This window comes from Mycobacterium sp. 360MFTsu5.1, from assembly GCF_000383495.1.
GTDB classification, from domain to species: Bacteria; Actinomycetota; Actinomycetes; order Mycobacteriales; family Mycobacteriaceae; genus Mycobacterium; species Mycobacterium mucogenicum_B.
The window spans coordinates 55,771-154,074 of sequence record NZ_KB911474.1; the positions used below are offsets into that span (position 1 = coordinate 55,771).

At 68.2% G+C, this 98,304-nt stretch carries 91 protein-coding genes and 2 tRNA genes (1 of these 93 only partly in view); 35 read left to right on the forward strand and 58 right to left on the reverse strand.

The window, feature by feature from the left end:
• Positions 1 to 336 carry the 3' portion of a D-alanyl-D-alanine carboxypeptidase family protein gene (locus H289_RS0125955; protein ID WP_020103775.1) on the forward strand. It extends 543 nt beyond the left edge of the window, so the window shows 336 of its 879 coding nt (coding positions 544-879); the start codon falls outside the window, past its left edge; its stop codon occupies positions 334 to 336.
• Between the two features lie 64 nt (positions 337 to 400).
• A complete protein-coding gene (locus H289_RS0125960; protein ID WP_020103776.1) occupies positions 401 to 1,234 on the forward strand; it encodes a D-alanyl-D-alanine carboxypeptidase family protein in 834 nt (277 codons plus the stop codon).
• Position 1,235: 1 nt separating this feature from the next.
• Here H289_RS0125960 and H289_RS0125965 read toward each other — a convergent pair whose 3' ends face one another.
• A complete protein-coding gene (locus H289_RS0125965; protein ID WP_020103777.1) occupies positions 1,236 to 2,333 on the reverse strand; it encodes an amidohydrolase family protein in 1,098 nt (365 codons plus the stop codon).
• Between the two features lie 2 nt (positions 2,334 to 2,335).
• A complete protein-coding gene (gene ffh / locus H289_RS0125970) occupies positions 2,336 to 3,913 on the reverse strand; it encodes a signal recognition particle protein (protein WP_020103778.1) in 1,578 nt (525 codons plus the stop codon).
• Positions 3,914 to 4,047: 134 nt separating this feature from the next.
• Here ffh and H289_RS0125975 point away from each other — a divergent pair, with 134 nt between their 5' ends.
• Positions 4,048 to 5,493, forward strand: a complete 1,446-nt coding sequence (locus H289_RS0125975; protein WP_020103779.1) for an FAD-dependent monooxygenase — start codon at positions 4,048 to 4,050, stop codon at positions 5,491 to 5,493.
• Here the strand turns inward: H289_RS0125975 and H289_RS0125980 are convergent.
• The 7 genes from H289_RS0125980 to H289_RS0126010 all read right to left on the reverse strand — a co-directional run bounded on the left by H289_RS0125980 (position 5,474) and on the right by H289_RS0126010 (position 15,799).
• On the reverse strand, positions 5,474 to 7,972 hold the full coding sequence (locus H289_RS0125980; RefSeq protein ID WP_029105759.1) for a [protein-PII] uridylyltransferase: 2,499 nt from the start codon (positions 7,970 to 7,972) through the stop codon (positions 5,474 to 5,476). The two genes, H289_RS0125975 and H289_RS0125980, sit on opposite strands and share 20 nt — an antisense overlap.
• A gap of 17 nt (positions 7,973 to 7,989) precedes the next feature.
• Positions 7,990 to 8,328: a P-II family nitrogen regulator gene (locus H289_RS0125985; protein WP_020103781.1), complete on the reverse strand. Its 339-nt coding sequence runs from the start codon at positions 8,326 to 8,328 to the stop codon at positions 7,990 to 7,992.
• Positions 8,329 to 8,388: 60 nt separating this feature from the next.
• Positions 8,389 to 9,708: an ammonium transporter gene (locus H289_RS31400; protein WP_167542136.1), complete on the reverse strand. Its 1,320-nt coding sequence runs from the start codon at positions 9,706 to 9,708 to the stop codon at positions 8,389 to 8,391.
• Between the two features lie 275 nt (positions 9,709 to 9,983).
• Positions 9,984 to 11,348 (reverse strand): signal recognition particle-docking protein FtsY, encoded by a 1,365-nt coding sequence (gene ftsY, locus H289_RS0125995; protein WP_020103783.1) that lies wholly within the window; start codon positions 11,346 to 11,348, stop codon positions 9,984 to 9,986.
• A gap of 105 nt (positions 11,349 to 11,453) precedes the next feature.
• A complete protein-coding gene (gene smc, locus H289_RS0126000; protein WP_020103784.1) occupies positions 11,454 to 15,041 on the reverse strand; it encodes a chromosome segregation protein SMC in 3,588 nt (1,195 codons plus the stop codon).
• Between the two features lie 51 nt (positions 15,042 to 15,092).
• Positions 15,093 to 15,398, reverse strand: coding sequence for an acylphosphatase (locus tag H289_RS0126005; RefSeq protein ID WP_020103785.1), 306 nt, complete (start codon positions 15,396 to 15,398; stop codon positions 15,093 to 15,095).
• On the reverse strand, positions 15,395 to 15,799 hold the full coding sequence (locus H289_RS0126010) for an OsmC family protein (protein WP_020103786.1): 405 nt from the start codon (positions 15,797 to 15,799) through the stop codon (positions 15,395 to 15,397). The genes H289_RS0126005 and H289_RS0126010 overlap by 4 nt, the downstream gene beginning before the upstream one ends.
• A 99-nt stretch (positions 15,800 to 15,898) precedes the next feature.
• On the opposite strand from H289_RS0126010, the gene H289_RS0126015 reads away from it, so the two are divergent.
• The 4 genes from H289_RS0126015 to H289_RS0126030 all read left to right on the forward strand — a co-directional run bounded on the left by H289_RS0126015 (position 15,899) and on the right by H289_RS0126030 (position 19,088).
• Positions 15,899 to 16,594, forward strand: a complete 696-nt coding sequence (locus tag H289_RS0126015) for a hypothetical protein (protein ID WP_081633552.1) — start codon at positions 15,899 to 15,901, stop codon at positions 16,592 to 16,594.
• 114 nt (positions 16,595 to 16,708) lie between these two features.
• The gene (locus H289_RS0126020; RefSeq protein ID WP_020103788.1) at positions 16,709 to 17,404 is read left to right on the forward strand and encodes a DUF4878 domain-containing protein; all 696 of its coding nucleotides are present in this window, start codon (positions 16,709 to 16,711) and stop codon (positions 17,402 to 17,404) included.
• Between the two features lie 86 nt (positions 17,405 to 17,490).
• Positions 17,491 to 18,201: an Rv0361 family membrane protein gene (locus H289_RS0126025; RefSeq protein WP_020103789.1), complete on the forward strand. Its 711-nt coding sequence runs from the start codon at positions 17,491 to 17,493 to the stop codon at positions 18,199 to 18,201.
• Positions 18,202 to 18,296: 95 nt separating this feature from the next.
• The gene (locus H289_RS0126030) at positions 18,297 to 19,088 is read left to right on the forward strand and encodes an Rv0361 family membrane protein (protein WP_020103790.1); all 792 of its coding nucleotides are present in this window, start codon (positions 18,297 to 18,299) and stop codon (positions 19,086 to 19,088) included.
• A gap of 9 nt (positions 19,089 to 19,097) precedes the next feature.
• Here H289_RS0126030 and mutM read toward each other — a convergent pair whose 3' ends face one another.
• The 10 genes from mutM to H289_RS0126080 all read right to left on the reverse strand — a co-directional run bounded on the left by mutM (position 19,098) and on the right by H289_RS0126080 (position 29,411).
• Positions 19,098 to 19,958, reverse strand: coding sequence for a bifunctional DNA-formamidopyrimidine glycosylase/DNA-(apurinic or apyrimidinic site) lyase (gene mutM / locus H289_RS0126035; protein ID WP_020103791.1), 861 nt, complete (start codon positions 19,956 to 19,958; stop codon positions 19,098 to 19,100).
• Positions 19,951 to 20,676 carry a ribonuclease III gene (gene rnc / locus H289_RS0126040; protein WP_020103792.1) on the reverse strand — a complete coding sequence of 242 codons (726 nt, stop codon included), beginning with the start codon at positions 20,674 to 20,676 and terminating at the stop codon, positions 19,951 to 19,953. Before rnc ends, mutM begins: the two co-directional genes overlap by 8 nt.
• Complete coding sequence (locus H289_RS0126045) at positions 20,673 to 21,245, reverse strand: YceD family protein (protein WP_171024441.1); 573 nt, start codon at positions 21,243 to 21,245, stop codon at positions 20,673 to 20,675. Before H289_RS0126045 ends, rnc begins: the two co-directional genes overlap by 4 nt.
• Positions 21,246 to 21,301: 56 nt before the next feature.
• Entirely contained in the window at positions 21,302 to 22,039 is a 738-nt protein-coding gene (gene sepIVA, locus H289_RS0126050; RefSeq protein ID WP_020103794.1) for a cell division protein SepIVA, read from the reverse strand.
• A gap of 240 nt (positions 22,040 to 22,279) precedes the next feature.
• Positions 22,280 to 22,756 carry a pantetheine-phosphate adenylyltransferase gene (coaD, locus tag H289_RS0126055; RefSeq protein ID WP_020103795.1) on the reverse strand — a complete coding sequence of 159 codons (477 nt, stop codon included), beginning with the start codon at positions 22,754 to 22,756 and terminating at the stop codon, positions 22,280 to 22,282.
• A 29-nt stretch (positions 22,757 to 22,785) separates the two neighbouring features.
• Positions 22,786 to 23,358: a 16S rRNA (guanine(966)-N(2))-methyltransferase RsmD gene (rsmD, locus tag H289_RS0126060; protein ID WP_081633553.1), complete on the reverse strand. Its 573-nt coding sequence runs from the start codon at positions 23,356 to 23,358 to the stop codon at positions 22,786 to 22,788.
• Positions 23,355 to 26,738, reverse strand: coding sequence for a pyruvate carboxylase (locus tag H289_RS0126065; protein ID WP_020103797.1), 3,384 nt, complete (start codon positions 26,736 to 26,738; stop codon positions 23,355 to 23,357). Before H289_RS0126065 ends, rsmD begins: the two co-directional genes overlap by 4 nt.
• Before the next feature lie 34 nt (positions 26,739 to 26,772).
• Positions 26,773 to 27,381 (reverse strand): vitamin K epoxide reductase family protein, encoded by a 609-nt coding sequence (locus tag H289_RS0126070; RefSeq protein WP_020103798.1) that lies wholly within the window; start codon positions 27,379 to 27,381, stop codon positions 26,773 to 26,775.
• Entirely contained in the window at positions 27,378 to 28,211 is an 834-nt protein-coding gene (locus H289_RS0126075) for a DsbA family protein (RefSeq protein ID WP_020103799.1), read from the reverse strand. Before H289_RS0126075 ends, H289_RS0126070 begins: the two co-directional genes overlap by 4 nt.
• Positions 28,212 to 28,259: 48 nt before the next feature.
• Positions 28,260 to 29,411, reverse strand: a complete 1,152-nt coding sequence (locus H289_RS0126080) for an alpha/beta hydrolase (RefSeq protein WP_020103800.1) — start codon at positions 29,409 to 29,411, stop codon at positions 28,260 to 28,262.
• Between H289_RS0126080 and H289_RS0126085 the strand changes: the two genes are divergently transcribed.
• The 3 genes from H289_RS0126085 (at position 29,404) to H289_RS0126095 (ending at position 31,842) form a co-directional block, all read left to right on the forward strand.
• Entirely contained in the window at positions 29,404 to 30,258 is an 855-nt protein-coding gene (locus H289_RS0126085) for an aldo/keto reductase (RefSeq protein ID WP_404822202.1), read from the forward strand. The genes H289_RS0126080 and H289_RS0126085 overlap by 8 nt on opposite strands.
• A gap of 5 nt (positions 30,259 to 30,263) precedes the next feature.
• Positions 30,264 to 31,100 (forward strand): aldo/keto reductase, encoded by an 837-nt coding sequence (locus tag H289_RS0126090; RefSeq protein WP_020103802.1) that lies wholly within the window; start codon positions 30,264 to 30,266, stop codon positions 31,098 to 31,100.
• 382 nt (positions 31,101 to 31,482) lie between these two features.
• Positions 31,483 to 31,842, forward strand: a complete 360-nt coding sequence (locus H289_RS0126095) for a hypothetical protein (RefSeq protein ID WP_131809957.1) — start codon at positions 31,483 to 31,485, stop codon at positions 31,840 to 31,842.
• A 324-nt stretch (positions 31,843 to 32,166) separates the two neighbouring features.
• On the opposite strand, the gene H289_RS0126100 is transcribed toward H289_RS0126095, so the two are convergent.
• Genes H289_RS0126100 through H289_RS0126110 form a run of 3 tightly spaced genes read right to left on the reverse strand, consistent with a single transcriptional unit; the run spans position 32,167 to position 36,772 of the window.
• The gene (locus tag H289_RS0126100) at positions 32,167 to 32,874 is read right to left on the reverse strand and encodes an HNH endonuclease family protein (protein WP_020103804.1); all 708 of its coding nucleotides are present in this window, start codon (positions 32,872 to 32,874) and stop codon (positions 32,167 to 32,169) included.
• Positions 32,871 to 35,093, reverse strand: coding sequence for an ATP-dependent DNA helicase RecG (gene recG / locus H289_RS0126105; protein WP_020103805.1), 2,223 nt, complete (start codon positions 35,091 to 35,093; stop codon positions 32,871 to 32,873). The genes H289_RS0126100 and recG overlap by 4 nt, the downstream gene beginning before the upstream one ends.
• Positions 35,094 to 35,095: 2 nt before the next feature.
• Positions 35,096 to 36,772, reverse strand: coding sequence for a DAK2 domain-containing protein (locus H289_RS0126110; RefSeq protein WP_029105765.1), 1,677 nt, complete (start codon positions 36,770 to 36,772; stop codon positions 35,096 to 35,098).
• Positions 36,773 to 37,022: 250 nt separating this feature from the next.
• On the opposite strand from H289_RS0126110, the gene rpmB reads away from it, so the two are divergent.
• On the forward strand, positions 37,023 to 37,217 hold the full coding sequence (rpmB, locus tag H289_RS0126120) for a 50S ribosomal protein L28 (RefSeq protein ID WP_029105766.1): 195 nt from the start codon (positions 37,023 to 37,025) through the stop codon (positions 37,215 to 37,217).
• 185 nt (positions 37,218 to 37,402) lie between these two features.
• Here the strand turns inward: rpmB and H289_RS0126125 are convergent, their stop codons facing one another.
• Positions 37,403 to 38,086, reverse strand: a complete 684-nt coding sequence (locus tag H289_RS0126125; protein WP_020103808.1) for a uracil-DNA glycosylase — start codon at positions 38,084 to 38,086, stop codon at positions 37,403 to 37,405.
• 9 nt (positions 38,087 to 38,095) lie between these two features.
• Positions 38,096 to 39,058: a thiamine-phosphate kinase gene (locus tag H289_RS0126130; protein WP_020103809.1), complete on the reverse strand. Its 963-nt coding sequence runs from the start codon at positions 39,056 to 39,058 to the stop codon at positions 38,096 to 38,098.
• A gap of 68 nt (positions 39,059 to 39,126) precedes the next feature.
• Here H289_RS0126130 and H289_RS0126135 point away from each other — a divergent pair, with 68 nt between their 5' ends.
• Entirely contained in the window at positions 39,127 to 39,702 is a 576-nt protein-coding gene (locus H289_RS0126135) for a DUF3515 domain-containing protein (protein ID WP_051128610.1), read from the forward strand.
• Here H289_RS0126135 and H289_RS0126140 read toward each other — a convergent pair.
• From H289_RS0126140 to H289_RS0126150, 3 genes are read right to left on the reverse strand one after another with little or no spacing between them, the layout of a single operon-like run.
• Positions 39,699 to 40,808: a D-alanine--D-alanine ligase family protein gene (locus H289_RS0126140; RefSeq protein ID WP_020103811.1), complete on the reverse strand. Its 1,110-nt coding sequence runs from the start codon at positions 40,806 to 40,808 to the stop codon at positions 39,699 to 39,701. The two genes, H289_RS0126135 and H289_RS0126140, sit on opposite strands and share 4 nt — an antisense overlap.
• Positions 40,809 to 40,828: 20 nt before the next feature.
• Positions 40,829 to 41,932 (reverse strand): cystathionine gamma-lyase, encoded by a 1,104-nt coding sequence (locus H289_RS0126145; protein ID WP_020103812.1) that lies wholly within the window; start codon positions 41,930 to 41,932, stop codon positions 40,829 to 40,831.
• Between the two features lie 3 nt (positions 41,933 to 41,935).
• On the reverse strand, positions 41,936 to 42,916 hold the full coding sequence (locus tag H289_RS0126150) for an NAD(P)H-dependent glycerol-3-phosphate dehydrogenase (protein ID WP_036421563.1): 981 nt from the start codon (positions 42,914 to 42,916) through the stop codon (positions 41,936 to 41,938).
• 52 nt (positions 42,917 to 42,968) lie between these two features.
• Here H289_RS0126150 and cofC point away from each other — a divergent pair, with 52 nt between their 5' ends.
• The 3 genes from cofC to mutT1 all read left to right on the forward strand — a co-directional run bounded on the left by cofC (position 42,969) and on the right by mutT1 (position 46,879).
• The gene (gene cofC, locus H289_RS0126155) at positions 42,969 to 43,646 is read left to right on the forward strand and encodes a 2-phospho-L-lactate guanylyltransferase (protein ID WP_020103814.1); all 678 of its coding nucleotides are present in this window, start codon (positions 42,969 to 42,971) and stop codon (positions 43,644 to 43,646) included.
• Positions 43,647 to 43,708: 62 nt separating this feature from the next.
• A complete protein-coding gene (locus H289_RS0126160) occupies positions 43,709 to 45,886 on the forward strand; it encodes an RNA degradosome polyphosphate kinase (protein WP_020103815.1) in 2,178 nt (725 codons plus the stop codon).
• Between the two features lie 63 nt (positions 45,887 to 45,949).
• Positions 45,950 to 46,879, forward strand: coding sequence for an 8-oxo-(d)GTP phosphatase MutT1 (gene mutT1 / locus H289_RS0126165; protein ID WP_020103816.1), 930 nt, complete (start codon positions 45,950 to 45,952; stop codon positions 46,877 to 46,879).
• Between the two features lie 71 nt (positions 46,880 to 46,950).
• Here the strand turns inward: mutT1 and H289_RS0126170 are convergent, their stop codons facing one another.
• The 3 genes from H289_RS0126170 to leuC all read right to left on the reverse strand — a co-directional run bounded on the left by H289_RS0126170 (position 46,951) and on the right by leuC (position 49,946).
• Positions 46,951 to 47,667: an HU family DNA-binding protein gene (locus tag H289_RS0126170; protein WP_020103817.1), complete on the reverse strand. Its 717-nt coding sequence runs from the start codon at positions 47,665 to 47,667 to the stop codon at positions 46,951 to 46,953.
• 248 nt (positions 47,668 to 47,915) lie between these two features.
• On the reverse strand, positions 47,916 to 48,509 hold the full coding sequence (leuD, locus tag H289_RS0126175; RefSeq protein ID WP_020103818.1) for a 3-isopropylmalate dehydratase small subunit: 594 nt from the start codon (positions 48,507 to 48,509) through the stop codon (positions 47,916 to 47,918).
• Positions 48,510 to 48,521: 12 nt separating this feature from the next.
• The gene (gene leuC, locus H289_RS0126180) at positions 48,522 to 49,946 is read right to left on the reverse strand and encodes a 3-isopropylmalate dehydratase large subunit (RefSeq protein WP_020103819.1); all 1,425 of its coding nucleotides are present in this window, start codon (positions 49,944 to 49,946) and stop codon (positions 48,522 to 48,524) included.
• A 75-nt stretch (positions 49,947 to 50,021) separates the two neighbouring features.
• Between leuC and H289_RS0126185 the strand changes: the two genes are divergently transcribed.
• From H289_RS0126185 to H289_RS0126195, 3 genes are all read left to right on the forward strand, one after another.
• The gene (locus H289_RS0126185; RefSeq protein ID WP_029105769.1) at positions 50,022 to 50,723 is read left to right on the forward strand and encodes an IclR family transcriptional regulator; all 702 of its coding nucleotides are present in this window, start codon (positions 50,022 to 50,024) and stop codon (positions 50,721 to 50,723) included.
• A 123-nt stretch (positions 50,724 to 50,846) separates the two neighbouring features.
• Positions 50,847 to 52,160 carry a DUF1800 domain-containing protein gene (locus tag H289_RS0126190; protein ID WP_231388131.1) on the forward strand — a complete coding sequence of 438 codons (1,314 nt, stop codon included), beginning with the start codon at positions 50,847 to 50,849 and terminating at the stop codon, positions 52,158 to 52,160.
• A gap of 10 nt (positions 52,161 to 52,170) precedes the next feature.
• Complete coding sequence (locus H289_RS0126195; RefSeq protein WP_020103822.1) at positions 52,171 to 53,385, forward strand: DUF1501 domain-containing protein; 1,215 nt, start codon at positions 52,171 to 52,173, stop codon at positions 53,383 to 53,385.
• Between the two features lie 53 nt (positions 53,386 to 53,438).
• Here the strand turns inward: H289_RS0126195 and H289_RS0126200 are convergent.
• The 5 genes from H289_RS0126200 to H289_RS0126220 form a co-directional block, all read right to left on the reverse strand.
• Positions 53,439 to 53,511 (reverse strand) — tRNA-Glu (locus tag H289_RS0126200).
• 60 nt (positions 53,512 to 53,571) lie between these two features.
• Positions 53,572 to 53,643 (reverse strand) — tRNA-Gln (locus H289_RS0126205).
• Positions 53,644 to 53,771: 128 nt separating this feature from the next.
• The gene (gene gltX / locus H289_RS0126210; RefSeq protein WP_020103823.1) at positions 53,772 to 55,229 is read right to left on the reverse strand and encodes a glutamate--tRNA ligase; all 1,458 of its coding nucleotides are present in this window, start codon (positions 55,227 to 55,229) and stop codon (positions 53,772 to 53,774) included.
• Between the two features lies 1 nt (position 55,230).
• Positions 55,231 to 56,013, reverse strand: coding sequence for a fumarylacetoacetate hydrolase family protein (locus H289_RS0126215; RefSeq protein WP_029105771.1), 783 nt, complete (start codon positions 56,011 to 56,013; stop codon positions 55,231 to 55,233).
• 26 nt (positions 56,014 to 56,039) lie between these two features.
• Positions 56,040 to 57,230: an alpha/beta hydrolase family protein gene (locus H289_RS0126220; RefSeq protein ID WP_051128608.1), complete on the reverse strand. Its 1,191-nt coding sequence runs from the start codon at positions 57,228 to 57,230 to the stop codon at positions 56,040 to 56,042.
• Between the two features lie 74 nt (positions 57,231 to 57,304).
• Between H289_RS0126220 and H289_RS31405 the strand changes: the two genes are divergently transcribed.
• Positions 57,305 to 58,534, forward strand: a complete 1,230-nt coding sequence (locus H289_RS31405; protein ID WP_020103826.1) for an MFS transporter — start codon at positions 57,305 to 57,307, stop codon at positions 58,532 to 58,534.
• Positions 58,535 to 58,824: 290 nt separating this feature from the next.
• Here the strand turns inward: H289_RS31405 and H289_RS0126230 are convergent, their stop codons facing one another.
• From H289_RS0126230 to H289_RS0126260, 7 genes are all read right to left on the reverse strand, one after another.
• Positions 58,825 to 59,295, reverse strand: coding sequence for a DIP1984 family protein (locus tag H289_RS0126230; protein ID WP_029105773.1), 471 nt, complete (start codon positions 59,293 to 59,295; stop codon positions 58,825 to 58,827).
• A 119-nt stretch (positions 59,296 to 59,414) separates the two neighbouring features.
• A complete protein-coding gene (locus tag H289_RS0126235) occupies positions 59,415 to 59,699 on the reverse strand; it encodes a hypothetical protein (RefSeq protein WP_020103828.1) in 285 nt (94 codons plus the stop codon).
• A gap of 15 nt (positions 59,700 to 59,714) precedes the next feature.
• Entirely contained in the window at positions 59,715 to 60,005 is a 291-nt protein-coding gene (locus H289_RS0126240) for a hypothetical protein (RefSeq protein ID WP_138158362.1), read from the reverse strand.
• An 11-nt stretch (positions 60,006 to 60,016) separates the two neighbouring features.
• Positions 60,017 to 60,643, reverse strand: a complete 627-nt coding sequence (locus H289_RS0126245) for a dihydrofolate reductase family protein (RefSeq protein ID WP_020103830.1) — start codon at positions 60,641 to 60,643, stop codon at positions 60,017 to 60,019.
• 78 nt (positions 60,644 to 60,721) lie between these two features.
• Complete coding sequence (locus H289_RS0126250; RefSeq protein WP_020103831.1) at positions 60,722 to 61,996, reverse strand: DUF7373 family lipoprotein; 1,275 nt, start codon at positions 61,994 to 61,996, stop codon at positions 60,722 to 60,724.
• A gap of 9 nt (positions 61,997 to 62,005) precedes the next feature.
• A complete protein-coding gene (gene bla, locus H289_RS0126255; RefSeq protein WP_020103832.1) occupies positions 62,006 to 62,887 on the reverse strand; it encodes a class A beta-lactamase in 882 nt (293 codons plus the stop codon).
• Positions 62,888 to 63,004: 117 nt separating this feature from the next.
• Positions 63,005 to 63,922 carry an alpha/beta hydrolase family protein gene (locus H289_RS0126260; protein ID WP_020103833.1) on the reverse strand — a complete coding sequence of 306 codons (918 nt, stop codon included), beginning with the start codon at positions 63,920 to 63,922 and terminating at the stop codon, positions 63,005 to 63,007.
• Between the two features lie 133 nt (positions 63,923 to 64,055).
• Here H289_RS0126260 and H289_RS0126265 point away from each other — a divergent pair, with 133 nt between their 5' ends.
• Positions 64,056 to 64,910, forward strand: coding sequence for a helix-turn-helix transcriptional regulator (locus H289_RS0126265; RefSeq protein ID WP_020103834.1), 855 nt, complete (start codon positions 64,056 to 64,058; stop codon positions 64,908 to 64,910).
• 41 nt (positions 64,911 to 64,951) lie between these two features.
• Here H289_RS0126265 and H289_RS0126270 read toward each other — a convergent pair whose 3' ends face one another.
• Entirely contained in the window at positions 64,952 to 65,557 is a 606-nt protein-coding gene (locus tag H289_RS0126270; protein ID WP_029105774.1) for a TetR/AcrR family transcriptional regulator, read from the reverse strand.
• Between the two features lie 70 nt (positions 65,558 to 65,627).
• Here H289_RS0126270 and H289_RS0126275 point away from each other — a divergent pair, with 70 nt between their 5' ends.
• On the forward strand, positions 65,628 to 68,873 hold the full coding sequence (locus H289_RS0126275; RefSeq protein WP_020103836.1) for an arabinosyltransferase domain-containing protein: 3,246 nt from the start codon (positions 65,628 to 65,630) through the stop codon (positions 68,871 to 68,873).
• Between the two features lie 3 nt (positions 68,874 to 68,876).
• On the opposite strand, the gene H289_RS0126280 is transcribed toward H289_RS0126275, so the two are convergent.
• The 3 genes from H289_RS0126280 to serA are packed head-to-tail and all read right to left on the reverse strand — an operon-like array spanning position 68,877 to position 72,053.
• The gene (locus H289_RS0126280; protein ID WP_020103837.1) at positions 68,877 to 69,446 is read right to left on the reverse strand and encodes a hypothetical protein; all 570 of its coding nucleotides are present in this window, start codon (positions 69,444 to 69,446) and stop codon (positions 68,877 to 68,879) included.
• A gap of 13 nt (positions 69,447 to 69,459) precedes the next feature.
• Positions 69,460 to 70,470, reverse strand: a complete 1,011-nt coding sequence (locus H289_RS0126285) for a 3-isopropylmalate dehydrogenase (protein WP_020103838.1) — start codon at positions 70,468 to 70,470, stop codon at positions 69,460 to 69,462.
• Positions 70,467 to 72,053: a phosphoglycerate dehydrogenase gene (serA, locus tag H289_RS0126290; RefSeq protein WP_020103839.1), complete on the reverse strand. Its 1,587-nt coding sequence runs from the start codon at positions 72,051 to 72,053 to the stop codon at positions 70,467 to 70,469. The genes H289_RS0126285 and serA overlap by 4 nt, the downstream gene beginning before the upstream one ends.
• 76 nt (positions 72,054 to 72,129) lie before the next feature.
• Between serA and H289_RS0126295 the strand changes: the two genes are divergently transcribed.
• The 3 genes from H289_RS0126295 to H289_RS0126305 are packed head-to-tail and all read left to right on the forward strand — an operon-like array spanning position 72,130 to position 74,550.
• Complete coding sequence (locus H289_RS0126295; RefSeq protein WP_029105776.1) at positions 72,130 to 73,560, forward strand: phytoene desaturase family protein; 1,431 nt, start codon at positions 72,130 to 72,132, stop codon at positions 73,558 to 73,560.
• Positions 73,561 to 73,574: 14 nt separating this feature from the next.
• The gene (wrbA, locus tag H289_RS0126300) at positions 73,575 to 74,174 is read left to right on the forward strand and encodes an NAD(P)H:quinone oxidoreductase (protein ID WP_020103841.1); all 600 of its coding nucleotides are present in this window, start codon (positions 73,575 to 73,577) and stop codon (positions 74,172 to 74,174) included.
• Positions 74,175 to 74,220: 46 nt separating this feature from the next.
• Entirely contained in the window at positions 74,221 to 74,550 is a 330-nt protein-coding gene (locus H289_RS0126305; protein ID WP_020103842.1) for a hypothetical protein, read from the forward strand.
• An 84-nt stretch (positions 74,551 to 74,634) separates the two neighbouring features.
• On the opposite strand, the gene ilvC is transcribed toward H289_RS0126305, so the two are convergent.
• The 3 genes from ilvC to H289_RS0126320 form a co-directional block, all read right to left on the reverse strand.
• Entirely contained in the window at positions 74,635 to 75,636 is a 1,002-nt protein-coding gene (ilvC, locus tag H289_RS0126310; RefSeq protein WP_171024507.1) for a ketol-acid reductoisomerase, read from the reverse strand.
• A gap of 69 nt (positions 75,637 to 75,705) precedes the next feature.
• On the reverse strand, positions 75,706 to 76,212 hold the full coding sequence (gene ilvN, locus H289_RS0126315; protein WP_029105777.1) for an acetolactate synthase small subunit: 507 nt from the start codon (positions 76,210 to 76,212) through the stop codon (positions 75,706 to 75,708).
• Positions 76,212 to 78,053 carry an acetolactate synthase large subunit gene (locus H289_RS0126320; RefSeq protein ID WP_029105778.1) on the reverse strand — a complete coding sequence of 614 codons (1,842 nt, stop codon included), beginning with the start codon at positions 78,051 to 78,053 and terminating at the stop codon, positions 76,212 to 76,214. The genes ilvN and H289_RS0126320 overlap by 1 nt, the downstream gene beginning before the upstream one ends.
• Before the next feature lie 259 nt (positions 78,054 to 78,312).
• Here H289_RS0126320 and H289_RS0126325 point away from each other — a divergent pair, with 259 nt between their 5' ends.
• Complete coding sequence (locus H289_RS0126325) at positions 78,313 to 78,723, forward strand: PH domain-containing protein (RefSeq protein ID WP_020103846.1); 411 nt, start codon at positions 78,313 to 78,315, stop codon at positions 78,721 to 78,723.
• A gap of 23 nt (positions 78,724 to 78,746) precedes the next feature.
• On the opposite strand, the gene H289_RS0126330 is transcribed toward H289_RS0126325, so the two are convergent.
• Entirely contained in the window at positions 78,747 to 79,649 is a 903-nt protein-coding gene (locus tag H289_RS0126330; protein ID WP_020103847.1) for a DoxX family protein, read from the reverse strand.
• 139 nt (positions 79,650 to 79,788) lie between these two features.
• On the opposite strand from H289_RS0126330, the gene H289_RS0126335 reads away from it, so the two are divergent.
• Together H289_RS0126335 and H289_RS0126340 are read left to right on the forward strand one after the other, a co-directional pair.
• Entirely contained in the window at positions 79,789 to 80,964 is a 1,176-nt protein-coding gene (locus H289_RS0126335) for a PQQ-dependent sugar dehydrogenase (protein ID WP_081633554.1), read from the forward strand.
• A gap of 29 nt (positions 80,965 to 80,993) precedes the next feature.
• A complete protein-coding gene (locus H289_RS0126340) occupies positions 80,994 to 82,103 on the forward strand; it encodes a hypothetical protein (RefSeq protein WP_020103849.1) in 1,110 nt (369 codons plus the stop codon).
• Here H289_RS0126340 and gatB read toward each other — a convergent pair.
• On the reverse strand, positions 82,100 to 83,596 hold the full coding sequence (gatB, locus tag H289_RS0126345; protein WP_020103850.1) for an Asp-tRNA(Asn)/Glu-tRNA(Gln) amidotransferase subunit GatB: 1,497 nt from the start codon (positions 83,594 to 83,596) through the stop codon (positions 82,100 to 82,102). The two genes, H289_RS0126340 and gatB, sit on opposite strands and share 4 nt — an antisense overlap.
• 23 nt (positions 83,597 to 83,619) lie before the next feature.
• Between gatB and H289_RS0126350 the strand changes: the two genes are divergently transcribed.
• Positions 83,620 to 84,291, forward strand: a complete 672-nt coding sequence (locus H289_RS0126350; RefSeq protein WP_020103851.1) for a hypothetical protein — start codon at positions 83,620 to 83,622, stop codon at positions 84,289 to 84,291.
• Positions 84,292 to 84,336: 45 nt separating this feature from the next.
• Positions 84,337 to 85,338 (forward strand): glycerophosphodiester phosphodiesterase family protein, encoded by a 1,002-nt coding sequence (locus H289_RS0126355; protein WP_020103852.1) that lies wholly within the window; start codon positions 84,337 to 84,339, stop codon positions 85,336 to 85,338.
• Here the strand turns inward: H289_RS0126355 and H289_RS0126360 are convergent.
• The 3 genes from H289_RS0126360 to gatC form a co-directional block, all read right to left on the reverse strand.
• Entirely contained in the window at positions 85,335 to 86,366 is a 1,032-nt protein-coding gene (locus tag H289_RS0126360; RefSeq protein ID WP_029105781.1) for an ATP-dependent 6-phosphofructokinase, read from the reverse strand. The genes H289_RS0126355 and H289_RS0126360 overlap by 4 nt on opposite strands.
• A gap of 96 nt (positions 86,367 to 86,462) precedes the next feature.
• The gene (gene gatA, locus H289_RS0126365; protein WP_020103854.1) at positions 86,463 to 87,947 is read right to left on the reverse strand and encodes an Asp-tRNA(Asn)/Glu-tRNA(Gln) amidotransferase subunit GatA; all 1,485 of its coding nucleotides are present in this window, start codon (positions 87,945 to 87,947) and stop codon (positions 86,463 to 86,465) included.
• Positions 87,944 to 88,243, reverse strand: a complete 300-nt coding sequence (gene gatC, locus H289_RS0126370) for an Asp-tRNA(Asn)/Glu-tRNA(Gln) amidotransferase subunit GatC (protein ID WP_020103855.1) — start codon at positions 88,241 to 88,243, stop codon at positions 87,944 to 87,946. The genes gatA and gatC overlap by 4 nt, the downstream gene beginning before the upstream one ends.
• Before the next feature lie 113 nt (positions 88,244 to 88,356).
• Between gatC and H289_RS0126375 the strand changes: the two genes are divergently transcribed.
• From H289_RS0126375 to H289_RS0126395, 5 genes are all read left to right on the forward strand, one after another.
• On the forward strand, positions 88,357 to 89,013 hold the full coding sequence (locus H289_RS0126375) for an ACT domain-containing protein (protein WP_020103856.1): 657 nt from the start codon (positions 88,357 to 88,359) through the stop codon (positions 89,011 to 89,013).
• 91 nt (positions 89,014 to 89,104) lie between these two features.
• Positions 89,105 to 89,716 carry a DUF4178 domain-containing protein gene (locus H289_RS0126380; protein WP_020103857.1) on the forward strand — a complete coding sequence of 204 codons (612 nt, stop codon included), beginning with the start codon at positions 89,105 to 89,107 and terminating at the stop codon, positions 89,714 to 89,716.
• A gap of 9 nt (positions 89,717 to 89,725) precedes the next feature.
• Entirely contained in the window at positions 89,726 to 90,142 is a 417-nt protein-coding gene (locus H289_RS0126385) for a DUF4247 domain-containing protein (RefSeq protein WP_020103858.1), read from the forward strand.
• Positions 90,143 to 90,167: 25 nt separating this feature from the next.
• Positions 90,168 to 90,626: a DUF350 domain-containing protein gene (locus tag H289_RS0126390; protein WP_020103859.1), complete on the forward strand. Its 459-nt coding sequence runs from the start codon at positions 90,168 to 90,170 to the stop codon at positions 90,624 to 90,626.
• On the forward strand, positions 90,626 to 92,200 hold the full coding sequence (locus tag H289_RS0126395; RefSeq protein WP_020103860.1) for a polyamine aminopropyltransferase: 1,575 nt from the start codon (positions 90,626 to 90,628) through the stop codon (positions 92,198 to 92,200). The genes H289_RS0126390 and H289_RS0126395 overlap by 1 nt, the downstream gene beginning before the upstream one ends.
• Here H289_RS0126395 and ligA read toward each other — a convergent pair.
• Both ligA and H289_RS31410 read right to left on the reverse strand, forming a co-directional pair.
• A complete protein-coding gene (gene ligA / locus H289_RS0126400) occupies positions 92,197 to 94,272 on the reverse strand; it encodes an NAD-dependent DNA ligase LigA (RefSeq protein WP_020103861.1) in 2,076 nt (691 codons plus the stop codon). The genes H289_RS0126395 and ligA overlap by 4 nt on opposite strands.
• Positions 94,273 to 94,300: 28 nt before the next feature.
• Positions 94,301 to 96,286, reverse strand: coding sequence for an alkaline phosphatase family protein (locus H289_RS31410; protein WP_020103862.1), 1,986 nt, complete (start codon positions 96,284 to 96,286; stop codon positions 94,301 to 94,303).
• A 111-nt stretch (positions 96,287 to 96,397) separates the two neighbouring features.
• Between H289_RS31410 and H289_RS0126410 the strand changes: the two genes are divergently transcribed.
• Positions 96,398 to 96,793 (forward strand): MmcQ/YjbR family DNA-binding protein, encoded by a 396-nt coding sequence (locus tag H289_RS0126410; protein WP_029105782.1) that lies wholly within the window; start codon positions 96,398 to 96,400, stop codon positions 96,791 to 96,793.
• Here H289_RS0126410 and H289_RS0126415 read toward each other — a convergent pair.
• Entirely contained in the window at positions 96,771 to 97,412 is a 642-nt protein-coding gene (locus H289_RS0126415; RefSeq protein ID WP_029105783.1) for a class I SAM-dependent DNA methyltransferase, read from the reverse strand. The genes H289_RS0126410 and H289_RS0126415 overlap by 23 nt on opposite strands.
• Positions 97,413 to 97,509: 97 nt before the next feature.
• Positions 97,510 to 98,304, reverse strand: a 795-nt coding sequence (locus tag H289_RS31415) for an HNH endonuclease signature motif containing protein (protein ID WP_020103865.1), incomplete at its 5' end; no start/stop codon positions are given.

Sequence of the window (98,304 nt, forward strand, 5' to 3'; positions counted from 1 at the left end):
GCCATCATCTTCCGTGCCGCGATGGCCAACCCCTACTTCGCGCAGATCACCGCGCAGCCCGCCGCGACGTTCCCCGGCAAGAGCGGCAACGAGCAGATCGTCAACGAGAACCAGCTGCTGCAGCGGTACCCGGGCGCCATCGGCGGCAAGACCGGGTTCACCAACGCCGCCAAGAAGACCTACGTGGGTGCCGCCGACCGCGGCGGCCGCCGCCTCGTCATCGCGATGATGTACGGCATGGTGCGCGAGGGCGGGCCGACCTACTGGGATCAGGCCTCGCAGTTGCTGGACTGGGGCTTCGCGCAGGACCGCTCGGTCAGCGTGGGCTCCCTCTAACCGAGACCCGACCGGAATCTCGGCGCGAGCTGATCGCAGCCTGGGATCCGTAGCGTCGGCGCTCGTGCGCAAACTGTTCACGGCGACCGCGCTGGCCCTCGGCGCACTACTGGTGACGCCGATCGCTACACCCCTCGCCGCGGCCGAACCGTCCGGGCAGCCGACGGGCGCACAGGCGCTGGCGAACGGCCCCGCCAAAGCGTGGCTGGTCGCCGACCTCGATACCGGCCAGGTACTGGCGTCGCAGGACCCCAATGGCTCGTACGCGCCGGCCAGCACCATCAAGCCGCTGCTGGCGATGGTCGTCCTGGACAACCTCCGGCCCGATGCCCTGGGCCGGGCCAACGACTCGCACACCAAAGTCGAGTGCTCGTGCGTCGGGCTCAAACCCGGGCAGGTGTACTCCGTGCGGCAGCTCCTCGACGGGCTGCTCATGGTGTCGGGCAACGACGCCGCGAACATGCTGGCGGACATGCTCGGCGGCCAGCGCGTCACGGTGGCCGCCATGAATCGCAAGGCGGCGGCGCTCGGCGCCCGCAGCACCCGTGCCGGCTCACCGTCCGGGCTCGACGGGCCGGGCTGGGAATCGATCACCACACCGCGCGACCTCGGGGTGATCTACCGGGCGGCGCTGACCTATCCGGTGATCGCCGAGATCTTCCGGCAGACGTCCGCACAGTTCCCCGGCCGGACCCTCACCAGTCAGAACGAGTTGTTGACCGGTTACCCGGGCGATTTCGCCGGCAAGACCGGCTACACGGACCGGGCCCGCAAGACGTACGCCGGTGCGGCACAACGCGGTAACCACCGGCTGGTCGTGGTGCAGATGTACGGCACCGGCGATCTCTACCCGCAAGCCCGGCAGTTGTTCGACTGGGGTTTCAGCCAGTACGCCTGAGTCAGTAGACCCGGCCGCGCAGGATCACCAGGGCTGGGTGGTCGAGCACGCCCGGTAGCCGTGGGTCCTCGGCGTAGCAGACCAGGTCGGCCGACGCGCCGTGCTCGAGTGCCGGACGCCCCAACCACTTTCGCGCATTCCAGCTGGCCGCTCCCAGCGCATCCGTCGGGCTCAGCCCCACCCGGCCGAGGGCGGCGACCTCGTCGGCGATACGGCCGTGGGCGATCATGCCGCCGGCGTCGGTGCCCGCGTAGATGGGAACGCCGGCCTCGTGTGCGGCGCCGACCCGCTGCGGGCACGTCGCGTACAGGTCGCTCATGTGCTTGGCGTAGGCCGGGAACTTGGTGGCTTTCTCCGCGATACCGGGGAAATTCTCGATGTTGATCAGGGTCGGCACCAGCGCCGTGCCGTGGGCCAGCATCAGCTCGATGATGTCGTCGGTGATGCCGGTGCCGTGCTCGATGCAGTCGATGCCCGCGTTGATCAGTCCCGGCAGGGCCTCCTCGCCGAACACGTGTGCCGTGACGCGGGCACCGTTGGCGTGGGCGGCGTCGATGGCCTGTTTGAGGATGTCGTCAGACCACAACGGCGCCAGGTCGCCCACTCCCCGGTCGATCCAGTCGCCGACGAGCTTGACCCAGCCGTCACCGCGGCGGGCCTGCTCGGCGACGTACTGCGGCAGCTGCGATTCGTCTTCGATGTCGATCGGCAGCCCCGGCATGTAGCGCTTGGGCCGGGCCAGGTGCCGTCCCGCGCGGATGATCCGTGGCATATCGTCGCGGTCGTCGAAGGCGCGGGTGTCGACGGGCGATCCGGCGTCGCGCAGCAGCAGCGCACCGGCCTGCCGCTCGGTCTCGGCCTGGCGCTCGGCCTCGTCGAGTTCGACGGGGCCGCCCGGCCCGATGCCGACGTGGCAGTGCGCGTCGACGAGGCCGGGGATGATCCAGCCGCCGTCGAAGATCGTCTCGGCGTTCGCGATCGGCTCGGCCGAGAGCACGCCCTGGTGTATCCACCACTGCACCTCGTCGCCGTCGGGCAGTCCCCGACCGCGGATGTGCAGCCTCGGGGCGAGCGAAGCGACGGGAGAAGCCGCCCGCACGGCTACTTCTTCGGGAACTTCAGCTGTGACAGATCGAAGTCGGCAAGGCCCGGCGGCAACTCGTTGAGCCCCTGCGGCATGTTCGACAGGTCCGGGAAACCGCCCGGCAGCGCACTCGGGTCGAGACCGAACGGGTTGGCGGCCGCCTTCGGCGCCGTCGGGCCCCGTCCGCCCTTCCGCCCCTTGCCGGCCTGCTTGTTCTTACCCTTGGCGGCTTTGCGAGAGCTCTTGCGGCCGAACGGCATTCCCATCTGGCCGGCCATCTGCGACATCATCTTGCGGGCCTCGAAGAAGCGGTCGACCAGCTGGTTGACCTCGGCCACCGTGACACCGGAACCGTTCGCGATGCGCAGGCGCCGGGAGGCGTTGATGATCTTCGGGTCGGACCGCTCGGCGGGGGTCATGCCGCGGATGATGGCCTGAATGCGGTCCAGGTGGCTGTCGTCGACGGCCGCCAGGGCGTCCTTCATCTGACCGGCACCGGGCAGCATGCCCAGCAGGTTCCCGATGGGGCCCATCTTGCGGATCATCAGCATCTGCTCGAGGAAGTCCTCGAGCGTCAGTTCGCCGGAGCCGATCTTGGCGGCGGCCTCTTCGGCCTTCTTCTGATCGAAGACCTGCTCGGCCTGCTCGATCAGGGTGAGCACGTCGCCCATGCCCAGGATGCGCGACGCCATGCGGTCCGGGTGGAAGACGTCGAAGTCCTCGAGCTTCTCACCGGCGGAGGCGAACAGGATCGGCGCGCCGGTGACCTCACGCACCGACAGCGCGGCACCACCGCGGGCGTCGCCGTCCAGCTTGGTCAGCACGACACCGGTGAAGCCGACGCCCTCACGGAAGGCGTTGGCGGTGGTGACGGCGTCCTGACCGATCATCGCGTCGAGCACGAACAGCGTCTCGTCGGGCGTGACGGCGTCGCGGATCGCCGCGGCCTGGGCCATCAGTTCCTCGTCGATACCGAGGCGGCCGGCGGTGTCGACGATCACGACGTCGAAGTGCTTGGCCTTGGCCTCGGCCAGACCCGCGGCGGCGACCGACACCGGGTCGCCGGTGGTCATCTGGTCGATGGTCACGCCGTCGGGCGAGACTCCCGGGTGCGGCGCGAAGACGCTGACGCCCGCCCGCTCACCGACGATCTGCAGCTGGTTGACGGCGCCGGGGCGCTGCAGGTCACAGGCGACCAGCAGTGGCGTATGTCCCTGATCCTTCAGCCATTTCGACAGCTTCCCGGCGAGGGTCGTCTTACCGGAACCCTGCAGACCGGCGAGCATGATCACCGTTGGCGGGGTCTTGGCGAACGCCAGCTGGCGCGTCTCACCACCGAGGATGCCGATGAGCTCCTCGTTGACGATCTTGACGACCTGCTGCGCCGGGTTCAGCGCACCGGAGACCTCGGCGCCCTTGGCACGTTCCTTGATCCGGCCGATGAACTCGCGCGTGACCGGCAACGACACGTCGGCCTCGAGCAGGGCCAGGCGGATTTCGCGGGCGGTGGCGTCGATATCGGCGTCGGTCAGCCGGCCCTTGCCGCGCAGGCCTGACAGCGCACCGGTCAACCGGTCGGACAGGGATTCAAACACGGGGTTAAGCCTAACTGCAGCGCCCGTCGCCGGTACTTCGGCACCACCGTCCCCTTGACACGGTGACACCTCGACGCGCAGTATTTCATCACGCGATGAATTCATTGCCTGATGAATTAATTGAGGAGCCGGAGATGACCACTTTGAACAGCACCGACGTCGTCGTTGTCGGCGCCGGCCCGACGGGCCTGGCGTTGGCATGCGAACTGGCCATGCGCGGCGTCGCGGTGCAGCTGCTCGAACAACGCCGCGGCATCCCGAACATCACCCGGGCCTTCGGCGTGCATGCGCGGACGCTGGAACTACTGGACGCCCGCGGCCTGGCCGACGAACTCGTGGCGCGCGGCCTGCCGGTCCAGAGCGTGAGCCCTGTCCCGGGCGCCGCGATCAACCTGCAGGAAGTACCCACCCGCTACCCCATGGTCTTGATGGCACCGCAGAGCCTGCCCGAACGGGTGCTGACCGCCCGCGCCATCGAACTCGGCGTCGAAATCCGTTACGGCGCGGAGGTTGTCGGCCTGACACAGGACACCGACGGCGTCACCGTGCGCCTCGCGGACCAGAGCACGGTCCGCGCCGGTTACCTCGTCGGCTGCGACGGCGCACACAGCGCGGTGCGCACCATGCTGGGCATCGGATTCGCCGGCAAGCAGTACCAGACCCACATCCTGCTGGCAGACGTTCAACTGGCGAACCCGCCGGCCGACGGGCTGGCCGCCGCCAACAGTCCCGACGGCGTCGTGCTGCTGGTCCCGTTCGGCGACGGCTGGTTCCGCGCCATCGCCTGGGACCGGACCCGGGAAGACGTGCCGCTCGGCGAGCCGGTACCGCTTTCCGAGATCACGGCCTCCATGCGCCGCATCGCGAAAACGGACTTCGGCATGGGCGAGATGCGCTGGAGTACCCGGTTCCTGTCCGAGCGACGCCAGGCCGACCGCTATCGCGTCGGACGCTGCTTCATCGCCGGGGACGCGGCCCACATCCACTCGCCTCTCGGCGCGCAGGGCATGAACACCGGCATCCAGGACGCGATGAACCTGGGCTGGAAGCTGGCGTCGGCCGTCAAGGGCACCGCACCGGCCTGGCTTCTGGACAGCTACCAGACCGAACGCCATGCCGTCGGCGCCAACGTCCTGAAACTCACCGACGCTTTCAATCAGCTGGTGCTGGGCCGCAGCCTGCCGCGGCGACTGCTGCGGCGCGTCGCGATCACCGCGCTCCTGAGCACCGGACCGACCCGGCGCGCCCTGGGCGGCCGACTCAGCGGAATCGCGATCAGTTATCCACGCAAGCGCGACGATCATCGACTCGTCGGGCGACGGATGCCCGACATCGCGTGCGCGGGCACCCGCGTCTACGAACTGCTGCGCGACGGCCGGTTCCTGTTGCTGACCAAGAGCGGTCTGGCGCTCGGCCGCACCGACGTCACCTGCGCGGTCACCGGCGATGACCAGTTGCCGCCCGCCGTACTGATCCGGCCCGACGGATACGTCGCGTGGGCCGGGGCGGCGGCCGATGCGCCCGCCGCCGTCCGGAAGTGGTGCGGCAGCGCCGAACTCGCTAACTCACCTCAGCGGTGATCACCGCGGGCTTGGCCGGCGCAGGCGCGGGCAACACCGCGTACAGATCCTGTTCGAACGCCGTCCGGGCCTCGTCGGCCGTCAAGGATTCCGGAACCACCAGACCGAACGCGTCGACGACGGTGGCACCCAGCGTCGTCACCTTGGCCCAGGCGACGTCCGCGCCCTTGCGTTCGACCACCGCGGCGAGGCGCGCGAGCAGGCCGGGCCGGTCAGCGCTGCGGATCTGCACGACCAACTCGTCGTCCGAGGAGCCTGGGAACCAGCGCACGCGCGGCGGCGCGACCGTGTGGTAACCCGGCACCGCTGCCAGAACCTCACCGGCGCGCCGGGTCGGGGCCGGAGTCTCCTCGTCCCGCTGCTCGAGTGCGGCGATCACGTCGAGATCACCGTCGAGCGCCAGGATGAACTGCTGGCGCAGCAGTTCCGCGGCGGGCGGAGAGCCGAAGTGCGGCGACACCACGAACGTGTTTATCGCCAGTCCCTCATGGCTGTTGACCGACGCCGAATGCACCCGCAGCGAATGCAGGGCCAGCACGCCGGCGGCTTTGGACAACAGGCCGCGCCGGTCCGGGGCGAGCATGGTGACGTTGAACATGTGCGCACTGTCCGCCGCGGTGAGTTCCACGTGGACGCCGCTCGGATCGGCACGCGAAAGCAGTTGCGGATCAATGGGATCGGGGTGCGGCAGGTCCTCCCCCGCCATCATCAGCCGGCAGCGCCGGACCAGATCGCCGATCAGGGAGGCCTTCCAGTCACCCCACACGCCGGGGCCGGTGGCGAGCGAATCCGCCTCGGCCAGCGCGTGCAGCAGCTCCAGCAGCAGTCCGTCACCGCCCAGCGCGTCGACGACCGCGGCAATGGTGTTGGGGTCCTGCAGGTCTCGTCGCGTCGCCGTCTCCGGCAGCAGCAGGTGGTAGCGCACCATCTTGACCAGCACCTCGATGTCGGCCGGCCACAGGCCCAGCCGGATGCCGATCTGGTTGGCCAGTTCGGCGCCGATCACACTGTGATCGCCACCCCGGCCCTTGCCGATGTCATGCAGCAGCGCACCCAGCACCAGCAGATCGGGCCGGTCCACGCGGGTGGTGAAAGCGCTTGCCCGAGAGACGGTTTCGATCAGATGACGGTCGACGGTCCAGATGTGCACGACATCGCGCGGCGGGAGGTCGCGGATCGCGCCCCACTCCGGGAACAACCGGCCCCACAGCCCGGTCCGGTCGAGGGCCTCCACGGTGGACACCGCGCCGGGCCCGGCCGCCAGCATCACGAGCAGGTCGTTGAGCGCTTCTTTCGGCCACGGTGCCCGCAGTTCGGGCGCTGATTCGGCCAGCCGCGCCAAGGTCGATCCCGCGATGGGCAGTCCGTTGGTGGCCGCCGCGGCGGCCACGCGAAGAATCAGGCCGGGATCGCGCTGTGGCTTGGCGTCGCGGGCCAGGATGACCTCGCCGCCGAATTCCAGCACGCCCTCGTCCAGCGGTCGCCGGACCGGTCGCTTGAGCGCCGCAAATCCCCTGCGCGGCAGGGCATTCCCCGCGGTACGCACGCCGGCGTCCACGTAGAAGCTGATGGTGCGGGCGGCATCGCTGATCATGCGCGCCAGATCGAAGCGGTCACCGATACCCAGTGCGGCGCCGACCTCGTCGGCGTACTGGGCCAGCACCATCTCACGGCCCTTGTGCGAGACGCGATGGAGCTCGGTACGGACGTTGAGCAGTGCCAGGTGGGCGTCGCCCAGGGTGCCGATCGGTGACGCCACCGAACGGCTCGGGTAGACGTCGGCCAACTGCGCCATCGCCAGCGCGTTGAGCAGCTGCACATCACGCAGGCCGCCGCGGCCGTTCTTCAGATCCGGTTCCGCGCGGTGCGCGATCTGACCGGAACGTTCCCACCGCGCCGCGGCGTGTTCGATCAATTCGGTGAAGCGGGAGGTGATCCCGGTCCGCCACTGCCGCCGGGCACCGCCGACCAACAGCGACGACAGATCCGAGTCGCCCGCGATGTGCCGGGCGTCGAGCATGGCCAGCCCGGCAGAGACGTCGCCGGCGGCGGTCTTGAGTGCCTGCGGCACCGTCCGGACGCTGTGGTCGAGGTGAATGTTGGCGTCCCACAACGGGTACCAGAGCGCCTCGGCGACCTCGGTGACGGCGGCCTGCGGCAGGTCGTCGTGTAGGAGCATCAGGTCCAGGTCCGAGTACGGCAGCATCTCCCGACGCCCGAGACCACCGGTCGCCACGATGGAGAATCCACTGGTCTCGGTGATGCCGATCTCGGTTGCCTTTGCGGCAAGCCAGAATTCGTACAGATCAACCAGCGCTTCGCGCAACGCCGCCGAATCGAGGCGGCGTGCGCCGCCGTTGAGCAGCTGCTCGACAGCAGCGCTCAGGTCGCTGGCCGGACGGGGTGATCCCGCTGCCGGAGCAGGCGAAACCGAAGTATCGTCGGCTTCGGCAGCGGAATCTGGTGTCTGCATTGTCATCTGGTGGTCAGCCGACGTCAGATGGCGTCGCTGCCCCGCTCACCCGTGCGGACGCGCACCACGGTTTCGACAGAGGTGACCCACACCTTGCCGTCGCCGATCTTGCCCGTCCGCGCGGCCTGCACGATGACATCCACGACCTTGTCGACCGACGCGTCGTCGACGATGACCTCGACCCGCACCTTGGGCACGAAATCCACCGAGTACTCAGCACCGCGGTAGACCTCGGTGTGGCCCTTCTGGCGGCCGTAGCCCTGCACCTCGCTGACGGTCATCCCGAGGATTCCCATTTGCTCCAGACCGGTCTTGACGTCTTCGAGCGTGAACGGCTTGACGATCGCCGTGATCAACTTCATTTGATCAATTCCTTCCAAATAACCGCGAAACCCGTGGATGTCACCGTAAATCCTTCCCGATCACGCGAATTCATAAGCGGTTTCCGCGTGTTCGGCCTCGTCGATACCGGTGGCCTCATCTTCCTTGTCGAGGCGCAGGCCGATGGTGTACTTGACGATCAAGGCCAAGATAGCCGTACCGATCGCCGAGTAGGCAAGCACCGCGAACGCGCCGACGGCCTGACGCCACAGCTGGTCGAACCCGCCGCCGTAGAACAGGCCCTTGACCGCGGCCGGAGCCTCGGGAGCGGCCACCAGGCCGACCATCAGGGTGCCGAACAGACCACCGACGAGGTGCACACCGACGACGTCGAGCGCATCGTCGAAGCCCAGCTTGAACTTCAGGCCCACCGCCAGCGCGCAGACCACACCGGCGCCCGCACCGATCGCCAGCGCACCGAGCACGTTGACCGACGAGCAGGACGGGGTGATGGCCACCAGGCCGGCCACGATGCCCGACGCCGCACCCAGCGAGGTGGCGTGGCCGTCACGAATCTTTTCCGTCAGCAGCCAGAACAGCATTGCGGCGGCGGTCGCCACCGTGGTGGTGACGAAGGTCGTCGCGGCGACACCGTCAGAGGTCAGCGCCGAACCGGCGTTGAAGCCGTACCAGCCGAACCACAGCAGACCGGCGCCCAGCATGACGAACGGCAGGTTGTGCGGCCGCATCGGAGTGGTGGGCCACCCGGCGCGCTTGCCCAGGATGATCGCCAGCACCAGACCCGCGGTACCGGAGTTGATGTGCACCGCGGTACCACCGGCGAAGTCGATTGCCTTGAGGTGGTTGGCGATCCAGCCGCCGTGCTCGCCGGTGATGCCGTCGAACGCGAACACCCAGTGCGCGACAGGGAAGTAGACGAAGGTGGCCCACAGGCCGGCGAACAGCAGCCAGCCGCCGAACTTGAGGCGGTCAGCCACGGCGCCGGAGATCAGGGCGACGGTGATGATCGCGAACATCAGCTGGAACGCCACGAACACCAGCTGCGGGATGGTCCCGGCGAGCGGGATCTTGACGGCCGCGGTGGTTCCCGCGGCAAGATGCGACACCAACGAGTTGCCGCCGATCAGGCCCTTGAGTCCCCAGTATTGCGTCGGATCCCCGACGAAGCCCCACTTGTCGTTGCCGAATGCCAACGAGTAGCCGAACAGCACCCACAAAACCGTGACGACGCCCATCGCACTGACGCTCATCATGATCATGTTGAGCACACCCTTACGGCGCACCATGCCGCCGTAGAAGAACGCCAGACCCGGTGTCATCAGCAGCACGAGTGCAGCACTCGCCAACATCCATGCTGTGTCACCGGTGTCCGGCGTGCCCAAGATAGGGAATCCATCCACTGGCCGCTTCCTCCTTAACCCATGTCACAGGCAGATGCCGATGACCTAGGCCAGAACTTTGCGCATCGGTTGTTTCGCCGACGGCGCGCGGGCGTTTCACATATGTGAACGGATCGACCAGTTACGTTTCGGCGCGGTTAATGCCCTCTTCGTAGGCCCCGGCCCGCCCTGTGAGTTCCCGACGCGCAACAACAAAACCGCCCTATTCCGGGTGGAATAGGGCGGTTTCGCATCTTCTCGTCAGCGGGAGGCAACCACTCGGCCGGCGGTGGCGACTACCCCAGGAGGGCGTCGACGAAGGCTGCGGGCTCGAACGGCGCCAGGTCGTCGGGCCCCTCGCCGAGACCGACGAGCTTGACCGGCACGCCGAGCTCCTGCTGCACCCGGAACACGATGCCGCCCTTCGCGGTGCCGTCAAGCTTGGTCAGCACCACGCCGGTGATGTCGACCACCTCGGCGAAGACCCGGGCCTGCGGCAGGCTGTTCTGGCCGATCGTGGCGTCGAGCACCAGCAGCACCTCGTCGACCTTGGCGCGCTTCTCGACGACGCGCTTCACCTTGCCCAGCTCGTCCATCAGACCGGTCTTGGTGTGCAGCCGGCCTGCCGTGTCCACCACGACGACGTCAGCGCCCGCTGCGATGCCCTTGTCGACGGCGTCGAAGGCGACGGAGGCCGGGTCCGCGCCCTCGGGGCCGCGCACGATGTCGGCGCCGACGCGGGCGCCCCAGCTCTGCAGCTGGTCGGCCGCGGCGGCGCGGAAGGTGTCGGCCGCGCCGAGCACGACGCGGCGGCCGTCCGCGACCAGCACGCGGGCCAGCTTGCCGACGGTGGTCGTCTTACCGGCTCCGTTGACGCCGACGACCAGCAGCACCGACGGCTTGTCGGCGTGCGGCAGCGCCTTGATGGACCGGTCCAGATCGGTTCGCAGTTCCTTGATCAGCACCTCACGCACCACCGCACGGACGTCGGCCTCGGTGCGCACATTGGCCTCGGCCATGCGGCTGCGCAGCGCGGTGACGATCGATTCGGTGGCGACGGGCCCCAGGTCGGCGATCAGCAGGGTGTCCTCGATGGACTCCCACGAGTCCTCGTCGAGGTCGCCGCCACCGAGCAGGCCCAGCATGCTGCGGCCCAGCGTGGTCTGCGACTTGGCCAGGCGGCCGCGCAGGCGCTCCAGCCGGCCCGCGGTCGGTGCGATCTCGTCGCGCGGGGCGACCTCGGGCTCCGGCTCGGGAGCTGCCTCGGGTTCGGGTTCGGGCGCAATCGTCGGCTCGGGCTCGGCGACCACGTCCGGCTCGGCGACCACGTCGGGCGCCTCAGCGACCACGTCCGGCTCGACCACGACCTCCGGCGCCTCGACCGCAGGCTCGGGCAGCTGCACATCGGCGATGGTGCGCTTGCGCGAGTCTCGCGGAATCTCGGCGTCGTCGCCGACGGTAGGCAGCTTCTCCGCGGTGTCCGAACTACTGAACGTGATGCCTGATGACGCCGTGTAGCCGCCGGACCGGTCCAGCTTCGGAGTCTCCTCCGGCGCGGACAGCGAAATCCTGCTGCGCCGGTAGCGGACGAATCCGACCACCAGCGCGGTGACAACGAGAACAGCAATGATCGCTATCGCGATCCAGAGACCTTCCGACACCGTGCCATTCTGTCAGCCGCTCCCCCGACGCCCACGCCTGGCGCTGACTCGGCGGTAGCGGCGCGCAAGTGCGCGTGGACGTCACCCCGGACGCAGGGTGCACCCCTACGTCGGGCTGGAGACCAACTCCTGGCCACGCATGCGCTGCGAGATCACCTGGGTGATGCCGTCGCCCTGCATGGTGACGCCGTAGAGCGCGTCGGCGACCTCCATGGTCGGCTTCTGGTGCGTGATGACGATCAGCTGCGACTTTTCCCGTAGCTGCTCGAACAAACTGATCAGACGGCGCAGGTTCACGTCGTCCAGCGCGGCCTCGACCTCGTCCATGACATAGAAGGGTGACGGGCGGGCGCGGAAGATCGCCACCAGCATCGCCACCGCGGTGAGTGACTTCTCACCGCCCGACAGCAGCGACAACCGCTTGACCTTCTTACCCGGCGGCCGGGCCTCGACCTCGATGCCGGTGGTGAGCATGTCGCTGGGATTGGTCAGCAGCAGCCGGCCCTCGCCGCCGGGGAACAGCGTCTGGAACACCTGGCTGAACTCGGCCTCCACATCGGCGTATGCCTCGGTGAACACCCGCAGGATGCGCTCATCGACGTCGGCGATGACGTCCATCAGATCCTTGCGAGCGCCCTTGACGTCCTCCAGCTGAGTGGACAGGAAGTTGTAGCGCTCCTCGAGCGCGGCGAACTCCTCCAGCGCCAAGGGATTCACCCGGCCGAGCTCGGCGAGTTCCTTCTCGGCCTTCTTCGCGCGGCGCTCCTGGGTGGGCCGGTCGAAGGCCATCGGCGTGGGCGCGCTGACCTGCTCGCCACGTTCCTTGGCCTGCTCGTACTCGGCCATCTCGAGTTCGGTCGGCGGCAGCGGCACGTCCGGTCCGTACTCGGCGACCAGATCGGTGACCGCCATGCCGAACTGCTCCAGCGCCTGCTGCTCGAGTTGCTCGATACGAAGGGCCGCTTGGGCTTTCGCGACCTCGTCACGGTGCAACGCCTCGGTTAACGCAGCTGCCCGGGCGCTGAGTTCGGACACTTCTGCCCTGACCCGCGTCAATCCCTCGGAGCGCTGAGCGCGCTCGGTGGCGAGCGCGTCGCGTTTGCGCGCCGCCAGAGTCACTGTGGCAGCCAGCTTTTCGGCCACCAGCCGCCCGGAGTCCGCGACCGCGGCCGCGACCTTCGCCGCGTTCTCGCGCGCTTCGCGGGCGCGCGCCGCCCGCACCCGAGCCTCACGCTCGGCCGCCGCGGCGCGGCGCAGCGAATCCGCCCGTCCGCGAACGGCATTCGCGCGCTCCTCAGCGGTACGCACTGCCAGCCGGGCCTCGACCTCGATCGCTCGCGCCTCTTCGGCGGCCGCAGTCGTCTCGGACCGGTCGACGAACTCGACGTCGAACATCGGCTCCTGCTGCGCGTTGTGGAACCGGTCTTCCAGCTCCGCCAGCTCGGCCAGGGTGCGGCTGCGGCCGGCTTCCAGCTCGTCGCGCTGCCGGATCAGCTGTTGCCACTCGGCCTCAGCGGTCCGGGCCTCGTGCCCGAGCCGGGCCAGCTGCTCATAGATCGCCGAGATCGCGGCGTCGGACTCGTGCAGCGCGGCCAGCGCGTGTTCGACGGCGTCACGACGCGCCTTCTGTTCAGCGAGGGCACCGGACAGCGCGGCACCGTATTCACCGGTCTGGCGATCGGCCTCGACCAGCGCGGCGCGAGCCTTGTCGATCTCTGCGGTGATCTCGAGGGCGCTCGGCTTACGGTCCGACCCGCCGCTGACCCACCCCGCGCCGACCAGGTCACCGTCGGCCGTGACGGCCCGCAGCTCCGGGCGCGCAGCCACCAGCTCCAGCGCCGCCGGCAGATCGTCGACCACAACGACCCGGCCGAGCATGGCGTGCATCGCTCCCGCCAACCGGGACGGTACCTCGACCAGGTCCAGCGCCCACAGCGCCCCGGACGGCAAATCCCCACGCGGCGAAGCGGTTTCGCCGGGCCAGTCACCCAGCACGATGGCGGCGCGGCCACCGTCGCCCTTCTTGAGCGCGTCGACCGCGGCCCGGGCGGCATCGAAACTCTCGGCCGCGAGCGCGTCGGCAGCGGCGCCCAGCACCGCCGCGATGGCCGCCTCATGGCCCGGCTGCACCCGCACCAGCTCGGCGACCGAACCGAAAAGCCCTGCGCCGTCATGGTTTTCCTGCAGCCACGCCGAGCCGTCTTTGAGATCCAGGGTCACCGACAAGGCGTCGATACGCGCGCGCAGCGAGGCCACTTGCTTCTCCGCGGCGCGCTCGGCGGCCTGCAGTTCGTCGACGCGTTCGTCGGCCTGCAGCATGGCGTTGATGGTGCGGTCGTGGTGTTCGTCCAGCCCGTACTCGCCGGCATCGAGCTCGCCGACCTGGCTCTGCACCAGTTCGAACTCGGCTTTCGCCTGCTCGACCCGGGCGGCCGCCTCCTCGATGCTGCCGGTCAGCCGGACCGCGCCCTCGTCGATCGATTCGATACGGGTGCGCATCGTGTCGACCTGTCCCGACAACCGCGCAAGCCCTTCGCGCCGGTCCGCCTCGGCGCGGGCCGCTGCCATCTGGGCGCGTTCGGCGTCGGCCGCGGCACGTTCGCATTCGGCCAGCGCGCCGCGGGCGGCTTCCAGCCGGGTCCGGGATTCGGCGAGTTCGGCGAGCAGTTGTTCCTCGTGCTCGGCGACGGCGTCGGCCTCGGCGTCGAGCGCGTCCGGGTCCGGCCCGGTCGACACCTCCGGATCGGCGTCCAGCAGATTGGTGCGCTCGGTGGCGATGCGGACGGTGGCGCTGACCCGTTCGGCCAACGCGGACAACCGGAACCAGGTCTGCTGCGCGGCCTCGGCCCGTCCGGACAGGCCCGATACCGCAGCTTCGTGGCCGGCCAGCTCCGCCGAGGCGGCCTCGAGCCGCTCGGCCACTTCTCCGTGCTCGCGCCGCAGCGCCGTCTCGGTCTGGTTGGTGTCGTCGAACTCGGCCTGCCGGGTCACCAGGTCGTCGGCGGCCAGGCGCAGCCGCGCGTCGCGCAGATCGGCCTGGATGGTCTGCGCGCGGCGCGCCATCTCGGCCTGCCGGCCCAGCGGCTTGAGCTGACGGCGCAGCTCGGTGGTGAGGTCGGTCAGGCGCGCCAGGTTGGCCTGCATGGCGTCGAGCTTGCGGACCGCCTTCTCCTTGCGCCGGCGGTGCTTGAGCACCCCGGCGGCCTCCTCGATGAAGGCGCGCCGGTCCTCGGGGCGCGATTCCAGGATTTCCGAGAGCTTGCCCTGGCCGACGATGACGTGCATCTCACGGCCGATACCGGAGTCGGACAGCAGTTCCTGGACGTCCATGAGCCGGCAACTGCTGCCGTTGATCTCGTACTCGCTCGCGCCGTCGCGGAATACGCGCCGCGTGATCGAAACCTCGGAGTACTCGATCGGCAGGGCGTTGTCCGAGTTGTCGATGGTCAGGGTCACCTCGGCCCGGCCCAGCGGGGCTCGCGACGACGTGCCGGCAAAGATGACGTCTTCCATCTTGCCGCCGCGCAGGGTCTTGGCGCCCTGTTCGCCCATCACCCAGGTCAGGGCGTCGACGACGTTCGATTTGCCCGAACCGTTCGGCCCCACCACGCAGGTGATGCCAGGTTCGAAGCGAAGAGTCGTCGGCGACGCGAAGGACTTGAAGCCCTTCAGCGTCAGACTCTTCAGATGCATGGGGTGAAACCCTACCGTCGCGCCGGTTAAATGCCGGGGACCCCTGGGCTTCTAACGCTCAGAAAATCCCTCGATCGGGTCGCCCGCGGCGGCCCAGTCGTCGACGACTGTCGTGACCGTGCCCGGGGTCGTGCCGCTGCGCAGGAGCTCCAGCAGCCGCTCGCAATCGGCGCGCGGCCCCTGCGCGACGACGTGCACCCGGCCGTCCGGCTTGTTGCTGGCGTAGCCCGTGAGGCCCAGCTCCAGCGCCCTGGCCCGGGTCCACCACCGGAACCCGACGCCCTGTACCTGGCCGTGCACCCAGGCCGACAGCCGGACCACGTCGGCGGAGCCGACAATCGGGCCTTCAGCGGTCACTCGGCAAACTCGAAGGTGACCTCGGTGCCCGCCTTGAGCGTGCGGCCGACCGTGCAGACCTTGTCGATGGCCCGCTCGACGACGATCTTGAGCCGCTTGATCTCGTCTTCCGACAGGCTCGAGAGATCCAACTCCATGGACTCCTGCAACAGCGGGTAGACCTCGTTCTCCCGGTCCGGCGGCCCCGACACCCGGATGGTGGTCTGGTAGTCGTCGCCGAGGCGGGTCCGCAACGGCGCATCGCTGCTCATCCCGCTGCACGCCGCCAACGCGATCTTGAGCAATTCCCCCGGGGTGAAGACGCCCTCGACGTCCTCGGACCCGACGAGGACCTCGGCTCCTCGCGAGCTGTGCCCGGTGTAGCGGCGCACCCCGGTGCGTTCGACCCACAGTTCCGTCATGGCTCATTTGTACCGTGCCGACGGCACTGTTCCTGCAGGGAACCTTGTTGAGGCCCAGGTAATGTCAGGGGCCGCACAACTCTCGGGGGGAGAGATCACATGACGTACCCACCGCAAGGCCCGTATCCAGGCCCGTCCGGGTACCCGCAGCAGGGCCCATACGCCGTCGGCCAACCGGTTGCTCCCGGCTACCCCGCTTACGGACCGCCCGCCGCATATGGCCCGCCGGGATACGGTCCGGCGCCCGGGCAGCCGATGCCCTACGGCTATCCCGGTGCCCCACCGCCGAACTCCGGCGGTCCGGGCAAGTGGATCCTCATCGTCGGCGCCGTGGTGCTGGTCCTGGTCCTCGGTGGCGTGGGCATCTACGCGCTGACCGGTTCCTCCGACGACGACCAGTCCACGTCCGCGAGCAGCGCCAGCAGTCAGTCTGGCCAGACGCGCAGCGGTGGAACCGCCCCTAGAACGTCGAGTGGCGCCAATTCCGAGGAAGACGAGATTCGCCAGTTCCTGGCCTCGTTCGGCGGCGGCGACATCGCCTCGATCTCCTGCGCCAACGACCGCAAGTTCTTCGGTCAGGCGGGCGGCGACGCATTCGGCAGCATGCCGGTGCCGAAAGTCGCAGGTGACCCGGAGAGCATGAAAACCCTCGACATCACCGTCACCGGTGACCGCGCCACGGTCCAGCCCCCGGGGTCGTCGCAGGTTGCGATCTGGCTGCGTAAAGAAGGCGGCGAGTGGAAGTTCTGCTCCACTGACAACCCGGTGTTCAAGAACCTGCCCGGCACCCGCTGATCCGGCGGCGCGCTTGCCGCCGCTCCCGCCCGAGGTCGACAGGCCTCCCGGCGATTCCGGGCGCTCGGCGCCGATCTCGACATCACGCACCACTTCTCAAGGAGCGACCAGACCATGACCTATCCCCCGCTCGGGCCGCAGCCAGGCGGTCAGCCGTGGCAGCAACCGCAGCAGCCGGCACCCGGGTTCCCGCCGGCCGGCTACGGCCAGGCACCTGGGTACGGACAGGCCCCGGGATACGGGCAGGCACCCGGCTACGGGCAAGCGCCCGGTTATGGACAGGCACCCGGCTATCCGATGGGGCCCGGATACGGCCAGGCGCCGGGGTTTCCGCCGGGCCCCGGTTATCCCGGCGCTCCCACCCCGAACAACAACAAGAAGCTGCTGTTCGGCGGGCTGGCCCTGCTCGCGGTCATCGGCATCGTGATCGGCGTGGTGCTGTGGACGTCGGGCTCCGGCGGTGGGCTCAGCGCGCTCGGCGGTAACTCCGACGAGGACCAGATTCGAAGCCTGATGAGCGATCCGACGGCGTTGAAGGACCACCGGTGCGAGGCCGACACCAAGTTCTTCAGCAAGTTCCCCGGCCTCTCCGACGGCAAGAAGGCGCCGGTGGGGCCCAAGGTGAAGGTCACCGTCAACAGCGTCGACGTGACCGGCGAGCGTGCCACCGTGAATGTCACCACGCGCGCGGAAAGCGGACGCGAGGCGACCACCACCATCTACTTCCGCAAGGAAAGCGGTGAGTGGAAGTACTGCCTGACCGACTCCCCGGAGATGAAGAAGCTTCAGCAGCTGCCCGGGATGAAGTAACCCGAGGCTGACCGGCGTTTCCGGTGGTAGACGGCCCAGCGGTGTTAACTTGGACGGCAAGCACAGTTCACAGGGAGCGACCAGACATGACCTATCCCCCGCTCGGGCCGCAGCCAGGCGGTCAGCCGTGGCAGCAGCCGCAGCAGCCGGCACCCGGGTTCCCGCCGAGCGGCTACGGTCAGCCGGGATACGGCCAATCCCAGCCCGCCTATGGGCAGCCCACCTACGGACAGCCCGCCTACGGTCAGCCGGCGTATGGCCAACCGGCCTACGGCCAGCCCGGGTACGGACAGCCGCCGGGTTACCCGCCGATGGGCCCGGGGTTCCCCGGCGCACCGCAACCCAAGTCGAACGGCCCGAAGTGGGCCCTGATCGGTGGGCTCGCGGCCATCGTCGTCGTCGGCATCGTGCTCGCCGTGGTCCTGGTCACCAATTCCGGCGGTGGGCTCAGCGCACTGGGCGGCAATTCCGATGAGGATCAGATTCGGAGCCTGATGAGCTCGGGGCCGTCGTCGATCAAAGAGCGCTCGTGCGAGAACGACCAGAAGTTCTTCAGCAAGTTCCCCGGCATCGCCGACAGCACGGGCACCAATCCGACCGGGGCCAAGGGCAAGGCGACCGTCGACAGCGTCAACGTGACCGGGGATACCGCCACCGCGGAAGTCACCGCGACGTCGAGCAGCGGCCTGGAGCGTTCCGGCACCCTCTACTTCCGCAAGGAAAGCGGCGAGTGGAAGATCTGCTTCACCGACTCACCGCAGCTGAAGCAGCTGCAGAACCTGCCCGGCATGAAGTAATCGACCTGTGACTTACCCGGCCGCTGTTGGCATTTCGGGTAACGGCGCTGGTGTTACGTTGGACACCAAGCACAGTCCACAGGGAGCGCGCAGACATGACCTATCCCCCGTCCGGTTCGGATCCGGGCGCCCAGCCCTGGCAGCCGCCACAGCAGCCGACCGAGGGATACGGCCAGCCTGCGTACGGTCCACCGGCCTATGGGCAACCGGTCTACGGGCAGCCTGACTACGGCCAACCCGCCTACGGCCAACCCACGTACGGACAGCCCACGTACGGACAGCCGACCTACGGCCAGCCCGGCTATGGACAGCCGCCCTACGGTCAACCGGCCTATGGACCGCCGCCCGGATACCCGATGGGGCCCGGCTTCCCGGGTCAGCCGGGGTTCCCGCCGCCCACACCGCCCAACAACACCCGTAAGTGGGCGCTCATCGGCGCGGCGATCTGCGCCGTCGTCCTCGTGATCGGGGTCGTCGTCGCGGTGGTGGCGACACGCTCCGATTCCGGTTCGGACACCGCGTCCGCCGGTGGGCAGGTGACCATCGGCGGATCGTCGACGGACGAGGACAAGATCCGCGACCTGATGACGTCGCAGATCGATACCTTCGACGACTTCAAGGCGCACTCCTGCGCGAACGACGTGAAGCTGTACGACAAGGTGCCGTCGATCGCGGGCAAGTTCGGCAAGGGCAGCGACAGCGACGCCGGCCCCGGTTCGACCAAGAGCGCCGAGATCACCGACATCAACGTCAACGGCGATCGCGCGACGGTGAACGTCAAGTCGGCCAGCGGGGTCACCAGCGTTCCACTGCGCAAAGAAGGCGGCGAGTGGAAGTTCTGCATGACCGATTCGCCGAAGTTCAAGGGCATTCCCGGGCTGAAGTAGCCCGGACCGTCAGATCGGTCGCGGAATGCGTGGCCGCGGTTGGCATTTCGGGCAGTAGTACGACGAGCGGTTCATGAACTTCTCCCGCCGGATCGCCGTGCCACAGCGGCGGCACGGCTCCCCTTCCTGGCCATAGGCGTCCAGCGATCGGTCGAAGTACCCGGACTCGCCGTTGACGTTGACGTACAGCGAGTCGAATGACGTGCCGCCTTGTGCCAGAGCCGAATTCATCACGTCGGCCGCGTGGACGAGGAGCTCCCCCAGCCGGCGGCGCGCCAGCGCCGAGGCCGGGCGAAACCCGTTGACCTGCGCCCGCCACAGCGATTCGTCGGCGTAGATGTTGCCGACACCGGACACGACGGTCTGGTCCAGCAGCTGACGCTTGATCTCGGAGTCCTTGCGCCGCAAGACATTCACCACGGCATCCGGATCAAATGCGGGATCCAGCGGATCACGGGCGATGTGCGCCACCGGCACCGGCACGACGCTGCCGTCGACCTCGACCAGGTCGCACACCTGCCAACCACCGAAAGTCCGTTGGTCGACGAAACTCAGTTCGGTGCCGTCGTCGAGCACGGCCGCGATGCGCAGGTGCGACGGCCGGGCCGGCGGCCCGATCAGCATCTGGCCACTCATGCCCAGGTGCACCACGAGCGCCTCGTCACCGTCGAGGGTCAGCCACAGGTACTTGCCGCGGCGGCCCGTCCCGGTGATCCGGCGTCCGGCCAGCCGGCCGGCCAGATCAGCGGGACCGTTGTCGTGCCGTCGCACGGCGCGCGGGTGCAGCACCCGTACCGTGGTGAAACCTTTTGCCACGACATGTGATTCGAGGCCGCGGCGGACGACCTCGACCTCTGGAAGCTCAGGCATTGCTGACGGCGTCGGGATCGACCGCGGGGCTGGCCTCCAGCGCCTGGTACGCCGCCGCGGCGGCGTGCTGTTCGGCTTCCTTCTTGGTGCGCCCGGTGCCTTCGCCGTAGTCGATGCCGCCCACCACCGCCCGTGCGGTGAACTCCTTGTCGTGCTCCGGGCCGGTGGACGTCACGACGTACGAGGGGACGCCGATCCGGCGGGCCGCGGACAGCTCCTGCAGGCTGGTTTTCCAGTCCAGACCCGCACCGAGACTCGCCGCGGTATCGAGCGCGGCGCTGAACAGCCCCATCACCACGGTTTGGGCCACCTCATGGCCGTGCTCGACATACGTTGCACCGAGCAGTGATTCGAGTCCGTCGGCCAGCAGGTTCGCCTTCTGGGCACCGCCGCTGGCCATCTCGCCGCGGCCCAGCAGCAGGTAGCTACCCAGCCCGTCGGGGGTGAGGCTGCGCGCGATCTCGGCCAACGCCTGGGTGTTCACCACCGCGGACTTGAGCTTGGCCAGCTCGCCTTCACTCCGGTCCGGGTAGCGGCGGAAAATCTCGGCCGTGATCACCAATCCGAGCACGGCGTCGCCCAGGAACTCCAGCCGTTCGTTGGTCGGCAGGCCGCCGTTCTCGTACGCGTAGCTGCGGTGGGTCAGCGCCACGGTCAGCAGATCATCGGGCAACTGCACGCCCAGCGCCGCCAGCAGCGGCGCACGATCTACCGTCACGAACCGCCCTCCGACGAAGCCCCGTCGGCGTCGGAGGTCTCGGGCAGCAGCGCCGACAACTTCGCCCATCGCGGGTCGATCTTGTCGTGGTGATGGTCCGGTTCGGCATCGAGCAGGCGCACACCACAATCCGGGCACAGCCCCGGGCAGTCCGGCGTGCACAGCGGCGAGAACGGCAGCGACAGCCCGACCTCGTCGATGATCGACTGTTCGAGATCGACGGCGTCGTCGACGACGTGGCCGACCTCGTCTTCCTCGGTGGTGGCCTCGGTCGCGCTGTCGGGATACGCGAACAGCTCGGTGAGGTCGACGGTGACGTGCCCGGACATCGGGTTGAGGCACCGCGAACACTCGCCGGTGGTCGGCGCGGACACCGACCCCGTCACCAGCACGCCCTCCGACACCGACTGCAGTAGCAGGTCGAGTTCGATGGGCGCCCCGGGCGCGATCGCCATCAGATCCAGGCCGATCCGCTCGGGACTGGGCACGGTTTCGACGTGCGTGATCATCGACCCGGGCCGGCGGCCCAATCGGGCAATGTCAATGGTCAGCGGACTCGGGCCAGGCATTCCTCAATCCTACGTCGGCGCCGATCATCGACCGGACACCATTCCCGCAAAGCGGTTCAGCGCTGGGCGTAGTCGTGCGTGCCGGCAGCGGTACGCAGCTGGTGCCGGCCCCGGCTGACCGAGCGCAGCGTGCCCTGGAGGTGCTCCTCGAACTCGGCGAGCTTGGTGTCGACGTAGATGTCGCACTCGCCGCGCAGTCGGTCGGCCTCGGCGTGCGCGGAGTCGATCATGCGGGTGGCCTCGGCGTGGGCGGTCTGAACGACCTCGGTCTCGGACACCAGGCGCTGCTGCTCCTTGATGCCCTCCTGCACGGCCTTCTCGTAGGACAGATTGCCGCTCTCCAGCAGCCGGTCGACCTCGGCCTTGGCCCGGTTGGTGCTGGCCTCGTACTCACGCTTGGCGGTGCTGGCGATCCGGTTGGCCTCTTCGCGGGCCTCGACGACCATGCGCTCGCTGTGTGCGCGCGCCTCGGAGACCATGCGGTCGGCCTGCGCCTTCGCGTCGGCCAGCAGCCGGTCCGCCTCGGCACGGGCGTGGTTGACCAGCGAATCCGCCTCGGCCGTGGCCGACGACACCATCGAGTCGGCGTGCTGCTTGGCCTCGCGCAGCATCCCGTCGCGGGCGTCCAGGACGTCCTGGGCGTCGTCCAGCTCGCCGGGGATCGCGTCCTTGATGTCGTCGAGAAGTTCCAGAACATCGCCCCGCGGCACCATGCAGCCCGCGGTCATCGGCACTCCGCGTGCCTCTTCCACGATCGCGCCGAGCTCGTCCAGCGCCTCAAATACTCGGTACACGGCAACATCCTCCAGGCGTAGTTGGTTGTTACCAGTGTGCCTGTTGTTACTCGTGTGACTGGGCTTTGGCGGTCGGTGTGTCGCGAACAGGATTTGCTTGTTCGCTGACTCTGCCGCTGAGGCGCAGAAGTACAAGTAGCCCGAGCCCGGGTAACAGGACCGGCGATGACGTCCCGTCGGCCCTGCCAACAGGGCGCACAAGTGCGGGACGGCCGGGCCGTCACCGCGGGGTCAACGCCCTCAGCCGGCCAGCTTGGCCTGCAGCCGCTTGTTCACCACCGGCGGCAGCAGGTCGGTGACGTCACCCCCGAGGGCCGCCACCTCCTTGGCCAACGAAGACGACACGAACGAGAACTGCGGCTTGGTCGCGACGAAGAACGTGTCGACGCCGGCGACGTGCCGGTTCATCTGAGCCATCTGCAGCTCGTATTCGAAGTCGGTGCCGGTGCGCAGGCCCTTGACGATGGCCGTCAACCCGCGCGACCGGGCGAAGTCGACGACGAGACCCGACCCGGCCTCGGCGCGCAGGTTCGGCAGATGCGACGTCGCCTCGGTGATCATCGCGATGCGTTCCTCCGCGGTGAACATGCCCTTCTTGTTGGGGTTCACCAGCACCGCCACGACCACCTCGTCGAACTGGGCCGCCGCCCGCTCGAAGACATCGAGGTGACCAAGGGTTATCGGATCGAAGGATCCCGGGCAGACCGCACCACTCATAGCCCATGACGGTACAAGGCGCGGCGGCGTCAGTCCCGACTGGTCAGAGGAGTCCACTCCGCCATTTCGAGTCGGGTGTCGCCGTACCGCCGCTCCTTCAGCACGGTCCAGCGGGCCGGCCAGACGAGCGCCGGACCGGACGCCGGGCGCTCGATCACCGCGATGGCACCCTCGGCCAGCCAGCCACCCGAAACAAGCTGCCCGACAACGGCTTCCACGTCCGCGGCCGGCACGTCGTAGGGCGGGTCCGCGAACACCAGGTCCACCGGCCGCGGCGCCGACGTCGCCGCCACACTGGATGCCGTACCGCAACGGACGACGGCGCCGTCGACCCCGAGCTCGGCGATGTTCCGCGAGATCACCGCCGCGGCGCGCCGATCGGCCTCCACGAACAGGGCCGACGCCGCACCCCGGGACAGCGCCTCCAGCCCGAGCGCACCCGATCCGGCGTACAGGTCGAGCACCCGCGCCCCGTCGAAGTCCAGCCGCGCTTCCAGCACGTTGAACAGCGATTCACGCACTCGATCGGTGGTCGGCCGAGTCCCTTTGGCGGGCACCGAGATCCGGCGGCCGCCGTGGCGGCCGCCAATGATCCGGGTCAGCTGATCACCACGAGCAGATCGCCACCTTCCACACCCGCGGTGGGTGTGACGGCGATCCGCGCGACGGTACCGGCCTTGGGTGCGGTGATGGCCGCCTCCATCTTCATGGCCTCGATGGTCGCGATGGTCTGGCCTGCGTCGACCTCGTCACCGACCGCGACGCCGACGGTGACGACGCCCGCGAACGGGGCGGCAACATGGTCCGGGTTGTTGCGATCAGCCTTCTCGGCGGCCGGCACGTCCGCGGCAATGGCGCGGTCGCGCACCAGCACCGGGCGCAGCTGCCCGTTGATCAGGCACAGCACGGTACGCATGCCGCGTTCGTCGGGCTCGGAGATCGCTTCGAGTCCGATGAGTAGCTCGACGCCCTTCTCCAGGTGCACGCGGTGCTCTTCGCCGCGGCGCAGACCGTAGAAGAACTGGTTGGCGCTGAGCCGCGAGGTGTCGCCGTACTCCTCGCGGTGCGCCAGGAACTCCTTCGTCGGACCGGGGAACAGCAGCCGGTTCAGCGCACCCTGGCGCACGGGGCCGGGGGTGGCCAGCTGGGCCTCGTCCTCCGCTGTCAGCTGCTGCTCGGGCCGGGCCGGGCCGCGCCCCTCCAATGCCTTGCTGCGCAACGGCTCCGGCCAACCGCCGGGCGGGTCGCCGAGCTCGCCGCGCAGGAAGCCGATGACGCTGTCCGGGATGTCGTAGCGCGACGGGTCGGTCGCGAAATCATCGGCGGTGACGTGGGCACCGACCAGCGACAGCGCCAGGTCACCGACTACCTTGCTCGAGGGCGTCACCTTGACCAGCCGGCCCAGGACGCGGTCGGCGCCGGCGTAGGCGTTCTCGATCTCCTCGAACCGGTCCCCCAGGCCCAGCGCAATCGCCTGCTGGCGCAGGTTGCTCAGCTGGCCGCCGGGGATTTCGTGGGTGTAGACGCGACCGGTCGGCGCCGGCAGACCGGACTCGAACGGCGCGTACACCCGGCGCAGCGCCTCCCAGTACGGCTCCAGGTCGCAGACCGCCTCCAGCGACAGCCCGGTGTCGTACTGCGTGTGCGCGGCGGCCGCGACGATGGACGATAGCGCGGGCTGGCTGGTGGTGCCGGCCAGCGGCGCCGAGGCACCGTCGACCGCGTCGGCGCCGGCGTACCAGGCGGCCATGTAGGTCGCGAGCTGCCCACCCGGGGTGTCGTGCGTGTGCACGTGCACCGGCAGGTCGAAGCGAGACTTCAACGCGGAAACCAGTTTTGCCGCGGCCGGCGGTCGCAGCAGACCGGCCATGTCCTTGATGGCCAGCACGTGCGCACCAGCCTCGACGATCTCGTCGGCGAGCTTGAGCCAGTAGTCCAGCGTGTAGATCGTCTCGCCCGGATTCATCAGGTCGCCGGTGTAGGACATCGCGACTTCGGCCACCGCGGAACCGGTTTCGCGCACCGCCTCGATGGCGGGGCGCATGGACGACACGTTGTTGAGCGCATCGAAGATCCGGAAGATGTCGATGCCGGTCGCCGTGGCTTCCTCGACGAACGCCGACGTCACCAGCTCCGGATACGGCGTGTAGCCGACGGTGTTGCGGCCGCGCAGCAGCATCTGCAGACAGATGTTGGGCATCGCCTCACGCAGTGCGGCCAGGCGCTCCCACGGATCTTCCTTCAGAAAGCGAAGGCCCACATCGTAAGTGGCGCCACCCCAACACTCGACCGACAGCAACTGCGGCGTCAACCGGGCGATGTACGGAGCGATCTCCAGCAGGCCGGTGGACCGCACGCGGGTCGCCAGCAGCGACTGGTGCGCGTCACGGAAGGTGGTGTCGGTGACGCCGACGGCCGGGGTGTCACGCAGCCAGCGCGCGAAGCCTTCCGGCCCCAGTTCGTCCAGCCGCTGCTTCGACCCCGCGGGCGGAGCCGCCTTCAGGTCGACGGCGGGCAGCTTGTCGCGCGGGTACACCGCCGCCGGGCGCGGCCCGTGCGGCTGGTTGACCGTGACATCGGCCAGGTAGTTGAGGATCTTGGTGCCGCGGTCGGCGCTACTGCGGGCGGTCAGCAGCTGCGGACGCTGGTCGATGAACGACGTCGTCACCTTTCCGGCGACGAAGTCGGGGTCGTCGAGCACCGCCTGCAGGAACGGGATGTTCGTCGAGACGCCGCGGATACGGAACTCGGCCAGGGCCCGCTTGGCGCGCGCCACGGCCGTCGTCAAATCCCTTCCGCGACAGGTCAATTTGACCAGCATGGAGTCGAAGTGGGCCGACACCTCGGCGCCGAGGTTGGTGCCGCCGTCGAGCCGGATGCCGGCGCCGCCCGGCGTGCGGTAGGCGGTGATGCGGCCGGTGTCGGGACGGAAGCCGTTGGCGGGGTCCTCGGTGGTGATGCGGCACTGCAGCGCGGCGCCGCGGGCCTGCATGGTCTCCTGGCTCAGGCCCAGCTCCTCGAGCGACGAGCCGGAGGCGATACACAACTGCGACGCGACGAGGTCGACCGCGGTGATCTCCTCGGTGACGGTGTGCTCGACCTGGATGCGTGGGTTCATCTCGATGAACACGTGCTGGCCGCGCTCGTCGACGAGGAACTCGACGGTGCCGGCGCACGTGTAGCCGATCTGCCGGGCGAAGGCCACGGCGTCGTTGCACATGCGCTCCCGCAGTCCGGGATCCAGGTTCGGCGCGGGCGCCAGCTCGATGACCTTCTGGTGCCGGCGCTGGACGCTGCAGTCGCGCTCGAACAGGTGCATGACGTTGCCGTGGGTGTCGGCGAGGATCTGCACCTCGATGTGCCGCGGGTTGACGACGGCCTGCTCCAGGAACACCGTCGGGTCACCGAACGCCGAATCAGCTTCGCGGGACGCGGCTTCGATGGCCTCGCGCAGGTCGGCCGGGTCGGCCACGCGGCGCATACCGCGGCCGCCACCACCGGCGACGGCCTTGACGAACAACGGGAACTGCATGTGCTCGGCGGCGGCAAGCAGGTCGTCGACCGACGACGACGGCTCCGACGAGGCCAGCACGGGCAGCCCGGCGGCGCGGGCCGATTCGATGGCGCGCGCCTTGTTGCCGGTCAGTTCGAGGATGTCGGAGCTGGGTCCGACGAAGGTGATGCCCGCGGCGGCGCAGGCGGCCGCCAGTTCGGGGTTCTCCGACAGGAAGCCATATCCCGGGTAGATCGCGTCGGCGCCGCACGCCAGCGCGGTGGCGACGATGTCGTCGACGTTCAGGTACGCCCGGACCGGATGGCCTTTCTCCCCGATCTGATACGACTCGTCAGCCTTGAGCCGATGCAGCGAGTTGCGGTCCTCGAACGGGTACACCGCGACGGTGGCGATACCCAGTTCGTTGGCTGCGCGAAAGGCCCGGATCGCGATCTCACCGCGATTGGCCACCAGGAGTTTGGAAATCACCCAGTGACCCTAGCGGTTACGGCCAGCTGAAGCACTAGATCAGCGTGGACCAATAGCTCCAGAATCGATCAAGGATCAGCAGGGCGATCGCAGTGATCCACACGGCGTACAGCGGCCACCGCCACTGGTACAGGGTGTTCACCACTTTGTTGTCAGCAGCCAAGGGCCGCAACGCAATTGATGCCACCACGATCAGCAGCGCCACGGTGACGACCCAGACCACCATGCAGTACGGGCACAGGGCGCCGATCTCGTACAGGCTCTGGTAGATCAGCCAGTGCACGAACACCGTGCCCAGCAGCGTGCCACCGGCCAGACCCGCCCAGTACCACCGCGGCAGCCGAACGCCCGCGACGGCAAGCACACCCGTCACGATCACGACGCTGAAGGCGGCGATGCCCAGGAGCGGGTTCGGGAACCCGAACAGCGAGGCCTGTTTGGTCAGCATCACCGACCCGCAGGACAGCACCGGGTTGATGCTGCACGACGGGACGTACGACGGGTTCTGCAGCTGCCGGACCTTCTCGACCGTCAGCACGAACGCGGCGAGTTCGCCGATGATTCCGGCGAGGAGAATCCAGACGGCGGCGGGGCGGCTGACTGCCACCCCCGCCTGCCGTTCGGATGTGTCGACGTCGGTCACTGGTGTGGCGCCGGAGCGGGCTGCGGTGCCGGGGCGCCCGGAGCCGGAGCGGCGGGGGCCGCCGGCGCGGCGGGCAGGCTCGGCAGATCCGGCGCGATGGCCTTGATCTTCTCGATCAGGCTGTTCGGGTCGCCGTTCGGGACCAGGCTGGTCTCGGTGCCGTTGATCTTGATGGTCGGCGTGCCCTGAATCTCGGCGTTGCGGGCCATGTTGTTGACCATCTCGGTGTAGACGCCGTTCTCGACGCACTTGCTGAGCGGATCATTCGGCCCGACGGCGACACCGGACTGGCGCGCGTACTCCAGCAGCTTGGCGTTGTCGGGGAACGACGCCGCGGTCTCCTCGGGCTGGTTCTTGTACAGCGCTTCGTGGAAGCGCCGGAACGCGGCCTTGTCCTCGTCGGCGACGCAGTACGCCATGGCGCCGGCGCGCGTCGAGTACGACTTCGGGTCGCCGCGGCCGATGATCGAGACGATGTTGTAGTCGACGGCGATGTCGCCGTTGTCGATCAGCTTGGCGATCGTCGGGCCGTACGTCTTCTCGAAGACGCCGCAGACCGGGCAGAGGAAGTCCTCGTAGATCGTCAGGGTGACCTTCGGATCCTTGGTGCCGGGGTTGGTGACGACGTTGCTCGCCGCGATCTGGACCGCCTGCACCTTGTGCGGGTCGGCTTTGGGCTTGCCGTTCATGACGATGTACGCCACCAGTACCACCGCGAAGATGATGACAAGCGCGGTCAGCCCGCCCTTGACCACCCAGTCCCGCTTGCGGTCCGCAGCCTTCAGGTCATAGCTGGCGTTCTTCGATGACTTCGACGATTTCGACGGCACGGCGTCAAGGGTACCGACGCCGTCCCCGAACTCGGCCGGAGCCGTACCTCAGCGGGTGAGGTGAGCCCGGAACGCGGAGATGAAATCCGCCGTCGCGACCGCGCTGTCGCCGCCGAGGGGGAAGAAGTTCGCGAAGGCGTGGACCAGGGACCCGTACCTGCGGTGGTCCACCGGCACCCCGGCGGCGGCCAGTGCCGCGGCGTAGGCGTCGCCTTCGTCGCGCAGCGGATCGAACCCACCGGTGAGCACCAGCGCGGGCGGCAGCCCCGACAGATCCTCTGCCAGCAGCGGCGACACCCGTGGATCCGCCGGATCGAGCGCCGATTCGGCGAGGTAGTTGGCCCGGAACCAGTCCATGTCGACCTTGCTCAGGAAGTAGCCGTCGGCGAACAGCACCTTCGACCGTGTGTCCCCCGCGAAATTCGTGACCGGATAGATCAGTAGCTGCAGGGCCGGCAGCGGCGCGTGGTTGTCGCGGGCCCGCTGCGACACGACGGCCGCCAGGTTGCCGCCGGCGCTGTCACCGCCCACCGCGATCTTCGCCGGGTCGGCGCCCAGCCGCGCCGCGTTCTCCACGCACCAGAGATAGGTGGCGTAGCAGTCGTCGGAGGCGGCCGGAGCCGGATGCTCGGGAGCCAGCCGGTATTCGACGGAGACGACGTGCACGCCGGCGTCGCGGCTGATGAGCCGGCACAGCCCGTCATGTGACTCGATACCGCCGACGACGAATCCGCCGCCGTGGAAGAAGACCAGCAGCGGCGCGGGACCGGTGTCGTCGGGCTGGTAGTGCCGCGCGCGCAGGGGTTCGACCGGACCGGGAACCGTGAAGTCGGTCATCGTGACGGCGATCGCCGGGTCGAGGTACTGCGACAACGCCAGCAGCTGAGTGCGCGAGACGTTGATGTCGCTGCTCACCACCAGGCCCCCGGCGCCGGTGGCGTTCTGCGCCGCCAGCATCAGCTGCAGAGTGGTGTCCAGGGTGTTGCCGTCGATCGTGACGCGACGCCCGCCGAGCAGCACGCGCTTCAGCCGATCGGGAATCTTGGGAAGGATGCGCAGGGCGATGCCGCCGGCCCGGGTCAGGACCGCCAGGCGCAGGCGACTCGGCCGTCCCGCGGCCGGATGCTCTGGCCGGACGACCAGTTCGACGTCGGTTGTCACTGCCGCCGGCACAGCGTCGCCTGGCATGCTCATGGTCATGGCTGATCCTTCAGGTGCTCCGAGTCCAACACTGACGCTCAACGACGGTACGTCCATTCCGGTGGTGGGTCTCGGGGTGTGGCAGACACCGGCCGAGGACACCGAACGCGCCGTCAGTGCAGCATTGCACGCCGGATATCGCCATATCGACACCGCGGCGGCCTACGGCAACGAAGACGGCGTCGGACGGGCCGTCGCCGCCTCCGGCCTCCCGCGCGAAGAGGTCTACATCACCACCAAGCTGTGGAACTCCGAACAGGGTTACGAGAAGACCCTCGCCGCGTTCGACGCCAGCATGGCGCGGTTGGGGCTCGACTACCTCGACCTCTACCTCATCCACTGGCCGACGCCCGCGCAGAACCTGTTCATCGACACCTTCAAGGCTTTCGCGCACCTGCGTGACCAGGGGCGAATCCGCGCGATCGGTGTCAGCAACTTCGAGCCCGAGCACCTCAAACTGCTCATCGACGCCACCGGGATCGTGCCCGCGGTGAACCAGATCGAACTGCATCCGCGACTGCCGCAGGCCGAGCTGCGCGAAACGCACGCCCGCTACGGGATCGCCACCGAGGCCTGGAGTCCGCTGGGGCAGGGTTCCCTGCTCGAGGACCCGATCGTCACCGCCATCGCAGAGCGACACGGAAAAACGCCAGCGCAGGTGCTGATTAGGTGGCATATCCAGCTGGGTAATATCGTCATCCCGAAATCGGTGAACCCAGACCGGATTGCGAGCAATTTCAACGTGTTTGATTTCGAGCTGAGCGAAGCGGACATCGCGTCCATCGCGACCCTCGACAACGGCACCCGCCTGGGCCCGGATCCACGAACATTCAACTTCACAGGGTAGGTGACATGGCCTCCGCAGAGATTCCCAATGTGGCGCTCCACGACGACAATACGATTCCGGCGCTTGGCCTCGGCGTCGCCGAGCTGTCGGACGCCGACACCGAGCGTGCCGTCTCAGCCGCGCTCGAGATGGGTATCCGCCTGATCGACACCGCCGCCGTCTACGGCAACGAGGAAGCCGTCGGGCGGGCCATCGCGTCGTCGGGCATCCCGCGCGCCGAGATCTTCGTGACGACCAAGCTGGCCAACGCCGACCAGGGTTTCCAGGCCGGCCAGGACGCATTCAAGGTCAGCCTCGACAAGCTCGGCCTGGAGTACGTGGACCTCTACATGATCCACTGGCCCGCCGGCGACATCAGCAAGTACGTGGACAGCTGGGGCGCCCTGATCAAGCTGCACAACGACGGCACCGCGAAGTCGATCGGCGTCTGCAACTTCACCGACGAGGACCTGTCGACCATCATCGACCTGAGCTACGTCAGCCCGGTCGTCAACCAGATCGAGCTGCACCCGCTGCTGAACCAGTCGGCGCTGCGCGCGGTGCACGCCGAGCGCGGCATCGTCACGCAGGCCTACAGCCCGCTGGGCGTCGGCAACCTGCTGACCCACCCGACCGTGCAGTCCATCGCCGCCGAGTACGGCAAGACCCCGGCGCAGGTGCTGATCCGCTGGAACCTGCAGCTCGGCAACTCGGTCATCCCCCGCTCGTCGTCGCCGGAGCGCATCGCCGAGAACCTCGACGTGTTCGGCTTCGAGCTGGCTGCCGAGCACATGGACGCCCTGAACGGGCTGGACGACGGCACCCGCTACCGCCCGGACCCCGCCACCTACACCGGCATCTGAGGCCGCCGGCGGGTTCATCAACCGCTACCGACACAAATGGTCGTTCTCCCCTGGGGAGGACGACCATTTGTGTTTGGCGCGAACGATTTTGGGTAGTCGCGACGAGCGACTGCGCTCCCCTGTCACAGATGTGCCCAGTGGGTCACGTGTGTCGATTGTGGAAAAACTCGCAGCAATTGATTCGTGTTAACTATCCCACTATTACCTCCGGTGCGTTAATTTGATATTGCGTCCATTTATTCCGGCGCAACCAGACATCATCGAGCAGGGGGTTCGAGAAATGGTTCACTCATTCAGGAACACTTCGCAATTAACGACTCCGACAATTGGTCGCCTCTCCCAGCGCTTGCTAATGGGCGCGGCAACAATTGGACTGGGCGCATTGCTATTCACATTCGGAGCGGGCACGGCGCAGGCCGACACCTCCACCTCCGGGGTCACGAGCCACGCCAACGCACCCACCTCGAGTAGCCCGGTGGGCGGCATCGCAGGCGCGCTCGACGGCACGGTGAAGACCGTTGCCGGTGCGCTCCACGGCACCACCAAGACCCTGGCCGCTGACCTCAACGGCACCACCCACACCGTCGCCGCCGACCTCGACGGCACGACCAAGACCGTCGCCGGCGGACTCCACAACACCACCAAGACGGCCGCGGGCGCACTCGATGGCACCACCAAGACCGTCGCCGGTGCACTCAACGGCACCTTGAAGACCATCGGCGGCATTTTCGGGCGCCGCTGAACAGGTCCCACGACAGGCAGGAGCGAATTTGGCATCAGGCTGCGGCGAAATATCGACAGAACACTGAATCGACGGCATTCCGGCATCCAATTCAGTAGCCCCGCTATCGATTATTTCGTCGTGTCCGCCGAATGAGATGAGCAGATATTGGTTGCCGAGTTGCGGTAGCTCGGCAACCAATATCTGCGCAATTCGCGCCAGACCCTATTCGAATTAGCCGGTTCGCCACCTAGACACATTCCAGCAAATGACCAACCGCCATTTGTTGTGCAGAATCACCCATACCGGCAACAAAACCGCAGAAGCTCGGTGATGTACTACGACCTAGCCCGTCGGGCAGGTGGCCGCGGCATCCCGTAAGACGGGCACCGACGGCGCGTCCACGGGCAGCCCATAGCCACGCAGCACCGCGATGTACTGCACCGCGTACTGGCACCAGAAGCCATGGTTCGGCGGCATCCAGTCCGAGGGCTGCTTGTCGCCCTTGTCCTGGTTCGCTTTCCCCGACACCGCGAGCAGATTCGCCGGATCGTTGGCGAATCGGAGCCGGAGCTCGTCGTTCCAGTCCCTGGCCCCGAGGTCCCAGGCCAGCGCGAGCGGCACGATGTGATCGATCTGCACCGCCGCGCCGATCTGGTTGCCGCGCGTGAAGGCGATGGTGTCGTTCGTGTACGGGTCGCGCAGCACACCGGTCTTCACCGCCTGCGGGCACCGTTTGAGCGACACGACGGTCTTGTCGGTCAGATCCCGGTTCAGGATGTCGTTGCGGGTGTCGCAGCCGTTGTGGCCCTCGGGCGCCGAATTGTCGTCGGTCCAGGACTCGCCGAACGCCGCGCGCCGGTAGTTCGGGTCGCGCACGCGCCGTGGGACGACGGCCAGGCCCGCCAGGAGGTCGGTACCGGGGGCGACAGTCGGGACGACGGCACCGTCGACGCCATCGGCAACCGCGGCCGGCTCGTCGGCCGTGCCGACCTGGATGGCCACCACCACCGCCAGCACCACAGCCGCCACCAACCACAGCAGGCGCTTCACGCCTTGTCCAGGTACTCGACGCGATCGGTATCGACGAACTGCGCGGCCAGTGCGGACATGCCCGGATCATCCGGATTCTGCGCGTACGCCGCCTGGCAGAAGGCCCGGGCCGACTCGATGACTTCCTGATGGTCGGCCAGCGACAGGAATCGCAGGTGCCCGGCCCGCCCGGATTGGTTGAGGCCCAGGACGTCGCCCTCGCGGCGCTCCTGCAGGTCGAGATCGGCCAGTTCGAAGCCATCGAGGGTCCCGGCCACCGCCTCCAGCCGGGCGCCGGCCTTCGATCCCGGCGGCAGCTTGGTCGCGAGCAGGCACAGGCTGGCGTGTGAGCCGCGGCCGATGCGGCCGCGCAGCTGATGCAGCTGGCTGATGCCGAAGCGGTCCGCGTCCATCACGACCATGACCGTCGAGTTGGGGACGTCGACGCCGACCTCGATGACGGTGGTACACACCAGCACATCGATCTGTCCGGCCCGGAAGGCCGACATGATGGCGTCCTTCTCGTCGCCCGGCAGCCGGCCGTGCATGAGCCCCAGCTTCAGGCCCTCCAGCGGCCCCGCGCGCAGCTTGTCGTACAGCTCGACGACGGTGACCGGCGGTGGACCGGCCTGATTCTTCTCGTCACCCGTCTTGTCGTTCTCGTCGATCCGGGAGGCCACCACGTAGGCCTGCCGGCCGGCCGCGACCTCTTCACGGATGCGGGCCCACGCCCGGTCGAGCCACGCCGGCTTCTGGGTGACGAAGATGGTCTTGGTGTCGATCGGCTGCCGGCCCCGCGGCAGCTCCCGCATGGTCGAGGTCTCCAGATCGCCGTACACGGTCAGCGCGACGGTACGCGGGATCGGGGTCGCCGTCATCACCAGCAGGTGCGGCGTCAGACCGTCGGGAGCCTTGGCGCGCAAGCGGTCTCGCTGTTCCACCCCGAACCGGTGCTGCTCGTCGACCACCACCATGCCGAGCCGGTCGAACTCCACCGCGTCCTGCAGCAGGGCGTGGGTGCCGATGACGATGCCGGCCCGCCCACTCGCCACCTCCTCGCGCACCTGCCGTTTCTGTTGCGCGGTCATGGATCCGGTCAGCAGCGCCACCGACGTCGCATCGTCGGGGGCACCGAGCTGGCCCGCCATGGCGAGCGGCCCCAGCACGTCGCGAACGGACCGCGCGTGTTGCACGGCAAGCACTTCCGTCGGGGCGAGCAGCGCGCACTGGTATCCGGCGTCGACCATCTGCAGCATGGCGATCAGCGAGACGATGGTCTTGCCCGAGCCGACCTCGCCCTGCAGCATCCGGTTCATGGGGCGGGACTCGGACAGCTCGGCCGACAGCACCTCGAGCACGTCACGTTGGCCCGCGGTCAACTCGAACGGCAGCCGGTCACGCAGGGCGGCCGCGAGACCGGTGTCGATCGGCGGCGCCGGCGGACCGGATTGCGACTGGGTGCCGTGCCGACGGGCGGCCAGTGCCCACTGCAGCCCGGCGGCCTCGTCGAAAGTCAGCCGCTCCCTGGCCTGTTCGCGATCGGCTTCACGCTCGCCCAGGTGGATGTCGCGCAGCGCCTGGTCCTCCGAGATCAGGCCCCGCTGCACCCGGATGGATTCCGGCAGCGGGTCGGCTATCGGGTCCAGCACGGCGAGCACCTGCAGGATGCAGGCGTAGATGTCCCAGCTCTGCACCTTGGCGCACGCCGAGTAGATCGGGAAGAACTCCCGCTCGAACGCCGACATCTGCAGTTCGCCGTGCATCTTCTCGGAGGCGTCGGCGATCTTCTTCAGCGCCGGCGAACCGAACGTGCGGCCGGCGCCCGAACCCAGGACCAGGTGCGCGGGATGCGTCAATTGCATTGTGCGGCCGTAGAATCCGACCACGCCCGACAGCATCACCCGGGTGCCCTCGACGAGGGATTTCTTGAGGAACTTGGCGTTGAAGAAGGTCGCGGTGACCTTCGGGTTGCGGTTCCCGAGGGTGACCACCAGGTATTCGCGCTTGGGCGCCCGGTTGGTCCAGCGCGTCTCCGCCTTGGTGATGACATCGACGAACGTGACGTGGTCGCCTTCTTCGGGCAGCTCGGTGTCTTCACCGAGCACCGTCATGCCCTGGCTGTACTTGCGCGGATAGTGCCGCAACAGATCGTTGACGGTGCGGATACCGAGGAATTCTTCCAGTGGCGCAGCCGATTTCGCGCCCAGTACGTGCACCAGTGAGTCGGTCAGCGCGACCACCGCTACTCCACTCCTATCAGTAGCGCGTCGCCGCGGTGACCGGTGTGATAGGTCACCAACTCGGCCGCCAGGTGCTCCTGGCGCACGTGTTCGGCGAGCGCGACGCCCACCTCGGCGTCGACACCCGCGCCGGTCAGCACCGTGACCAGTTCTCCGCCCGACGACAACAGCAGGTCGATCAGCCCGCTGGCGGCACTGACCAGATCGTGCCCGACGATCAGCACCTCGTCACCGGCGATGCCCAGTCCGTCCCCCGGACGGCACCGCCCGGCCCACGTCAGCGCCGCCTCGGTCGCGATCCGTACCGATCCGTGGCGGGCGCCTGCCGCGGCGCGCGCCATGTTGTAACCGTCGTCGACGGCCTGCCGGGCGGGGTCGTGCACGGCCAGCGCCGCCAATCCCTGCACCATGGATCCGGCCGGTACCGGCACGACGTCCATGCCCCAGCTGATTGCCGTGGCGCAGCCGGCCACCAACTCCTCGGCGGCCAGAAAACCGTTGGGCAGCACCATGATCTGCGCGGCACCCGTGCCGACCAGCCCGGCCAGGAACTGCTGCGCACTGACCGGTCCGTCGCCGGGCCGCAGCACGTGCGCGCCCTCGCCGCCGAACAGCTCCCCCGCGCCGTCGCCGTCGACGATCGCCAGCACGGCGCGGTCGCGGCTCCAGCCGCCGGACGGGTGGGCCCCGGCCGCCCCGATCAGCGCGGTGACCTGAATCCGGCTGACGGTGCCCAGATCGAGGGCGGCCTCGATCGCGGCGCCGGCGTCGTCGGCGTGCACATGCACGCTGTATTGGACGCCGGCGATCGCGGCGGCGATGGCAACCGATTCACCGAGTCGCAGCAGCCGGGCGCGCAGGACCTCGACGTTGTCCGGGTCGCAGTCGCCCAGCAGGTACATCACCTCGAATTGTGGTGCTGCGCCGTTGATTTCGTGGTGGTCATGGTGGTCGTGACCGTGCTCTGCCCGCGCCTGCCCGGGTTGGTACTGAGGCCGGGGCGTCGAGCCGCCGGACAGCGTCACGGTCAGGGCGTCGAGCAGGACCAGCAGGCCGCGTCCGCCGGCGTCGACGACACCCGCTTCCGCGAGCACGTCGAGCTGATCGGTGGTGCGTTCGAGCGCTGCCGCGGCGGTATCCGAGACGGCGGCGGCCATGGTCGCGAGGTCGGTCACGCCGTCCTGACTCTCGGCTTCCAGCGCGGCCGCCTGCAGCACCGACACGATGGTTCCGGGCACCGTCTGCCCGACCGACGCGACGGCCAGTACCTGGGCGTGGTGCAGGGCCGCAGTGAACTCCGGCGCCGTGATCTCGCCGCACTCTCTGTCCTCACCGCGTTGCAACGCGGCCTCGGCGACCACGTCGGCCACGCCGCGGAGGATCTGCGACAGGATGACGCCCGAGTTGCCCCGGGCGCCGTGCAACGCCCCGGCCGACAACGCGGCCGACACCGCCACCACGTCATTGCCCGCCGTCTTGACGGCCTCGTCGGCCCGAGCGGCGGCAGCACGCATGGTGAACAGCATGTTGGTGCCGGTGTCGGAATCGGCGACGGGATAGACGTTCAGCCGGTTGATCTCGTCGGTGTGGGCGATGAGGTGCAGGACCGCGGTGTGCGCCCAGTCACGCAAGGCGATCCCATCCAGCGGACGGGGTATGCGACCCACGCCAGCTGACATGTGACCTCCATCGCGTCCGCCCGGGTTCACCCCGATTCTCCAGTCGCCCGCCGGGTGCCCCTCGGCGCCCCGCCAGCCTAGCCACTGGCCCCGACAAATCTCCTGACCAGCTCCCGTGGAACCGCCGTCACCAGACCCATTTTGGTGATCGTCGGGCCGCCCGGTATCCTGATCAGGTTGTCTGTTCGCGCCGCACAACCCTGTGGCCGTCGGACTCAGACCCCAAGTACTGATTTTCGAGGAGTTCTTCATGGCCGCCGTGTGCGACATCTGCGGAAAGGGACCGGGCTTCGGCATGTCCGTCTCGCACTCCCACCGTCGGACCAACCGCCGCTGGGATCCGAATATCCAGACCGTGCGTGCCGTCGACCGTCCGGGTGGCAACCGCAAGCGCGTCAACGCCTGCACCTCCTGCCTCAAGGCCGGCAAGGTCACCCGCGGCTAGTTTCGGCTACCGCCGGGCGGATTGATTCCGCCTGACAACTGAAAGCTTCACACCTAAGCGCTGCACGAATCCCGTGCAGCGCTTTCGTGTGTCTTCAGCCCGATGTGGAGGCGCGTGAGCGGCCGCAAAGTGCACGCCGAAATCGGCGTGTCGCCGTACATACACGCCCGCTCGCGGGAAAGCGGCTAGGGCAGGCGCCAGTCGATGGGTTCGGCGCCGAAGCGCGTCAGCAGCTCGTTGGCCCGGCTGAACGGCCGGGACCCGAAGAACCCGCGTGACGCCGACAGCGGCGACGGGTGCACCGATTCGATGCTCGCGCAGCGTTCGCCGGTCAGCATGGGCTTGAGGGTCTGCGCGTCCCGGCCCCACAACACCGCCACGAGCGGCTGCGGCCGCTCGATCAGCGCGTTGATCGCGCATTCGGTGACGGCCTCCCAGCCTTTCCCGCGGTGCGACGCGGGATTGCCCGGCCGGACCGTCAGCACCCTGTTCAGCATCATGACGCCCTGCTTCGACCACGGGCTCAGGTCACCGCAACTGGGCGGCTCGTAGCCCAGGTCGGCGGTGTACTCGGTGAAGATGTTGGACAGGCTGCGCGGCAGCGGCCGCACGTCGGGTGCCACCGAGAAACTCAGCCCGACGGCATGCCCGGGCGTCGGATAGGGGTCCTGGCCGACGATCAGCACCCGCACCTCGTCGAAGGGGAAGGTGAAGGCGCGCAACACGTTCTCCCCCGCCGGCAGATAGCCGTGGCCGGCCGCGTTCTCGGCGCGCAGGAATTCACCCATCGCGGTGATTTGCGGGGCGACGGGCTCCAGGGCCGTGGCCCAGCCGGGGTCGATCAGGTCGTGCAGGGGTCGGGCAGTCACGCCAGTACCTTACTGACCGAACGATTCCCAGCCGCCGACTCCATGCCAGGGCGCGCCGTCGACCGTCACGCGCGGGTCCCCCGAACCGACCGTCCCGATCGCCCGCCACCCCACGGGCAGTGCGCCACCGAAGGTGCCGACCAGCACGTGATCTTCGCCGCCGCCGAGCACCCAGTCGCGGGCGTCAGCGCCCACCATCGCGGCCGCCGGCGTCAACATCGCCACGTCGGCCTCGAGCGCTGCCATCGACAGGTCGATCGCCACACCCGAAGCCGCCGCGATGTGGCCGAGGTCGGCGACCAGGCCGTCGGACACGTCCGTCAAGGCCGTCGCGCCCGCCGCCGCGGCAGCCGGTCCCTGGCCATAGGCCACGTGCGGCACCAGATGCCGTCGGCGCAACTCGTCGAACTCGTGGATACCTTTGCGCCACAAGTCATATCCCGCTCCCGACCAGCCCACGTCACCGACCACCGCGACGGTGTCCCCCGGTTGCGCACCGGAGAGCAGCACGGGCGGGCGGCCACCCAGGTCACCGAGCACCGTCACCGACACCACCCACTGCGGCGCGGCCACCAGATCACCACCCACGATTCCGGCACCGAATTTCGTTGCCTCCGACCACATTCCGTCGGACAGCAGCTGCGCATCCGCGGCCTCCGTGTCGACCGGCGCCCCGAAGCCGACGACGAACGCGTAGGCCCGCCCGCCCATGGCCTCGATGTCCGCGGCATTCTGCGCAATTGCCTTGCGCCCCACGTCATGCGGCGTCGACCAGTCCCGCCGGAAATGCCGGCCCTCGACCAGCATGTCGGTGGACACCACGACCCGGCCGTCGGCGACCGTCAGCAGGGCGGCATCATCACCCGGGCCGACGACGACTTCGGCGGGCTGGGTGCGGCGGGCGGTGATCCGCCCGATGAACGCGAACTCGCCGAGCCCCGCCAGGGTCTCCCCGGATTCCGCGCTGGTCATGGTGGTGGAGTCTATGCAGGCTCACCGCCGTCAGCTTCCCCGGGCGGCGGGCGCTTAGAGTGGCCGTCATGACCGAACCCGGTGACCGCAACGATCTGACGGGCGATCCGGATGGGCCGCCCCGCGGCGCCATCATCGCTGCCGTCGTCGTGGCGGTCGCCGCGATCGTCGGTCTGCTCGCGTATGCCGCGCTGCGGCAGGCACCTGCCGACAAGCCCGTTGCGCTCCCGCTCGCCGGCGCCCCGGCACCGCAGGCCGACAGCGACCAGTGCCGAGCCCTCCTCGCGACGCTGCCGGACACCATGGGCGACTTCCGGCGGGCGACGCTCGCCGACCCCGCCCCGGCCGGCGCCGCGGCGTGGCTGGGCCCGACCGGCATCGACACGGTGGTGCTGCGCTGCGGCGTCGAGCGGCCCGACGATTTCGTCGTCGGCGCGCCGCTGCAGATGGTCAATGCGGTGTCGTGGTTCGAGGCCAGCGGACCGAGTGCCAGTACCTGGTACGCAGTCGACCACGGCACGCCGGCCACCTACGTCGCGCTGACGCTGCCGCAGGGCTCCGGTCCCACGCCGATCCAGACCATCTCCGAGCTCATCGAAAAGGTGATGCCGGCCCGCCCGCTGGACCCGGCACCGGCCCGCTAGCGCAGGCCCGTCCCGCGCCGGAGCGCGGTGTCCACCATGACACTGAGCAGTGTGGCGTAGTCGACCCCACTGGCCGCCCACATCTGCGGGTACATCGAGATGGTGGTGAAGCCGGGCATGGTGTTGATCTCGTTGATCACCGGCCCGTTCTCGGTCAGGAAGAAGTCGACGCGCGCCAGGCCCTGGCAGTCCAGCGCCTTGAACGCGCGGATGGCCAATTGCCTGATCTCGTCGGCGGTTTCGTCGTCGACCTTGGCGGGCACGTCGAGCTCGGCGGCGTCCTCGAGGTACTTGGTGGCGAAGTCGTAGAACCCGCCACCCACGCGAATCTCGCCCAGCTCGCTGGCCGCGACACGGCCGTCCGGGTACTCCAGCACACCGCATTCCACTTCGCGGCCCGGCATCGCGGCTTCGACGATCACCTTCGGATCATGTTGGCGCGCATAGGCGATGGCCTGATCCAGCTCGTCCCACGAGGCAACCCGGCTGACGCCGATGGACGATCCACCGCGGGCCGGCTTCACGAACACCGGCAGTCCCAGGCGCTCACGGTCATCCAGGCTCAGTGTCACATCGCGCGGCCGCAGCACCACCTGGTCGCCGATCGGCAGTCCGTCGGCGGCCAGCAGCTTCTTGGTGAATTCCTTGTCCATGCCGGCGGCACTGGCCAGCACACCGGCGCCGACGTACGGCACCCCGGCCAGTTCCAGCAGGCCCTGGATGGTGCCGTCCTCGCCGTACGGTCCGTGCAGCACCGGGAAGACGACGTCGACGGCCGTCAGCACCTGCGCGACGCCGTCCTGCAGCGACAGCAGTTCACCGCGGCGGTTCGGATCGGCGGCCAGCGTCAGCGCGGTGCCGGACGCCTCGGTGACACCCGGCAGCTGCCCGTCGGTGATGGCGAGGGTCTCCGGGCGGCCGTCTCCCAGCACCCAGGATCCCTCCGGGGTGATGCCGACGGCGACGACCTCGTAGCGGGCCGGGTCCAGGTTGCGCAGGATGCTCCCGGCCGAAACACAGGAGATGGCGTGCTCCGAACTGCGTCCGCCGTAAACGACGGCGACCCGGGTACGGCCGGTGGCTCCTGAGGATTGAGGGGCAGTCACAACCTAGAGAGGCTACCTGGCTACCCCAGTGCACCCGTGATGTCGGCCAGCAGGTCGTCGGTGTCCTCGATGCCGAGCGATATCCGCGCAAAACCCGGCTCGACCGCATCGCCCCAGCGTGCGCGCCTGTCGACCGAGGTGTGGATGCCGCCGAAACTGGTCGCGGCGACGAGCAGCCGGCTGCGGTTCACCAGGTCCCGGACGGCGGCGGCATCGGCCAACTCGATGGCGATCAGGCCGCCGAAACGTCGCATCTGATCGCGGGCGACGGCATGCGCCGGATCGGTGGGCAGGCCGGGATACCGCACCGCCCGCACGGCGGGGTGCCCCTCGAGTGTCATCGCCAGCGCGAGCGCGTTGCCGCATTGGCGCTCGAACCGCAGACCGGCGGTGCCGAGGCTCCGGAGCGCCAACCAGGCCTCGAAGTGGCCGAGGATCGCGCCGGCCAGCAGCCGGTCCCGTTCGATGGCGGCCATGAGCTCGCGGTGGCACCCGGCGACGTAGCCGGCGATCAGATCGCTGTGCCCGGACAGCCCCTTCGTCGCGCTGGCGACCACCAGATCCGCGCCGAGCGACAGTGGCCGCTGGCCCAGCGGGGTTGCGGCGGTGTTGTCGACCACCAAAGTCGCGCCGCGGGCGCGGCAGATCGTGGACAGCCGGTGCAGGTCGACGACGTCCAGCGTCGGGTTGACCGGGGATTCGGCGAGCACGACGTCGGCGCCGACGGCGGCGTCGTACATCTGCGCGGCGCTCGCCTCGATCACCGTGACGCCGCGGGCCGCGAGATGCTCGGCCGCGTATCGGCGCACCTGGTAGTAACCGTCGGCGGGGACCACCAGAGTGGTGCCCGGGGTCGCCAGTACCCGCAGCGCCGACGAAATGGCGGCCATTCCCGAGGAGAACGTGAGCGCCGACACGGCGCCCTCCAGTTCGGCGAGAGCCGATTCCAGTTGGCGCCAAGCCGGATTGGAGTTGCGGCCGTAGAAGTCCAGACCGTCCGATTCATCGTCGGACAAGTGGTAGGCCGCCACCGGAACCGGCGGCGGCGCCACCGGCTGTCCTGGAACCCGTTGCGACGCAGTCGCTTTGACGCTACGGGTGGAGTCGCCGAGCTGACCGTCCACGACTCACTCCGGCTTGGTGCTGCGGCCGAGCAACAACGCGAACGCCTGGTCCACCGACAAACCCTTGTGGCACACCCGGTTCACCGCGTCGGTCAGCGGCATCTCGACGTCGTAGCTCTCGGCGAGCGCCAGCACCGACTGGCAGGACGTGACGCCCTCGGCGACCTTGCCACTGGCCGCGGCCGTCGCCGACTCCATGGTGCCGCCGCGCGCCAGACGTTCGCCGAAGCTGCGGTTGCGGGACTGCGGCGAGGTGCAGGTCGCGACCAGATCACCGACGCCGGCCAGTCCGGCCAGCGTTACGCCCTTGGCGCCGAGCGCGATTCCCAATCGCATGATCTCTGCCAGCCCACGCGTGATGATCGCGGCGGCGGTGTTCTCGCCGAACCCGGCGCCCGCCGCCATCCCGCACGCCAGCGCGATGACGTTCTTGCAGGCCCCGCCCACTTCGGCGCCGATCACGTCGGCGCTGGTGTACGGGCGGAAGTAGCCGGTGGCGAATGCGCGCTGCAGCGCGACCGCACGTCCGGAATCGGTGCACGCGATGAGGGTGGCGGCGGGCTGCTCGTCCACTACTTCGCTGGCCAGGTTCGGGCCGCTGAGGACCGCGACGCGACTCGGATCGGCACCCGTCACCTGGACGATGACCTGGCTCATGCGCAACAGGTTGTCGAGCTCGATGCCCTTGGCCACGCTGACCAGCGTGGTGTCGTCACCCAGATATCCGGTCCAGGCGGACAGGTTGGTGCGCAGCGTCTGGGACGGCACCGCCAGCAGCACGGTGCAGGCGCCCGTCAGCGCCTCGGCGGGATCCGCCGTCGCCTTGATGGACGCCGGCAGCGCCCGGTCGCCGAGATATTTCGAGTTCCGGTGGGTCTCGTTGATCTCGCGTGCCACCTCGGCGCTGCGCGCCCACAACGTCACATTGTTGCCCGCGTCCGCCAGGACTTTCGCCAGTGCCGTCCCCCACGCGCCGGCACCCATCACCGCTGCCTCCACCACGCGTCAACAGTAGCCCCGCCGACGCTTTGGCAGTATGGCGGTCATGAGCGGCGACCCGAGGGTGCAGACGGCCGGTGATGTCACCGGTGTCGGGTTGATCATCGCGGTGAAACGGCTGGCCGCGGCCAAGACCCGACTGGCCCCCGTTTTCGCCGGCGATCTGCGCGAGCAGGTGGTGCTCGCGATGCTGCTCGACACCATCACCGCCGCCCTGGCCGTGCCGGCCGTCGGCTCGGTGACGGTCGTCACCCCCGACCCCGACGCCGCCGCCGCGGTGCGTGAACTCGGCGCCGATGTACTGGTGGACCCCACTCCGGCCGGACACCCCGATCCGTTGAACCACGCACTGGCCGCCACCGAGCGCGCGCTGCGGGACCGCGTGACGAACATCGCGGTGTTGCAGGGCGACCTGCCTGCACTGCGCACCGCCGAATTGGCCGACGCCATCGCCGGCGCCAGTCGGCATGCCCGCAGTTTCATCGCCGACCGGCACCGCACCGGCACCGCGGCCCTCTTCGCCTTCGGCGCCCCGCTGGTCCCCGAGTTCGGCACGGATTCCGCACGGCGCCATGCGGATTCGGGTGCGGTGGAGCTGGACGGCGAGTGGCCGGGACTGCGCTGTGACATCGACACCCCCGACGACCTCGAGACGGCGCGCCGGCTCGGTGTCGGCCCCGCCACGACCCGGATCGTCGGCGCGACGCTGCGTTGACCGTGCCCCGTTTCCGCCATCGGCATTCACCAACCATGTGGCTTGCGTCCCGCCGATAGGGAATGATCGTCGGGGTGACCGACGCCGACATCCGACCCGCACATACCGACCGGACACCCGTCGACTCGGACCCCGAACCGCTGCCGGCGGCCACCGCGGATCCGACGGACGGCGCACTACCTGATGACCGCTACCTCAACCGCGAGCTGAGCTGGCTGGACTTCAATGCCCGCGTCCTGGCGCTGGCTGCCGACCGGTCGCTGCCGCTGTTGGAGCAGGCCAAGTTCCTGGCGATCTTCGCCTCGAATCTCGATGAGTTCTACATGGTGCGGGTGGCCGGGCTGAAGCGCCGCGACGAGACCGGCCTGTCGGTCCGGTCGGCGGACGGGCTGTCGCCGCGCGAACAGCTGCGCCGGATCGGTGAACGCACCCAGCAGATCTCGACCCGGCACGCCAACGTGTTCGGTGAGGTGGTGCGTCCGGCACTGGCCGAGCAGGGCATCACGATCGTCAACTGGAGCGAGCTGGACGAGCACGAGCAGTCCAAGCTCTCCACGTATTTCCACGATCAGGTGTTCCCCGTGCTGACACCGCTGGCCGTCGACCCCGCGCACCCCTTCCCGTTCGTCAGTGGCCTGAGCATCAACCTCGCCATCACCGTGCGCAATCCCGACGACGGCACCCAGCATTTCGCCCGAATCAAAGTGCCGGACAACGTGGATCGGTTCGTGGAACTGCCCGACCCGGGGACGGCGGCCGACGGCGTGAAGTCGCGGGTGCGGTTCCTGCCGATGGAAGAACTCATCGCCGCATTCCTGCCGGTGCTGTTCCCCGGGCTGGACATCGTCGAGCATCACGCCTTCCGGATCACCCGCAACGCCGACTTCGAGGTCGAAGAGGACCGCGACGAAGATCTGCTGCAGGCGCTGGAACGCGAGCTGGCGCGCCGCCGGTTCGGCTCGCCGGTGCGGCTCGAAGTCGCCACCGACATGACCGAGAACATGCTCGACCTGTTGCTGCGCGAGCTGGACGTGCACCCGGGCGACGTCATCGAAGTTCCTGGACTGCTGGACCTTTCGTCACTGTGGCAGATCTACGGCGTCGACCGGCCCGACCTGAAGGATCGGCCGTTCGTGCCGGCGACTCCCCCGGCGTTCGGCGAACGCGAGACGCCGAAGAGCATCTTCTCGACGCTCCGCGACGGGGATGTCCTGGTGCACCACCCGTACGACTCGTTCTCCACCACGGTGCAGCGTTTCATCGAGCAGGCCGCCGCCGACCCGAATGTGTTGGCCATCAAGCAGACGCTGTACCGCACCTCGGGTGATTCGCCGATCGTCAACGCGCTGATCGATGCCGCCGAGGCCGGCAAGCAGGTGGTGGCGCTGGTGGAGATCAAGGCCCGGTTCGACGAGCAGGCGAACATCAAGTGGGCCCGCCAGCTGGAGCAGGCGGGCGTGCACGTGGTGTACGGCCTCATCGGACTCAAGACGCACTGCAAGACGGCGTTGGTGGTGCGCCGCGAAGGTTCGACGATCCGCCGGTACTGCCACATCGGCACCGGCAACTACAACCCGAAAACCGCACGCCTGTACGAAGACGTGGGCCTGCTGACGGCCGCACCCGAGATCGGCGCCGACCTCACCGACCTGTTCAACTCGCTCACCGGGTACTCCCGCAAGGTCTCGTACCGCAACCTGTTGGTCGCTCCGCACAGCGTGCGACGCGGCATCATCGAGCGCATCGAGCGCGAGATCGAAGCCAAGCGCGCCGGCGGCGACGGCCGCATCCGGATGAAGATGAACGCGTTGGTCGACGAGCAGGTCATCGACGCGCTGTACCGGGCGTCGCAGGCCGGGGTGCGTGTCGAGGTCGTGGTCCGGGGTATCTGCGCACTGCGTCCCGGCGCCGAGGGATTCTCCGAGAACATCGTGGTGCGGTCGATTCTCGGCCGCTTCCTTGAACATTCACGCGTTATTCACTTCAACGCCATCAATGAATTCTGGATCGGCAGTGCCGACATGATGCATCGTAATCTCGACCGGCGCGTCGAGGTGATGGCGCAGGTGAAGGACCCGAGACTGACCGAGGAGCTGAGCGGCGTGTTCGATTCCGCGATGGATCCGGCGACCCGCTGCTGGGAGCTGGGTCCGGACGGACACTGGACTGCGCTGCCCCGGGAAGGCGAGAAGGTACGGGATCACCAGGTGTCGATCATGGAGCGGCACCGCACACCGTAGTTGTCGCATGGCAACTGACGCACCGCGAAAACCTGATCCCGACAACCACATCCAGGAGCACAGGTGCCGAACAAGACGGCGCACGACAACCGCGTGACGCCGGTGCTGGCGGCCGGGGCGGTGTTGTGGCGCCCCGGCGAGTCCGGAGAGCCGCTGATCGCCGTCGTCCACCGACCGCGCTACGACGACTGGTCGCTGCCCAAGGGCAAGGTGGATCCCGGTGAGACCGAACCGGTTACCGCCGTGCGGGAAATCCTGGAAGAGACCGGGTACGCGTCGGTCCTGGGCCGCCGGCTGGCCTCCGTCAGCTACCCGCTGGAGTACGGCACCAAGAAGGTCCGCTACTGGGCGGCGCGCACGACCGACGGCGACTTCAGTCCCAACTCCGAGGTGGACAAGCTCGACTGGCTGCCGGTGGCCGAGGCGATGCTCCGGCTGCAGTACCCGCATGACCGAAAAGTTCTGCGGCGCTTCACCCGTCGACCCGCCGATACCCGCACCGTGCTGATCGTCCGGCACGCCACCGCGGGCCGCAAGGCCCGGTACAAGGGTGACGACCGGCTGCGGCCTCTCGACAAGAAGGGCCGGGCACAGGCGGAATCGCTTGTCGGCCAACTGCTCGCTTTCGGTGCCGGCGACGTCCACGCGGCGTCGCGGACCCGGTGCCATCAGACCGTCGAGCCGCTGGCGCAGGAACTCGGTGTCCGGATCCGGGACGAGCCGACGCTCACGGAAGAGGCCTTCGCGGCCGACCCCGACGCGGCGCGGAAGCGCGTGCTGAAGATCGCCGCGAGAAGCGACAGCGAAACGGTCCCCGTCATCTGCACGCAGGGCAAGGTGATCCCGGACCTGATTTCGTGGTGGTGCGAGCGCAGCGGTATCCGGCCCGACAAATCGCGTAATCGCAAGGGCAGCATGTGGGTGATGTCACTGCACGGTGACACGCTCGTGGCCGCCGATCACATCGGCAGCCCCTTGCCGACCAAAAGCTAGCGCTCCACACACAGACACGCCGTGGATCGGTTGATCCACGGCGTGTCCGAGTCGGACCTATCGGATAGGGCTTAGCGGCGGCCCTTCTTGGCGGGAGCAGCCTTCTTAGCCGGAGCGGCCTTCTTGGCGGGAGCGGCCTTCTTGGCCGGAGCCGCAGCCTTCTTCGCCGGTGCAGCCTTCTTGGCGGGAGCGGCCTTCTTGGCCGGAGCCGCAGCCTTCTTCGCCGGTGCAGCCTTCTTGGCGGGAGCGGCCTTCTTGGCCGGAGCCGCAGCCTTCTTCGCCGGTGCAGCCTTCTTGGCGGGAGCGGCCTTCTTGGCCGGAGCCGCAGCCTTCTTCGCCGGAGCGGCCTTCTTCGCCGGAGCGGCCTTCTTGGCCGGAGCAGCCTTGGTGGCGGCAGCCTTCTTGGCGGGAGCAGCCTTCTTGGCCGGGGCGGCCTTCTTGGCAGCGCCGCGCTTGGCCGGAGCTGCGGTGGCGCCGCGCTTCACGGCGGGGCCGTCAGCCGAAAGACGCTGCTGGCCAGCGACAACGGCCTTGAACTGAGCGCCCGGGCGGAAAGCCGGAACCGACGTCGGCTTCACCTTGACGGTCTCACCGGTGCGCGGGTTGCGCGCGACGCGGGCGGCGCGGCGACGCTGCTCGAAGACGCCGAAGCCGGTGATGGTGACGCTCTCACCCTTGTGCACGGCGCGGACGATGGTGTCCACGATGTGCTCGACGGCCGCGGTGGCCTGACGACGATCGGTGCCCAACTTTTCTGTCAGGGCATCGATGAGTTCTGCTTTGTTCATCCAAAACCTCCGATTTCAGTGGCCCTGGCTGGACCGACTAATGCACACGGTAAACCCAGTACCCGCCGATTTCCAAGAGCCACGCCCGGTTTCGGGCATAGCTATGACGAAATTCGGCAATCCGGTTGGCCCACTTGGGAGGTGGTTGAGAGGTTTCGAAACGTGGTTGCGGGGGCAGGGATTCGAGCTGCGCCCGAGTGCCGAAATTGCTCCGCAGGCCCTCTGACGGGACCTGCGGAGCCCCTTGGTCAGGCCGGCAGAGTGCGCGGTTTGTAGCTCGGCCGACGCTTCTCGAAAGCCTCGATCTCGTCGCGTTTCCGCAGCGTAAGGCCTATATCGTCAAGTCCTTCGAGCAGCCGCCACGCGGTGTAATCGTCAATCTTGAAGGGCAGCACGACCGTTCCCGCGGTCAAATTCCGATCTTGAAGATTCACAGTGATTTCCAGCCCCGGATTCTGCTCGATGAGCTTCCAGAGCAGTTCGACATCGTCCTGTGCGACCTCCGCGGCGAGCAATCCGGCCTTGCCAGAATTTCCCCGAAAAATATCTGCGAAGCGCGACGAGATGACGACCCGGAATCCGTAATCCATCAATGCCCACACCGCGTGTTCGCGCGACGAGCCGGTGCCGAAATCGGGTCCGGCGACCAGAACCGAGCCACGGTCGAACGGCGGGAGGTTGAGGATGAACGACGGATCGGTGCGCCAGCCGGCGAACAGTCCGTCCTCGAAACCCGTTCGGGTGACCCGCTTCAGGTACACCGCGGGGATGATCTGGTCGGTGTCGACATTGGACCGGCGCAGCGGAACGCCGATTCCGGTGTGGGTGTGGAAAGCCTCCATTACAGTGCGCTCCTAGCTCAGATCAGCGGGTGAGGACAGGGTTCCGCGCACCGCGGTGGCGGCGGCGACGGCGGGAGACACCAGGTGGGTGCGGCCGCCCTTGCCTTGGCGGCCTTCGAAATTCCGGTTGGACGTCGAGGCGCTGCGCTCGCCCGGAGCCAGCTGATCGGGGTTCATGCCCAGACACATCGAGCAGCCGGCCTGCCGCCACTCGGCGCCGGCGGCGGTGAAAACCTCTCCCAGACCCTCGGATTCGGCCTGTGCACGCACCGCCATCGACCCGGGCACCACGAGCATCCGCACGCCGTCGGCGATCTTGCGGCCACGCAGCACATCGGCCACCACCCGCAGATCTTCGATCCGGCCGTTGGTGCAGGAACCGACGAACACGGTGTCCACCGCGATGTCCCGCATGGGCGTATTGGCCCGAAGGTCCATGTAGGCCAACGCCTTTTCGGCGGCCAGCCGGTCGCCTTCATCGAACATTTGTTCTGGGTCAGGGACATTCGCGGACAGCGGCACACCCTGCCCGGGGTTCGTACCCCAGGTGACGAACGGGCTCAGGGTGGCCGCGTCGATGTGCACCTCGGTGTCGAATTCGGCACCCTCGTCAGTACGTAACGCCGTCCAGGCCGCCACGGCCGCGTCCCAATCCGCCCCCTGCGGCGCATGCGGACGGCCCTTGAGGAACTCGAACGTCGTCTCGTCGGGCGCCACCATGCCGGCGCGGGCACCCGCTTCGATGCTCATGTTGCAGATCGTCATGCGGCCTTCCATCGACAGCGATTCGATGGCACTGCCGCGGTATTCGATGACGTGCCCCTGGCCGCCGCCCGTACCGATCTTGGCGATCACCGCGAGAATGATGTCCTTGGCACTGACTCCCGGCGGCAGTTCGCCGTCGACATTGACCGCCATGGTCTTGAACGGCTTGAGCGGCAACGTCTGGGTCGCCAGCACATGCTCGACCTCGGACGTGCCGATGCCCATCGCGATCGCGCCGAAGGCGCCGTGCGTCGAGGTGTGGCTGTCACCACACACCACCGTCATACCGGGCTGGGTCAGACCCAGCTGCGGTCCGATGATGTGCACGATGCCCTGCTGCGCGTCACCCATCGGGTGCAGGCGGATGCCGAATTCCGCACAGTTGCGCCGCAGCGTCTCAACCTGAGTGCGGGACACGGGATCCGCGATCGGCTTGTCGATGTCGATCGTGGGGACGTTGTGGTCCTCGGTCGCGATGGTGAGGTCCGGGCGATGCACGGGACGACCGGCCAGGCGCAGGCCGTCGAATGCCTGCGGGCTGGTGACCTCGTGCACCAGATGAAGATCTATATAGATGAGATCGGGTTCGCGGGCGGCGCCTTCACCGGCACCCTCGACCACCACATGGTCCGCCCAGACCTTCTCCGCCATGGTGCGTGGCTTGTTCGTCATGACTGTGCAGTTCCTTCCGCGATACCCGGGAGGGCTGACCTACCATCTCACAATGCGAGACGTTAGTATCTCCCTGTGAGACAGGATAGCGGCATCGGCGTCCTCGACAAAGCGGTGGGTGTGCTGCATTCAGTGGCCGAGTCACCGTGTGGACTGGCCGAACTGTGCACCCGCACCGGGCTGCCCCGGGCGACCGCCCACCGACTGGCAGCAGGCCTCGAGGTCCACCGACTTCTGGCCCGCGACAACGAGGGACGGTGGCGGCTCGGCCCGGCACTGACCGAATTGGCCGGGCAGGTCAACGATCCGCTGCTGAGCGCGGCGGGCGCGGTGCTCCCCCGGCTGCGCGAGATCACCGGCGAGAGCGTGCAGCTCTACCGCCGGGAAGGCATGGCCCGGGTGTGCGTCATGGCCCTCGAACCACCGTCGGGCCTGCGCGACACCGTGCCGGTCGGCAGCCGCCTGCCCATGACCGCCGGCTCCGGTGCCAAAGTCCTGCTGGCGTACAGCGATCCCGCGACGCAGCAGGCGGTGCTGCCGACGGCGAAGTTCACCGACCGGGTACTGGCGGAGGTCCGCAGGCGCGGTTGGGCACAGAGCGCCGCCGAGCGCGAGCCCGGTGTGGCCAGCGTCTCGGCACCGGTGCGGGACAACCGCGGCGCGGTGATCGCGGCGGTGTCGGTGTCGGGGCCGATCGACCGGATGGGCCGCCGCCCCGGCGTGCGCTGGGCGAGCGATCTGCTGGCCGCGGCCGAAGCGCTCACCCGTCGTCTGTGACACCAATCAGCAAACCTTTGAATCCGCCACATCCGGTGACGACGGCGGCGCTGATCACCTAAGTTCCTAAGAGGCCCCGGCAGCGCCGGCGGGGAGTACCGCCGTAGGAAAGTAGGTTTCATCGTGTCGCAGCCACCACAGTGGCTGGCAACCGCACGGATGCTGCGCCGCACGGGCTTCGGAACCACCGGAGCCCAGGTGGACGCTGTCGTCAAGCAGGACTGGTCGGGGTATCTCGATTGGGCGCTGAGCCTCGATCCGAACGCCGACCCGGGTGCCATCGCGACCCCGATGCCGAAATCCCCCATCCCGCAATACCCGCCGTCGGGTGCCTCGGCCACCGAGATCGCCGCATTCGGCCAGGAACTCGTGGCGCGCATGCAGGAACTGTCGGGCTGGTGGTTGCGCCGCATGGCCGCCGTGCAGCAGCCCATCCACGAGAAGCTGACGCTGTTGTGGCACAACCACTTTGCCACCTCGGCAGAGAAGGTCAACGCGGCCCAGTTGATGGGCGAGCAGAACGAGAAGCTGCGCACCCTCAAGCTCGGTGACTTCGGCAGCCTCGCGTGGGCCATGCTCACCGACGGTGCGATGCTGCACTGGCTCGACGGTGACGTGAACACCGCCGCGGCGCCCAACGAGAACCTGTCCCGCGAGTTCATGGAGCTCTTCACCATGGGACATGCCAACGGCTACACCGAGATCGACGTCAAAGAGGGCGCCAAGACCCTCACTGGGCGGCACCTGAAGCCCGACGGCAGCACCGTCATCTACGCCGAGCATCACGACGAGTCCGTCAAGACCGTGCTCGGGGTCACCGGCAACCTCACCGACACCGACTTCTGCAACATCGTCCTGCGCCAGCCCGCCTCCGCCGCGTTCGTCGCCGGAACCCTCTGGCGCCTGCTGGCCTCGGACCAGCCGGCCTCCCCCGACACCGTGACCCGCCTGGTCGCCTCCTACGGCCCCAACCGAGATCTCAAGGCGCTCACCAAGGCCGTCGTGCTCGATCCCGAATTCACCAAGGCCGCCGGCACCGTCGTCAGCACTCCCGTGGAATGGCTGATGGGCATCGTCCGGTCGCTCGCGGTCCCCCTCGACGACGAGCACGTCCTCGCCGACCTCGACCAGGTGCTCCGGGTGATGGGTCAGCGCCCCTTCTATCCGCCGGACGTCGGCGGCTGGCCCCGCGGCCAGCTCTGGTTGTCGACCAACAGTGCGGCGGCGCGGGTCTGGGCCGCCAACCGGCTGCTGGCGCTCAGCGACATCAGCGCCGTCGAGCAGATGGCGTCCAGTGAGCGGATCGACGGCGTCGGTTACCTGTTCGGCATCGGCGCCTGGTCGGATCGCTCGGCAGCCGCGCTCAAACCGTTGGTCTCCGATCCACACCGGCTGGTGGCAGCGGCCGTCATCACCCCCGAGTACGTGACGTCCTGAAGAGATCCCCATGCCCGAGTTCAATCGCCGCAAGTTCTTGATCGCCAGCGCCGGTGCCGGCGCCGCCGGTCTGCTCGGCGGTGTCGCCGCGGTGACGCTGCCCGATCTGCTGCGCGAAGGTCAGGACCGTCCGCTGCCGACCAACCAGGGCATCCTGGTGATCGTCACGCTCTACGGCGGCAATGACGGCCTCAACACCGTTATCCCGTACGCCGACAACGCCTATCACGACGCCCGCCCCGAACTCGCCTACAAGCCCGAGGAAGTGCTCCACCTCGACCCGGCGTTCGGGCTCAACCCCGCGCTCACCGGGATGTCGAAGCTGTGGCAGTCCAACAAGCTCGCGATCGTGCGCGGTGTCGGCTACCCGAAGCCCGACCGCAGCCACTTCCGCTCCATGGACATCTGGCAGACCGCCAACCCCGTCGACGCGGTCACCAGCGGCTGGATCGGCCGCTGGCTCGACACCAGCGGCGACGACCCGATCCGGGCCGTAAACATCGGCACCGTGCTGCCGCCCCTGGCCGTCGGCCAAAAGCACGTCGCGGCATCACTTTCCGACTTCGTGCCGGCCATCCCGCCCGACGTCGCGCGCACGTTGGCCGCGCTCAGCGCCGACGACCCGAACGACACCACCGCCATGAGCCAGGTGTGCGAGTCCTACCGTGCCAACCACTCCACCAACAGCCGCTTCGCGCCGGTGATCAACGGCCGCCTGCAGACCATCGGCCAGGCCGACAACCAGTTGGCCAGTGACCTGGAACTGGTGGCCCGCTGCATCCGCGCCGGGGTGCCCACGCAGGTGTACATGACGCAGCTGCTGGGCTTCGACACACACGCCGACGAGCGCGCCCCCCAGCAGGCATTGCTCAAGACCCTCGACGACGCGCTCACGCCTTTCTTCCACAAGCTTCAGGGCACGCCGTACGGCCGCAACGTCGTGGTGCTGATGTACTCGGAATTCGGGCGGCGCGTCGCGGCCAACGCCTCACAGGGCACCGACCACGGCACGTCCGGTCCGGTGTTCATCGCCGGCACTCCCGTCAAGGGCGGGTTCTACGGCGACGAGCCGAGCCTTACCGATCTCACCGACGGCGATCTGAAGACCACCGTCGACTTCCGTGACGTTTATCACGAACTGCTCCACGGCACCCTCGGCGCCGATCCGGAGCCGTCGGTCGGGCGCGGCCGGCGGGATCTCGGATTCCTGGCCGGCGGCAGGTAAGACCCCGAGAAAGACAAAACGCCGGACCTGTTGTCAGGTCCGGCGTTCGTACGTACCCCCGATGGGATTCGAACCCACGCTACCGCCGTGAGAGGGCGGCGTCCTAGGCCGCTAGACGACGGGGGCTAGAACTTCCGGAGCGATAGCTTAGCTCAGTTGCGCTGGCTGACCTAATCGCTCCGGCAGCTGGGGTACCAGGACTCGAACCTAGAATGGCTGAACCAGAATCAGCTGTGTTGCCAATTACACCATACCCCATTTGATGCCCATAACCGCAGGTCACGGGCATCTTCGGCCTGGAAACCTCAGCGGATGTTCGCCGCTTTGCGCTTTCCGGGCCGACGAGCAGACTACCAAACAGTTGGCCCTGCCTTTAAATCGCCCGCTCACAGGCCGTTTCGGGCCGCCTGCAACCGCGCCAGACTGCGCTCACGGCCGAGCAATTCCATCGACTCGAACAGCGGCGGGCTGACCGTCGCGCCCGTGACCGCCACCCGGATGGGACCGAACGCCTTGCGGGGCTTGAGTTCCAGGCCGTCCAGAAGCGCCGCCTTGAGCGCGGCCTCGATGTTGGCGGTGTTCCACTCGCCGACGCCCGCCAAGGCGCTCAGCGTCGCGTCCAGGACCTCGGCAGCCTCGGGCTTGAGTTCCTTGGCCGCCGACTTCTCGTCGATCACGTAGGCGTCGTCGTTGAAGAACTTCACGAGGTCCCACGCGTCGCCGAGGACCACGATGCGGGTCTGGATCAAGTCGGCCGCCGCGGCGAAAGCCAAGGCGTCCAACGTGGTGTCGTGGCCGTGCGCGTCGAGGTACGCCTTGAGCCGTGCGGCGAAGTCCTCCGGGGCCAGCCGGCGGATGTGCTCGGCGTTGATGGCGTCGGCCTTCTTCTGGTCGAATCGCGCCGGGTTCGAGTTGACGTCGGCCACGTCGAAGGCCGCCACCATCTCGTCGAGACTGAAGAGGTCGTTGTCGTCGGCGATGCCCCAGCCCAGCAACGCCAGGTAGTTCAGCAGGCCCTCGGGGATGAATCCGCGGTCGCGGTGCAGGAACAGGTTGGACTGCGGGTCGCGCTTGGACAGCTTCTTGTTGCCGTCACCGAGAACGCTTGGCAGGTGGGCGAATTGCGGCACCGCGTCGGCGATACCGATCCGGATCAGCGCCTGGTACAGCGCGATCTGCCGCGGCGTCGACGGCAGCAGATCCTCGCCGCGCAGCACATGGGTGATCTTCATCAGCGCGTCGTCGACCGGATTGACCAAGGTGTACAACGGCTCTCCGCTCGCGCGCGTGATCGCGAAGTCCGGAACCACGCCGGCGGCGAAGGTCGTCTCGCCACGCACCAGGTCCACCCAGGTGATGTCCTCGTCGGGCATCTTGAGGCGCAGCACCGGCTTTCGGCCCTCGGCCTCGAACGCGGCCTTCTGCTCGGCGGTGAGGTCGCGGTCGTAGTTGTCGTAGCCCAGCTTGGGGTTACGGCCCGCCGCGAGGTGCCGGGCCTCGACCTCTTCGGGTGTCGAGTAGGCCTCGTAAACCTCGCCCGCGGCAAGCAGTTTCGCGATCACGTCGCGGTAGAGGTCGCCGCGCTGCGACTGCCGGTACGGCTCGTAGGGGCCGCCGACCTCGGGCCCCTCATCCCAGTTCAGCCCGAGCCAGCGCAGCGCGTCGAGGATCGCGTTGTAGCTCTCCTCGCTGTCGCGCGCGGCATCGGTGTCCTCGATCCGGAAGACGAAGTCGCCACCGGTGTGTCGCGCGTACGCCCAGTTGAAGAGGGCGGTGCGGACCAGGCCGACGTGCGGCGTGCCGGTCGGCGACGGACAGAAGCGAACCCTGACAGGTGTGGTCACGTTATTTCCCTTTACGCACAACAGGATTGGAGAGGGTGCCGATACCCTCGACGGTGATGCTGACGGTGTCGCCGTCCTCGATGGGGCCGACGCCCTCGGGGGTTCCGGTGAGGATGATGTCGCCGGGCAGCAGCGTCATGACGGCCGAGACCCATTCGATGATGGCGCCGACGTCGTGCAGCAGCAGCGCGGTGTTGCTGTCCTGACGTTTCTCACCGTTCACCTCGGTACGGATGTCCAGGTCGGCCGGGTCCACCGCGGTCTCGATCCACGGGCCGACGGGGCAGAACGTGTCGTGCCCCTTGGCCCGCATCCACTGGCCGTCCTTCTTCTGCTGATCACGTGCCGAGACGTCGTTGGCGATCGTGTAGCCGAGGATGTAGTCCTTGGCCTTGGCGGCCGGGATGTCCTTGCCCGGACGTTCGATGACCACCGCCAACTCGCCCTCGTGGTGCACCGGGTTGGCGTCTGCGGGCAACTGGATCGGGATGTTCGGCCCGATGATCGCGGTGTTGGGTTTGAGGAAGATCACCGGATCCTCGGGCGGCTCGCTGCCCATCTCACGGGCGTGTGCCGCGTAGTTCTTGCCCATGCAGATCACCTTGCTGGCCAGGATCGGCGCCAGCAGCCGGACGTCGGCCAGCGGCCAGGAGCGTCCGGTGAAGGTGGGGTTGCGGGACAGGTACTGCTCAGCGATTTCTTTGCAGACCGCATCGGAGTTCGGGTCGCCCTCGATCACCACAAAAGCGACGCCGTCTGGACTGGCAATTCGACCTAGGCGCATCCGCCCAGCCTAGTGAGGCCCGCTGGTCAGCCCGCGAACTGGGCTTGAAGGAACGGGGTGGAGTCGGCCATCGAGGTCAGCACAGTGCTGGAGTGGTCGTCTTCGGGGTAGACGTAGAGCACCACGTCCTGGCCGTTGGCCTTGAGCTGATCGGCGAACTTCAGGGTCGACGACGGCGGCACGTCACGGTCTTTGAGGCCGACGCCGAGGAAGATCGGCCGGTCGTAGCCGGTGACCGGCGTACCCATGAAGTCGGCCAGCGCGCCGCGCATGCCCGGTAGCGATGCCAGTGGGGCGGAGAAGAACTGCGACGGCGTCAGACCCGTGACCGCCGCGCTCAACGGTGCCGTGCACAGCGTTTCGGCCTTGTCGGCAGCGGCCAGACCAGCCGGCGTGAGCACACTGTTGACGTCCGGGCGGAGCTCCCGGAATCCGGCGAGGATGTAAGCCGTATAGGCCGACGCGATGGGACCCAGCCCGGGCGGCAGCACCATGTCGGGACCGGCCGTGATGACGACATCGTCGATGTTCGCCGGGGTGCCGGTCGCCACGACGCCGCGGTAATCCAGGCCTGTCCCCTTGCTGAACTCGGTGGCCCACCGCGCGCTCGCGACCGCCGCGGCGCCGCCCTGGGACTGGCCGACCAGCGCCCATTTGGGCGACAGCGGCAGATTCATGTGATGCGCGGCGATCACCGAATCGATGATGGCGTGCGCGGTGGCGACGCTGTTGAGGTAGCTCATCAGGCCCGGGGTACCCAGACCCGTGTAGTCGGAGCCGACGACGACGTAGCCCTGATCCAGCCAGTGGGACAGGTATTCGTTGTCGCGCGCACTGCGCGGCTGCGCCGAGGGCGTGCAGTCGTCACCGAGGCCGACGGTGCCGTGCGCCCAGGCGATGACGGGCCACCCGCCCGCGGGGGCTTCGCCGTTCGGCACGAACACCGCTGCGGTGCTGACGGCGGGCGAATTGTGTTGGTCGGTGGTCGAATACAGGATCCGGTACGCGCGCGCCGCACCGGCGACCGACAGCTCGGGGCGCAGCGGGACGGTCCGGATGAGCGCGCCCGCCGGCGGCACCCGGTCCGCGAATGCCCGGGCGTCCAGGCCCGACCAGTTCGGCGCGGCCGCCCATGCCGTGGGCAGCGGCGCCGCCACCAGCGCCAAGCCGACCGCGAAAGCCGCCGCCAGCCGGGAAAGGTTCACTCGCAGAGCCATGACGGAACCCTATGCCTTCTCATATATTGAGAAATAGATTCATATCTTGAGAACCACGGTGGCACCATGAAGCCATGGCCACCAATGTGTCAGCCGTCCGCCGCTGGTCGATGCTGGTGATCGCGCTCGGTTCGACGATGTGCGCCAACGTCTTCATCAACGGCGCGGCCTTCCTGATCCCGACGCTGCATGGCGAACGCGGGCTGGACCTGTCACGCGCCGGGCTGGTCTCGGCCATGCCGAGCTTCGGCATGGTGCTGACGCTGATCGCCTGGGGCTGGGTCGTCGACCGGGTCGGTGAGCGGTTCGTTCTGGTTGTCGGGTCACTGTTGACGTCGTTGGCGGCGTTCGCGGCGGCCTGGGCCGACTCGTTGGTGGCGGTCGGCGCCTTCTTGTTGCTGGGCGGCATGGCGGCCGCGAGCTCCAATTCGGCGAGCGGCCGGTTGGTCGTCGGCTGGTTCCCGCCGGAGCAGCGCGGCCTGGTGATGGGCATTCGCCAGACGGCGCAGCCGTTGGGAGTCGGGTTGGGCGCCTTGGTGATTCCGCGTCTGGCCGAGTCGTCAGGGGTGTCCGCCGCGCTGCTGTTCCCCGCGATCGCCTGTCTGGTCGCCGCCGTGGTGACCGTACTGGGCGTCATCGATCCGCCCCGGCCGCCCCGATCCTCCGCCCCCGCAACCGATCTGGCCAATCCCTACCGCGGGTCGTCGGCGCTGGCACGCATCCACGCGGTGTCGGTGCTGCTGGTCGTGCCGCAGTGCCTGGTGTGGACCTTCTCACTGGTGTGGCTGATGACAGCGCACGGTTGGTCCGCCGGAGCGGCGGGCACGATGGTGACGGTGGCCCAATTATGCGGTGCCGCAGGGCGCATCGGCGCCGGTCGGTGGTCGGATCTCGCCGGATCGCGGCTGCATCCGGTGCGGGTCATCGCGATTCTGGCCGGTGCCACCATGGGGCTGCTGGCGCTGTGCGACTACCTGCACTGGCCGGTGGCGGTGTTCGTGATGGTGGTGGCGTCGGTGGTGACCGTGACCGATAACGGGTTGTCCTTCACCGCGATTGCCGAGATCGCCGGGCCGTTCTGGAGCGGCCGGGCGTTGGGTGTGCAGAACACGGCGCAGTTGCTGACGGCAGGCATCGTGCCGCCGGCATTCGGCGCCTTGATCGGAGTCTTCGGGTTCCCGGCGGCGTTCGCGGTGTGCGCGCTGTTCCCGGTGCTGGCTGTGCCGCTGGTACCGGTCGCGGCAGACCCGTTGCGGGCCAAGCCCGTTCCCGACGTCGACTCCTACGCCGAACGTGAGGCCTGACGAGACGACGCGCCGCCGGCGCCTCGAAATCCCCCACGCTCGGCCTAGGCCATAGCGCTGGCTGCCCAGCGATATCGCGGTGTAGGCCCCGTACCCACCCTCGTTGTCGTAGATCTGCACGTGGTGATGCGTTGTGCCCCGTGCTCTGTCACCTGTGCACACTGCTGGGCTGCGATGTGCCGGCGGGATTCGAACCCATTTGCACTGCCCTCCGCGCGCCGAGAACGGTTAGGAGCCGTTTGCGGTTTGTGCACGCCTCCGCGACAACTACCTGCTACACCATGCCGCTGTCAGTCCAGCAGCTCGATCTCCCAGTTGGCCTTCTGGATTCGGACGTCGAGCTCGCGCAGCTCCTGCGCCACGCGATCGGCCCGCGACCGCAGATCGCCGACAGACAAGGCCGACAACATCTTCAGTTCCGAACGCAGCTGCCGCGAGTAGCCATGCTGGTTGGCGCCCGCTGCCGCGTCCGCGGCCGTGGTCAGCACGTGGTGCCGCAACCGCAGCGCGTCACGCCGGCCGAGTGCGTCGGTGAGCGTGCCGTCCGCCCCGACCGAGTTGGCCGCGTTGGTCAGGTTGATCCGCCGGATCAGGGATTCGTAATCGCCCAGCGCGCCTTCGATCTCGACGAGTAGCGCTGCGGCGTCCTCGGCGGGCTCCTCGCCTTCCTGGAACCGGGCATTACCCACCACGCGCACGCGCAACTGCTCGATTCGGCGAACCGCGTTCGCACGCAACGACAAAGCTTCTGCCAACTTCATGATTTTCACCTCGCTTCTCGTGGCACAGGCCGAGCATTCGTTTCTCGGCCCGAACCATGATGAGCGCAAAAGGGTTGGCCGGCAACGCATTTTTCAGCGGGCCGGCCCGCCGGCCGCGATCAGTTCTGCGCGCCGACAAAGAACAGCACGAGTACCGCAACCAGACCGAACAGGGCGGCGAAGAATGCGCCACATGCCACGTCGTCGAACCGTGGCCGCACCGTCGCAACCAGAACCGCTGCCGCGGCGACCAGTAACGCGCCCGCCGGCGCGAACAGCCAGTAATACAACAACGGCGCCGGCGACATCACGACCAGGCCGAGCGCGTAGCCACCGAACAGATATCGCGGATCAACGTCCCGCTCGGTCCGTGGATCGAGCGTGCTTTCATGCTCGAAGGACATACCCACCTCCTCTGGTCAGCGATACATCGTCACCGTGGCAACGGCCTGCAGGTACAGCAGACCGACAATGAACCAAACGCTCGCGGGTGCGACCACCAGTGCCACGGCGACGCTGGTGAGTACCCGTGCGCGCGACAGCAGCGCCGCAATCAGTAGGCATATCAGCGAAAGACACACCGCTGCAGTCAGATTCGTTCCGCCGACCCGGTCGAGGTGCGGATCATCGCCGGGGCCCATGGCCCCGACCGCCAGCAGACCCCAGCCGATTCCCCCTAAGACCGCGCCGGCGAGTACGCCGCGCGTCAAGTCCCTACCAGTCAAACGTCCCCCCGATCCGGTGCACTCATATCCCCCGTCGCCGGCACGCCCTCGGCCAGCCCGTACTGCAGGTACACGATGCCGGCCGGGCTGGATACCGGGGCCTTGAGCAGCGTCAGATTGGACGGCACCGCGCCGCCGTCGAACACTTTCTTGCCGACCCCCAGCACAATAGGATGCACCCACAGGTCGATGCGATCAAACAGTTTTTCGCGCAACAGGGTCTGTACGAAGTTCAAACTCCCGACCACCTTCACGTGCTCGTGGCGTTCGCGGATTTCGCGCACTTCGGTCACCAAATCCGCGCCGATCTGCGACGAACCCGACCACGACAGGTCCGGCGTGCCGCGCGAGGCGACGTACTTGGGAATGCGATTGAACATGTCGGCGAATTCGTCATCCTGGTGCGGCCAGTAACCCGCGAAGATGTCGTATGTCCGCCGGCCCAGCAGCAGCGCATCGGTGCCCTCGTACGCGGCGCCTACCTGCTCCCCCGACACATCGTCGATCAGCGGTGCCTGCCACCCTTCGAACGGAAAACCGCCGTCGGCGTCTTCTCCGGGACCGCCGGGCGCCTGCCCGACGAGGTCGAGCGTGGCGAACAGCGCGAGGTGAATCTGGCCCATTTCTGGCTCCTGACGAGTCGGTGGTGTCTGTCAGTGAGGTAGACCATCGGACTCGGCGAAACTCATCGGAGCGGCCGGCTACTTCCCGGACAGCACCCGGTACTGCGCCGAAATCTGTTGGTCCACAGCAGTTTCGTCGTCGGCGAAGACCTGGAACACAAATCTGTCGGTACGCGCGAGGCAGCTGTAATGCCACCCCAGGATGCGCCACGTCACGGTGGCATCCGGGCGCGCGAAGTCGCGAAGGTGCTCGAAACACCGCGCACCGGGGAACCCCGGCACCGGCCCCGCCATCTGCACGTCCGGATTCGTCATGGTCAAGGCGCTGGTGGCGTCCAGCAGCTGTGCGGCCGAATCCGCATTGGGCGCCTGGTAGACCCGGCCCCACCGCTGCGTCACCCACTGAACGCCGGCACGTTCGAACTGGGTGGTCATGCTCACCGGGTCGGATTCGAAATGCAGCCATGCCCGCGGTCGCCACGTACCGATCAGCACCCCCTGCTGCCGATCGGGGGTGGTGATCGTCTTCGACAACAACTGGTCGTCGCTCGGATCTTTGGGCAGGTCAGCGAGTTTCGCCGGTTCGGTCGGCACGAAGCTCTTGATCAGCGATTGCTGCCTGCCGAGCAGGTCGGAAGCCAGCAGCTTGGCCCGCAGCGGCGCATTGGTCGACTTGGTGGCTTTGGCACTGACGTATTGGTACAGCACAAACCGCCCCTGCGCGGTGTACGCCGCGACGCCACTGGCGCCCGTGCCGTAGTCCGCGCCAAGCGCCGGCACCGTCCCGACACCGACCGAGATCTGGACCGGATACGTCGGGAACGGAGTGGCCACGATCGGGCCGAACTGCGCGGTGAACTCACCCGCGGCCGCGGCCGCCTGGGCATCATCGGGGAACATCAGCACCGCATTCTGGATTTCCAGATCAGAGTCTTTGGACCCGGATGACCGGTACGACCCGAAACCGGCAACCAGGTTGTGCGCCCTGGCAATGCCCTGCATGACATTGTCTTTGGACACCCCGAGGATGTTGTCGACGCCGAACTCCGACGTCATGGTGCCGGTCCCGATCGCCCCCGGTTTCGTCACCGACGCATCGATTTCCCAAGGCCCGACGACGTATTCGGCCATGCGGGTGGATTCGACGATCGACTGCGTGAGCGGGTTGGGGCCGGCGCTGAAGAACGGGGTGCTCGGCTTGATCTGGTAGTTACCGGTCCGCAGTTGGCTGACGTCGGGTTCGGGGTCGCTCAGGGAGCCGCCGAACCGCGCGGTGCCGGTCGTGGTCGTCGAGCAGCCGGCGATCACGCACACGCACGTGACCACGGCCAACGCCAGGTTCCGGATCCCCACGATCCAACACTAACTGTGGCCGAGGCGCGCCAGCACTGATCGCACGCACTCCGCGACCGCCTCGTTGAACGGCCCGGCGTCCCGCCGCACGGTGCGGGTGCGGATCAACACCGTGAGCATGACCCGCTCGCGTTTGGGTCCGATGAGCATGCCGGCGTCGTTGGTCGACCCGTAGTCGCCGCTGCCGGTCTTGTCCGCGCTGGTCCATCCCTCGGGCAGACCCGCGCGAAAACGCCTGGTGGACGTCGCCGTCTCGCCCATCCACCGTTGCAGCTGAAACTGCGCCGCACCCGGCAATGCATCGCCGACGAGAATCGCGCGGTACCCGCCGCACAGGGCCCGTGGCGTGGTGGTGTCGCGGAGGTCGCCGGGCGCCGCCTCGTTGAGGTCCGGTTCCCAGCGATCCAGCCGCGTCTGCGAATCGCCGATCGAGCGGGCGAAATCCGTCAGGGCGGACGGCCCGCCGATGGTCCGCAACATGATGTTGCCTGCGGCGTTGTCGCTCTGGGTCAGGGCCGCCGCACAGATGTCCCGTAGTGGCATCCGCGCCCCGACCGCGGGGCCCAGCACCGGCGAGTTGACCACGATGTCCGCGGCGGTGATCGGCACCATGGCATCGAGATTCGCCTGACCTGCCTTGGCCATCTGCAAGATGCGTGCCGCCGCATACGCTTTGAATGTCGAGCAGATCGCGAACCGCTCGTCGGGACGGTGCTCGACCGTCGCCGAAGACTCCAAATCAACTGCGTAGACGCCGATTATCGCCTGATAGCGATCTTCCAGTTCTTCGAAGCTGGTCGGCTCGTCCGCCTTGGTGGGCTGGCACCCGGCCAGCACGCCCGTGGCGGCCAACCCGACGATGAAATCCCGTCGGCTCAGCGATACCCCCACGCATCCCAGCCAACCATGTATCGGCGCGCCACGCCAACGCGGGGTGCCGTCCCGGCACCCCGCTGGTCTGCACTGCGTTGGGCCCCAACAGATCCCGTGGTGTCAGCAACGACGACGTCAGGCGATGTGCTTGTCGAACCACTCGATGGCCACCTCGGGGTGGACACCGAAGTAGTTGTAGCCGTCGAATCGCCTGTTGGTTCCTTCGATCCAGTGCAGGCTCTTGTCGGCGACCGGGATCGCGTCGTAGATGCCCTGCACATCCTGCGGACGCGTCATGGTGTCGTCGTGCACCTGTGCGACGAGCGTCGGCACGGTCACGGCCTTGACGTGTTCGAGCGGCGACTGCTCGGCGAGGTGGAAGCCAGTGCGTTCGTGCACGGCCTGATCGAACTTCGCGTAGCCGTCGGCCATCCCGACGGCCTTGACGAACTCCTCGACGATGTAGCGACCCGACACCGGCTGCAGCATCACCATGGCCTGGATTTCCGCGAACTCGTCGGGATGCCGGGACCAGGCCACCGCCGTCGAGTCGGCCCCCAGACAGACCGACAGTAGGGCCTTCTTCATCGTTTTCGTGTCCGGCCGAGCGGCGGCGTACCGCAGGGACCCGATGACATCTCGGTATTCGGTCAGGCCGATGCCGACGATACCGCCATTGCCTTGGCCGCTCCGGCCGTGGTTACGCATGTCGTACGCGAGAACGTTGTAGCCCGCGTCATGCAGGGCCTTGTACTCGGGCAGAAAATTCACCTCGAAGCCGCCGAGGCCGCCGAACTCCGGCAGGTGCCCGGGATAGCCATATCGGTTTCCGGGAAGAAAGTGGTTATGGATGACGAGCCGGTCGGAGTCGGCCGGAATGAACCAGCCCTCCAGCGGGACGCCGTCCATCGACGGGAAGAACACGTCTTCATAGGCCAGCCCCACCTCATCGGGGCGCCGGAGCACCGGCGCGCGCCGTCCGCCGGTGGTCCCGGTGGTCCACATGGCGACAAAGGCGTCGAACGCTTCCTGGGCTGCGGTGTCACTGGACATGAGCGGTTCCTTCCGTCGAGAGGTGGTGTCAGAAACGACGGTAGGCCGGGCGCGGTCCGGTCAGGCAGGGCCGAGTTGTCCAGGGTCCAGCAAACCCCCTCTCCCGGCTGCCGAGCCCACTACTGTCGAAAACGTGGACCAGCGCAAAGATATCCGGGAATTCCTCACGTCCCGGCGCGCCCGCATCACTCCCCAGCAGGCCGGCCTGCCCGACTACGGCGCCAAACGACGAGTCCCCGGCCTCCGCCGGGAAGAGGTCGCGCTACTCGCCGGCGTCAGCGTCGACTACTACACCCGGCTCGAACGCGGCAATCTCACCGGCGTCTCCGACTCGGTACTCAACTCGGTGGCCACCGTCCTGCAACTCGACGAGACCGAGCGCGCGCACCTGTTCAACCTGATCAAAGTCAGCCACGGGCCGCGGCGGACCCCACGCAAGACCGGCAGCAGGATTCGGCCGACTGTCCAGCTGATCCTGGACGCGATGGTCGGTGTGCCGGCCTGGGCCAGCAATGACCGGCTCGACATCCTGGCCGCCAACGCCGTCGGCGCCGAGCTGTACCGCGATGCCATCGACGGAGCCGACGGACGGGCCAACATCGCACGATTCCTGTTCCTCGACCACCGGGCCCGAGAGTTCTTCGTCGACTGGAACCAGCAGGCGGACAACGTCGTCGCGATCCTGCGCGGCGCCGCGGCCCGTGATCCGTACGACGACCGGCTCACCCAACTGGTCGGTGAATTGAGCACGCGCAGTGACGAATTCCGGGTCCGCTGGGGTGCCCACATCATCCGGGCACACGAGTCCGGCCCGAAGGCACTCAAGCATCCTGCCGTCGGCCAACTCGACCTGACTTTCGACCGGCTCGAGCTCGCCGCCGATCCGGGGCTGACGATCTATGTCATGACGGCGGAGCCGAATTCACCGACCGCCGACCGGCTGAAGTTGCTCGGCAGCCTGGCGGCAACGCGTCGGTCACCCGGCTAGAGCTCGACCAGACTGCGCGTATTGTCCTGTCCCCCAGATGGTTACGCCCGGTCGCCCGACTCAGTGGCAGCGAACGGCGCGAGCAGGAACTCGTCGACGAATCTGGTGAACGTCTCGTCGACAAAGGCCGGGTCGGGTGCGGTGAAGTACTCGATGATCAAGCCCTGGAAGGTGGCCAGCGCGATCCGCGAGCGAGTTTCGGCGACGTGGTCGGGCATCCCCAGGGCGAGCAGGCGCGCCTTCGAATTGCGCGTCAGCAGCGACAGGGTGTCCCAGGTGTATTCGCGGTAGGGACTGTCGACCCCACATGCGGCGCCGAAGGTCTGCAGCACGATGCGCAGACTGTCGCGGCGGTCTCCGCGGGTGCACTCATACCAGTCGTCGAAGCACCATTGCCGATGTGCGGCAACGGAATCCGGCAGTTCCAGCTCCTCGGTGGCCGGTATCGCCGCACGCTGTTGCCGGTTCAAGACTTCGAGCATGAGGTTCTCTTTGGTACCGAAGTAGTACACGAGCATCCGGGCACTGGTCCCGAGCTGAGATGCGAGCTCGCGCAACGAGGTGTCGACCACCCCGGTGCGCGCCAAAATGGCGCCGGCAGTGACCAATAGCTCTTCGCGTTTCGCGTGGTCGAATGGCCTCGGCACGCTTGACTGTAACAGTTGCTTCGGATACTGATGGTGTGGTGGGTGTGAACACGAGGGCGGGGGGCGCTCGGTGAGCCTGGTGCGCGATGACGCCGACTCGGTGACCAACGACGAGCCCGAGACCCCACTGGCCGGTGCCGACCGCCCGCTGCGCCGAACCCGGTGGGTGGCGATCGTGGCCGGCCTGGTGGGATTCGTTGCCAGCGTCATGATTCCGGTGCTACCGGTGGTGCAGACGACCGCGACGCTGAACTGGCCGCAAGGCGGGCAGCTGGGCAACGTCACCGCACCCCTGCTCTCGTTGACGCCGGTATCGCTGACGGCATCGGTGCCGTGCACGCTGATTCGCGAAGTGCCGGCCGCCGGCGGCCTGATCCTGGGGACGGCGCCTGCGGCAGGTAAGCAGGCGATGCTCAACGGGCTCTTCGTCACCGCCACCGAGCAGCGCGTCGACGTGGTCGCACGCAACATCGTCATCCTCAGCGTGCCGCGCAGCCGCTTCAGCGACCCGCAATGCCGGCGGTTGCAGCTGTCGTCGTCGACGGCAGGCACGTTCGCCTCGATCACCGGCCTCAGCGATCCCGAAACCGGTGCGGCGCTGGGCGGCGGTTTCACCGACCCGAACCTGCGCCCCCAGATCGTCGGCCTGTTCACCGATCTGACCGGTCCGGCCCCGGACGGACTCACCTTCTCGGCCACCGTCGACACCCGATTCACCAGCTCTCCCTCGGCGTTGAAAGCGGCAGCGATGCTCGTCGGTATCGCGAGCACAATCGTTGCGCTACTGGCGTTGTGGCGCCTGGATCGCCTCGACGGCCGTCGCGCCCGGCGGCTCATTCCCGTGCGCTGGCGGGCGTTCACCGCAGTGGATGCCACGGTGATCGCGGTGTCGGTGTTCTGGTACGTCGCCGGAGCGGGTTCCTCAGACGACGGCTACCAGTTCGGCATGTCCAACACGGCAAGTCACGCCGGGTACATGGCCAACTACTTCCGCTGGTTCGGCAGCCCCGAGGATCCGTTCGGCTGGTACTACGACCTGATCGCCGCGATGACCCGCGTCAGCCACGCCAGTCTGTGGCTGCGCCTGCCGGACCTCATCTGTGCACTGGTGTGCTGGCTGCTGCTGTCCAGAGAAGTGCTCCCCCGACTCGGCCCCGCCGTCGCCAGAAGTAAGCCCGCGGTGTGGGCGGCCGCCCTGGTGTTCATCGCGGCGTGGATGCCGTTCAACAATGGATTGCGTCCCGAAGGGCAGATCGCTACCGGCGCCCTCATCACGTACGTCCTGGTCGAACGAGCCATCGCGACGCGCCGACTCACACCGGTGGGGCTGGCGATCATCGTGGCGGCTTTCACGCTGGGCATCCAGCCCACCGGGATCATCGCCGTCGCCGTTCTGTTGGCCGCCGGCCGACCGATCGTCCGGATAATCGTGATCCGAGCCCGGACGATCGGGATCTGGCCCGCGCTGTTACCGCTTGCCGCAGCCGGATTCGTCGTGCTGACCATCGTGTTCGCCGACCAGACCCTCGCGGCGGTACGCGAGGCGACCGCGGTGCGCACCGCCATCGGACCCGCTCAACCCTGGTACACCGAGAACCTGCGCTACTTCTATCTGATTCTGCCGACCACCGACGCCGCCCTGTCGCGCCGCTTCGGAATCTTGATGACCATCGCCTGCGTCTTCCCCTCGATGCTGATGTTGTTGCGCCGCAAACGAATTCCGGGCGTCGCCACCGGCCCCGTCTGGCGACTGATCGGCGTCATCTTCGCCACTTTGTTCCTGCTCACCTTCGCCCCGACGAAATGGATCCACCACTTCGGGCTGTTTGCCGCCGTGGGCGCCGCGATGGCCGCGGTGGCCACCGTGCTGCTCGGTCCGGCGGTACTTCGTTCGCCGCGCAACCGGATGGCGTTCCTGTCGGCCGTATTGTTCGTCCTGGCATTGTGTTTCGCCTCCACCAACGGCTTCTGGTACGTCTCCAGCTACGGCGTGCCGTTCAACGACAGCAGCCCCCATCTGGGGCCGGTCACCGCGAGCACCGTCCTGTTCGCACTGTCTGTGCTGACCGCCGGCTACGCGGGCCGGCTGCATCTGGCCGCGCCCGCCCACCGCGAATCCCGCTTCACCCGGCTACTGACCGTCGCGCCCGTGCCGATCGCGGCCGGGTTCATGGTGCTGGTCTGTGTCGGGTCGATGCTGTACGGAGCCATCAAGGAATACCCCAGCTACTCCAATGGCTGGGCCAACCTGCGCGAGCTCGCCGGCGGCTGCGGGCTGGCCGATGACGTCCTGGTCGAACCGGACGCCAACAGCGGATTCCTGACGCCGGTCCCCGGAACCTACGGACCCCTGGGGCCGTTGGGTGGCCCCGATCCGATCGGCTTCGACCCCAACGGTGTACCCGAACACACACTGGCAGAGTCGGTTTGGCAGGACCACCCCAAATCAGGCACCGACTACGACTGGGACGCGCCCACCGCTCTCGACGCTCCCGGAGTCAACGGCTCCGGCGTCGTGCTGCCCTACGGCCTCGACCCCGCGCGGGTGCCGGTCGCCGGCAGCTTCGGCTACGGCCCGCAGCGCCTCAGCACGCTCGCGTCCGCCTGGTACCGGCTCCCCGCCGCCGACGCCGCCCACCCACTGGTCGTGGTCACCGCGGCCGGCACCATCACCGGCAACAGTGTCCTGTCGGGGCATACCGACGCCCAGACCGTCGCACTCGAATACGGCACACCCGGCCCCGACGGCGCACCGACCGCGCGTGGCCGACTCACGCCGTACGACATCGGCCCGCAACCGGCCTGGCGCGATCTGCGCTTCCCCCGCACCGAAATCCCCGCCGACGCCCGTTACGTCCGGATCATTGCCGAAGACCAGTCGCTGGACATCGGCGACTGGGTGGCCGTCACCCCGCCGCGTGTCCCCGAATTGCGTTCAGTTCAGGAGTATCTCGGCTCAACCCAACCGATCCTCCTCGACTGGGCGGTGGGCCTGGTGTTCCCGTGCCAGCAGCCCATGTTGCACGCCAACGGCGTCACCCAGGTCCCCACTTACCGCATCTCCCCGGACTATCCCGCCAAGATCGAAATGCCCGACACATGGCAATCCGGCGAGAACGGCGGCCCACTCGGCATCACCGATCTTCTGCTGCGCGCCCACGTCATGCCGACCTACCTGTCGCGAGACTGGGGACGAGACTGGGGATCACTGCGCAGATACACACCCGTCGTCGATGCGCCCGAAGCGCGTCTGGACCTCGGGACCGCGACCCGCAGCGGGCTGTGGAGCCCCGGCCCGATCCGCATCGGACCGTGACACCTAGCGCGGGCGCCGGGGTCGCACCAACAGCGCGGCCACCAGGAAGCACAGTGCCCCGACAAACGTCCCGAAGTTGGCGAGCCACTCGTCGACCGTGACGCCGGTCTTGCGGACGAACGCCGCCAGCGCCGAGACCTGGAACGCGACGCAGCCCATCATGTTGATCCACGATGCCTGCCAGGCAACGGATTTCGGCGACCACAAGCCGACGACCATGACCGCCAGCAGACCACTGAGCAGGAAGGCCAGCGAACCGGCGGCGTCGGGCGCCCAGACGTAACGCCGTTCGGCGAGCACGGCGTGCGCCCACACTGCCGCACCCGTGCTGACGTTGAACAGCACGGTGCCCATGAATTGGATTGCCGCCGACCACCATTGGATCCCCGGCGGGGCCAGCACGTATTGCATCAGGGCGGCGGTGGTGAAGAACCACGACCCGATGAAGCACAGCACGTTCGTCGCTCCGGCCCCGGCCACCGAGGGAAACCCCGGGACCGTGGCCAGCGCGAAGAACGTCGAGCCGATGGCGAACAGCCAGCACTGCCTGGTGAGGGTGGCAAGGCCGGTCATGCCGCTCACGGCACTACAGGAAGCTGCGAATCCGCTCGCCGGTATCCGACGTCGACAGTTTGGCGTCGCCGCGCGTCGAAAGGTGCTCGGCGACAGCCTTGTCCACGCGGGCCGCGGCGTCGGTCTCACCGAGGTGGGTCAGCAGCAGTGCCACGCTCATGATGGCCGCGGTCGGGTCGGCAAGACCCTGACCGGCGATGTCGGGTGCGCTGCCGTGCACCGGCTCGAACATCGACGGGTTGGTGCCCGTCGCGTCGATGTTGCCCGATGCCGCCAGGCCGATGCCGCCGGAGACGGCCGCGGCCAGATCGGTGATGATGTCGCCGAACAGGTTGTCGGTGACGATCACGTCGAAGCGGCCCGGATCGGTCACCATGTAGATGGTCGCGGCGTCCACGTGCATGTAAGCGGTCTGGACGTCCGGGTACTCGGCCCCGATCTCGTCGACCGTGCGCGTCCACAGCGAGCCGGCGAACGCCAGCACGTTGTTCTTGTGCACCAGGGTCAGGTGCTTACGCCGCGTCCGGGCCTTCTCGAACGCGTAGCGCACCACGCGCTCCACACCGAACCGCGTGTTGGTGGACACCTCGGTGGCCACCTCGTGCGGGGTGCCGACGCGGATGGCACCACCGGTGCCGGTGTACGGCCCCTCGGTGCCCTCGCGAACGACGACGAAGTCGATGTCCGGGTTACCGGCCAGGGGGCTGTCGACGCCCGCGAACAGCCGCGACGGCCGCAGGTTCACATGGTGATCCAGGGCGAACCGCATGGTCAGCAGCAGGCCGCGCTCGAGCACGCCGCTGGGCACCGACGGATCGCCGATGGCGCCCAACAGGATTGCGTCGTGCGTCTTGAGCTCGTCGACCATGCCCTCGGGCAGGGTCTCGCCGGTTTCGTGGTAGCGCTTGGCGCCCACGTTGTACTCGGTGCGCTCGACACCGGGCAGCACGACGTCGAGGACCTTCAGTGCCTCGCCGATGACCTCGGGGCCGATGCCGTCACCGGCAATGACGGCGAGCTTCACGACAGATCCACCAGTTCCAGCGTGGTCGCGCCGACGGCCTCGCCGATCGCGCTGAGCACCTCGGCCGGCACCTCGCGGTCCAGGCGCAGCATGATCGTCGCGCCCGAACCGTCGGCGTCCTGCGACAGCTGGGCCGCCAGGATGTTGACCTCGGCCGCACCGAGCAGCGTGCCGATCTTGCCCAGGGCACCCGGCTGGTCGCCGTAGTTGAGGATCAGGTTGACGCCCTCGGCGCGCAGGTCCAGGTTGCGGCCGTTGATCTGGACGACCTTCTCGACCAGCTGCGGGCCGCTCAGGGTGCCCGACACGTTGACGACCGAACCGTCGGCGGCCACGGCGCGCACGTCGACGACGCTGCGGTGGTTGGGGCTCTCGGTCTCGGTGGTGAGGACGGCCTCGACACCACGCTCGGCGGCCAGCGCCGGCGCGTTGACGAACGTCACCTGGTCCTCGATGACAGCCGAAAACAGGCCACGCATCGCCGAAAGCTTCAGAATCTCAACGTCTTCCGACGCCAGCTCGCCGAGCACCTCGACGTTCAGCGAGGCCGGGAGCGCCGGCGCCAGCGCACCGACCAGCAGGCCCAGCTTGCGCACCAGGTCGAGCCACGGGGCGACCTCTTCACCGACGACACCGCCGCCGACGTTGACGGCGTCCGGCACGAACTCGCCGGCCAGCGCCAGCTTCACGCTCGCGGCGACGTCGGTGCCGGCACGGTCCTGGGCCTCTTCGGTGGAGGCACCCAGGTGCGGGGTCACGACGACCTGCGGCAGCTCGAACAGCGGGCTGTCGGTGCAGGGCTCGGTGGCGAAGACGTCGAGGCCGGCGCCGCGGACGTGGCCGCTGGTGATCGCGTCGGCCAGGGCCTGCTCGTCGATCAGGCCACCGCGGGCGGCGTTGACGATGATGACGCCCGGCTTGGTCTTGGCCAGCGCTTCCTTGTTGATGAGGCCGGCGGTTTCCTTGGTCTTGGGCAGGTGCACCGAGATGAAATCAGCGCGACCCAAAAGCTCATCGAGGCTCAGCAGCTCGATACCCAGCTGGGCGGCGCGGGCCTGCGAGACGTAGGGGTCGTAGGCGACGATGTGCGCGCCGAACGCGGCCAGGCGCTGCGCGACGAGCTGGCCGATACGGCCCATGCCCACGACGCCGACGGTCTTGCCGAAGATCTCGGTGCCCGAGAACTTGGAGCGCTTCCAGGTGTGCTCGCGCAGCGTGGCGTCGGCGGCCGGGATCTGGCGGGCCGTCGAGAGCAGCAGCGCCAGGGCGTGCTCGGCGGCGCTGTGGATGTTCGAAGTGGGGGCGTTGACGACCAGCACGCCACGCGCGGTGGCGGCGTCTACGTCGACGTTGTCCAGGCCGACGCCGGCGCGGGCGACGATCTTGAGCTTGGGCGCGGCGGCCAGCACCTCGGCGTCCACCGTGGTGGCCGAGCGCACCAGAAGGGCGTCGGCTTCCGGCACGGCGGCCAGCAGCTTCTCGCGGTCGGGTCCGTCGACCCAACGGACCTCTACCTGGTCGCCGAGGGCGGCGACGGTCGATTCGGCGAGTTTGTCAGCGATGAGTACGACAGGAAGGCTCACGCGCACAGACTAGTGGTCCAGGTTGCGCGCATTCCAATCGCGGTTACCTTGACTTCCCGCTCCCTAGGATCGAGTGGTGGACGTCACCGTCGTCGGTAGTGGGCCCAACGGACTGGCCGCGGCCGTCATCTGCGCGCGAGCCGGGCTGTCGGTCCGGGTCATCGAAGGTCAGCCGACTCCGGGCGGCGGCGCCCGCAGTGCCACTGACCCCGAGTTTCCCGGTGTTCTGCACGACGTCTGCTCGGCGGTGCATCCGCTGGGCGTGGCATCGCCGTTCTTCGCGGAATTCGACCTCGCGGCCCGCGGGGTGGAGATGGTGACGCCGGAGATCTCCTATGCCAATCCGCTCGCCGGACGCCCGGCCGCGATCGCCTACCACTCGCTGGACCGCACCTGCGCCGAGCTCGAACACGGCTCATCGTGGCGACGGCTGCTGGGCCCGCTGGTCGAGCACGTCGACGGCGTCCTCGGCTTCTTCCTCGGCGACAAGCGGTCGCTGCCGCCGGACCTGCCGAGCACCGTCCGTGCCGGGCTGCGCGTGCTGGCCCAGGGCAGTCCGGCGTGGCATCTGCTGCGCGGCGACGATGCCCAGGCCCTGTTCACCGGCGTCGGGACCCACGCCATCCACCCCATGCCGTCGCCCGTCAACAGCGGCGCGGGCATCATGCTCAGCACCGTCGCGCACACGGCGGGCTGGCCGGTCCCCGTCGGCGGCACCCAGACGATCACCGACGCCCTCATCGCCGATCTGCGCGCGCATGGCGGCGAGCTCATCACCGGCTCCCCTGTCACGAGCCCGCCCGGCGGCGTCGTCATCTACGACACCTCGCCGACCGCGCTGCTCGACATCTACGGCCCGGCCGTTCCCGACCGGTATGCAAAAGCGCTGCGGCGCTACAAGTTCGGTCCCGGCGTCTGCAAGATCGACTTCGTGCTGTCCGGCGAAATCCCGTGGCGCGACCCGCGCATGGCGTCGTCGCCGACCGTCCACCTCGGGGGCACTCGGGCCCAGATGGCGCACGCCGAGCGCGAAATCTGGCAGGGCCGCCATGCCGAGCACCCCATGACACTGGCCTCGCTGCCGCACCTCGCCGATCCGTCGCGCATCGACGCCCAGGGCCGGCGACCCCTGTGGACCTACTGTCATGTGCCCGCGGGCTCGACCGTCGACCAGACCGAGACCGTGATCGCGTTATTTGAAGACGCCGCACCGGGTTTCCGCGATCTGGTGCTGGCGGCCCGGGCGGTGCCGGCAGCCGAGATGTCGCGGTACAACGCGAATTACGTCGGCGGCGACATCATCGTCGGCGGCGCGACGCTCAAGGCCGCGATGGTCGGGCCGACGCTGCGGGCCAACCCGTGGACCACGCCGATCCCCAAGGCATACCTGTGTTCGTCGGCCACCCCGCCGGGCACCGGCGTGCACGGGATGGCCGGCCTGTACGCCGCGCGCACCGTACTGCGTCGTGAATTCGGGGTGAAGACGCTGCCGTCGCTCGCGCCATAGTGTTGGCTTGGCGCATGGCCAAGCTTTCTGTGATCTTCTACTCCGCGACCGGGCACGGCACGTCCATGGCGCAGCGCATCGCGAGCACCGCCGAATCGCTGGGTGCCGAGGTGCGGCTGCGGCCCGTCGCCGAGACCGCCACCCCCGAGTCGTTCGCGCACAACCCGGCCTGGACCGCGAATTATGAAGCGACCAAAGACCTTCCGGCCGCCACGGGCGACGACATCGTCTGGGCCGACGCGGTCATCTTCGGTTCGCCGACCCGTTTCGGCTCGGTCGCATCGCAGCTGCGGGGATTCCTCGATTCCCTCGGCGGCCTGTGGTCGAAGGGTGTGTTGGCCGACAAGGTGTACGCCGGGTTCACCTCGACCAACACCGCACACGGCGGCCAGGAGACGACGCTGCTGTCGCTCTACATCACGCTCATGCACTGGGGCGGCATCATCGTGCCGCCCGGCTACACCGACCCGCTCAAGTTCGCCGACGGCAACCCGTACGGCGTGAGCCTGCTGGCCAATCACGACAACATCCGCCAGTTCGACGACAACACCTACGCCGCGCTGGACCACCTGGCGCGGCGGGTCGTCACGGTCGCGGACCGGTTGGGCGGGTAGAAATTTGGCGTCGGGACACCCCTGCCGGCCGACTTACGGTTGAGGGGTGACGTTCGCAGGCACAGCCCGGCTGGTGGGCGCGGTACCCAATGAGCGCTGGTTCGCCGTCGGCGATCTGGAGCTCTATCAGATGCGCCCGCCGTTGTGCGGGTATCACGTGATCGCGGCCGAACGGAGCATGTGGGCCATGCGCGCCCAGGCCATCTACCCAGATGGCCGCATCGAACCGCCCGAGCCCGATGATCCCGTGTCCACCGACTTCTACGGGGTGGCCGGCGAGGGCCTCGACATCGACCGGTCCGTGAAGCTGCCGGGCAGCGCCGACGGCCGCAACGTCGCCCGCGCGCTGGCGGGCATCGGGTACGCGTTGTACTGAGACGCCCAGAAACGCCGAAAGGCCGGTTATCGCACGCTTTTTCGTGAATCGCGTGCGGTAACCGGCCAGTCGGTGATCGAAAACCTAGGCGGTCTCGGTGATCGGCCGGTCGACCCAGCTCATCAGGTCGCGCAGCTTCTTACCGGTGACCTCGATCGGGTGCTCGGCGTTGGCCTTGCGCAGACCCTCGAGCTCCTTGTTGCCGCCCTCGACGTTGGCGACCAGGCGCTTGACGAAGGTGCCGTCCTGGATGTCCTTCAGGATGGCGCGCATGCGCTCCTTGGTGTCGGCGTCGATGACGCGCGGGCCCGACAGGTAGCCACCGAACTCAGCGGTGTCCGACACCGAGTAGTTCATGCGGGCGATGCCGCCCTCGTACATCAGGTCGACGATGAGCTTGAGCTCGTGCAGCACCTCGAAGTAGGCCATCTCCGGGGCGTAGCCGGCCTCGACCATGACCTCGAAACCGGTCTTGACCAGTTCTTCGGTACCACCACAGAGGACGGCCTGCTCACCGAACAGGTCGGTCTCGGTCTCTTCCTTGAAAGTGGTCTTGATGACGCCGGCGCGGGTGCCGCCGATGCCCTTGGCGTAGGACAGGGCCAGCGCCTGGCCCTCGCCCTTGGGGTCCTGGTCGATGGCGATCAGGGCCGGGACGCCCTTGCCGTCGACGAACTGACGACGCACCAGGTGGCCGGGGCCCTTGGGGGCAACCATGCCGATGGTGACGTTGGCCGGGGGCTTGATCAGGCCGAAGTGGATGTTGAGGCCGTGGCCGAAGAACAGCGCGTCGCCGTCCTTGAGGTTGGGCTCGATGTCGTTGGTGAAGATCTCGGCCTGTGCGGTGTCGGGCGCGAGCAGCATGATGACGTCAGCCCAGGCGGCGACGTTGGCCGGGGTGTCGACCTCGAGGCCCTGCTCGGTGACCTTCTCGCGGGACTTCGAGCCCTCCTTCAGGCCGACCTTGACCTGCACACCCGAGTCGCGCAGCGAAAGCGAATGCGCGTGTCCCTGGCTGCCGTAGCCGATGACGCCGACCTTGCGACCCTGGATGATCGACAGGTCCGCATCGTCGTCGTAGAACATCTCAACTGCCACTTGACTTTTCCTTACCTTGTTTCTCTTGTTCGAAGTTCTGCTTGGGATCCAGCTCGGTTACTTGGCCGCGCCGATGCCGCGCGGGCCGCGCGCCAACGAAACCACACCGGACTGCACCAGCTCGCGAATACCATACGGCTCCAGCACTCGCAGCAGTGCTTCGAGCTTCTCCTGGGTGCCGGTGGCCTCGATGGTCAGTGATTCGGTCGACACGTCGACGACCTTCGCGCGGAACAGATTGACGGCCTCGATCACCTGGCCACGGGTGGTGGCGTCGGCCCGCACCTTGATCAGCGCCAGCTCACGGGAGACGGAGTTGTCCGGCTCCTGCTCGACGATCTTGATGACGTTGATCAGCTTGTTGAGCTGCTTGGTGATCTGCTCCAGCGGCAGCTGCTCTTCCACGCAGACCACGATGGTCATGCGGGACATGTTCTTCTGCTCGGTGGCGCCGACCGCCAGCGACTGGATGTTGAAGCCACGCCGGGAGAACAGCGCCGCCACGCGGGCGAGCACACCGGGGGTGTCCTCGACCAGAACCGACAATGTATGAGTAGTAGCCACTAGACCTGATCCTCGTTGTCGAACAGCGGACGGATATCGCGCGCCGCCATGATCTCGTCATTGCTGGTGCCTGCGGCGACCATCGGCCACACCTGGGCGTCGGCCCCGACGATGAAGTCGATGACGACGGGCCGGTCGTTGATCTCGCGGGCCTGCCGGATGACGTCCTCGACGTCCTCGGCACGCTCGCAGCGCAGACCGACGCAGCCAAGCGCCTCGGCCAGCATCACGAAGTCCGGGATGCGGTGCGAGTGGGTGGACAGGTTGGTCTGGCTGTAGCGCTCGTCGTAGAACAGCGTCTGCCATTGGCGCACCATGCCCAGGTTGCCGTTGTTGATCAGCGCAACCTTGATCGGCGCCCCTTCGAGGGCGCAGGTGGCCAGCTCCTGGTTGGTCATCTGGAAGCAGCCGTCACCGTCGATGGCCCACACCTCGGCCTCCGGGCGGGCGAACTTGGCGCCCATCGCGGCCGGGATGGAGAAGCCCATGGTGCCGAGACCGCCCGAGTTCAGCCAGGTCTTCGGGTTCTCGTACTTGATGAACTGTGCGGCCCACATCTGGTGCTGACCGACGCCCGCCACGTACAGCGCGTCCGGTCCGGCGATCTGGCCCAGCTTCTCGATGACGTACTCCGGCGAGAGGCTGCCGTCGCTCTGCGGGCCGTAGCTCAGCGGGTAGGTCTCCTTGACCCCGTTGAGGTAGGTCCACCAGTCGGCGAGGTCCAGCGTGTCGGCGGCGACACCGTCACGACGCAGCGCCGCGAGCAGATCCACGATGACGTTCTTGATGTCACCGACGATCGGCACGTCGGCGTGCCGGTTCTTGCCGATCTCGGCGGGGTCGATGTCCGCGTGGATCACCTTGGCGTCGGGCGCGAACGACGACAGCTGGCCGGTGACCCGGTCGTCGAAGCGGGTGCCGAGAGCGATCAGCAGGTCACTCTTCTGCAGCGCCGCCACGGCCGAGACCGTGCCGTGCATGCCGGGCATGCCCATGTGCTGCGGGTGGCTGTCGGGGAACGCGCCGCGCGCCATCAGGGTGGTGACGACGGGAATGCCGGTCAGCTCGGCGAGTTCCAGCAGCTCCGCGGACGCCTCACCACGGATGACGCCGCCACCGACGTACAGCACGGGCTTGCGCGCCGCGGCGATCAGCTTGGCGGCCTCACGGACCTGGCGGCTGTGCGGCTTGGTGTTCGGCTTGTAGCCGGGCAGGTCGATGACCGGCGGCCAGCTGAAGGTGCACTGACCCTGCAGCACGTCCTTCGGGATGTCGACGAGGACGGCGCCCGGACGGCCGGAAGCGGCGATGTGGAACGCCTCGGCGATGACCTTGGCGATGTCGTCACCGTTGCGGACCAGGAAGTTGTGCTTCGTGATCGGCATGGTGATGCCCGAGATGTCGGCTTCCTGGAAGGCGTCGGTGCCGATCAGGCCGCGGCCGACCTGGCCGGTGATCGCGACGACCGGGATCGAGTCCATCTGGGCGTCGGCCAGCGGCGTGACCAGGTTGGTGGCGCCGGGGCCCGAGGTGGCCATCATCACGCCGACCTTGCCGGTGGCGTGCGCGTAGCCCGACGCGGCGTGGCCGGCGCCCTGCTCGTGCCGCACCAGCACGTGGCGCACCTTCTTGGAGTCGAACAGCGGGTCGTAGACCGGCAGCACGGCACCGCCGGGGATGCCGAAGATGGTGTCGACGTCGAGTTCCTCGAGCGACCGGACGACGGCCTGGGCGCCGGTCATCTGTTGCGGGGCAACAATTTTCGAATGACCGTTGACCGCGCCGGCGGCGCCGTTGGGCTGCTGCGTCGACTCTGGCGGTCGCGTGGTGGGTGCGCTCACTCTTGTCCTCTTGATCGTGTTGCGGTTTTGGCGTTCCCGGGCAAACAAAAAACCCCCGTCAGCGTCTGCTGCTGTACGAGGGTTGCGCGTCGATGCTTGTAGTCGGCTTAGTCAGCCTGGTCACGCACCAACGCGCCCAGTTACTACAAGCAATGCCGAGGTCTGCATACCGGTGACGGTAGTCCTCGCGGCGCGCGCAGGTCAAATCACATCCATTGCCGGACACACCCGGCAACCGCCCGACCCGCCGCCTGGGAAGATGAACGGTGTGAGCCGCCGAACCGCCTCGACCGCACCCCGACCCGTCGTGATCAAGATTCCGGGGGTCGCCCATCTGGCGGTGGGATTCTTCGCCATCGGCCTGCTGGCCCTGGTGTTCGCCGGTCCGGCCTGGTGCGCGGCGCTGCTCGTCATCCCGATTCTGTTGTCGGCGATGGTGATTCGCTATCGCACCGTGGCCGACAAGAAGGGCGTGACGGCGCGGTCGCTGCTCGGCAGCCGGACGGTGACGTGGCAGGACATCAAGGGGCTGCGTTTTGACCGCTCCAAGTGGGCCAAGGCCGAACTGACCGACGGCACCGAACTGCGCCTGCCGGGTGTGACGTTCGCATCACTGCCGGTGCTGACCGCCGCCAGCGGCGGCGTCGTGCCCAATCCGTACAACGAGTGAGACTGATCGAGCGTCGATCGACGTCAGTGCAGCGGGTTTGATCCGTTGAGCAGCAGCCACACCCCGACACCCGCGCCGATGCCCAGCAGCAGGCACAGGATCGATCCGATGAAGGGCCGGCGGGCCCAACCGCGTCCGGCGTCGAAGCCGTAGAGCCCCGGCCCGGTCAGGGTCAGCGCCGCAGCCAGCACGATCAGGGTCACCAGGTACTCGTGCCCCTCGGGCAGGAAGTACGGGAAGTAACCGTGCACGGGCTGTGCGGCCACCTCGACGGCGAGCGCGTTGACCAGGTAGGCCACCGCGACCGCGGCGGCCACCGGCGTGAACAGCCCCAGGACCAGCAGGACACCGGCCCCGATCTGCGCCCCGGTGGCGAGGTAGGTCAGTATCCCGGCGTGCTGGAAGCCGGCCGCGGCCAGCGCGTGCTCGTACCCGGTCAGGCCCTGCCCACCCCACCAGCCGAACGCCTTCTGCAGCCCGTGGACCACCAGCCAGGCGCCCAGGCCGACGCGCAGCACCATGAGACCCAGGTCCTGGGTGCCGCGGCGCTTGGCGACGCGCACCCGGGCGTCGGTCTCGGGATCGGGCTCGATCTCGGCGGGGCCCAATGTCTGGGCCTGCTCCGCGTTCCTCTCCCGGGGTTGCACGTACGGCAGCGGCTCGGGTTCGTGCATGAGATCGAAGGCCATCGAGGACGGCGTCGAGGACGACGCGGCCGTCACCTCGGTCGCCTCGTCGGACGACGCGTTGTCGAACCGCGGGATGGCCGTGGTCGCGGCGGTCTCACCGCCGTCTGCGCCGCCACTGCCGCGGTATGTCGTGATGGGCAGGTCGTCTTCTGGATCGACCAGGCGTGCCGACGCGGGCCTGGCGGCCGACTCATCGGGCCGTTGCCATGCACGCGGGTCATGGGAAGTACTGGTCATGGTTGCCAGGGTAAGTGCAATTGCACTGCTGACCGTGGATTTAAGGGGTGGTTTGGGCGGCTTGTTCTCGGGATTTGCCCGGCCCGGCGCGTGGCCCCGACGTGGCGAGCATCGTCAAACAGTCCGTAACCTGACGGGCATGACATTGCGGCGGTCGACGCGGGCTGCGCTGACGAGGCCCGAACACCGGCCTGGGCGTTCCGGCTCTGCACCCGCTCGGCGGGTCCTGGCGTTGTGCGCCATCGCTTTGCTGGCGCTGCCCAGCTGTGCCCGTTTCGATTCGGCGGCGTCCGAGCCGTTCACCATCGAGCCCGACCTCGGCGGGGCGCCCGCCTCGCCCCCGCCGCCTCCGCCGCCGCTGCCGCCCAACCCGTTCCCGAAGGCCTGCCCGGCGCCGGCCGTGCTGCAGGGCTGTCTGGAGAGCACCAGCGGCCTCATCATGGGCGGCGACAGCAAGTCGGCGATCGTCGCCGAGCGCGTCACCGGCGCCGTCAAGAACATCGCCACGAACGCAGAACCCAAGGTCAAGACCGTTATTCCGGTCGACGCGTCCGGTGACGGCGGGCTCATGGACATCGTGTTGTCGCCGAGCTACCAGCAGGACCGGCTGATGTACGCCTACATCACCACGCCGACCGACAACCGGGTCATCCGCATCGCCGACGGCGACGTGCCGAAGCCGATCCTGACCGGGATTCCCAAGGGCCCCACAGGCAACACCGGAGCGCTGATCTTCAGCAGCCCGACGACCCTCGTGGTGCTCACCGGCGACGCCGGAAACCCCGCTGCCGCAGCCGATCCGGCTTCGCTGGCGGGCAAGCTGCTGCGCATCGAGCAGCCGACGACGGTGGGCCAGGCGCCACCGACCACCGCGCTGTCGGGCATGGGCTCCGGCGGCGGGCTGTGCATCGACGGCGCCAGCGGCTCGTTGTACGTCACCGACCGAACCCCGACCGGCGACCGGCTGCAGCGGATCACCAAGGACTCCAAGGTGTCGACGGTGTGGAGCTGGCCCGACCGCCCCGGTGTCGCGGGCTGCGTGGCGACCGACGACACCGTCATGGTCAACCTCGTCAACACCAAGAAGACGGTGGCCGTGCGGCTGTCGAAGGAGACCGGCGCGGTCACGGGTGACCCCGAGGCGCTCCGCACGGACACCCACGGCCATGTCTTCGCGCTGAAGCTCTCCCCCGACGGCAATGTCTGGGGCGCCACGGTGAACAAGACGGCCGGCGACGTCGAGAAGTTCGACGACGTCGTGTTCCCGCTGTTCCCGCAGGGCGGATTCCCGCGTAGCACTGACGACAAGACGTAATTGGCACCCGACGTGCGAGAGGTCGCTCGATGATGCGCGCCTGCCCGGCCGACTTCGCTCGGTTGGCCGGCTACCTGGGCTTTTCCTGCGACGACGATTCCTGGGTCAAGCTGCGCAACCCACTGACCCTGACCCACTGGACCATGCCGGTCGTCGAGCTGCTGATGCTGATCGGCGCCGCACTGGCGCTGGCCTACGCGCTGCGGCGCGTCCGGCGGGACCCGACCGGGATCGCCATCTGGCTGGCGTCGGTGGTCTATGCGCTGGTGACCGAACTCCCCCGCCATCCACCCGACATCTTCGCGGGCACCCGGCTCGGGGTCATGTTGGTGCACAACGTGTTCAGCGTCGATTTCGTCGACGGCCGCCTACCGCTGTACATCGTGGCGTTGTACCCGGCGACCATCACGCTCGCGTATGACATCGTCCGCGCCACCGGGGTTTTCGAACGGCGCGGCGCGGTGATCGGCGCCATCTGCGTCGGCTTCGTGCACGGCTGCGTCTACGGCGTGTTCGACCACCTCGGCCCGCAGCTGCGCTGGTGGGTCTGGAACACCGCGAACCCCCTCAATCACCCGACGCTCGGCTGCGTACCGGTCAGCAGTTGGGTCAGCCTGGCGGTCGTCGGACCCGCGGCGGTTGCGTTCCTGGTGCATGTGCTGATCGGGCGCCGGGTAGCCGCGGGCACACCGCCGGGTGCGGTGTCGCTGGCCTGGCGCATACCGCTCATCAGCGTGCTGGCACCGGTCATCATGGGGCTGCTCAGCCTGCCGACGTTGCTGTCCGCCCAGCACAGCGCGACGCAGTACGCGGTCCTCGGTGTCGAGGTGGCGGTGTTCTTCTTGGTGGCGGTGCCGGTCCTGATCCAGGACTGGCGGATCACGCGCCGCGTCGGCACGGAGCACCCGAGTCCGTACGTGCGGGTCTTCGGGGTGCTGTACCTGCTCACCTTCACGGTGCTGTGGCTGGCCGCGCTGCCCGACTTCGCCGGCGCCATCGACGGCGTCACGGGTGCGGGCACGCCGACCGGCAATCTGCCCTGCGCCGCGGTGTGTTTCGTGATCGCGGGCTACTGCGTCGCGGGCGTCTCGTCACTCCGTCCGAAGACCACGCCCGCGCCGCAGGCGGCGCTGCGCTAGCTGCAGGCCGCGATGACCAGTTCGCGCACGCGCGCCGCGTCGGCCTGACCTTTGGTCGCCTTCATCACCGCGCCGACGATCGCACCGGCGGCCTGGACCTTGCCGCCGCGGATCTTGTCGGCGATGTCCGGCTGGGCCGCCAGCGCCTCGTCGATCGCGGCCTGGATGAGCGAATCGTCGCGCACCACAACGAGTCCGCGGTCGTTCATCACCTGCTCGGGCTCGCCCTCGCCGGCCAGCACACCCTCGACGACCTGGCGGGCCAGCTTGTTGGACAGCTTGCCGTCGTCGACCAGCTTGACCACCGCGGCGACCTGCGCCGGGGTGATGGCCAGCTCCTCGAGCGTCACTTCACTCTCGTTGGCCTTCTGCACCAGGAAGTTGCCCCACCACGCGCGGGCCGCCTCACTGGATGCGCCGTGCTCGACGGTCGCGGCCACCAGCTCCACCGCACCGGCGTTGACGAGGTCGCGCATGACCTCGTCCGAGATGCCCCAGTCTTCCTGAATCCGCTTGCGCACCAACCACGGAAGCTCCGGGATGGTGCCGCGCAGCCGCTCCACCAACTCGTCCGACGGAGCGATGGGCTCCAGGTCCGGCTCCGGGAAGTAGCGGTAGTCCTCGGCGGTTTCCTTGCTGCGGCCCGCGGTGGTGTGCCCGTCCTCGTGGAAGTGCCGGGTCTCCTGCGTGATGGTGCCGCCGGACTGCAGCACGGCGGCCTGCCGGCGCATCTCGTAGCGGACCGCCACCTCGACGCTCTTGAGCGAGTTGACGTTCTTGGTCTCGGTACGGGTGCCGAACTCCGCGGCGCCCTTGAGCTTGAGCGAGACGTTGGAGTCGCAGCGCATCGAGCCCTGGTCCATGCGGACGTCGGAAACGTCCAAGCCGCGCAACAGGTCCCGCAGCGCGGTGACGTAGGCGCGGGCGATCTCCGGGGCGCGTTCGCCGGCGCCCTCGATGGGCCGGGTGACGATCTCGACCAACGGCACCCCGGCCCGGTTGAAGTCGGCCAGCGACGTAGTGGCGCCGGAGATGCGGCCGGTGTCGCTGCCCAGGTGGGTCAGCTTGCCGGTGTCCTCCTCCATGTGGGCGCGCTCGATCTCGACACGCCAGGTGCTGCCGTCCTCCAGGGGAACGTCGAGGTAGCCGTTGACGGCGATGGGCTCGTCGTACTGACTGATCTGGTAGTTCTTCGGCTGGTCCGGGTAGAAGTAGTTCTTCCGGGCGAACCGGCCCCACGGCGCGATGTCGCAGTTCAGCGCGAGCCCGATCCGGATCGCGGACTCCACGGCCGCCTCGTTGACCACCGGCAGCGCACCGGGCAGGCCCAGGCACACCGGGCACACCAGCGTGTTCGGCTCGGCGCCGAACCGGTTCGCACAGCCACAGAACATCTTGGTCTCGGTGGACAGCTCGACATGGACTTCCATGCCCATGACGGGCTCGTACGTCGCGAGGACGTCGTCGTAGTCGAGAAGGTCTGCGTCAGCCATGCGTTGATCGTAGTGTCGGCCCCATGAGCGCCGGTCAACCGCTGCCCCCAGCACCCGTGAACCGGACGTTCGCGGCGCTGGTGGTCGGGGCGATCGTGGCAGTGGCCGTGGTGGTCACCGGTGGTGTCATGGCGATCCGCGGCCTCGTGGATCCGGGTATCACCAACCTCGAGGCGTCGATGGCGGTGGGGCGGCAGGACTTTCCCGACTGGCCGACGGCCAGGTTCGACGGTCCCACGCAGAGCACGGCCACCCGGCCGGCCACAGAAGACGTGTCACCGCAATCCTGTGTGGCGCTGGCCGGCGCGCCGAGCCGGCAGGCCGTCCAGGTACAGCTGAAGAAGGACACGCACCACGCCCTCGCGGTCTGGCTGAGGCTGCCGTACACGTGGCCGAACTACGCCGAGGCCGCGCGCACCTGCACCCGCTACACGATCAACGACCTGCTCGTGATCGACGTCGACCGCCGGCCGAATCCCGCTGCCCTCCCCGCCTGGGTAGTGACCGTCCGCGAGACCGTTTCCGCCCGCGGCGGCCTGGTGACGCCGTTCATGAGCGTCAAGGTGCTCGGGCAGTACCGCGGGGTGTCGGTCACCGCCATCTGCCTCATGACGGCCACCGACCCGCCGCAGACCTGCGACCAGCCCCTGGCTTCGTTGTTCACCGCGCAGGTGCACAAGCTCGCCGCGGTCTGACCCGTCGTTCACCGGCCATTTCCCGAGACCCGTTAATCTCCGCCGATGCTCGCACGCATCGGCGCCCTGCTGACCACCTTCGCGCTGACGGCCACGCCCGTCGCATCGGCCGATTCCGGCACTTTCGACCTGCAAGCGCACCGCGGCGGACGCGGCGAGACCACCGAGGAATCGCTGCGCGCCTTCACCAAGGCCATCGAGCTCGGTGTCAGCACGCTGGAACTCGACATCGTCCTCGCCAAGGACGGTGCTCCCATGGTGTGGCACGACCCGGCCATCCAGCCCGAGAAGTGCGCCGACACCGGCCCCGCCTTCCCCGGCGACCCGCAATACCCCTACGTCGGCAAGCTCGTCCACGACCTCACCAGGGCCCAGCTGCACACGCTCAACTGCGGCAAACTGCTCGACGGATTCCCGGCCGCCGAAGTGGTGACCGGCAACAAGATCGCCACCCTCGATCAGGTTTTCGCGCTCGCGGACGCGCACCACGCCGGCGTCCGGTACAACATCGAGACCAAGATCGAAGCGGACAAGCCCGAAACCTCCGCCACACCACAGCAATTCGTCGACGTCATCCTCGCCGCCGTGCGGGCTGCCGGGAAGGTCGACAAGGTGGAAATCCAGAGTTTCGACTGGCACTCGCTGCCCCTCGTACGCACGCAGGAACCCGGTATCCCCTTGGTGGCGCTGTGGGATGAGACGACCTGGGTGCCGAACTCGGCGTGGACGGCGGACGTGAACCCCGCAGTCGTCACCGACCCGATCGCCGGGGCGGCGTCGGTCGGCGCGGACATCCTGTCGCCCGGCTACTCGGTGCCCTACGGACTGACGCCGAAGGACCCGGATTTCGCGCTCGTGGCCGACCGGGCATTCATCGACCGCGCACATGCCCGTGGGCTCAAGGTGATTCCGTGGACGATCAACGACGCCGACACCATGAAGGCACAGATCGCGGCCGGCGCCGACGGCATCATCACCGACTACCCGAGCCGGCTGCGTGCGGTGGAATCGGAACTCGGCATGCCACTGCCGAAGGCCTACCGCTAACCGAAGAACTCCGCGGCGTCGTCGTAACGGCTCTGCGGCACCAGCTTCAGTTGCCGGACGGCGTCCGCCAACGGCACGCGGCCGATCTCCTGGCCCTGCAACGACACCATCATCCCGTACTCCCCCGCGTGCGCGGCGTCGGCGGCATTGATCCCGAACCGGGTCGCCAGCACGCGATCATGGGGCGTCGGCGTGCCGCCGCGCTGCACGTGACCGAGCACCGTGGTGCGGACCTCCTTGCGGATCCGCTTCTCGATCTCGATGGCCAGCTGCTGCGCGACGCCGGTGAATCGCACATGCCCGAATTCGTCAATTCCGCCGTCGCGCAACTGCATTGAGCCCTCGGCCGGTCGCGCGCCTTCAGCAACGACGCAGATGAAATGCGAATCTCCGCGCACGAAGCGCTGTTTCACCAGCCGGCACACCTCTTCGACGTCGAACGGCTGTTCCGGGATCAAGGTCATGTGGGCGCCGGCCGCCATGCCGGCGCCGAGCGCGATCCAGCCTGCATGCCGTCCCATCACCTCGACGAGCATCACCCGCTGATGCGACTCGGCCGTGCTGTGCAGCCGGTCGATCGCCTCGGTGGCGATCATCAGCGCGGTGTCGTGGCCGAAAGTGACGTCGGTGCAATCGATGTCGTTGTCGATGGTCTTGGGCACACCGACGACGGGGACGTTCTCTTCGGCCAGCCAGTGCGCCGCCGTCAGCGTGCCCTCCCCGCCGATCGGGATCAGCACGTCGATGCCGTTGTCCTCGAGCGTCTGCTTGATCTGGTCCAGCCCGGCCCGCAGCTTGTCGGGGTTGACGCGCGCCGTGCCCAGCATGGTGCCGCCCTTGGCCAGTAGCCGGTCGTTGCGGTCGTCGTTCTTGAGCTGCTCGCGGCGATTCTCGAGCAGGCCACGCCAGCCGTCCCGGAATCCGACGACCGTCGAGCCGTACCGGGCATCGCACGTGCGGACCACCGCCCGGATCACCGCATTCAGGCCAGGACAGTCACCGCCACCGGTCAGCACACCTATCCGCATGACCCCATACTGCCCGCTCGCGGGTTCTCGTTCTCGTCGAACGTGCAGCAGGCTCGCCGAATCGACAGATCCGGCGAGCTGTGCGCACGTTCGGCGCTAGACGGCGGTGGGCAGTGCGCCGCGGGCGGCTTCGTAGGCCGCCCCGACGCGGTACAGCCGGTCGTCGGCCAGGGCCGGCGCCATGATCTGCAGCCCGACCGGCAGGTTGTCGTCCGGTGACAGGCCCGACGGCACCGACATGCCGCAGTGGCCGGCCAGGTTCAGCGGCAGCGTGCACAGGTCGAACAGGTACATCGCCAGCGGGTCGTCGACCTTCTCGCCCAGCCCGAACGCGGTGGTCGGGGTGGTCGGGGTGACCAGCACGTCGACCTTCTCGTACGCGCGATCGAGGTCGCGCGCGATCAGAGTGCGCACCTTCTGGGCCTGGTTGTAGTAGGCGTCGTAATAGCCCGACGACAGCGCGTAGGTGCCGATCATGATGCGGCGCTTGACTTCTGGCCCGAATCCGGCGGCACGCGTGAGCGCCATGACCTCTTCGGCACTGTGGGTGCCGTCGTCGCCGACCCGCAGGCCGTAGCGCATCGCGTCGAAGCGCGCGAGGTTCGACGACACCTCGGACGGCAGGATCAGGTAGTAAGCCGCGAGCGAGTAGTCGAAGTTCGGGCAGTCGACCTCGGTGATCTCGGCGCCGAGCTCGGTCAGCTGGTCCACCGCGGTGTTGAACGACGACAGCACGCCGGGCTGGTAGCCCTCGCCGGTGTGCAGCTGCTTCACCACACCGATCCGGATGCCCTTGAGGTCACCGGCAGCGCCCGCCCGTGCCGCCGCGACCACATCGGGCACGGGAGCGTCGACCGAGGTGGAATCGCGCGGGTCGTGGCCGGCGATCACCTGGTGCAGCAGCGCGGTGTCGAGCACCGTGCGGGCACACGGCCCGCCCTGGTCCAGCGACGACGCGCAGGCGATCAACCCGTACCGCGAGACGGTGCCGTAGGTGGGCTTGACACCGACCGTCGCGGTCAGCGCGGCGGGCTGGCGGATCGAGCCACCGGTGTCGGTGCCGATCGCCAGCGGCGCCTGGAACGCCGCGAGCGCCGCGGCACTACCGCCACCGGAACCGCCCGGCACGCGGTTGACGTCCCACGGGTTGCGGGTCGGGCCGTAGGCCGAGTTCTCGGTCGACGACCCCATGGCGAACTCGTCCATGTTGGTCTTGCCGAGGATCGGAATCCCGGCCGCACGCAGTCGCGCGGTCACGGTCGCGTCGTACGGCGACCGCCAGCCCTCCAGAATCTTCGAGCCGGCCGTGGTCGGCGCGTCGGTGGTGGTGAAAACGTCCTTGAGCGCCAACGGAACACCGGCGAGCGGCGAGGCCAGCGGCTCGCCGGCGGCCACCTGCTTGTCGACGGCGGCGGCAGCGGCCAGGGCCTCCTGGGCACCCACGTGCAGGAAGGCGTGGTAGGTCTCGTCGGTGGCGGCGATCTGGTCCAGGTGCGCCTGGGTGACCTCGGTGGCCGACACGTCGCCGGCGGCGATCTTCTCGCCGAGCGTGGCGGCGTCGAAACGGATCAGGTCGCTCACTCTGCTTCTCCCAAGATGCGGGGCACGGCGAACCGGCCGTCCTCGGCCCGCGGGGCCTCCGCCAGCGCCTGCTCCTGCCCGAGGCTGGCCACCTCGACGTCGGGCCGGGTGATGTTCACCTCTTTGAGCGGATTGCCGGTCGCCTCGATACCGGTGACGTCGACGGCCTGAATCTTGCCGACGTGCGCCAGGATGGCATCGAGCTGGCCTGCGAAACTGTCCAGCTCACCATCGGTCAGGGCGAGCCGGGCCAGATTCGCCAGATGGGCGACATCGTCCCGGGAAATCTTCGACACGTCGAAACAGCCTAGTGGGGAGCCCGATGGGTCCCGCGACGGGGAACGCATCCGTGACACGCGACGCACCTGCACGTCCTGCCATCGCCACGACGCTGTGCCACAGTTGTCGCGTGTCCTCCTATCTGCTGCGGGTGCAGCTCGAAGACCGCCCCGGTAGCCTCGGCTCCCTCGCGGTGGCTCTCGGCTCGGTGGGCGCCGACATCCTGTCGCTCGACGTCGTCGAGCGCGGACCGGGCTACGCCGTCGACGACCTGGTGGTCGAGCTGCCACACGGGTCCATGCCCGACACCCTGATCACCGCCGCGGAGGCGCTCAAGGGCGTGTACGTGGACAGCATTCGGCCCCACACCGGGCTGCTCGAAGCCCACCGCGAACTGGAACTGATCGACCATGTGGCGGCCGCCAAGGGCAAGGCCGCCCGCCTCCAGGTGTTGGCCGACGAAGCACCGCGCGTGCTGCGCGTCGGATGGTGTGTGGTGGTGGCCGGCGGCGCCGAGCCCCGCCGCATCGCCGGCAGCCCGGGTGCGCCCGAGACGCTCGCCTACTCGGCGCCGTGGCTGCCGCTGGAGCATGCCGCTGCCCTGGACGCCACCGGCGACTGGGTGCCGCAGTTCTGGCGGGATATCGACACAACCCTGGCCGCGGCACCGTTGGGCGACCCGTACACCGCGATCATGCTGGGCCGCCCGGGCGGGCCGGCCTTCCGCCCGTCAGAGGTCGCGCGGCTCGGATACCTCGCCGGCATCATCGCGACCATCGTGCGCTGACCGTCTCGTTCGCAGCCACTTCACCTGCGCGAATACGGTCGCGGAAACGCCGAGACTGCTAGCGTGAGCCCACATCTCGCTGGAGGGCACCGTGAGCACATTCCTGATCGTCGTCGGCGTCCTGCTGATGATCGCGGCCATCGTCGTCGTGGTGCTCGCCTTCACCCGGGCCAAGAAACCAGGGACCGCCGGCGCCCGCCAGGATCCGCTGACGGCCGGCGAGATGCCCGTGTTCGGACCGAAGCAGCTCGGTCCCGGCGCGATCGTCGGCTATGGCGGCGTCGACTACGTGGTGCGCGGCTCGGTGACCTACCGCGAAGGGCCGTTCATCTGGTGGGAGCACCTGCTGGAAGGCGGTCAGGGAGAACCGATCTGGTTCAGCGTCGAAGAGGACGAGGGGCGGCTGGAACTCGCGTTCTGGACCAAGCGGCCCGACCTGGCACTGCAGCCCATCGGCCCCCTCACCATCGACGGGGTGCAGTACGACGAGGTCGAGACCGGTGATGCCCAGTACAGCTCCGAGGGCACGACGGGCCTGCCCGCGCACGGCCAGATGAACTACGTCGACTACGCCAGCGCCGGCCGCGCCGCCCTGCTGAGTTTCGAGCAATGGTCACCGAACTCGCCGTGGGAGGTGTCGACCGGCAAGATCATGTCGCCCGGTGAGCTGACGGTGTATCCCGCTCCCCCCGCCGGCTCGTAGGTCAGCGTCATGACCCGGGGCAAGATGCTGATTCTCGCCGGGGTGCTCGCGGTCGCATCGGTGATCTGCCTGGCGATCGGCATCAGCACCGCCCGCACCATTCAGTCGTACGTCAAAGACCGCTATCAGAACGTCGGCTACAACACCTACCGGTGCAGCGGATCGCCGAGCGCCGTCGCCGACGACCTCGCCCGGGCCCATCGACCGGAGGCGCGCGCGACCGATCGCGGCAACTACTACCTGCGCTACAACGACTCCATCGCCATTGTGGGGGCGGGCTCCGGACAGGCGTGCACCGTCCGGCTGGAGAGCCTCAACTCGGGCTACAACCACGGCAGCTACGTATTCCTGGGTCCCGGGTTCAGCCCGGGATCGCCGTCACACAGTTCCGGCGGCAGCTCGGGCGGACCGGGCGGCGTCAAGTGACCACATCAATTCCGAGGAGACCCCGATGAACCTGGCCGCCATCGACTTCGGCACCGTCCACACCGACGCGATCATCCAGAACGTGGTCGCCTCGGTGCTGTACTTCCTCGTGGGAGTGCTGGTGCTGGCCGCCGGCTTCGTCATGGTCGACGTGCTGACGCCGGGCAATCTGCGCCGTCAGGTGTTCGTCGAGCGGCGGCCCAACGCGGTGGCGATCACCGCCGCGATGGATGTCTCGTTGGCCGCCATCGTCATCACCGCGATCCACTCCAGCTCCGACCGTCTCGGGCAAGGCCTGATCGACACGGTCATCTACGGGCTGATCGGCGTCGCGTTGCAGGGCCTGGCGCTGGTGGCCGTGGAGTTGTTGGCGCCCGGCCACTTCCGTAACGACATCAACGCCGAAGAGTTCCACCCCGCGGCGCTGTCCGTCGCGGTGGTGCTGTTGGCGGTCGGCGGTATCAACGCCGCCGCGCTCAGCTGATGGTCGCCGAGGCCGTCGGGGTTCCGGCCGCCCCGGTCGTCGGAACCCGTTGGCGCGCCCTGCTTCTGGCGGCCGTCGCGGCGTGCGCCGCGTGCGGCATCGTCTATGAGCTTGCGCTGCTGACCCTCTCGACGAGTCTCAACGGCGGTGGTGTCGTGTCGACGTCGCTGATCGTGGCTGGCTACGTGGCGGCCCTCGGCGTGGGCGGGCTTTTGGCCAAGGCGCTGCTGGCGCGCGCGGCGATCGGTTTCATCGCGGTGGAGACGGCGCTGGGTGTGGTGGGCGGCCTGTCCGCGACGGTGCTGTACGTGACGTTCGCGTTCCTCGGCGACTCGGATTGGGTGCTCGGCATCGCGACGGCACTCATCGGCGGACTGGTCGGCGCGGAAGTGCCACTGCTGATGACGCTGCTGCAGCGCGGCCGGGTGGCCGGTGCCACCGACGCCGGCCGGGTGCTGGCCAACCTCAATGCCGCCGACTATCTGGGCGCACTGCTGGGTGGGCTGGCGTGGCCGTTCCTGGTGTTGCCATATCTGGGCATGATCCGCGGTGCAGCGGCCACGGGGATGATCAATCTGGCTGCCGCGGCAGTGGTTTCGGTGTTCCTGCTGCGCCGCATCCTGAGCCGGCGGGAGTTCGTCGCCGCGCTGAGCGTCCTGGTGCTCGCGTTCGCGATACTGGCCACGCTGATGGCGTCCGCCGACGGCATCGAGACGACGTCCCGGCAGCGGCTGTACGCCGACCCGATCGTGGCCTACCAGCATTCGGCCTATCAGGAGATCGTGGTGACCCGCCGGGACGGCGACACCCGGCTGTATCTCGATGGCGGACTGCAGTTCTCGACGCGCGACGAATATCGCTACACCGAATCGCTGGTGTACCCGGCGCTGGGGCAGGGCGCGCGTTCGGTGCTGGTGATCGGTGGCGGTGACGGCCTGGCGGCGCGGGAATTGTTGCGCCAGAGGGGCATCGACCGCATCGTCCAGGTCGAGCTCGATCCGGCGGTGGTGGCGGTCGCGCGGACCAAGCTGCGCGACGCGAATGCCGGCGCGCTCGACGATCCCCGCGTTCGGCTGATTCTCGACGACGCCATGACGTGGCTGCGCGTCCCACACCCGGACGCCGTACCGCCGGGCGGGTTCGACGCGGTCATCGTCGACCTGCCCGACCCCGACAACCCGGTGCTCGGCCGGCTGTACTCCACCGAGTTCTACAGCCTCATCGCCCGGGTGCTGGCGCCCCAGGGTCTGCTGGTGGTGCAGTCCGGCAGCCCCTACTCGACGCCGGTCGCGTTCTGGCGCACGGTATCCACCATCGCATCGGCGGGGCTGGCCGTGACGCCGTACCACGTCGAGGTACCGACGTTCGGCGACTGGGGTTTCACGCTGGCCCGTCGCGGTCCCCTGCCGCCCGCGCCGATGGTGCCCAAAGACGCCCCGCCGCTGCGGTTCCTGAACCAGCGGGTGCTCGACGCCGCCACGGTCTTCGCGCCCGACACGGCGCCGCAGCACCTGCCGCCGTCGACGCTCGAGCATCCGCTGATCGTCGACGACATGCGGCGGGGGTACCGCTAAGCCTCCTCGGGGGACGCCTCAGGTTCCGGCCCCTCTTCCAGCAGCCGCCGGAAACCGTCCTCATCGAGGATCGGGACGCCGAGCTCAACAGCCTTGTCGTACTTGGAACCTGGCGCATCACCGGCCACCACGTAGGCGGTCTTCTTCGATACCGAACCGGCTGCCTTGCCGCCGCGGACCAGGATCGCCTCTTTCGCCTCGTCGCGCGAGAACCCCGTCAGCGAGCCGGTCACTACGATCGACAGGCCTTCCAGCGTGCGCTCGATGCTCGCATCGCGTTCGTCGGCCATCCGTACGCCTGCGGCGCGCCACTTGTCGACGATGGCACGGTGCCAGTCGACGGTGAACCAGTCGATCACGGCGGCGGCGATGGTCGGGCCGACGCCCTCGACAGCAGCCAGCCGCTCTTCGGACGCTTCGGTGATCGCTTGCAGGTCACCGAATTCGGCGGCCAGCGCCCGCGCCGCCGTCGGGCCGACGTGCCGGATGGACAACGCCACCAGCACCCGCCACAGCGGCTGCTGCTTGGCCTTGCCGAGATTGGCCAGCAGCCTGGCTCCGTTGGCCGAGAGCTCACCCTTCTGGGTTTTGAACAGGCTGGTGCGCAGCAGGTCGTCTTCGGTGAGGTTGAAGACGTCGCCCTCATCGGTGATGACACCGGCGGCCAGCAGTGCGGTGGCCGCCTCATAGCCGAGGCCCTCGATGTCGAAGGCGCCACGACCCGCGACATGGAACACCCGCTCGCGCAACTGCGCGGGGCATGACCGGGTGTTGGGGCAGCGGATGTCGGCGTCGCCCTCCTTGGACGGCGCCAGCGTGCTGCCGCACTCGGGACATGTTGCGGGCATGACGAATTCACGTTCGGTGCCGTCCCGCAGATCGACGACCGGGCCGAGCACCTCGGGGATGACGTCACCGGCCTTGCGGATCACCACGGTGTCGCCGATCAGGACGCCCTTGCGCTTCACCTCGGTGGCGTTGTGCAGCGTCGCGAGCCCGACGGTCGATCCCGCCACCGTGACGGGCTCCATGTACGCGAACGGCGTGACGCGGCCGGTACGGCCCACGCTGACCCGGATGTCGAGCAGCTTGGTGGTGACTTCCTCGGGCGGATACTTGTACGCGATGGCCCAGCGGGGCGCCCGGCTGGTGGCGCCGAGGCGGCGCTGCAGGGTGCGGTCGTCCAATTTGACCACCAGACCGTCGATTTCGTGATCGACGTCGTGGCGGTGCTCGCCCCAGTACGCGACGCGTTCGGCCACGGCCGCGATGCCGGTGACGCGGGTGGTGTGGTCGGACACCGGCAGGCCCCAGGACTTCAGCGCGCGGTAGGCATCGTGCAGCGACGCCGGCTCGAAGCCTTCGGTGTAGCCCAGACCGTGGCAGATCATGTGCAGCCGGCGGCGCGCGGTGACGGCCGGGTTCTTCTGCCGCAACGACCCGGCGGCGCTGTTGCGCGGATTGGCGAACGGCGCCTTGCCCTCCTCGACGAGGCTGGCATTGAGCGCGGCGAAATCCTCGACGCGGAAGTACACCTCGCCCCGGACCTCCAGCACTGCCGGCACCGGGAATTCGTCGGTGCCGGTCAGCTGCTCGGGGACGTCGGTGATGGTGCGGGCATTGAGCGTGACGTCCTCACCCGTGCGGCCGTCCCCGCGGGTGGCGCCGCGGACCAGCTTGCCGTCGCGGTACACGAGCGCCAGCGCGACGCCGTCGACCTTGAGCTCGCAGAGGTACTCGAGGTCGCGGCCCAACTCGTTGGTGAGCCGCGCGGCCCATGCCGTCAGCTCATCGGTGTTGAAGGCGTTGTCGAGCGACAGCATCCGCTCCAGGTGCTGCGCCTCGCCGAACTCGGTCGCAAACCCGGCACCGCCGACCAGCTGCGTCGGCGAATCCGGCGTCCGCAGCTCGGGGTACGCCTCTTCGAGCTGCTGCAACTGGCCCAGCAGCTTGTCGAACTCACCATCGGAAATGATCGGTGCGTCCTTGACGTAGTAGCGGAACTGGTGGCCGCGAACTTCTTCGGCCAGTTCCTGCCATTGCCGGCGCACGTCGGGGTCGGGTGAGCTCACTCGGTAAGGCTAGCGAAGGGGTACGACGTCAGGCCGCGATGATCCCCGACGCCGGCCCGCACGCCACGAGGACCGTGCACGCGGCCACCGGACTCAGCGGCGCCTGCGGGTCCTCGGTACCAACCAGTGGCGGCAACGGCGGGATGAAGATCGGCACGAGGCTGGCCCCGGTGACCCCGGTCAGCCTGGCGACGACCTGCGCGACGACGTTCGTCGCCGCATACGTCAGGCTGCCGACCAGCTGCACGGGCACGGTCAGCGCCTGTGCCAGCGGGCTGATGACGAAGATGTGCTGTGCCGCGATCGACTCCAGCTGCGCCGTCACCTGCTGAAACGCCTGATTGAGGAAGTAGGGCACGGACGCGGCGACAGTGCGCACACCGAGTTTCAGATCGGTGCCGATGTTCGGGTATCCGTACTTGCCGATCACCTCCAGCACCGCGGCCCGCAATGCCGCGTCGTCGTCGATCGGCGTGACCGTGCTGCCGCCGAGGCCCGTGATGGAGACGCCGTCGGACTTGAGCGACGGCGTACCGCCGAACAACGTCACGACCGTCGGCGTGACGTCGACGATCTGGTACTTCAGGTTGACGCCGCCCGCGGTGAACAGATCCGGGTTGTTGGCGATGACGAAAGTCGATGTCTCGTTGGGTGATTGGAAGCCGTGGCCGAAGCCTTTGCTGTCCTGGTGACCATGGTCGGTGACGACGATGACAGTCCACTCCTCGCCGGTCGCCGCTTCCCAGTCGTCGACCGACTGCATGATCTCGCCGATGTTGCGGTCGACATTCCGCACCGCCTCGGCATATGCCATGGACGCGCCGCCGTAGTTGTGCCCGTTCTCATCGACGCCGACGAAGTAGCTGAACACGAAGTTCGGCTTGCTGGGGTCGGCAGCGGCGATCGCGGCCTCGGTCGCATCGCCGACGGCGTTGTCGGTGAGTGACCAGTTGGAGTCTCCCGCGATGTGCGAGATGTTGACGACGTGGTCGGCGCCGACCGAACCCGACACCGCGAGGGCCGAGATGACGTCCCAGTTCGCGATGGCCGTGGTCTGGATACCCGGATTGAACGTCTCGAGCTGATCGAACACCGTGGGCCACTTGTTGTAGACGGCCGGATTGAAGATGTTGTTGATGACGCCGGTCTTCTCGCCCCAGACGCCGGTCAGAATGGCGGTCCATGACGGATTGCTGATCGTGGTGTGCCCGACGATGCTCGCGGGCGCCGTGGTGCCGCCCTGCATGAGCTGGAAGAAGTTGGCATTGGCCGGATCAGCCAGCACCCGGCTCAGATTGGTGCCGTCGACGCCGATCACCAGCACATTGGGCGTGGTGTCGGCGAGCGTCGAAACCGGCTGTGACGCAACGGCACTGGTGGGCTTGAGCGTCTTGCGTTCCAGTTCGTCGCGCACCGCGGCCAGGGCCACCAGTACCGATGTCGAGCTGAGCGGCGATACCGGCGCCTGAAGCGACCGCAGCGCCCTGGTGAGTTTGGCGATGGGATCTGTCGATACCGCGGCCACCTTGACGGTCGGCTGCTCGCTACTCGCTTGCGGCACGACGGCGGCGGTGACCGTCGGGGTGCCGGCGGTCTTGGCCGGTGCAGCGGCCGTCTGCTGATCCTCGTGTTTGAGGCTGGCGACCCGCGGCGCGGGTTTGGTGCGCTCGGCCGCCGCCGGCTTGTCGCCGGTGGGCTTGTCGGTGGCGGTCTTGTCGGTGGCAGCGGACTTCTCGCGCTTCTTGTCCGGCTTGCCGGCCTGTTCCTCGTTGGCGGGCTTCGACTTCGACTTGGCGGGCTTGCGCTGCTTCTTCGCCTTCTTCGCCGGAGCGTCCGACGACGCGGCTGCCGTCTGGGATGTCTGCGATGTCTGGGGTGTCGTGCCTGCGCCTGCCGTCCCCGTCCCTGAGGTGTCGGCCCAGGCCGGGCAGTCACTCCACCCCGCCAGCGCGGTCCCGATTCCCAGGGCGACCGCCAGTCCCCCGACCCGACCAATGCATCTTCCCGCTGTCATCCGGAATGTATAACGCGCGACAATTATCGACCGCACAGGAATCGCCAACCTGACGCACAGCCATCTCGAAGGTTGGACACCCGCCGCGCCGCCGCGGGTTACCGTGGCAACGTGCCGCATCCGATCATGTTCGACGATGACGACCCCGGCCTGGCAGAGCTGCGCGCGGTCGCGCTGAGCTTCCCCGAGGCCTTCGAGAAAGTGTCGTGGGGCCGGCCGGTGTTCTGCGCGCCCAAGATGTTCGCGATGTACGGCGGCAACTCGAAGACGACGGGCGAGATGGTCGCCTACCCGCATTCACTGCTGGTCAAGGTCGACGAGTCCGACCGCGCAGCACTGGAACAGGATTCGCGCTTCTACTATCCCGCCTACATGGGCCCGTCAGGCTGGCTCGGGCTGGACTTCACCGCGGCGAAAGTCGACTGGGACGAGGTCCGGGAACTGCTCGACGCATCGTTCCGGCTCGTCGCGACCAAGCGATTGATCAAGCTGCTCGACGCGCAATGAGGTAGGCCTGCGGCGTCGATTCGGCGTCATCGGGTTGCCGGACCGTTTCGGCATAGACGCGAAACCCGCTGGTCGACAACAGCTGTGCGACCGCCTCAGGCCTGCGGCGGATGAACGTCAAGTCCACCTGCTCGCCGTCGAAGTCCGTCAGCACCCGCGGCTCATCACCGACCTGAAACGCCAGCAGCAGCACGCCGTCCGGCGCCAGGACCCGGCGGGACTCGGCGAAAACCCGCGGCAGGTGCTCGTCTGGGACATGGATGATCGAGTACCAGGCGCAGAGCCCGCCGACGCTGCCGTCGGCCACTTCGAGGTCGAGCATCGACCCGATGCGGAACTCCAGACCCGGATTGTGCTGCCGCGCCTGCTCGATCATGTTGGGAGACAGATCGATTCCGGTAACATCCAGGTCCGCCGCCGCGAGCGCCGCGGTGGCCACGCCGGTGCCGCACCCCACGTCCAGCACGCGCGGCTTCCCCGTCTTGGTGACCAGTTCGGCAAAGGCATTGATCATGGCGCGGTCCACCGGCCTGTCGTCGAGATGGTTTTGGAAGCGCCTGACGTAGTGCGCGGCCGCACGGTCATAGCCGTCGCGGGTCTTGGCCAGGAAATCGGGCATCGGCCAACGGTACGCGGGCATGCCGACACGGTCGGCCGGACGCGCGGCATCCGCAGCGCGCCGACTTGCCGTATCACCGGGCGCCGTCGACCCCCGGTTAGCTTGCGGGACTGTCGCTTTCGCCGCCCTCGTCATCGCCGCTCTCGGCTGGGTAGAGCGTGGGGTGCCAGTATTGGTTGATCCGTGGTTGGCCGACGTCCAACAGTGGTGGTGGGGTCCAGTGGGCGCGGCCGTTTTGCATGGTGGTGCTCCAACCGCCGGTGTCGGCGAGGCGATTGTCGCAGCCGCAGGCGAGGGCGAGGTTGGTGATGTCGGTGGGGCCATCATCGCGCCAGTCGGTGTCGACGTGATGGGCCTGAGAACGCGAGGCGGGGACGGTGCAGTTGGGTTTGGTGCAGCCCAGGTCGCGGGCGAAGAGGGCGAATCGTTGCGCCACAGTGGCGGTGCGACGCGCTCGGCCCATGTACAGCGGTTGTTCGGTGTGGTCGTCAAAGACGACGAGGTAGTGGTCGGCGCCGCGGGCAGCCATGCGGATGAGATCGCAGATCGGTAACCGGCTGCCGGTGAGGGTGAGTGCGTGGCCGGTGCCGCGCTCCAATTCGGCGACAGTGCAGGTGGCCGCGATGGCGACAGGTAGGCCGTTGTGGTCGCCGAGGTCGGTTCCGAGGGCGATGCGGCCCATGGCGGCGAGGGCGTCGTGGTTGCGTTGGTCGGTGCTGCGGGTGTCGTTGTCGATCTGGGCCTGGGTGGGGATGCCGGACTGGCACGGGGTGGGGTCGGCGGGGTTGCACATGCCGGGGGCGCCGAGTTTGTCTTGGACTGCTTCGAGGGTGGCGCGTGCTTCGGGGTCGAGCCAGCCGTCCACTTTGGACATGCCGTCGGGTTGTTGTTT

What these genes read in the sequence shown, in the direction of transcription:
- H289_RS0126335 (WP_081633554.1), top strand. Translation starts at nt 79,789, where the DNA reads ATGACATTGCGGCGGTCGACGCGGGCTGCGCTGACGAGGCCCGAACAC.
- H289_RS0126350 (WP_020103851.1), top strand. Translation starts at nt 83,620, where the DNA reads ATGAGCGCCGGTCAACCGCTGCCCCCAGCACCCGTGAACCGGACGTTC.
- H289_RS0126110 (WP_029105765.1), bottom strand. Translation starts at nt 36,772, where the DNA reads ATGTCAGCTGGCGTGGGTCGCATACCCCGTCCGCTGGATGGGATCGCC.
- H289_RS0126150 (WP_036421563.1), bottom strand. Translation starts at nt 42,916, where the DNA reads ATGGGTGCCGGCGCGTGGGGGACGGCACTGGCGAAAGTCCTGGCGGAC.
- H289_RS0126195 (WP_020103822.1), top strand. Translation starts at nt 52,171, where the DNA reads ATGCCCGAGTTCAATCGCCGCAAGTTCTTGATCGCCAGCGCCGGTGCC.
- ilvC (WP_171024507.1), bottom strand. Translation starts at nt 75,636, where the DNA reads ATGTTCTACGACGACGATGCGGACCTGTCGATCATCCAGGGTCGCAAG.
- H289_RS0126130 (WP_020103809.1), bottom strand. Translation starts at nt 39,058, where the DNA reads ATGACCAGCGCGGAATCCGGGGAGACCCTGGCGGGGCTCGGCGAGTTC.
- H289_RS0126015 (WP_081633552.1), top strand. Translation starts at nt 15,899, where the DNA reads ATGACGTACCCACCGCAAGGCCCGTATCCAGGCCCGTCCGGGTACCCG.
- H289_RS0126215 (WP_029105771.1), bottom strand. Translation starts at nt 56,013, where the DNA reads ATGCGCCTAGGTCGAATTGCCAGTCCAGACGGCGTCGCTTTTGTGGTG.
- H289_RS0126135 (WP_051128610.1), top strand. Translation starts at nt 39,127, where the DNA reads ATGACCGAACCCGGTGACCGCAACGATCTGACGGGCGATCCGGATGGG.
- leuC (WP_020103819.1), bottom strand. Translation starts at nt 49,946, where the DNA reads ATGACGAACAAGCCACGCACCATGGCGGAGAAGGTCTGGGCGGACCAT.
- H289_RS0126260 (WP_020103833.1), bottom strand. Translation starts at nt 63,922, where the DNA reads ATGTCCAGTGACACCGCAGCCCAGGAAGCGTTCGACGCCTTTGTCGCC.
- H289_RS0126355 (WP_020103852.1), top strand. Translation starts at nt 84,337, where the DNA reads ATGCTCGCACGCATCGGCGCCCTGCTGACCACCTTCGCGCTGACGGCC.
- H289_RS0126045 (WP_171024441.1), bottom strand. Translation starts at nt 21,245, where the DNA reads ATGCCTGGCCCGAGTCCGCTGACCATTGACATTGCCCGATTGGGCCGC.
- H289_RS0126030 (WP_020103790.1), top strand. Translation starts at nt 18,297, where the DNA reads ATGACCTATCCCCCGTCCGGTTCGGATCCGGGCGCCCAGCCCTGGCAG.
- H289_RS0126330 (WP_020103847.1), bottom strand. Translation starts at nt 79,649, where the DNA reads ATGACCAGTACTTCCCATGACCCGCGTGCATGGCAACGGCCCGATGAG.
- H289_RS31405 (WP_020103826.1), top strand. Translation starts at nt 57,305, where the DNA reads ATGGCCACCAATGTGTCAGCCGTCCGCCGCTGGTCGATGCTGGTGATC.
- rpmB (WP_029105766.1), top strand. Translation starts at nt 37,023, where the DNA reads ATGGCCGCCGTGTGCGACATCTGCGGAAAGGGACCGGGCTTCGGCATG.
- H289_RS0126170 (WP_020103817.1), bottom strand. Translation starts at nt 47,667, where the DNA reads ATGAACAAAGCAGAACTCATCGATGCCCTGACAGAAAAGTTGGGCACC.
- H289_RS0125980 (WP_029105759.1), bottom strand. Translation starts at nt 7,972, where the DNA reads ATGACAATGCAGACACCAGATTCCGCTGCCGAAGCCGACGATACTTCG.
- H289_RS0126280 (WP_020103837.1), bottom strand. Translation starts at nt 69,446, where the DNA reads ATGACCGGCCTTGCCACCCTCACCAGGCAGTGCTGGCTGTTCGCCATC.
- H289_RS0125975 (WP_020103779.1), top strand. Translation starts at nt 4,048, where the DNA reads ATGACCACTTTGAACAGCACCGACGTCGTCGTTGTCGGCGCCGGCCCG.
- coaD (WP_020103795.1), bottom strand. Translation starts at nt 22,756, where the DNA reads ATGAGTGGTGCGGTCTGCCCGGGATCCTTCGATCCGATAACCCTTGGT.
- smc (WP_020103784.1), bottom strand. Translation starts at nt 15,041, where the DNA reads ATGCATCTGAAGAGTCTGACGCTGAAGGGCTTCAAGTCCTTCGCGTCG.
- H289_RS31410 (WP_020103862.1), bottom strand. Translation starts at nt 96,286, where the DNA reads ATGACAGCGGGAAGATGCATTGGTCGGGTCGGGGGACTGGCGGTCGCC.
- H289_RS0126025 (WP_020103789.1), top strand. Translation starts at nt 17,491, where the DNA reads ATGACCTATCCCCCGCTCGGGCCGCAGCCAGGCGGTCAGCCGTGGCAG.
- H289_RS0126340 (WP_020103849.1), top strand. Translation starts at nt 80,994, where the DNA reads ATGATGCGCGCCTGCCCGGCCGACTTCGCTCGGTTGGCCGGCTACCTG.
- H289_RS0126160 (WP_020103815.1), top strand. Translation starts at nt 43,709, where the DNA reads ATGATCGTCGGGGTGACCGACGCCGACATCCGACCCGCACATACCGAC.
- H289_RS0126360 (WP_029105781.1), bottom strand. Translation starts at nt 86,366, where the DNA reads ATGCGGATAGGTGTGCTGACCGGTGGCGGTGACTGTCCTGGCCTGAAT.
- H289_RS0126090 (WP_020103802.1), top strand. Translation starts at nt 30,264, where the DNA reads ATGGCCTCCGCAGAGATTCCCAATGTGGCGCTCCACGACGACAATACG.
- H289_RS0126390 (WP_020103859.1), top strand. Translation starts at nt 90,168, where the DNA reads ATGAACCTGGCCGCCATCGACTTCGGCACCGTCCACACCGACGCGATC.
- H289_RS0126395 (WP_020103860.1), top strand. Translation starts at nt 90,626, where the DNA reads ATGGTCGCCGAGGCCGTCGGGGTTCCGGCCGCCCCGGTCGTCGGAACC.
- H289_RS0126020 (WP_020103788.1), top strand. Translation starts at nt 16,709, where the DNA reads ATGACCTATCCCCCGCTCGGGCCGCAGCCAGGCGGTCAGCCGTGGCAG.
- H289_RS0126415 (WP_029105783.1), bottom strand. Translation starts at nt 97,412, where the DNA reads ATGCCCGATTTCCTGGCCAAGACCCGCGACGGCTATGACCGTGCGGCC.
- H289_RS0126080 (WP_020103800.1), bottom strand. Translation starts at nt 29,411, where the DNA reads ATGACCATGAGCATGCCAGGCGACGCTGTGCCGGCGGCAGTGACAACC.
- H289_RS0125985 (WP_020103781.1), bottom strand. Translation starts at nt 8,328, where the DNA reads ATGAAGTTGATCACGGCGATCGTCAAGCCGTTCACGCTCGAAGACGTC.
- H289_RS0126220 (WP_051128608.1), bottom strand. Translation starts at nt 57,230, where the DNA reads ATGGCTCTGCGAGTGAACCTTTCCCGGCTGGCGGCGGCTTTCGCGGTC.
- cofC (WP_020103814.1), top strand. Translation starts at nt 42,969, where the DNA reads ATGGCGGTCATGAGCGGCGACCCGAGGGTGCAGACGGCCGGTGATGTC.
- H289_RS0126325 (WP_020103846.1), top strand. Translation starts at nt 78,313, where the DNA reads ATGAACGGTGTGAGCCGCCGAACCGCCTCGACCGCACCCCGACCCGTC.
- H289_RS0126235 (WP_020103828.1), bottom strand. Translation starts at nt 59,699, where the DNA reads ATGTCCTTCGAGCATGAAAGCACGCTCGATCCACGGACCGAGCGGGAC.
- gatB (WP_020103850.1), bottom strand. Translation starts at nt 83,596, where the DNA reads ATGGCTGACGCAGACCTTCTCGACTACGACGACGTCCTCGCGACGTAC.
- H289_RS0126085 (WP_404822202.1), top strand. Translation starts at nt 29,404, where the DNA reads ATGGTCATGGCTGATCCTTCAGGTGCTCCGAGTCCAACACTGACGCTC.
- leuD (WP_020103818.1), bottom strand. Translation starts at nt 48,509, where the DNA reads ATGGAGGCTTTCCACACCCACACCGGAATCGGCGTTCCGCTGCGCCGG.
- mutM (WP_020103791.1), bottom strand. Translation starts at nt 19,958, where the DNA reads ATGCCTGAGCTTCCAGAGGTCGAGGTCGTCCGCCGCGGCCTCGAATCA.
- H289_RS0126230 (WP_029105773.1), bottom strand. Translation starts at nt 59,295, where the DNA reads ATGAAGTTGGCAGAAGCTTTGTCGTTGCGTGCGAACGCGGTTCGCCGA.
- H289_RS0126385 (WP_020103858.1), top strand. Translation starts at nt 89,726, where the DNA reads ATGACCCGGGGCAAGATGCTGATTCTCGCCGGGGTGCTCGCGGTCGCA.
- wrbA (WP_020103841.1), top strand. Translation starts at nt 73,575, where the DNA reads ATGGCCAAGCTTTCTGTGATCTTCTACTCCGCGACCGGGCACGGCACG.
- H289_RS0126010 (WP_020103786.1), bottom strand. Translation starts at nt 15,799, where the DNA reads ATGACGGAACTGTGGGTCGAACGCACCGGGGTGCGCCGCTACACCGGG.
- H289_RS0126245 (WP_020103830.1), bottom strand. Translation starts at nt 60,643, where the DNA reads ATGGGCCAGATTCACCTCGCGCTGTTCGCCACGCTCGACCTCGTCGGG.